Genomic DNA, 94544 nt, shown 5'->3' with positions numbered 1-94544 from the left:
CCAAGAAGAAGATGACGACGATGGGGAAGAGACTTATATGCGGAAAATGAATAATGGAAAAATGGGGATAACTAACTAAAATCATAAGAAAAAGCAGGATATGTTACGTATAGCACCTACTACTAAACGCCATCGGCTTTTTAAAACTTATTCATTATGAAGAGAAATGGTGGTTGAATAACTACAGTCTCCTATCCTCCCGAGCGCAACGGATTGGAGAACCCTCCTCTTTAGGAATCCTATTGTTCCAAATGTAAGTAATCCTAATTCCTTGTTAGACATAATCAATCGACTAGTTGTCAAATCGCGAAGATCCTCAAAAACCCACTTTATCTCAGGAGCTGGCGCGAGACAAACAGTTCGAAGCGTGTTAACGAAGGGAAGCTCCGAAGGGGGGCCGTCGGAGACAATCCAATGGCCCCCTTTTTTTAATTTCACTGTAAAATCTAACTTGCTTTTTGACGTTTACAAACCGTTCTCAATAACTCCATATCGGATTCGAACCAAACCTTCCGCTGCAGGATGGATTTTTTTCTATTGCGAGGAAAATTTCATATCGGCGATGTAGAAACGGCAGCTCTTCGGTTCCTACTTCGTTCGGGCGATTTGATTCGCCTCTTTTAACCATGATAGCGTTTTACTATTCTTGCAACACCGTCTTAAAAGGGAGGTGCTTTGATGAAATTGCTTGAAAAAAAAGTAGCGCTCGTGACCGGTGCCGGTTCGGGGATCGGTCGGGAAATCGCCTGCCACTATGCAGCCGCCGGCGCGGCGGTGGTCGTCTCGGACCTGAATGAGAAAGGGGGTGAGGAGACTGTTTCCAAAATAGCTTCAGACGGTGGGCAGGCCACGTTCCTGAAGGCCGACAGTTCGAAGCCGGCGCAGAGCGAAGCGCTCGTCACCGCTGCGGTAAAGCAATATGGCGGACTGCACATCGCATGTAACAACGCCGGGGTCGGAGGACCCTCGGCCCCGGTTGGAGAATACCCTCTTGACGCCTGGGACAAGGTGATCTCCATCAACCTTTCCGGCGTCTTTTATGGAATGCGGTATCAGCTTCCGGCAATGCTGGCGTCGGGAGGTGGGGCGATCGTGAATATCGCCTCGATTCTAGGACAGGTCGGGTTTCGCAATTCCTCAGCATACGTCGCCGCGAAGCATGGCGTGGTCGGGCTCACGCGCAATGCGGCGCTGGAGTACGGCACGCAAAAGATCCGCGTCAACGCGGTGGGCCCCGCATTTATCAAGACGCCGCTTCTCGACGAGATGGGGGATGAAGAAATAAAGGCGCTCGTGGCACTCCATCCGGTCGGACGCCTGGGTGAACCGGCAGAGGTCGCCAATCTGGTCCTCTGGCTCAGCTCGGACAAAGCATCGTTCGTCACCGGCTCTTACTATGCCGTCGACGGGGGCTACCTTGCGCAGTAACCGCCTTTAAAGGATCGGGTCGAGGCATACGAATTGCGCAATAGAGCCAGAAGGCATACTGGAAATCGAAGGGTACGAGGAGGCCGGTCTCTCATCGGCGCTTCGCCGCGATCCAACAATCTGATCTCGGGCGGGAATGCGCTTTTCGAGTTTTTCATAAAGGTACCATTAAGATAAAGAGCTCACTCGGTTCTGTCGCCTCGATTGCCACCGCCTCGTCGATCACCTTGGCCGCATCTCCCGGAGAGAGCGCCGTTCCATTCAGAAGAACAGCTCCCGAGATCAAATAGAGATAGGCGCCTTGGTCCCTTTCCAGATTCTTCTGGATCTGAACACCCGATTCGGGGGCCGCAGCAAACGCCTCCGCATCCTGCTCGATCGGAAGGGCGCCCGGCGCGCGGTTGGAGACCAGTGGGGTAAATCGGTTGAGCCGCTCTTCCTTCTTGACATGTTTTTGTTGCACACGCGGCGTCAGGCCTTGCTTCCAGGGGAAGATCCAGACCTGAATAAAGGTCATCGGCTCCGTTTTCGAATGATTGATCTCGGAATGCATCATGCCGCTCCCGATGGTGGTGTGCTGGACATCTCCCGGATAGAGCAGGCCGTCGTTTCCCAAATCATCGGCATGCTCGAAGACCCCCTGCGTGCAGTAGGTGATGACCTCCATCTCTTGGTGAGGATGCATCGGCCAGACCGCTCCGGGGATGAGTGTGTCGACATTAAAGACCCTCAATTTTCCAAAACCTGTATTCTCCGGATCGTTGTAATTGTCGAAGGAGAAATGCCAATCCCCCGAGAACCATCCTCCGTCAATATGAAAAATCTCCTTTCGTTTCCTCACATGCATCATAAAAACCTCCAATGAGGACGTTATCCATGACGGTATGTCTACGGACTGTTTTTATTGAAGCAAAAAATAGCAGTGACGTGGATCAATCTTCTCTTACGCTTCAGCCTTTCTCAGATATCCCCGCAAACCGCGTACCTTGAAACCGAGCGCGATCTGTATCGCTCCAATAATTATTTTCGGACGATTCGTACACTTACTAAGATCAGAGAAACATATCCTTTGATGCAGGGTCAATTCAGCGCAAAGGACTAATAGATGGTTCCGACAGGCACCGTATAGCGGTGTCTGAGCGAGTGATGGCTCAGATTGGCTGCTGCAGCGGCCCACTCTCCAACCGGGTTATAGACAGGCCGAACCAACCGGCGATAGGATCAGTCTATCGGCGAAACGTAAACTTTTGTGATTGGGAGGAGCATATGAAACCGAAGATCGGAATCATCGGAGAAGGAAATGTCGGCGGCGCGCTCAGACGGGGATTGGAGCGGGTGAAGTATGAGGTGAGAAGCGTCGGAAACGACCCCAAAGGGGTTCGGGAAACCGCGTCGTGGGGAGAGGCGATCATCCTCGCCGTCCCGTTCAACGCAGTGGAGGCGGTCGTGAGAGAAATCAGAGAAGCGGTGAGTGGAAAGGTGTTGCTCGACGTGACGAACGTTCTGACCCCCGATTACCAGCTCGCTTTGGGATGCACGACCAGCGGGGCCGAGGAGCTTCAAAAGAAAGTACCCGGCGCGAAGGTGATCAAAGCATTCAATACCGCCTTCGCCGGCCAGATGGACACCGGACGGATCAAGAACGAGCCGATCACCCTCTTTGTGGCGGGGGATGACGAGACAGCCAAAGCGACCGTGACTCAAATGGGGCGGGAGATCGGTTTTGATCCAGTCGATGCAGGCCCCCTTCAGAATGCCCGCTGGCTGGAGACATTGGGTTATTTTCACATTCAGCTCGGCTACACGCTGAAGATGGGAACCCAGATTGAATTCAAGCTGATCCGCTAAGCATTTTAGGAAGGAGGACTTGTTATGAATAACGTTGAGAGAAACAAGGAGTTGATGAAAACATTGGATGACGCCTGGAATTCCCAGGACTGGGAGACATTCAGGAAGCGCCACGCCGACAACACCGCCGTCTTCTGGCCGGGCAAACCGGAGTCGACACGGGGACGAAATGCGCACGAGGAGGAGTCGATTGAGTTCTTCAAGACCTTAATGATCCATACAAAATATTGTTCGGACAGGATGATTGGACCTGCTCGGTGGCGAAATTCACCGGCACGATGAAGGGGCCGATGAAGACGCCGGACGGCAAGACGATTCCACCGACCAACAAGAAATTCGAGGTGGAGTTCTGCACTGTTGCGCACTGGGACGAAAACGGCCAGATTCTCGAAGAAAGACTCTTCTACGATCTGGTCGGCTTGATGCAGCAGATCGGACTCGCCGGGGGGGAAGCAAAGGCGGCGTAACCCTGTGGGTGGCGAATTCTTAATTTACGCTGCCATGGGTGTTTGGAACCGGCCCCGACAATGCGGCCTCCATTGGTAAGCATCGAGGCGAGCACCTCCAAGAACAGGATGACCCGCCATTCCAGAAGGGGTTTCTCCGTTCAACGCGGAATGAACCCGGTATCCATTATAATAGGTTCTAAACTCCTCCAGCTTGCGTGCAAGGTCTATCTCACCCCAGAAGAGAACGTGATCTAGATATTCGCGTCGAATCGTTCCGATCAGTCGCTCGATAAAAGGATGTGATATCGGTACATATGGAATGCTCTTGATTTCCCCATCTCCAGAATCCGTAGATTTGCCTGCCATCGATGAAACGTAAATAATGGATCGTGATCTGAACTGAGGTATTTCGGGACTCCCATCCTGGAGATGGCGCGATTAAACATTCGGCAGACTGCGACCCCATCGATATCGCCGGCGTGAATTCCGAATCCGATGATCCGACGTGTGAATTGGTCCATGACCACCATCACCCAATAGCTCTTCAACCGGATCGATTCGCATCGGAACAAATCGACGCTCCAAAGACTATCTCGCGTATTTCCAATGAAAGTAAGCCAGGACGGCCCACCATCAGTCGAGGAGGGGTGATAATGTTTCGTGAGGACTCTGTGCACCATATCTTTGTCGATCGCCACGCCAAAGACTCTGCAGATCAAGAGCGCAATACGTGGACAGCCATACCGGGGGTTCCTCCGTTTTGTTTCAACAATAGCACGGATGATTTCTTCGGAGGGGCCCTTCGGCCCCGGCTTTCTTTTTCTTCGGGATGAGAACAGCAGCCGGTATTTGGCCTTCACGAGAACTTCATGAAGGCGCAAGAGCGTCGATGGTTTCACGATCACCGCGTTTTGGGCTAGTCGGCCAGGGTTGATTAAGAGCGTCCAGAGTCCGAGAAGGAAGCGGTCCAATGGGCTGAGATTCGGAGCTCTTTTGCGAGACCGGTTGAGGAGGATCAACTGGTGCTTCAGCAAAAGCGATTCGGCCAGGACCGTCTTCGTCCCTCCTGGCCGAATCAGGCGTATGACGATGGAAACGAAATGTAGGAAAAGTAGGAGTACGTTTTTCATAATGAGCGAGCGTAGCGCATTGGGTGGCAGTTCGCAAGATTGATTTTGAACTCAATTTTCAGGCGAACTAAGAATTCGCCACCCACAGGTTTCCGCCTCCTTCTCCAAAATGCCTCCTTTGGGGGGTTGTCTGTACTTTCGAATTGTCGCAAAATGAAGCTATAAGGCTCAAAAACCTCAGTTTGTCGTCAACCTTAGGAGGGAAGAAACCCTTGTCGTTCAGAACTTCTAAAGCACTCCTCTTGCTCGTCGTGTGGTTTTGGATCTGGGGGATCTGTCCGTGGGATGAGTCTTCTTCCATGGCCCAGTCTCTCACACAGACCCGGGCTCCCCATGGACATCAGGAAGCCGATCATCCTCACCATGCTTCCAAGGGAGGCGAGCATTCCTGTTCCGCGTCCACTCTCTACAGCAATCTCCAGATGCGAGCGGATCGACCGCACTCTCCGGCCGAAGGGTCTCCTTCTTCTGACACCGTTATTGGAGATCTCGCGTCTTCAATCGGCTCCGAATCCCGCCTCCGCCCGGCAGATCCTTTCATGCGGAGAGCTATCCTCCCAAAGTTGCTGACCGACTATTATCAGCTTTATTCCAATTACCGGATTTGATCGTATTTTTTTTGTTAGGAATTGGTTTCTCTTTTTGAGAGAGACCAATGCTCAGGTTTTCGCTGTCGATGGATATCTACATTCTAAATACGGAGGAAGAAATGAAAAAATGGATCAAACCAATTCTATGGCTGTTGCTCATTGCTTCTATCGCTGTTCCCCGGGCCGCCTTTGCTCAAATGGAGGGTGGAGGAAGAGAGGGAATGATGGGTGGGGGCATGATGGGCGGCGGGATGCCGATGATGCAGAAGATGATGGGAATGCACAGCATGGACGGCGGAATGATGGAGATGATGAAGATGATGCAGGCCATGTCCCGCCTCGATCTCACCCCTGATCAGAAGAAGAAAATCGAATCACTTAAGCTAAAACATCAGAAAGAAGCAATCCCGCTCTTCTCGAAAATCGAGATGGCCAATGTTGAAATCAAAGAGCTGATTTTGGCCGATCCGGTCGATCTGGAGAAGGTGAAAGCAAAGGTAAAGGAGAAGCATGCCGCGATGGCCGATCTGGAGGCGAGTCATCTTGCTCTGGCGCAGCAGATGAAAGGCGTTTTGACCCCCGAGCAGCGGCAGAAGATGGAATCGATGATAATGGAGCTGGGGCCGATGATGGGAGGTCCATCCGGGAAAGACAAGGCTGAGACCGGCGCCAAACCGGCTCCGAAGGAACCGGAAGGCGACGCTTCGGAGGGGGGCGACCCTCATGGACATTGATCAAGCCGAATGAAGAGTCCCGCCGCAAGCGGCGGGGACTCTTCAACGGAGGTTAAAATCCTCAACCAAGGAGAAAGAGGTGGAAACGCACCATCCTTCCCGGGGCCGCAAGAGCGCTCGGTTTCATCCGGCGCTGATTGCTTTTCTCCTGATCGCTGTCTTCTTTCTTTTGTCGGAGCACCGGGCGCACTTCTTTGGGATCCTCCCGTACCTGCTGTTGCTCGCTTGCCCGTTTCTTCACCTGTTTATGCACAGGGGACATGACGGAGAAGCAGGTTCAACCGATCAGACGAAAGAGAACCATCAACCTTCGATAAGGAGATAAGTCATGAATGAATCATCCGCTTACGGCCTCTGGTCCCTGGTCGTGATCAATTCACTGGTCTTTATTATTTTCGCCTTCAGCTTCACGCATCCCCACACAAAACGGGATTGGCGATCGTTCGGCGCCTTCTCGGCGTTTATCATTGCGCTCTTCACGGAGATGTATGGTTTTCCGTTGACGATCTATCTGCTCTCGGGCTGGCTGCAGCGGCGCTATCCGGGGGTTGACTTTTTCTCGCATGATGCGGGTCATTTATTGGAGATCCTCTTTGGCTGGCGGGCGAATCCTCATTTCGGCCCCTTTCATTTGCTCAGCGGTCTCCTGATCGGCGGGGGCTTCATCCTTCTTGCATCGGCTTGGCGGGTTCTCTATCGAGCGCAGCGCAATCATACCCTGGCGGTCACCGGCCCCTATGCGCGGGTGCGTCACCCCCAGTATGTTGCGTTTACGCTGATTATGTTTGGGTTCTTGCTGCAGTGGCCGACCCTGCTGACCCTGCTGATGTTTCCGATTCTTGTCTTCATGTATGTCCGCCTGGCGCGCCGTGAGGAGCGGGAAGTCCTGACGGAGTTCGGCGAGCCATATGTCTATTATATGGCGAAAACGCCGGCCTTCTTCCCGCGCCTCTCCCAGGACGTTCAGAAAGAACGGATAAGACCCAGAAAAGGGGGGAGATAGGGTCGGAATCGATCACTCTTTTCAGGGAGGTTCCCATGCGTAACTGGGCTTGGCTCTGTCCTTACATGATGATCGGGTTGGCGACGGGGGTCCTGGTGCTCTTCGGCCTGACCCTTTGGAGCGCTTTTCTGATTGCTCTGTTGTTGGTCTGTCCCGCGGTGATGTTATGGGGGGCCTGGCAGGGAACACATCCACGTCATTAAAGAAAGGGTTCAGATTGAATGGCGCTTCGACCTTACAAGATGAGACTCTCCGATCTGAACCGTCTGCGCAAGATTCTCGTCATCGTCGTCGAATCGGGCGGAGGGATGCTCATCGATCGGCTACGGCTCCGGTATCTCCTTCCGCTTCGGTATCGGATTGTTCATCTCTTCAGAGGAAGGTCCATCGAAGAACACCAGATCCAGGTTGAAGTGGCCCAGCCGATTCTCTCGCCCCCCGCCTTGAGAACCCTTCTGGAGCGGTTGGGACCGACCTTTATCAAATTAGGGCAGATATTGAGCATGCGCGCCGATTTGGTTGGCGAGACCCTCTCGCAGGAGCTCTCCAAGCTGCAGAGCCATGCCCCTCCCTTTTCGTATGAGGAGGCGAGAAAAATTCTCCGGGAGGAGTTGGGCGGCTCGCCCGAGGAGCGGTTCAAGTCATTTGAAGAGAAACCGGTCGCCGCCGCCTCCCTGGCCCAGGTCCATCGGGCCTTCCTGGAAGAGGGAACCGAGGTTGCCGTCAAAATCCAGCGGCCCGGCATTCAGAAAATCATTACCCAGGATATTCATATTCTCTTCTTCCTCGCCGGCCTGGCCGAGCGCTTCTTCCCGGAGCTGCGGCCCTATCGGCCGACACGGGTCGTCAAGGAGTTCGCCGACTGGACGCTGAGGGAGCTCGACTTCAGGGCGGAGGGCCGCAATGCGGAGCGGTTCCGCTATATCTTTCGAGACAATCCCGACATCACCATTCCGAAGGTCTTCTGGGACCGGACCACCGAGCGGGTCCTGACCGCTTCGTTCTCCCACGGGGACAAGGTCACCGATCTCGACCGGATCGAGACGTTCGGCGGCGATCGAAAGCGGCTTGCCGCGATCGGCGTGAGCGCCTTCTTCCAGCAGTTCTTCGTCGCGGGATTCTTCCATGCCGATCCCCATCCGGGAAACTTCTTCGCCATGCCGGATGGGCGGCTCTGCCTCCACGATTTAGGGATGGTCGGATATCTGGACGAAGCGTCGCGCCGGGAGCTGTTGAGCTGTCTGATCTCCTTTGTCAATAAAGACATTGAAGGGTTCACGCGACATCTGCTTCATCTCGCGACGATCGATGAGGAGAGCGATCTCGCCGGGTTCCAGAGAGATATCGCCGGCATCTTGAGCGAGTTCTTTTTCACGGAGCATCCGCCGAGCGTTACCTGGGCATTCTTCCGGGTGATCAACCGGGGGGCGAGAAGCGGGATTCGATTTCCTGCCGATCTCGCCCTCTTCGGCAAGGCGCTCGCCACCACGGAGGGGATGGGTACAAAACTCTACCCGAAGTTTGATTTCAACAAGGAACTCGAACCGTATGTGATGCGCGCCTTGAAAGATCAATTCAGCCCGACGAAGATGTTCCAAAAACTTCAGGCTGATCTTCTCGACCATGTCGGTTTTCTCGCCTCTCTTCCCGAAGAGATCAAACACGCGCTCGCCAAAATCGAGAAGGGAGAGATCGGCGTTAAAATCGACACCCAGGAAATTCAAGGGATGAAGCGGGAGTTTGATCGGCAGAACGACTTACGAATATTGGGGATGGTTTTAACGGCAGTGGTCCTCGCGACATTCGGTTTGCTTCACCTGGAGGGGAAGGATTCCCTTGGGGGGATTCCGTTCAGCACCCTCGGCATGGTCGTGTCGGCGGCCCTGTTCATCTGGTTTTTAACGCGACTGAGAAAGGGGCCGGAGGCCTGAATCGAGGTTAATCTCCTTCTGAGGTGTTGTGTTCTTGGGGTCTTTTGTTCAGAATGGAGGGAAGTGGATTCTAAAAAATCAATTTAATGCATGTGAAGGCTTTAGAAAGGAGCGTACGATGAGCAGAGTAAAAGTGGCCGTGAATGGTTATGGCGTGATCGGAAAGCGGGTGGTCGACGCGGTTCGAAAACAAGACGATTTGGAATTGGTCGGCGTGGCCGACATCGTGACCGACTACCGGATTAAAACTGCGGCGATCTTGGGGATTCCCGTCTTCGCGGCGGCGCCGGAGAAAGCGACGGAGATGCGATCCGCTGGGATTCCGGTCGCGGGGACGGTGGACGAACTTCTGTCCCGGGTCGACGTGGCGGTCGATTGCACCCCCAAGAAGATCGCCGCCGGAAACAAAGCGCGTTACGAAAAGGCTGGGATCAAAGCGATCTTCCAAGGAGGCGAGGCACACGCGCTGACCGGCCATTCGTTCGTGGCGCAGGCGAACTACGAAACAGCGCTCGGCCGAAGCATGACCCGGATCGTCTCCTGCAACACCACCTCCATCGTCCGCACGCTCACGGCGCTGAAGAAGGCGGGGCTGTTGAAGCGCGCACGGGGGACCCTGATCCGCCGGGCCTCCGATCCATGGGAGTCGCACCTCGACGGCATCCTGAACACGGTCGTTCCGGAGAAGGTGATCCCCAGCCATCAAGGACCCGACGCGCGGACCGTCGACCCCGATCTGGATGTCGTCACCATCGCCGTGAAGGCCCCGGAAAACATCAGCCATCTCCATACCTGGTGGGTCGAGCTGACCCGATCTTCCACAAAGGAGGAGGTCCTCGCCGCGTTTCGCGCGGCGCCTCGGATTGCGTTTGTTCGGATGGAAGAAGGGGTAACAGCGATCAACAGCACGAAGGAGCTGATGTCGGATCTGGGGCGCTCACGGGCCGACCTCTATGAGGTGGGCCTCTGGGAAGACGTTCTTACCGTCGAGAGGAATGAAGTTTACTATACCTATCAGGTCGACAATCAGGCGATCGTCATTCCCGAGACGATTGATGCGATCCGGGCGCTGGCCGGGATCGAGAAAGATGCGATGAAGTCGATCGAGAAAACCGACAGGGCGCTGGGAGTGGTGAAAGAATTTCTTCAAATTGAAAAGGAGAAGGCGGAGGCGGCCTAGCGCTTTCGAAAGGGCATCGATGAAGACGAGCATTATCGAGGTCGGGGAGATCCTCTCGCCGCTGAGCGCCCGCGGCGTGGAAAAGCAGTTGATGCGTCTGCCGGGGGTGAAGCGGGTGGAGGTCAATCCGGTCTCGGATACCGCCACGGTGATGTATGACGAGGCGGTGATCGATCTCAAAACGATCAAGAAGCGGGTGGAGGAGTGCGGCCATCATTGTCACGGCGAGATGGTTCCCAAGCACATCTGCGTGCCGGAAGATCCGGCGGCGATGCCGGCCCCGATGGAGAGACATCGGGAGCATACCGCCAATTCGACAGCTCCAAAAGCCGCTCCCGCGATGGCGGAGATGGCGCACGAGATGGGGCATGGCCCCGGGATGGATTTAGCGGAGATGGCGCGCGACATGCGCAACCGCTTTTGGATCGCCTTGCTCTTTTCGGTTCCGATTTTTCTCTATACGCCAATGGGAATCGATTTCATCCGGCTGACTCCCCCTTTTGGTTTGAGTCTCAACGTCTGGCTTTTTCTCTTGGCCAGCGCCGCGATCCTCTATCCTGGCTGGCCTTTCGTGATCGCCGCCGTCCGGGCGATTCGAAACGGCGCGCTGAACATGGCGGTCCTCGTCGTGCTGAGCGTCGGAACCGGCTACCTCTTCAGCGTTGGCGCGACCTTCTTCTTCCAAGGAGAGCAGTTCTACGAGGCGGCCTCCGTTCTGCTGGTTTTTATCCTGCTCGGTCACTGGCTGGAGATGCGGGCCCGCGCCGGGGCGTCCAGCGCGATCCGGGCGCTGATGGACCTCGCCCCACCGATGACCACCGTCCTCAGGAACGACCGCGAGGTGGAGATTCCGACGGCGGAGGTGGAGGTTGGTGATTTGATCGTGATCCGTCCTGGGAACAAGATCCCGGTGGACGGCGAAGTCGTCGAGGGGGCGTCACTCGTCGACGAATCGATGCTCACCGGCGAATCGATGCCGGTGAGTAAGGCGCCGGGCGACACGGTGATCGGGGCCACGATCAATAAGAGTGGAACCTTCCGCTATCGCGCCACCAAGGTCGGAGCCGACACCGCGCTCGCCCAGATCGTGAAGCTGGTCCAGGAGGCGCAGAACTCGAAGGCTCCGGCGCAGCTTCTCGCCGATCGCGCCGCCCAGTGGCTCGTCGTTTCCGCGATTGGAATCGGTCTGATCACCTTTGCGTTTTGGTACGGATGGGCGGACCGCCCCCTTCTCTTTGCAATGACCCTCACGATCACGGTCTTCGTCATTGCCTGCCCCGACGCGTTGGGATTGGCCACCCCGATGGCGGTGATGGTCGGAACCGGGCTCGGCGCGATGAACGGGATTCTCTTCAAGAACGCCGCGGCGTTAGAGGAGGCGACCAAGCTGGATGTCGTTGTTTTCGATAAGACCGGGACCTTGACGATGGGACAACCGGAGGTGGTGGAGGTGGCGACCGGCGCCGGAAGAGGCGCAGACGAAGTTCTCTCCTTGGCGGCGGCGGTCGAAGAGGGATCGGAACACCCGCTGGCCCAGGCGATTCTCCGTCGAGCGGAAGGGCTCCAGCGGAAGCCGGCAAAAGGGTTTACCGCCATCGAGGGAAAAGGAGCGCGGGCCGAGGTCTCCGGCCGGTCGGTGCTTCTCGGGAATCGGCGGTTGATGGAGGAAGAAGGGATCGACATGAGCGGCCTTGATGCGGCGTCAAACCAGTTTCAAGGATCCGGGAGAACGGTGACCCATGTCGCTCAGGATCGAAAACTGATCGGTCTGATCGCGATCGCGGACGCCTCCCGTCCCACCGCCGCCGAGGCGGTGAAGAAATTGAGAGATCGGGGAGTTCATGTCGCCATGCTGACCGGCGATAACCGCGCGACGGCCGAGAGGATCGCCGCGGAGCTGGGGATCGAGATCGTCCTGGCCGACGTCTTGCCGGGGCAGAAGGCGGAGAAGATCAAGGAGCTTCAGTCGCAGGGGAAGAAGGTGGGGATGGTGGGGGACGGGGTCAACGATGCTCCGGCGCTCACGCAAGCCGATGTCGGATTCGCGATCGGCGCCGGGACCGATGTGGCGATGGAGAGCGCCGATGTGGTGTTGATGAAGAGCGATCCGTATGATGTGGTCGGCGCGATCGAGCTTTCCCGCGCGACGCTGCGGAAGATGCGGCAGAACCTCTTTTGGGCGGTTGCTTACAACGTGATTGCCTTTCCGCTGGCGGCGGGAGTATTCTATCCGATTACGATCAGCCCGGAGGCGGCGGCGCTCTCGATGTCCGGAAGCACGGTCCTGGTGGCGATGAACGCCATGTTGCTGAGGTGGACGCGCCTTGCGGGGATTCGAAAATCGTCCGCCGTATCGACTGAAGAAAAGAGCCACGAGAAAACGCATCAGATGCGCCGAGCGGCATGAGGAAAAAGAAAGGGGCGCCAATTAAAAGAGGACTTCTTGCATTCATCGCGCTCTTATTCGCCTCGGCGACGGCGCTGGCCGGGGAGTACCGCTTGGTCATCGATGAAACGCCGGTCAATATCACCGGCCGGGAGCGGACGGCGATGACGATCAATGGCGCGGTTCCCGGTCCCGCGCTCCGATGGCGAGAAGGGGAGGAGGTGACGCTTCAGGTTACCAACCGTCTCCGGGAGCCGACCTCGATCCACTGGCACGGCGTAATCGTACCGAACACGATGGACGGCGTTCCCGGCATCAGCTTCGAGAATATCGCTCCGGGCGAGACGTTCACCTACCGCTTCACCGTCAAGCAGAGCGGGACCTACTGGTATCACAGCCACTCCGGCCTGCAGGAGCAGTCCGGGATCTACAGCCCCCTGATCATCGACCCGGCGAAGCCGGAGCCGTTCCAATACGACCGGGAGTATGTCGTCATGCTCTCCGATTGGACCGATGAGAATCCGGAGTGGGTCCTGGCCAAGCTCAAGAAGCAGAGCGGCTACTACAACTTCCACAAGCGAACGTTTTTCGATTTTTTCCGGGATGCCCGTCGGAACGGCTGGGGAGCGACACTCTCCGACCGCCTTGCCTGGGGCCGGATGCGGATGGACCCGACCGACATCGCCGATGTCACCGGCTACACCTACACCTTCCTCATCAACGGTCAGCCCTCCAAAGCGAACTGGACCGCCCTCTTCAAACCGGGAGAGCGGGTACGGCTGCGATTCATCAACGCGGCCTCGATGACCTACTTCGACCTCCGGATCCCGGGCCTCAAGATGGAAGTGGTGCAGGCCGATGGGCAGAACATCCAGCCGGTGACGGTCGACGAGTTCCGGATCGCCGTCTCGGAAACTTATGACGTGATCGTTACGCCGCAGGAGGATCGGGCCTATACCCTCTTCGCCGAGGCGATGGACCGCAGCGGCTATGCGAGAGGGACGCTCGCGCCACGTCCTGGGATGTCGGCTCCTCTTCCGGAAACGCGGCCTCGGCCGATCCGCACGATGGCCGATATGGGAATGTCAGAGGGGGCGCACGAAATGAAGCCGGGTGGGAAGGCGCCTGCGGCGGAAGACCCAATGCCGGGAATGGAGCACGACGCAATGGGCCATGGAGATAGCATCTCTGATGGCCTAGAAAATGGAGCGGCCACTCGAATGTCTTCCGAGGAACCGCCCGTGATGCACGGCCCTGACACCCACGGACGGGGAAATTCGATGGTCGCAATGGCGCCGAGGAGTCGCCTTCGGGAGCCCGGCGCCGGGCTTGAGAATACAGGGACGCGGGCCTTGACCTATGCCGATCTGCGCGCTTTGGAGCCGGGCTACGATCGCCGCCCGCCCGAACGGGAGATCGAGCTTCACCTCACCGGCAACATGGACCGATACATCTGGGGATTCAACGGGAAGAAGCACTCGGAGGCCGACCCGATCCGGCTTCGGCATGGGGAGCGGCTGCGCGTCATCTTCGTGAACGACACGATGATGGAGCATCCGATTCACCTGCACGGGATGTGGATGGAGCTCGACAACGGAAACGGGGAGTACAATCCCCGGAAGTTCACGATCAATGTGAAGCCGGGGGAGCGGCTCTCCTTTATCATGACGGCGGATGCGCCGGGAGCGTGGCCCTTCCACTGTCATCTCGCCTACCATATGGCTTCGGGAATGATGTTGGATGTGATGGTATCCGATGACGGGGAGAAGGCCCACCCATGACATTCATGAACGGGTCGATGATCGCCGGCGTCTGCCTTATCGCTCTTGTCGCTTTCGCTCCGGCCGCTCTTGCAGACAGTCCGGAAATGGCCGCGGAGGAAGACTCTCGGCTCTATACATTTTTAGAGATCGAGCAATTCGAATACCGGATTGGAAGTGAAGACACTCTGAGTTGGGAGGCGCAGGGCTGGATCGGTGGAGACTACAACAAAGTCTGGCTGAAGACCCAAGGCGATCACACAATCGATAAAGAGACGAAAAACGCCGAGGTTCAGCTTTTATACAGCCGGGCCATTGCGGCGCTTTGGGACCTTCAGATCGGGGGTCGTTACGATGTAAAGCCCGATCCTTCGCGCGGCTACGCCATTTTTGGGATTGAAGGGCTTGCCCCCTACTTCTTCGAGATCGACGCGGCGGTGTTTGTGAGCAATAAGGGGGATGCGTCGGCTCGCATTGAGGCGGAGTACGAGCTGCTCCTGACCCAGCGGCTGATCGTCCGGCCGTCCGTGGAGCTGAATTTCGCCGCCCAAGAGGTCAAAGAGCTCGATATCGGTTCCGGCTTGAGCGAGGTCGAGCTCGGCTTGCGGGTCCGTTATGAGATTGTCCGGGAGGCCGCCCCATACATCGGCGTCTCCTGGGAGCGTAAAGCCGGTCGCACCGCCGATTTCGCGCGGCGTAAAGGGGAAGATGTCGGTGACCTGACATTCGTCACCGGCGTCCGCTTCTGGTTCTGAAAGGACCTGCTCGGAGACTAGAGAAGGAGATCTGTGCAAAACCTACGTGCTCTCATAAAATCGCTTTTCTGGAAGGTTTTCATCCGCGCGCGATGGCTCTTCCGTTCCCCTCAAAAAAGGGAGCGGAGATCGGCGACCGGGTTCCCGATTTTATGCTGAGCGATCTCGCCGGCCGATCATTTACCCTCTTGGAGAATTTCCCGACGAAGGGAGCGGTCCTCTGGCTCACCAACCTTTGCAGCAGCTGCGAGGAGCGGATCTCGCTGCTCCAGCGGACCTATGAGAAGCATCGGGACCGGATCGAGATCTTCGCCCTCTCCACGCTTGCAGACGATCGCGCGACGCCGGAGCGGATTCTCCGAACGCATCGAATGACCTTTCCACTCCTTTTGGACCCGGGCGACTGGGTGGGAAAGAGGCTCGGACTGCCGCACCCTCCGGGGCCTGTCCGCTTTACAATCTGTTGATTTTGGACTCCTCCGGTATTGTCCGGTTTAAAAGCCACCTCTCGGCGATCAGTGATCAGACGTTTGTGGACGCCCTGCGAAAGATCGAGCTTCTCCCGGAATCCAACGCTCCCGGGGAAGCGCGACACACCGCTTAGGTCAAAATAGGTTTCCTTGAGTCGTTTATTTCTCCCGCGTTCGGTTCGGTAAAATACCCCTTTTGAGGGATTGTATCGTATCGGCGATCGGGGGAAACTTGAAAAATATAGAAAGGGAGGGAAATCATGGCGACCGATCCGGTCTGCGGGATGGAAATGGAAATAGAGGAGAAAAAAGCGGCCGGTAACATCGAGTACGAGGGGCAAACCTATTTCTTTTGCAGCGTGCACTGTCTAGAAGAGTTTAAAGCCGAGCCGGGAAAATATAGGGGAGAGGCCCCGCAACAGACGGCTCAACCGGAAAATCGGTCCAGAGAGGGAAAGACCGAATACACCTGCCCGATGCACCCGGAGGTGGTTCAGGATCGTCCTGGGAGTTGTCCCAAGTGCGGCATGGCGCTGGAGCCGCGGACGGCGGCAGCCGAGGAGGACACCGCCGAACTCGACGAGATGACCCGCCGCTTCTGGATCAGCGCGGCGCTGGCCGTCCCGGTCTTCCTCAGCGCGATGGCCGCCGAGTTCCGGCCGGAAGGTGTAGCCGGGATCGTCAATCCCAAACTCCGGCAGTGGGTTGAAATGGTGCTCTCCGCCCCCGTCGTCTGGTGGGGGGGATCGGTCTTTCTCGTCCGCGGCTGGAGATCAGTCGTCACGCGAAATCTCAACATGTTCACTTTGATCGGTTTGGGGATCTCGGTGGCATGGATCTACAGCGCGGTCGCCGTCCTCTTTCCCGGACTCTTTCCGAAGTCGGTCTTCAACGAGATGGGGGTGGTTCCGGCCTATTTCGAAGCGGCCGCCGTGATCACCGCTTTGGTGCTGTTGGGGCAGGTGTTGGAACTGCGGGCGCGCAGCCAAACCAGCGCCGCCATCAAGCTGTTGCTGGGGCTGGCACCCAAGACCGCGCGGATCGTCCGCGCCGATGGGACGGAAGAGGATATCCCGCTCGAAAAGGTGATGCCGGGAGAGATCCTCCGGGTCCGCCCCGGCGAGAAGATTCCGGTTGACGGAACGGTCATCGAGGGAAAAAGCAGCGTCGATGAATCGATGGTGACCGGGGAACCGATTCCGGTCGAAAAAACCGAGGGAACGCGGCTGATCGGCGCCACCGTCAACGGCACCGGGAGCCTCTTGATGAAAGCGGAGCGGGTCGGCGCCGACACCCTCTTGTCTCAAATCGTCCATATGGTCGCCGAGGCGCAGCGCTCGCGCGCCCCGATCCAAAAAATGGTCGATACCGTCTCCGGTTATTTTGTTCCGGCAGTCGTGACGGTCGCCGTGATCACAATGGTTGTCTGGGGATTCTGGGGGCCGGAGCCGCGGCTCGCCCACGCCGTGATCAACGCCGTCGCTGTCCTGATCATCGCCTGCCCCTGCGCTCTGGGGCTGGCCACGCCGATGTCGATCATGGTTGGCACCGGAAAAGGGGCCATGATGGGGGTATTGATCAAAAACGCCGAGGCGCTGGAGATCATGGAAAAGGTGGATACGCTGGTGGTCGATAAGACCGGGACCCTGACCGAAGGGAAGCCGAGGCTGGTTGCGGTCATTCCAGTCGAAGGGATCGACGAGAAAGAGGCGTTAAGACTGGCCGCAACATTGGAAAAGGGGAGCGAGCATCCCTTGGCCGAGGCGATTGTCCGAGGCGCCGAAGAGAAAGGACTGACCCTGGAAAAAACCGACAACTTCCAATCGGTGACGGGAAAAGGGGTGACCGGCGAAATAGAAAATCACAGAGTGGCGCTCGGAAATCAGAGTCTGTTAAAAAGCCTCGAGATCGATTCCGGCGATCTGCCGCAGCAGGCGGACCGTCAGCGCGCCGAGGGGCAGACGGTCATGTTCTTGAGCGTTGACGGCAAAGCCGCCGGTTTGATCGGTGTGGCCGATCCGATCAAGGAAACCACCCCGGAGGCGATCAAAAATCTCCACGCCGAGGGGATCAGAGTGGTGATGCTCACCGGCGACAGCCGCAAGACCGCCGAGGCGGTGGCGGGCAAGCTCCACATCGACCATGTTCAAGCCGAAGTATTGCCCGAGCAGAAAGCGGAAGTGGTCAAACAACTTCAAACCGAAGCGCGGACCGTGGCGATGGCGGGAGACGGCATCAACGACGCCCCTGCCCTCGCCCAGGCCCAGGTCGGGGTCGCCATGGGGACCGGCACCGATGTGGCGATGGAGAGCGCCGGCGTGACGCTGGTCAAGGGGGATCTACGTGGCATCGTCCGGGCCCGCCGACTCAGCCGGGCGACGATGCGGAACATCCGTCAGAACCTCTTCTTCGCCTTTATCTACAACACGCTCGGCGTTCCGATCGCCGCAGGGGTGCTTTATCCCGTTTTCGGTCTTCTCCTCTCGCCGATGATCGCCGCCGCGGCGATGACCTTCAGTTCGGTCTCGGTCATCATGAACGCCCTGCGGTTGAGAAGGCTGCGATTATGAAAAATAGAGGGAGGTCATCATGAAGCCGACCGATCAACTGAAGAAGGAACACGAAGCGATCCTCCTCCTGCTGAGGGTGCTGGACAAGGTCGCCGCGCGTTTGGAGGCGGGAGAGCGGGTGGATGCGACCGATCTTGACCGAATGTTGGAGTTTATCCGAATTTTTGCCGACCGATGCCATCATGGAAAAGAAGAGACGTTTCTTTTTCCTGCGCTGGAAGAAGCCGGAATGCCGAGAGAGGGGGGACCGGTCGGGGTCATGTTGCAGGAGCACGATCAGGGCCGTCGGTATGTGGAAGCTCTTTCCAAGGCCGTTGCCGGTTATCAGGCCGACGATCCGGAAGCGGCCGCTTCGTTCGCCGCGTCGGCCCGGAGCTACATTCAACATCTGACCCAACATATCGAAAAAGAAAATCACATTCTGTTTCCGATGGCGGATCGTTTCTTAAGCGACGGCAAGCAGAAGGCGCTCTTAAACGCGTTCGACCGGATCGAGGAAGAGGTGGTCGGCAAAGGAAAACATGAGGAGTTTCATCTCCTCCTCGATCACCTCAGCGAGGTATATCTAAAGTAATCCGGACTTGCTCGACCAGGGCATTCGTGTCTTGAAAAAGGGGACGAACCCCATCATGAATGATCCGGTACGATACGTCGACATGCTCCCACCCGTTCAACAGGTCATGCTAAAACAGCGAGCGATCGTTTTATGGGCAAGTCAGTATGTATTTCCGAACGCAATCGGGGGCGCTCTGGATACCGCGAACCTTCGGAACCGGGTCTGGTATCCAACCCTCGAAGAGGCGGGGATTCGATTGAGGACCCTGTATCAAACACGGCATACCTTTGCGACACTGATGCTCGGATCGGGCGAGAATCCGGAGTGGGTGGCGAAGATGTTAGGACACAGCACGATTCGAATGTTACAGAAGTACTCGAAGTTCATTCCGAACTTAACGCGCCAGGACGGGTCGGCCTTCATGAAGGTTTTTCAGGACAAAATGTCCCGCTCTGCCCCTCAGATTTGGCCAATGTTTGGCCAATGTTTGGACGAAAAAAAAGGGCTGGTTTCCCAACCCTTTGATATTTTTGGTGGAGCTGAGGGGGATCGAACCCCTGACCCCAAGACTGCCAGTATAAAAGAGGCATTTTTCATAACGGCTTGATTTTGGTTTGTTTTCCCCGCATTTCTTTTAAAATCAGAATCTTGTCAGCATTCTATTCGTTCTATTGAATCGGATGATTACATCTGTTCCGATTGGTTCTATCACGTTTTTATCACATTCGTAATTCCGTCCTAATACGCATGATGACTATGAACCGAGGATAACCTTCACTCTCTACTATTATCCTAATCTTATAAAGTCTACCCCTTTAAGGCCTAATTTACTTTTCAGTTGGATCTACATGGAAAGGCCACATGAGTTTTTTGACCATGCGGGGACGAAAAGGCGGTAGCTAGTCTTCGTTGACAATCTAAGAGCTTTTTGTTTTGAGTTCAGGTGATAAGATGTGCCGGAGCTTGCAACCACCATCGTTGGGAAGATTCGAGGTCACGATGAGGTGAGTCTGGGGACGGTTCTTGGCAGCAATATCTTTAATGGTCTTTTCATTATTGCCGTGGCAGCCGTCATCCATCCTATCACTGTTAACGTGATCGAGGTGGCAGTCGCGTTGCTGTTTGGACTTGCGGCCGTTTTGCTCATCTTTCCTACGCGGAGCGGTTTTATCGAACAAAGACGGGGGTTATTACTTTTGACTCTTTACATTGTCTATCTCATCACTCTTCTTCAACAATATGTTCGTTAAAAAATCTGGATCCAAACGAGAGTCCATTCTCTGTCAACAAGGTTATCCCGACAGATCTCACTTAATTTACTCTATTCTGTCAACCGAGCGGCATCGGGCGAGGAGCGTTACCTCTAATTCATCTCAACCATCACTGCAATCCCTTTTTGCATGACGTTGCGCCATTGCTGTTCGAGATCGGGAGAGAATTCGGAGTCTAATTCGGCGAGCGCGCCGACCATCGCGTCGACCCAGATCGGATAAAGATCGGGGGTCACATTCATTTTCCTGCGGCTGTGGAGCTCACCCAACCGTCTGATCGCCATTTCCCCCAGCGGTTTTCCGTCGGCATACTCGATCAACATCACGATGGCATGGATGAGCAGATCTCTCTGCCGCTTGAAGTCGGTATTTGTAAACAGCGGTTTGAGCCGAGGGTCCGCCTCCAGGAAGATTTCGTAAAACCGCTCGGCTAATCCGTTGTTGCGGACCCGATTAAAACTCTGCATCACCTCATTCATGTCGTTCCTCCTCACACACTCCACCGAGTATACCGCCCTGAAAACATACGTCAAGAACGAAAGAGCGAACCGCATGGTCGAGAAAGATGTAGAGAGTGAGCCGTCGTACGATCTCATTTACGCCTGCAGACAATCGTTCCTTCCATTCCGAGCCTGCGGTGGCCCGGAAGAGGGCAGAAGTATTTAAACACTCCTTTCTTCACCACGAATCTGACGATCGTCCTTTCCCCCACCGTGTCGACCCGATTCGACTTCACCTCCAGTTCAGGGATCGCAAAAACATGCGGAGCCCCATCGCCGTTTTCGATGATCAGCTCCACAACGTCGCCCTCGTGCAACTCGAGGGTCGGATTCTTCGTTCCGTCCGGACCGACAAAAGCGAATTCGCCCGACATCGTTGTTTTCAAGGTGAAGGTCTTTCCATACGCCGTTCCGGCGCTGAGGAGGATGAATGTGATCAGCGCATATATTGTTCTCTTCATTTTATTTCTCCTGAGATAAAAAACTTATGGGAGAACAATAATGCTGTTTTTCGCCGCATGTCGTCTTCCCGCTCTTCGAAAGGCCTGTTGAGCCCTGGCGTCGAACAGGCATTCTTTAGCGCAATCGACCGCCGCTCCGGAATAGTTCGAACAGCTCACGATATCCAGGCCTTTTCCAGTTTTATTGGGATTTCTGAAGAGGTTGATCTTCAATCGGACCTTGATCCGTTTTCCCGACTGCGGACAAACAACCTGGACTCTCTTTACCTGCGGTCGCGCGGAAGAGAGGAGATAGATTGCCGGAATGAAGGAAAAGAGCGCCAAAGGAAGGATCCCGATCCAGGGAGCCATCTCGGAAAGAAACCATGTCATCGTCTCCATGAAAACCTCCTTTAATTGATGATGCCTTTATTTCTGCTCGAAGTGATCAGAAGAAAGTATGCGTCGTCCACTGGAACGCCGCAACGCCACGAAAGGGGGGTTTTGCGCGCGAATGTAAAACGTTCAAATCTTCCTCTCTCTCCTTTTTCTGTCCATCGGAGAGATACCGAAGGGTGTTGATAAAGAAAATAACGCAGGTGTTTTGTTTTATCGCCCGCGTCCAAGTGCAAAACACCACGCTCGTGGTGTTGCGCGTTTTCAAATGTGGCAGTATATTTTCCCTGAATGCATCTCGTTAAGGCGTTCGTTTAGTTACCACTGGGATAATGTATGACCGGTATCCCAGCGGAGTCCGTATCAACATCAAGGAAAATGTGATCAATGTCCTTCCGACATCGGGAGCGTGGACGCGGGCGTCGGAGATCAGATCGGATCCCCCGGGGCGACATCTGGCGACCGCTTCTTGCGGATGATCCGACCCGCCGTCTGTGCGCCGGATTGAAATCGTTACAGCCCGGCGGCTTGAGCGGGTGGACAGGAAGCCATCTGAATCAAATGGTGTGTCGAAGTGTACGAAAAGGAGAAGAGGAGATGATGAAACACGCGTCTATTCTTATATCCGGTTTTCTGTTTGCTTTGAGCGTTGTCTTTTATGGTATTTCGCCGGCATTCGCTTCCGACGTGGAAAAGGGGAAGAAGCTCTATGGGGATAAGAAATGCAGCCTTTGCCATGTCATTGCAGGAACGGGTGGCAAGATGGGGCCCGATTTGACCGATGTCGGAAATCAGCGTGATCGTGATTGGTTGAAGAAGTTCCTCAAGAACCCGAAAGAGGCAGTGCCGGGGGCGAAGATGATGGCCGTCAAGGGGAGCGAGGAAGAGATCGCTGCTTTGGTCGACTACATGTTGTCCTTGAAAAAATAGCTCGATGACGATCGAAGGGGCTGCGTCTTTTCTCGGTTTCATTAAAGCGGCTCGATCTTTACACACAAGGAGGTGTCGCGTTGAATGCAAAGGGTCGAATCCTTCTCATGGCAATGGCTGGAGGGTTGATGGGGCTGCTCGTCTGGGCGGCCGTGGGGGTCAGTGGTCCTGTTTCCGCCGCGGCGGAAGATGCCGACTCTCCTCCGGCTTCCTCCGAATTTGTCGGATCGGAAACCTGCCGGCTCTGTCATGAGAAACAGTACGAGCGATTTGCGACGACGACCATGGGCAAACTCTTTCTCAAACATCCCCGGACTGAAAAAGAGGCCCAGGGATGTGAAAGTTGCCATGGCCCCGGAAAGCTTCATGCGGAATCGTCGGGTGACTCTTATGAGCGCCTGATTACTTTTTCAAAAAACGACCCCACCCCGGTCGACCGGCGCAATTCGGTTTGCCTCGGTTGCCACCAAAAGTCGGCTCGACTTCACTGGCAGGGAAGCGTTCATGAAGCACGCGGGCTGGCCTGCACCGTATGCCATCGGGTGATGGACAATCATTCGGAGCGATATCAGCTGGCGAAGCCGACCGAAATAGAGACCTGCGGACAATGTCACATCCAGCGAAAGGCGCAGTTGATGCGATCCACCCATATGCCGCTGCGGGAAGGAAAGATGACCTGCTCGAGCTGCCACAACCCTCATGGAAGCATCTCAGACGCGCTGCTCAAAGCCAACTCGGTGAACGATCTCTGTTATTCCTGCCATGCCGAGAAACGGGGACCGTTTCTCTGGGAGCACCCGCCGGCGATGGAGAATTGTGCCAATTGCCATGAATCCCACGGCTCCAATCACGAGGCGCTGCTCATCACCGCCAAACCGAAGCTCTGCCAGAAGTGCCACCTGGAAACACGGCATCCGACCCAGCCGCATGATCCCCGAACGCGGTTTGTTTTCAACCGCTCCTGCACGAACTGTCACAGCACGATTCACGGGAGCAATCATCCATCGGGCCGAGCCTATCAACGTTAGGAGGGGAAGATGAACGATCGAATTCGATTCTCTTGGGGTGTCTTTCTAATGACGGCGCTTCTTCTCCTTCCGGCCGCGGGCTTTGCCGAAACGGAAGAAGAAAGGGTTCGTCTGAGCGGCGAGGTGGAAGTGGGGGGACGGGTCTTTATCGACCGCCCTTCGGAGGAGGACCGCGGTAAGTTCGAGGAATACGGAGAGGTTCCCGCCGGACCTTTCCTGGAGAACCTTTATCTGCGGGTCGACCGGGCCGATGATCGTTATTTTCTGGAATTAAGGGCGCGGGAGATCGGCGAGGAGGATCAGAATTTTCTTTTGCGAAGCGTCCGTCCCGGACGAAGCCTCTTTGAGTTTGAATGGGATCAGACCCCGCACACCTACAGCAACACGGGCCGCAGCCCCTTTGTGGAGACGACCCCCGGGGTTTTCCAGCTTCCCGATCTCCTCCAAACGAGTCTGGCGGGGGCGGCCGCTGCGGACCGGCCTAATATTCTGCGAAGTTTTCTGGCAACGACTCCGCCGGTCGACCTGACGACCCGCTGGGACACCGCGCGTTTTCTCTGGGTTGGGTCTCCCTATCCCACCTTGACGCTTCAGGCGGAGTATGCCGTGATTCATAAGCAGGGAAACCGGCCGATCTCAACCACCTTTCTCTTCACCAATCAGGTGGAGCTTCCGGAGCCGATTGATCAACGCATCGACGATCTGAAATTGACGGCGGAGCTGACGCGGGAGAGGTGGCAGCTTCAACTAGGTTATGGTTTGTCTCTCTTTCAGAACGATATTGATGCGCTGATCTGGGACAATCCCCTCAGCGCGACCGACGCCGTCGGCGCGCCGAGCCGCGGCCGCTTGGACCTCCCTCCGGACAACGTGGCCCATACGATCCATCTCACCGGCGCGGTCAACCTTCCGCGGCGCAGCCGTCTCTCCGGGACCCTCTCCTACAGCCGGCGGACACAGGACGATCATTTTCTTCCGCATACGATCAACACCGCCGTTTCGGCGCCGGCCCTTGTCCTCCCGGCGGACAGCCTCGACGGCAAGGTCGACATTTGGACCGGTTATCTGAAGTTCACGAGCCGTCCGGTCGAGAGTGTGGGGGTGAAAAGTTATTATCGGTTCTATGGATTCAACAACAAGACCCCGGAGCGGATCTTCCCGGCCCAGGTCCGGACCGATCTCTCGATCCTCAACGAAGAGGTCAGAAGCTCCAGCATCAACTATACAAAAGAGAGCGCCGGGGCTGCAACCGATTGGCAATCGGGCCGGTCGCTCTCGCTCGGCGTCGGTTATGATTGGATGCGTTGGAGCCGGGACGATCGTCATCGGGAGGCGCCGACGACGAACGAGCATACACCCAAGGTGTCGCTCGACTACACCGGAATCGATTGGCTTCTGCTGCGCACCTCCTACGCGCGATCGTGGCGGCGCAACGGCGACTACAATACCTTCGCCCACCTGGCGCACACCCATGTCGATGTCGAAGGGCTCGACACCACGCAAGCCCAGCATCTGCTCCTTCGCAAATATGACGAGGCCGACCGCGACCGCCACCGCGTCGACCTTCTGGCGCAGATCAGCCCGAAGGAGACCCTCTCGTTCACCCCATCGGTCAGCTACCGGAAGGACGACTACAAGAATTCCCCTTTCGGCCTTCAGGAGGATCAGAACTGGGCGGCCGGGCTCGACTTTTCCTGGAGTCCGATCGCGCCTGGGATCACCCTCTACGCCAGTTACATGCGGGAGGTCTTCGACGCGCTACAGCGCTCCCGGTATCGAACCCCTCCGGCCCAACTCGAGAATCCGACGTACGATTGGATCTCTCAGAACAAAGATAAAATCGATACGGTCGGGGTGTCGGTGAATATTGTTTTGATCCCGTCGAAAGCCGATCTCGATCTTTCGTGGAACGCCTCTCGGGCGGTGGGGGCGATGCGCGCTTCCAACCCGGTTCCTCCCGCCGGGGGAACGGAGGCGCAGAACATCTCCGCAACGGCGGAGAACTATCCCGACATCACGGAGCGCCTTCAGCGGCTGGAGGCCGCGCTTCGCTACGCGGTGTCGCCGGCGCTGTTTTGGCGGCTTCAATATATCCTTGAGAAGTTCGACATCACCGATTTTCGGACCGACGTGATGCAGCCCTTCATGGGCGACGTCGAAGCCGGCTCGGGAACCAGCATTTACCTGGGGGCCCAGATCCGCGATTACACCGCCCAGATCGTCAGTTTTGTCGTCGGGTATCGTTTCTGATCTTTCGGAGGGTGAACCCGTCTGGAGTAAGGAGAAGATAAAATGAAGTTGCGAACCGCTTCGCTACCGATAAAAGTCCTGTTCACCTGTTTTCTGCTGAGCATCGGGATCGGATATTTGATGGCGGTCCTCTATCTTTTCCTGATTGAAATTGAGCCCCATTCGAAAGATGGAACCGGTATGGTGCAGGCGGTGATCATCAAGTACTACGGCCAACGGGGGGTTACCCGGCTGGAAGGGACCTTGGAGGGGTCGATGGGGGAGAATCTCGCCCCGGCTCAAAAAAAGGAAGTCGTGGCGTGGATCAGGCAGGGAGCGACCGAAGCCGATTTTGCCCCGGTAAAGCAAATTTTCCTCGATCAGTGCGCCACTTGCCACAGCAAGGAATCGGGGATGCCGCTCCCGCCGCTGACGACTTATGAAGAAGTATCGGCCTTTACCCAGATCGACATGGGACAGTCGATCAAGAGTCTGGTCCGCGTCTCCCATATCCATCTGTTCGGAATCAGCTTTATCTTTATGTTCACCAGCGGGATTTTTGTTCTCAGCGAGGTGAACGCCCGGTGGCGCGCCATTCTGGTGGCGATCCCTTTTCTGGCGATCTGGGTCGATATCGGCTCCTGGTGGTTTACCAAGCTTCAACCGCTTTTCGCCTACACGGTCATCATCGGGGGCCTGTTGATGGGGCTGTCGCTGGCGGCCCAAATCGTTCTGTCGCTTTACGAGATGTGGCTGAAAAAAGACCAACAACAATGAAGGGACGAGGAGGAAAAAGCATGATGAAAACCGGAGTCTTTTTTATATCTTTATTCGGGGTGCTCGCCTTGATGATCACCGCCGGCGCCAATGCGACCGGGCCGGACCATCCTGCCGTTTCTTATACCCTCACTTCGGAGATGAAAGGGGAGAAGCGTCTTTTTGTCGGCGCCGGGGGGAAGATCAAGGGCATGGTGAATCCGGACCTTTTTGTGAATGAGTGGGACGTGGTAGAGATCACGCTTATTAACGGCGATAATTTGAATCACCACATCGCGATTCCCAATTTCCACATCCTGTCTGAAACCGTCTCGGAGAAGGGAAAAAAGACGACGATCACATTCGTTCCATTCAAAAGCGGCGGATTCGCCTACTACTGCCTTTTGGACAATCACCGCGCGTTGGGGATGGAGGGGAAAATCGTGGTGGTGAAAAAGTAGCCGCCGATCGAACCCGCTTGAAAATCATGTTCAATATTCGTAAAGAACGCCTCCCGTCGGGAAAGGAGTGTTTAGATGGGAAGACCGCTCCGCGTTTTAATGGTTGAAGACTCGGAAAACGATGTAAGAGTGATTGTGCGGAGGCTTCAGCTTGGGGGGTTTCTTCCGGTTTTCAAACAGGTTTGCACCGCCGAAGAAATGCGTTCCGCGCTCGACCGAGAACCGTGGGATCTTGTCCTCTCGGGGTTTTTGATGTCGAATTTCAGCGGATTTTCTGCGTTGGCCCTGCTGCAAGAAAAGAAAATTGATATTCCGTTTATTGTTGTATCGGGAAGAATCGGGGAAGAAGCCGCTGTTGAAATTTCAAAAGCGGGAGCACACGATTACGTCAAGAAGGACCGGCTGGCGCGGCTGGTCCCGGCCGTTGAGCGGGAATTGCGGGAAGCGGAAGTTCGCCGAGAACGCGAGAAAGTTCAAGCGGAGCTTCGACAGAGCGCGGAGCAGCTTCGTCTTCAAAGCACCGCGTTGAATTCCGCCGCCAACGCAGTTGTGATCACGAACAGTAAGGGCCGGATTCTCTGGGTGAATCCGGCCTTTTTTCGCAATTCCGGCTATACGTTCGAAGAGGCCGTTGGCCAAACCCTGCGGCTGCTTAAGTCGGGCTTGCAGCCCCCTTCTTTTTACGACCATCTTTGGAAGACGATCCTCTCCGGAGAGGTTTGGCAGGGGGAAATCATCAACCGGAGAAAAGACGGAAGTTTCTATACCGAGGAGATGACGATCACCCCGGTGACGGATGAACGGGAGGGGATCAGCCACTTCATCGCGATCAAACAAGACGTCACCCAGCGCAAAAAGGCGGAAGAAACCGTTCAGCACATGGCCTTCTATGACCCGCTGACCGATCTTCCCAACAGGAATAATCTGATCGACCGCATCCATCGCGCCATTCGAGCCGAAGACGGAGGGGGGCATCCGATCGGTTTAATACTCATCGACCTCGATCGTTTCAAGGAGGTCAATGAAACGCTCGGCCATCTCCGCGGAGACACTCTCTTGAAAGAGTTGGGACTGCGCCTGCAAAGCGTTCTGTTTGAGCCGGATGTCGTTGCGCATTTAGGCGCAGACCTGTTCGCCGTTCTCCTGCCCAAATTAGCCAAGGCGGAGGACATCCAATTTGTGATTGAGAAAATCCAAAAACTTCTCCTCTCTCCTTTCTCGATCGAGGACTTGCCAGTCGCGGTGGAGGCAAGCATTGGCGTCGCATTGTACCCCGAGCATGCAAGGACTTCCGAAGAGCTGCTTCGGCGGGCGGATATCGCAATGCATGCCGCGAAAGAGAGCGGCAGCGGTCACGCACTCTACGACCCAACGTTGGATAAACATCATCCGCAGCGGCTGGCCTTGATGGCGGAGTTGCGGCAAGCCATCGAGCAGAACCACCTTCTTCTACATTACCAACCGAAGATCAGCATCAGAGATAAAAAAACGGTCGGAGCGGAGGCGCTGGTGCGCTGGAACCACCCGCAGCATGGGATGATTCCCCCGGACGAGTTTATCGGGCCTGCGGAGAGGACAGGTTTGATTCATCCGATGACCTATTGGCTGCTGCGGACGGCGATTCAACAGTGCAGGGAGTGGCGTCGGGCTGGGGTTGATGTTGTCGTTTCTGCCAACCTCTCGGCTCGCAACCTGCTCGATCCGAAGCTTCCGGGCACCGTAGTGGAACTGCTAAGAGAAGGCGAGGTCCCGCCGGAATTTATCCAATTCGAGATTACCGAAAGCGCGATCATGACCGATCCTGCCCATGCGCAGAAGATGATGTTCACGCTTCGCGACATCGGAATCCGGTTCTCAATCGACGATTTCGGAATCGGATACTCCTCCTTGAAGTATCTGCAGAAACTTCCCGTCGATCAGATCAAAGTCGACAAATCGTTCGTGATGCATATGATACAGAATACGGGAGACGCCAAAATCGTCCGCTCTACCATTGATCTGGCCCACAACCTCGGCCTCGGCGTGGTCGCAGAGGGGGTCGAGAGCGAAAGCATTTTAAACCGGCTTGACGAGATGAACTGTGACCTTGCCCAAGGCTACTTTTTTACTCAACCGCTGTCGGGCGAGGCGTTGATCCGTTGGTTGAGCGAATCTCCCTGGGGATTGAAGAAAAATTAATTTGGAAAAATAATTTGACCCTCATTTGTCGCTTCGCAAGTGGGGGAGTACCGTTTTCAACACACTCATAAAACAGTTCGACCGGTCCATTACTTTGCGGATACTACGGACCCGATTAAAGTTCTTTGGCACCTCATTCATGTCGTTCCCCCTCCTGCTCCTTGGCCTAAAGGTATGATCCTTAAGACCTTCAAAAAACCATTGTAAACCCGGAAGGAATATGTCGTACTAATACGGGTCGGTAATGCGATCACCTCTAAATTTTTCATATTCGTATACAAAACACCCCTTTTGTGGTGTAGCGCCTTCTCCAATGCCGAAGCATACTTTCTTCTAAGGTCACCCGGCTTTAATCATCGGATGGAAAGATTGCTTTGATGCAATTTGGAAACACATTTTGCAGCAGGCCAAAGTGAATCGGCGTGGACGCTATTTTTCATTGCCGGATAGGAATGAGAAACCTGCTGAGAAACTAAGAGGGGATCAATGAATAAATCGCTTCGAGCGCTGTTGGTTGAAGATTCAATAGAAGATGCAGAACTCCTGTTGCAGGAGCTTCGCCGCGGGGGATATGACGCGGCTTTTGAACGGGTCGAGACGGCTGATGCGATGACTGCTGCGTTGGAGAAGCATCGCTGGGATGTCGTTTTCGGCGATTTCACGATGCCCCGCTTCAACGGAGCGGCTGCATTAAAATTATTACGGGAGAAGGGACTCGATATCCCGTTTATCTTTGTCTCGGGCACCCTCGGCGAAGACGCCGCGATCGCGGCGATGAGGGCCGGTGCGAATGATTACATCATGAAAGGGAATACCAAGCGTCTGCTTCCTGTCGTTGAGAGAGAGCTGAGAGAATGCGCCCTGCGCCGAGAGGGGAGGCAGGTTCAAGAGCGGCTTCGACAAAGTGAAGAGCGCTTCCGTCAATTGGCTGAGAACATCAATGAGGTATTTTTCCTGACCGATGCAGACGGAACATCGATGATCTATATCAGCCCGGCCTATGAAAGTATCTGGGGCCGCTCCTGCCAAAGTCTTTATCTTGATCCGCTCTCCTGGCTGGAGGGGGTCTATCCGGAAGATCGTCCGGGTGTTTTAAGTCTGCTCAGAAAAAATCCGAGTTATTTTCAGGCGGAATACCGGATCGTTCGGCCGGATGGAGCGATCCGCTGGATCTGGGCCCGCACTTTTCCGATTAAGGATCAGAAGGGGACCGTCTACCGACTGGCCGGCATTGCGGAAGATATTACCGAGCGAAAACTGGCGGTGGAGGAATCCCAAAACAGTCAAGAGCGAATCCGGCTTCTGCTCGATTCCACGGCGGAAGCGATTTGCGGCGTGGACCTTCAAGGGCGCTGTACCTTCTCCAATCAAGCATGCCTCCGCCTTTTGGGTTATGCAAGTATCGATGACCTGCTTGGAAAAAACATGCACTTATTGGTTCATCATACCAAACAGGATGGAACACCGTACCCCCTGGAGGAATGTAAAATATATCAATCTCTTTTTACGAGGGAAGGAACACACGTCGCTGAGGATGTGTTCTGGCGGGCCGATGGGAGCGCTTTCCATGTGGAATACTGGTCGCATCCGGTTTATCGAAACGGGGTTTTAGTCGGGGCGGTAGTGACGTTTTTGAATGTCACCGAGCGCAAACGGGCCGAAGAGGAGCTTCGCGAAAGTGAAGCGCGTTTTCGTCAAATGGCCGAGAGCATTACCGAGGTCTTTTGGATGACCAACCCCGATAAGCATGAAATGCTTTATCTCAGCCCCGGCTATGAAAAGATCTGGGGTCGCGCTTGTAAGACCGTCTATGAACATCCGACCACCTGGATGGAGGCGATTCATCCGGAGGATCGGCAGAGGGTGGTAAGCGCGGCGACCACCAATCAGGTATCAGGCCGCTATGATGAGGAGTACCGGATTGTCCGGCCGGATGGATCAATCCGCTGGATTCGAGACCGAGCCTTCCCGGTGAAGAATCCTTCGGGACAAGTTTATCGCATTACCGGCATCGCCGAGGACATCACCGAGCGCAAGCGGGCGGAAGAGGAACTGCGGATGAGTGAGGAGCGCTTCCGGCGGTACTTCCAACTGGGGCTGGTCGGCATGGCGATTACCTCGCCGACCAAGGGCTGTCTGGAGGTCAACGACCGAATTTGCGAGATCCTGGGGTATGAACGAAGCGAGTTGCTGCAAAAAAACTGGGCGGAGCTGACCCATCCGGACGATCTTTCCGCCGATGTCGCCAATTATAATCGTGTTCTGTCGGGGGAGATCGACGGCTATTCGATGGAGAAGCGTTTTATCCGAAAGGACGGTCAGGTCGTTCACGCGACAATCTCGGTGAAATGTGTCCACCGCGCCGACGGCTCCATCGATTACTTCGTGGCGCTGATGCAAGACATCACCGATCGCAAACGGGCGGAACAATTGGTGCAGCGGATGGCTTTTTACGACCATTTGACCGATCTTCCCAATCGTAACGCTCTGACCAACCACTTGGAGAAGATCATTCAAAGCAACGACAACGCCGGCTTGCCGATGGCCTTGATCCTTTTCGATATTGACCACTTCAAAGAAATCAACAACACCTTAGGGCATCGTTATGGAGATCAACTGCTGAAGGAGCTGGGGATTCGTTTGAGGAATGTATTATTCGTGCCGGATATCGTTGCCCGTCTGGCCGGAGATGAATTTGCCGTTCTTCTCCCGAAGCTTGCCAGGAAGGAAGATATCGACATCGTGATCCAAAAAATTCAACGGGCTTTACAGCCCCCCTTTATTGTTGAGGGATTGCCGATTGTGTTGGAGGCGAGCATCGGCATCGCATTGTATCCCGAGCATGGAAATAATCCGGACAGCCTGCTGCAGCGGGCCGATGTGGCGATGCACGCGGCCAAAGAGAGCGGCAGCGGCCCGACTGTCTATGTCCCGGAGCTTGACCAGCACAGCCCACAACGGCTCGCGTTGATGGGGGAGCTCCGTCAGGCGATCGAAAAGAATCAGCTCATTCTTCATTATCAACCGAAGGTCGATCTAAAGCGCAGGGTGGTCTTCGAGGTGGAGGCGCTTGCGCGGTGGAGGCACCCGCAACGGGGAATGGTCCCGCCCGAGCTGTTCATCGGATCTGCGGAGCGGACCGGCCTGATTCACCCGCTGACCTACTGGGTCCTGCAGACGGCGATCCGACAGTGCAGCGCGTGGCAGCGGGCCGGATCCCCGGTTGTGGTTTCGGTCAATCTCTCGGCTCGCAATCTGCTCGACCCGAAACTTCTCGAGACCGTCACTCGGTTACTCTCTGCCAATGATGTTGCGCCGGAATGGATTCAGTTCGAGATCACCGAAAGCGCAATTATGACCGATCCCAGCCGCGCGCAGGAGACGCTCAAGAAACTTCATGGGATCGGAATTCGATTCTCGATCGACGACTTCGGCGTCGGCTACTCTTCCCTCGCTTATCTACAAAAACTTTCGGTAGACCAAATCAAAATAGACAAATCGTTTGTGATGCATATGGTCGAGAACGAAGGGGATATGACGATTGTGCGCTCCACCATCGAACTGGCGCATAACTTGGGTTTAAAGGTAGTGGCGGAGGGGGTCGAAAATCAGGAGATCCTGGCGCGGTTGACGGAGATGGGATGTGATGCCGCACAGGGTTACTTCATCAGCCGACCGCTTCCTGTACAAGAGCTGACCCGATGGCTTTGTGAGTCGTCTTGGGCTTCAACCAAATCAAAACAGGTCGGTTAAAAGATGCAGCGGCGAAGAGAACAAGGTCAGATAGATAAAAAGGGGCGGCTACATCTTGCCACACCTTAACAATTCAAACATTTGAATATTTTATCCATACGGGATGCCAGTGATGTGATAAAACCACCGCTGACGACCAGATTTACAATCTTGGGATCAGGCAAGAGGTGCGCGTAAAAAGTTTCGTCGGAGAATTTCAAAACAATTTTAATAAGATAAATGATGATTATCCGTGAGTTGTTGCTCTTTTAAAGGCGAGGAGTGATCCCAAGATTTCAACTTTAGGCCTCTTCGCTATAGTAGTTGAGAAAATTCTGCTCCAGACAGGATTCTATTTTTATTAAAAATTGACAAATATTTTGAGAAAAGTGGATTTTAATAGACCGGTTTAGTATTTCATGTTTTTATTGAAAGAGTAGTTCGTGGCAGGACGAGCGAAAAAAAGTTATCACAAATTTATCACATTTTTATCACAGTAAAAGAAAAAGGAGTTAGCCAAATTCGCTAACTCCTTGATATTTTTGGTGGAGCTGAGGGGGATCGAACCCCTGACCCCAAGACTGCCAGCCTTGTGCTCTCCCAGCTGAGCTACAGCCCCATATGATCCAAAATTGTGTTGGGATGATATCATCCGGAGTAGGGGATGTCAAGGTTTTGTCTTGACATTAAAAATCATAAAACCTATGATGGGATTGCTTATAAGGCCGCCCGGCCTTTTTTTAATGACTTGAATCAGGACGAATCAATTATGAATTTAGTCGTAATCGGATCTCAGTGGGGAGATGAGGGAAAAGGGAAGATCGTCGATCTTCTTTCGGAGTCGGCGGACTATGTCATCCGTTATCAAGGAGGACACAATGCCGGCCATACCGTCGTCAGCGGAGAAACGGTCATTGTCCTTCATCTGATCCCGACCGGACTGCTTCATGCGGGAAAAATCGGCGTGATCGGAAACGGCGTCGTCGTCGATCCGGGCGCCTTGCTGGAAGAAATCGATGCCCTTTCCTCCCGCGGAATCTCCGTTTCGGGGCGTCTCTTCATCAGCGAAGCGGCCCACCTGATTATGCCCTACCATAAGGCGATCGACAAGGAGAGCGAGAAGGTCAAGGGAACACGCAAGATCGGCACGACCGGAAGAGGGATCGGTCCTGCCTATGCCGACAAAATGGCGCGGATCGGAATCCGTGTCGTCGATCTGCTCGATCCGGGTCTTTTCAGAGAGAAGCTGGCAACCAATCTCGTCGAAATGAACTACTTCCTTGAGCAGCTTTATAAGGTGAAAGGATTTGATCTAGAGAAGGTCTACCAAGAGTATATGGAGTATGCCGACCGGATCAGACCGTATATCGCCGACACGACCCTGTTGATCGATGAAGCGATCGGCCGGGGCCGGCGGCTCCTCTTCGAAGGAGCGCAGGGAACCCACTTGGACGTTGATTTGGGAACTTATCCCTATGTGACCTCCTCCAACGCGACCGCCGGGGGAGCCTGTACGGGGACCGGTGTGGGACCGACCAAGATCAACGAAGTATTGGGGGTGGCGAAGGCCTACACGACGCGGGTCGGGAGCGGACCGTTTCCCTCGGAGCTGAATAATGAGATGGGTGAAATGCTCCGGTCGAAGGGGAAGGAATTCGGCGCGACCACCGGACGCCCGCGCCGGTGCGGTTGGTTTGATGTGGTCCTGCTTCGATACTCCGTCCGGGTGAACGGATTGACTTCGCTTGCCATCACCAAGCTCGATGTGTTGGACGGATTTCCGGAAATCCAGGTCTGCGTCGGCTACGAGTTCGAAGGAAAAGTCTACCGGGAGATGCCGACGGCTTTAAAGACCCTGGAAAAATGCACGCCGATTTATGAACATTTTTCCGGCTGGAGCGAGCCGACCACCGGAATCACGTCGTACGATCGGCTGCCGAAGAATGCCAAAACATATCTCGAAGCAATTTCGGAAAAGGTCGGCTGCCGGGTCGATCTCATTTCGACCAGCTCCAAGCGGGGAGAGACGATCGTCCTGCGGAATCCCTTTCAATAAATCGGGACCGTTTTTTTCAAATCAGATAAAAACGTTTCACCCCGCCTGAAATGAATTGCGTCTCTTCTGCGAAAGATTTCCCGGCGGTCGTATTTTTCTCCCCTCAGCAATCCCGTTTCAAAGGGTGATCTCCTTTTTTCCCGTCTGTAAGCCCCTTAAATCATTTCTCAGTGTCGATTGAAAGAGATTTTTACTTTGGAACGATCTTTGCTTTATAGTTTCCGCAAGATGATCAGACCAAGGATGAAAAGATGATTCAACCGGCATTCAGCACCCATTCTTTTCGGAACTATTCCATTTTGGAAGCGGTGGATCAAATCGCCGCGGCAGGCTATTCCGGCATCGAGATCATGTGCGATCGCCCTCATGCCTATCCAACCGAGCTCTCCCGGAGCACGCTTCGAAAGCTTCAGTCGATGTTGGCCCGCTCCGGGTTGAAGGTCGCGAATTTGAATACAAAGATTATTTCATCGATGGGAGAATGGGGCTATCCCTCTTGGATCGAGCGCGAAATGGCGGCGCGGGAAGTCCGAATCCTCCACACGATCGAATGTATCAAGCTGGCCGAAGCGCTGGAAGCGGAGAGCATCTCGATCCCGGCGGGGGGACCGTTGAACGTCAAGACGCGTGAAGAGGATCTCGACCTTTTCATGGAGGGTTTGAAGCGCATTCTCCCCCATGCAGAGGATGCAGGGGTAAAGATCCTCATCGATGCGGAGCCGAATTTCCTCTTCTCCACCTCTCGGGAAATATGCGAGTGGATCGAACGGATGAATTCTTCCTTGCTGCGAATTTATTTTGATATCGATCATTTCTCTTGCATCGGAGAAGATCCCCTCCAGGCGTTCCGCAACATCGGGCCCTACCTGGGCCACATCCATCTTGAGCATATCGGGCCGATCGATTTTCCCGCCGAACCCTCTTCGGGGAAAACATGGCCTTCTCTTTCGAAAATGCTCCTCGCGTCGGAAGAGATCGGATATCAAGGATATCTGTCGCTGGCGCTTTATTCATCCGACAAAAAACCGTCCGAACTCGCCGCGCTGGCCTTGGCGCAGTTGAGAGCGGAAACTCGTTTGACGCCTCCCAATCATCCGGTGAGTCCAGCCCCTACGACCGAGCGGTCGAATGGGATGGCTGTTGGGGCGGCCCTCATTCACCTCCCCCCTACCTCGTCGCAATAACGAATTTGGGCTGCCCCAACCTTTTTAGAGAGAGGGTCGATTCGGAACTTTAGAATCGGCCCTCTCAGCGGGCGTTCATTTCTTTTCTTTAAAAACCGTCTCATAAAGAACGTGGGCGATCTTCCGGTATCCTTCCGGGGTAAGGTGGAGACCGTCTTGGGAATATTCCGCCAGGAGGCGTCCGACGGAATCGGCCGTCGGCGTGAAGAGATCGGCAAAGGGGATTTTTCTCTCTTTCGCCGTTTCTTGAATTCGACGGTTCAGCGCAAGGCGGGGAGGGATAAATTCATCCGCGCCGAGGAGAGACGGGACGGCGCAGGCAATCGGGATGATGCCGGCCTCCTGAGCCGATTGATACATCCGGGCCAGGTTGGCGACGATCTGATCGATCGATATTCCCCATCCGAGATCATTGGTGCCGCCGAGAATGATGACACGGTCCGGGGCGTTCCTGATCACCTGTCGATCGAAACGCCGGAGCATATCGTCGGTGGTTTCCCCGCTGACGCCGGCGACGTAAATCTCCGTTTTTGGATCGAGCATCGGCTGGAGGAACTCGGCGTACGGGGTCGCTTCAAACGGGGAGAGGTATCCGACGGTAAGGCTGTCTCCGAAGGCGATGATCTTCATCGGGCGAAACACGTTGCTTATCTTTTCAGTTTTTTCCGAATCAGCTCCGCCCCTTTTCGCCCCGAAAGGAGCATCGCGCCGAAAGCGGGCCCCATGCGGGGGGTGCCGTAGACGGCGGCGACGGAGAGGCCGACGACAAAAAGATGGGGGTAGACTTCCCCCGTTTTTTCCATGACCATTTCTTCGGAGCGATCGACCCACATCGCCCCGTTGCCGGGGATATTCGCGTAGAGATTCCGCCGGGCGAGGAGCTGCAGGGTCACGGCATCGTGTCCGGTGGCATCGACGACGATCTTCGACTCGAGCGCGATCGGATCGACATGGGCCGCGTCGTGCCCCATCGCTTCGAGCGGATACCAATTCACGACGAGTCCTTCCAATCGATTTTTATCCCCCCGCAAGACCAGGTCGACCACCTTCGTCATGTTCATCACCTTGACGCCGGCATCATACGCGGACGCGATCAGCTTGGCGGTGGCATGGGGCGGATCGACGATGTACATTTCTTTTGAGATCTTTTTGACCGGCACGCCGATCTTTTCCAAAATTTCTTGAGCCGGATGGGCGATCGTCGCCTTATTCATCAAATAACCGCCGTTCCAGAAGCCGCCGCCGAGATGGTTCAGCTGTTCGACAATCACCACCTTATATCCGGAGGAGGCGAGATCGCGCCCGCAGAGAAGTCCCGACGGTCCGGCCCCGACGATGAGGACATCCGACTCGATCATCTGATCGAATTCTTTGTAATATTCCCGCGCGATGTTTCGTGTGATGTCGGCTTCTCGCAACGGTTGAATCTCTCTTTCTTTCATAGCGACTTCCCTCTGTTATTCCCGTTATTCGTTAAACGTTAATCTGAAAGAAAGGAGCCGTTCTTGGTTCACGGTTAACGAATCACGAATCACGGTTATCGTTATTTATAGATCTCCAGACCGTTCTTCTTGAATTCTTCCGCCTTCTCGATCATCCCGACCTCCAGAGCGGCCTGCTCATCCAACGCTTTCTTCTTGGCGTAGTCACGGACATCTTCGGTGATCCGCATCGAGCAGAAGTGGGGGCCGCACATCGAGCAGAAGTGAGCGACTTTCGCCCCCTCGGCCGGCAGCGTCTCGTCATGGAAAGACTTGGCGGTTTCCGGATCGAGCGAGAGGTTGAATTGGTCTTCCCATCGGAATTCGAATCGGGCCTTGGAGAGGGCGTTGTCGCGGGCCTGCGCCCCCGGATGTCCCTTGGCCAGATCGGCCGCATGGGCGGCGATCTTATAGGTGATGACGCCGGTCTTCACATCTTCTTTCGTCGGCAAGCCGAGATGCTCTTTCGGCGTGACATAACAGAGCATGGCGCAGCCGAACCAGCCGATCATCGCGGCCCCGATTCCGGAAGTGATGTGGTCGTAGCCGGGGGCGATGTCGGTCGTCAGCGGGCCGAGGGTGTAGAAAGGGGCCTCATGACACTCCTTCAATTGCTTTTCCATGTTCACCTGGACCATATGCATCGGAACATGTCCGGGGCCTTCGATCATCGTCTGAACGTCATGTTCCCAGGCGATCTTCGTCAGCTCACCGAGGGTTTCCAGCTCGGCGAATTGGGCGGCATCATTGGCGTCGGCGATGGCGCCGGGGCGAAGCCCGTCTCCGAGGCTGAATGAGACGTCGTATGCTTTCATGATTTCGCAGATCTCTTCGAAGTGGGTGTAGAGGAAATTTTCTTGATGATGCGCCAGGCACCATTTCGCCAAAATCGATCCGCCGCGGGAAACAATTCCGGCGACCCGCTTCTCCGTCAACGGGACATACCGGAGGAGAACCCCGGCGTGAATCGTGAAGTAATCGACCCCCTGCTCCGCCTGCTCGATCAAGGTATCGCGGTAAATTTCCCAGCTTAGTTCTTCGATCTTGCCGTTGACCTTCTCCAGCGCCTGATAAATCGGAACCGTTCCGATCGGAACCGGCGCGTTGCGGAGGATCCATTCCCGGGTCTCGTGAATGTTCTTCCCGGTCGAGAGGTCCATGACGGTGTCGGAGCCCCAGCGGGTCGCCCAGATCATCTTCTCGACCTCTTCTTCGATCGAGGAGGCGACGGCCGAGTTGCCGATGTTGGCGTTGATCTTCACCAGGAAGTTCCGCCCGATGATCATCGGCTCCAGCTCGGGATGGTTGATGTTGCAGGGGATGATCGCCCGTCCGCGCGCGACTTCATCGCGAACAAATTCGGGGGTGATCACGGCCGGGATGCCGGCGCCCCAGGCGTTGCCGGGATGTTGTATTGCGATTTTAGGATTCGCGCGGGCCGCTTCCAACGTCTGATTTTCCCGGATGGCGATATATTCCATCTCCGGGGTAATGATCCCTTTTCGCGCGTAGTGCATTTGCGACACGTTTTTCCCGGGCTTGGCGCGGAGCGGCTTCCGAATATGTTGAAAGCGAATGGCATCAAGCGAGGGATCAGAGGCCCGGCGGCGTCCATATTCGGATGAGACGGCGGGGAGTTCTTCGACATCCCCTCGATCCCAAATCCAGTGCATCCGAAGGGGTGCCAGTCCTTTCCGAATGTCGATCGTCGCATTCGGGTCGGTGTAAGGACCGGACGGATCATAGACAACGAGCGGCGGGTTCTCTTCGACCGCTTCTCCCTTCATATTGTGCGTCGGTTTTTGGAGAATCTCACGCATCGCCACACGCACCCCGGGTTGGGTCCCCTGCACGTGGATCTTTTTGGAAGAGGGATAGGGTTTCGTTGTCAGGGCGTTGGAATCGATACCTTTATCGGTTAGGGTCGCATTGACTTCACTGGCGTTCGATGGCGAGTTTTCCATGGTCGTTGTATCCTTTCTCTAAGGTAAGAAGGTTATCATCTGCCCGAAACAAAAAAAGCCGCCACCCAAATGGGTGCGGCCCCGCCATGATATCGATTGAATTCCCTTCGCTGGCATTACCCAGATCAGGTTCAAAGGGTTGTCCCGACGTTGTCGAGACTCTCAGCCGTGGCGGCACCCCTGGATTTGTTTCGGATTATGGCATAGGCCGCTCGGTGGAGTCAATTTTATTTTATCCAGGGTGATCCGTTAATCCCTGTAGATCAATCCGGATGGCTGGGTAATCATTTACATACCGCTTGGCGTGAATTGGCGAAAAAATAAGACTGTTCACCCTCTCATTTTTTTATACACCCCTAAAATCAACCAGTTAGAAAGCAACCGTTCATTCCGGCGACAGGCATGCTTTATGCTCATTACCTCCGGCAACGGGGAGGTAAGAACCATGGCCAGCCAATGTAAACCAATGAATACAAAATCGAGATCGCTGACAAGAGGGAAGATCCTGGTGATTGATGATCATGAGTCGACACTCGATTTTATCGGTGAAGCATTGACCTGTATGGGATATACCCCCCTCTTGGCGGAGGGAGGGGACGAAGGCTTGGCCCTCTGCCGCGAGAAAGATATCCGGGCTGTTTTGGTCGATTACATCATGCCCCACATGTCGGGTCTGGAAGTGGCGGAAAGAATCAAGGCTTCTTCCCATCAGCTCCCCGTCATTTTAACGAGCGCTTCCTATATCGATGCAACCAGCGACATCGAGGCGAAAAGGGTCGACTATTTCTTGAATAAACCTTTTCGATTGTCCGAGCTTGAATCGGTCATTGAGGCGGCCCTTTCCCGGAATGAGGCGCGGATTTAACCATCCGTTCCCTCAATTGCTTGAAGTCTTTCCGAATCTCCTCCCCCAAAACCGGAACCCTAAATACGGCCGCAGGATGATACGTTGGAAAGAGTTGGTATTTCCTGCCGTTGTGGTCGACCGGATAAAGCTTTCCATGAATTTTTGTGAGGGATTCCTTTAAGAAGAGACCGGTTGCGACGGCTCCCAACGTACAGATCCATTCGGGCTGAACCAGCTCGAGTTGGCGGTCAAGAAAAGGGCGGCAGGCCAGCAGTTCATCGGTTTTCGGTTTTCGATTTTGCGGGGGCCGGCATTTGACGGCATTGGTGATAAAAATTTTCTCCCGGTCGAGTCCGGCTTCGGCCAGCGCTTTGTCGAGAAACATCCCTGCCCTTCCGACAAAGGGCCGCCCGATTTTATCTTCTTCCGCGCCGGGGGCTTCTCCGATCATGAAGAGGCGCGCATCGATCGGGCCTTCTCCCGGAACCGCACTCGTCCGGTAAGGGCAAAGGGGACAGTGCTCGGTCGTTCGAATCTCCCGGTTGAGTTGCTCCAGCGCTTTTCGACGCTCTTTGATATCCATATGATCCATCGTAAGAAAATGAAGCCGACCGAGTCAATGTTGCCGTCTCGCGGAAGCCGAAAAGGGGAATTTATATTGACAGTAGAACCTTATTCGGAAATAATATCAATGCAGTTTATGATTCATACTATTTATGATTCATACAAATGGACTTATTGATTGGGAAGAAGGAAATAGATGGACGCAAAGGAGCTTCAAGCACGAATCGCCGAACTCATCGAACTTGTCTCCGGTCCTTCGGAAAATGAAGATTTGGTCCGGGAGATCATTATCACCGCCCTCACCCTCTCAAAAAACCATGCCACCCGGGGGGATCTTAAAATCATCCATGCCGCCTTAAAGGAGATGCGGTATGCCTTCAAGCTGTATGCCCCTTATAAGGACCGGCGAAAGATCAGTGTTTTCGGTTCGGCCCGGACCCGCGCGACCGAGCCGATCTATGCGTACGCCGAGGAGTTTGCGCGTAAAATTGCGGCGGCCGGATTCATGGTGATCACCGGGGCAGGCGAGGGGATCATGCGGGCGGTCCAGGGAGGGGCGGGCCGGGGCAACAGCTTTGGGATGAACATCCTCCTGCCTTTTGAGCAGGCTGCCAATGAATTCATCGAAAACGACCCCAAGCTGATGACCTTCAAATATTTCTTCACGCGGAAGCTCTTCTTTATCAAAGAAGCAAGCGCCATCGCCCTTTTTCCGGGAGGGTTCGGGACGCATGACGAGGGATTCGAAGCGCTCACCCTTTTGCAAACCGGAAAGACCAACCCGCTGCCGGTGGTCTTCGTCGATTCCCCCGGCGGAACCTATTGGAAGGCATGGCGCGCCTACGTAGAAGACGAGCTTCTCTCCCGGGGGCTCATTTCGGAGGAGGATCTCAATCTATTTAAAGTGACCGATAATGTCGATCATGCCGTGGAAGAGGTGGTGAAGTTTTACAAAAACTATCATTCCCTCCGGTTCGTTCGCGACCAACTGGTGATTCGGCTCAACCATCCGGTCGATCTGAAAATGCTCGATCATCTCAACGCCTCTTTCTCCGATATTCTCGTCGGCGGAAAATTCGAAGAGACCAAAGCGCTGGCCGATGAGGCGAACGAACCGAAGTTCCTTCCGCTTCCCCGTATCGTGTTTCATTTCAATCGAAGAGATTTCGGCCGCCTGCGCCAGATGATCAACATCATTAATCAATATTGATTCAAGCACGACAATCCATTATCTTCAAGAGGAGTTCCGAATGAAATCGGTTCGTGTGTTCGCCCCCGCCTCCGTCGGAAATATCGGGCCGGGATTTGATGTGCTGGGAATGGCCCTCGCCGGAATGGGGGATACGGTGGCGGCGGTCCGCCGGCCCGAGCCGGGCGTCTCCATCACCGAGATCACCGGAGATCGGGGCCGGCTGTCATACAAGGCCGAGGAAAACACCGCGGGGATCTCCGCTCAAGCGGTTCTGGATCACCTCGTCTGCAGGGAGGGGGTCAGTCTGACCCTCCATAAGGGGGTTCCCGGAACCGGCCTTGGAAGCAGCGCGGCCAGCGCCGTTGCGGCGGCCTATGCGGTCAACCTTCTCTTCGGAGAGAAATTATCGAAGGCGGATCTGGTTCCCCTGGCGGCGGTGGCGGAATCTCAGGTGAGCCGCGGTTTTTTCCTCGATAATATCGGCCCCTCGATGATGGGAGGGGTGACCTGGAATAACCCCTTCACGAAGGAGGTGGTTTCGCTGGGACGGATTGAAAAAGCGATCATCGTCGTCGCCATCCCCGATTTTCCGCTTCTGACGAAGGAATCCCGGCGCGTTCTTCCGGGAATGATTCCGATGGAGCACTTCATCTCGAACATGGCCTACGCCTCGATGATTGCATGGGCGGTCGCCAAGAAAGACGCCGCGCGTTTCGGCCGGTCGATTCAGGATCGCGTCGCCGAGGCGGCCCGGGCGCCCCTTATCAAAGGGTTCGAAGATGTGAAGAAGGGGGCCCTTTCGGCGGGAGCGCTCGGCTGTTCGATTTCCGGCGCCGGGGCCTCGATCTTTGCGGTCACCGACGATCCGAAGCGGGCCGAAAAGATCGGAAGGGCAATGGAAAAAGCGTTTCAAGGGCACCAGGTAGTTTCAGAAATTCGGATCACCCGGATGGACCGTCTGGGTGCACGGATGATCAAGTAAATTATTTTTACTACTCAGAATAGGAGCGCGCGATGGAGCTGGGGACCACCCTCACCCGATTTCTGATCGAACAGCAACGAAAACATTATCCGAAAGCGACGGGAGATTTCACCGGCCTTCTGGCGGAAATCGCCACCGCGGCCAAGATCATTTCGCGGGAGGTGAACCAGGCCGGACTGATCGACCTCCTTGGTTACAAGGGGAGGCAGAATATACACGGCGAGCGGGTCCAGAAGCTGGACGACTTCGCCAATGAAACCTTCATCAAGATGCTCTGCCACACCGGCCATCTCATCGGCATCGCCTCCGAAGAGCTGGAGGGGATCTACCAGGTTCCGGACACCTATCCCAAAGGGAAATATGTTCTTTTGGTCGATCCGCTCGACGGCTCATCGAATATCGACGTCAACATCAGCATCGGCTCGATCTTCTCCATCCACCGGAGAAAAAGCACCGGCCCGGAAGCGACGATGGAAGACTTTCTCCAGCCGGGACGCGATCAGATCGGCGCCGGCTACATCATCTACGGCTCCTCGACGATGATGGTCTACAGCACCGGTTTCGGCGTTCACGGATTTACCCTCGATCCGAGCATCGGAGAGTTTCTTCTCTCCCATGAAAACCTCCGGATTCCACCGAAAGGAAATATCTTCAGCATCAACGAAGGAAACGCCAACCTCTGGAGCGACGGGATCAAGCGGTATATCGAAGGGATGAAAAAAACGGGCGCCACCGCGCGGTATGTCGGCTCCCTTGTGGCCGATTTTCACAGAAACCTTCTCAAGGGAGGGATTTTCCTCTACCCCGGCGACAGCAAAAACCCGCAAGGCAAACTTCGACTGCTCTATGAGGCGGCCCCGCTCGCCTTTATCATCGAACAGGCCCAAGGGAAGGCGACGACCGGGAATCATCCGATCCTCGATATCAAACCTGAAAAGCTTCATCAAAAGGTCCCCCTGATCATCGGAAGCGCGGAAGATGTCAAACAGGCCGAAGCTTCCCTCCGAGGACAATAAGATCTTAAAACAGGGGCCGGGTGTCGGGGGCCAGGGGTGGATAAAAAATTTTGAATTCATTTCGCCGGTCCCCGGCCCCAGGCCCCTGTCCTTTTCCTGATAATCCGGTTGACACCCTTCCAATCGCTGTGTTAAAGATAGCGTCTGCTCAATCATCATCCATTCGAATAGAGGAGAAAATTCATGGCGAAAGAAATTGAGGTGGGTGACGAAGCCCCCGATTTTATTTTGAAAGACCAAGATCAAAAAGAAGTGAAGCTCAGCGATTTTCGCGGCAAGAAAAATGTCGTCCTCGCGTTTTATCCGTTGGACTGGAGCCCCGTCTGCACCAATGAGAATAAATGCTTTACGAACGATCTTCCCAAGTTTCAGGACACCGATACGGAAGTCTTCGGGATCAGCATCGACTCCACCTGGTCGCACAAGGCGTGGGCCGACGCGCTCGGTCTGAAGCATCGGCTCCTCTCCGATATGAAGCGCGATGCGGTGAAAAATTACGGGCTCTACCTGGAAGACGCCAATATCGGAAAACGGGCGACGGTCATCGTCGATAAAAACGGGAAAGTCCGCTACAAGAAGGTCCAGGAGATCTTAACGGCCAGAGACAATAACGACATCTTGAAGGCCCTCGAAACAGTGAAGAACGGATAAGCGGTTCAACTCCCGGCCGGAAGGGGACCCCTTCCGGCCATTTTTATATGGAAGAAGAGAGAAGAAGAGAAATGGGTGATTCAATTGAGATCCCGAGGGTCGATGACGAAAACTATCCCTCCTACCTGGCCGTTCCCGCCGCGGTGGTTGTTTTTGGAATCGCCTCCTGTGTTCCGTGCAATGAGTTTGATCCGATTCTCAAACAAGCGGCGGAGAAATATGGGGGGTCCGTAAAGTTCGGAAAAGCGCAGATGCATGTTCCCGGGGCCTGTCGCGAAATTAAAAAACAATACTCCTTCGAGACCTTTCCGACCTCTCATTTCTATAAGAACGGTGTTTTGGTCCATACGGCCGACGAAAAATTAGAGTATGATGAACTGATCCGTCGCATTGATCAGTACCTTCTCGTTTAGGTGAGATCATTTTCTGGAGTCGATGTCGATAGACAATCCGCAAAAACAATTGAAGAAAGTGCTCGTGATCGGAGCGGGCGCCGTCGGCGGTTATTTCGGCGCCCTCCTTTGCAGATCGGGAATCGATGTCACTTTTCTGGTCCGTCCGAAGAGCTACCGGGCGATCGCGGGGGACGGACTTCAGATCAAGAGTGTCAATGGCGACTTTACGGTTCATCCGCCGCTGATTCAAAGCGTCTCTCAAATCGACTCGGTCGATCTGATCATCCTCGCGGTCAAAGCGTATGACATTCCGTCTCTCCTAGAGGAAATCGCCCCGCTGGTGGAGAGGGGAGCAACCCTTCTCACCCTTCAGAACGGCGTCGACTCCGAAGAAAGAATTCTTTCCTACTTCAAAAGAGATTGCCTGGTCGCCGGGGTCGCCTATATCACCTCGCGGTTGGCGGCGCCCGGTCTGATCGAGCATTATCGAAGAGGAATCATCTCCCTCGGAGCGCTTTCGGGAGAGAAGAGCGATCGCGCCGCGCAAATTCATCAGCTTCTTTCAAATGCCGGGATCACCGCTTACCTGACCGGCCAGATCATGAAAGCCAAATGGGAGAAACTCTGCTGGAACGCGACGTTTAATCCTCTTTCCGTCATCCTCGATCATCCCATTTCGTTGATTCTCGATTCGGCGCCGCTCCTTGAAATCGTCCGGCAGGGAATCATCGAGATCATCGCGGTCGCGGCGGCCGAAGGGATCGCGTTGAAGACGAATATCATTGAAGAGACGATCACGGCCTCCAACCAGTTCCGCGAGTATCACACCTCGATGTACGAGGATTTCAAAAACGGGAAGCCGACGGAGATCGAGCATCTCAACGGCGATCTGATCCGGCGGGGAGAGAAAAGGGGAATTCCGGTTCCGACGCACCGCGCGCTTTATGGACTGGTGAAGGGCCTTGAAATGAAGCGAGCGGGAGGGAAACCCGAGTGAGTCACGCACACTCTGGAGAATGGGAGGGCCATGCCGGCTAAAATCAAAGGGGTTTTCTTCGACGCGGGAGATACCTTATTCGAAGTCAAAGGGAGTGTCGGCGCTCAATATAGTCGATTTGCAAAGAAGTATGGCATTGAGGTCGATCCGGCGCTTTTGAATCAACGATTCAAGGAGGTGTTTAAGCAAAGTCCGCCGCTGACCTTCCCGGGCGTCAGCGGCCCGGAGCTGAAAAGACGAGAGAAGGAGTGGTGGTACAAGATCGTTCGTGAAGTGTTCGACGAGATTCGCTTCCCGGAGTTCGATGCCCTCTTCGAAGAGCTCTTTGTTTTTTTCAAGGGGCCGGAGGGGTGGTCGTTATTTCCGGAGACGAAAGAGATCCTCGATCGGCTGCACCGGGAGGGGTATCATCTTGGAATCATCTCCAACTTTGATTCTCGAATCGGCGAGGTCTGCAGATCGCTCGGCATCGGTCACTATTTCCGGACGGTGACGATCTCCAGTCTCGAAGGGGTCGCCAAACCCGCTCCGGAAATCTTCAGGAAGGCCTTGAAGAAAGCGGCCCTTTCACCTGAAGAATCGGTTTATGTGGGAGACAGTCCGCATCACGATATTGAAGGGGCCAGGGAAATTGGAATGCGCGTCTTCTTGCTCGATCGTTCGGGACGCTACACGAAGGAGCGCTCCGTCCCGCGCCTCTCTTCCCTGAGCGATCTTTTAGACGCGCTGGAAAAAAACGCCTCTCCACCGGGCTGAGATGAAGAGGCGTTCCAGATAAAGCCGACCCGGTTCAGACTATTTCTTTACCGAAATCATGGTGGCGTGACCTTTTTCGGTCGTTTGCGCTTCGACTTTCGCCCCTTGCTTCACTTCGCCCGACATTTTGGTGCTCTTGTCGGTGTGAACCATATGCTCTTTGCCTTTTTCATCTTTAATCGTGACCATGTCTCCTTCGACCTTTGTGATCTCGCCGGAGATTTTGTGATCTCCGCCGGCAAAGCCGGCTGTGGCGAAGCTGAAGGCAACCATTGCAGCAACAAAGAACATAATCAATTTTTTCATTCTATTCCTCCTGTTTGGGTGATTTTTATAACGGGTGGAAATTTTGCAATGCCTGTGCCGTCTTCCTTAAGAGGATATAATATATTTTATTTTTAAAATCAGCAAGATACAATTAGGATGTCGATCACATTCAAAAATAGGATGACCGTATTAACCGAATTCGTATAATCTCTACACCATTTCGGTTATTTGATCTGCAGCGGGGAGGATTTGATGCGCCTTAAAGATAAAGTCGCCGTGGTGACGGGGGGCGGGACCGGGATCGGCGCCGCGGTCACCGAGGCTTTCTTGAAAGAAGGGGCCCGGGTGGTGATCGGCTCCCGCCGGCCGGACCATTATAAAACCTTTGCGGAAGGGCTCCGGGCAAAAGGGTGGCCGATTGTCGGATGGGAAGTCGACGTGACCGACAAACAGTCGGTCGATCGATTCGTGACGAAGACGGTCGAGGCGTTCGGGCCGATCACGATCTTGGTGAACAACGCGGGGACGTCCGGGCAGAATCCGATCGATCAAGAAGGAGACGATCGGTGGATGCGCATCTTGGAGACCAATTTAACCGGCGTTTATTACGTCACGAAGCGGGTCCTTCCGGAGATGAAGGATCAAGCCCACGGGCGGATCATCAACCTCTCCTCGGTTCTCGGCCGGTTCGGCGTCGCCGGTTATACCGCCTACTGCGCCACGAAACATGGGATCATCGGCTTTACCCGCGCCTTGGCGCTCGAAGTGGTCTCCCGCGGCATCACGGTCAACGCCCTTTGTCCGGGATGGGTTGAAACGGAGATGGCGCGTCTTGGATTAAGAGAGTGGTCCGAGGCGGCGGGGTTGTCGGAAGAAGAGGTCCGGCGCCAGGCGGTGGCGGCGATTCCGATGAAGCGGTTCACCGAAGGGACCGAAGTCGCCGAATTGGCCGTCTATCTCGCTTCAGACGCCTCCCAGGCGATGACCGGACAGGCGCTCAATATTTGCGGCGGCGCGACCATGTCGTAAGAGTGGGGGCGGGGGCCGGGGAGATCAAAAAGAATGGAGAAGCAGATGCCGGAAGAGGGAAAGACAGTCGCCGAGTCGGCGACGGAGATGGTTCAGATCGTCCTGCCGAACGACACCAACATGCTCGGCAATCTCCTCGGGGGAACGCTGATGCATTGGATCGACATCGTCGGGGCGATCGCCGCCAACCGGCACAGCCGGAAGCCGATCGTGACCGCCGCGATGGAGGGGCTCGAGTTTCTTGTTCCGGTGAAGCTCGGATTTCTGGTCATCTTGAAGGCCCGCATGAACTATGCGGGGAAAAGCTCCATGGAAGTCGGCGTCGAGGTCTACTCCGAGAACGGCCTGACCGGGGAGCGGGTCCACACCAGCAGCGCGATTCTGACCTATGTCGCAATCGATTTCAACGGCAAGCCGGTTCCGGTTCCAAAACTGGTCTTAACGACCGATGAGGAGCGCCGACGTTCTCAGGAGGCGCTCGAGCGCAAGCAGAGAAGACTGGAAAGACTGGGAAGAGATCGCGCTTGAAAGAAGAGGTCGAACTCCTGTAAAATCAAGAAAAAATCGTTATTCGTTTAACGAAAATAAGAAAGGAATCGAATGTCAAATACAACGGAACGGCCGGAGCAGTTTTTTCTGCAGAAGTACGGTCTCTCGACCTCTTCGCTCGAATCGGCGATCGGCCGGGTGTTGGGAAAGCGGATCGACTACGCCGATCTCTACTTCGAGTATCAAACGAGCGAATCGATCAGCCTCGAAGAGCGGATCGTCAAGAAGGTTTCCAAAAACATTTCCCAGGGGGTCGGCGTTCGGGCCATCGCCCAGGAGAAGACCGGTTATGCTTACTCCGATGACATCAACACCGATCAGCTTTTGGTCGCCGCTAAAACCGCCCGGTACATCGCCGAAGAGGGGGGATCGTCCGGCGCCGTTCCGGTCCGGGTGACCCCCCCCTCGCGCAACCTCTATCCGGTGACGACCCCTCCGATCGAAATTCCGGTCGAGGAGAAGATCAAGCTTCTGGAAGAGATCGATCGGATCGCCCGGCAATATGATCCGCGGATCAAAAAGGTGATGGCCTCCTTCAGCAGCGAATATAAAATCGTTTTGATCGTCAACTCGCAAGGGGCGGTCACCGGCGATGTCCTCCCGTTGATGCGGCTCAACGTCAGCTGCATCGCGGAGGAGCAGGGAAACCGCCAGGTCGGCAGCTTCGGCGGCGGCGGCCGGCGCGAATTCGGTTATTTCCTGGAGGAGCGGCGCTTCGAGGAGTACACCAAAGAGGCGGCGCGGCAAGCGATCTTGAATTTGAGCGCCATCGATGCCCCGGCGGGGGTCATGGAAGTCGTCTTGGGGCCCGGCTGGCCCGGCATTCTTCTTCATGAAGCGATCGGACACGGCTTGGAGGCCGACTTCAACCGCAAAGGGACCTCGGCCTTCAGCGGGAAGATCGGCCAGCGGGTCGCTTCCGAGCTCTGCACCGTGGTCGATGACGGCACGCTTCCGTGGCGGCGCGGCTCGCTCAACGTCGACGACGAGGGAACCCCGACCGGCCGGACTGTTCTGATCGAGAAGGGGATCTTGAAAGGTTATCTTCAAGACCGTTTGAACGCGACGCTGATGAAGATGCCGCTGACCGGCAACGGCCGCCGGGAGAGCTACGCGCACAGCCCGATGCCCCGGATGACCAACACCTATATGCTGGCGGGGGAGTCGAATCCGGAAGAGATCATCCGATCGGTCCGGAAAGGACTCTACGCCGTCTCCTTCGGCGGAGGGCAGGTCGATATCACCAGCGGGAAGTTCGTCTTCTCGGCCAGCGAGGCCTATCTGATCGAGAACGGGAAAATCGGCGCGCCGGTCAAAGGAGCGACGTTGATCGGAAACGGCCCCGACGTCCTCACCAAGGTGACGATGGTCGGAAGCGACATGTCGCTCGACTCGGGGGTCGGGACCTGCGGGAAAGACGGCCAGAGTGTTCCGGTCGGGGTCGGCTTGCCGACAATCAAAGTGTCGGAGCTGACGGTGGGGGGAACGAAGGGTTAAACTTCGGAGAAAAAATGCAATTCGACCTGAATCGAGCCAAAGAGTTACTGAAGAGAGCGGAAAAACGGGGAGCCACCGGAGGGGATCTCATCGTCGTGGAGGGGGACTCTTTCTCGGCGCAGGTCCGCCTCAAAGAGGTGGAAAAGATCAGCAATGCCCGCGGAAAAAGCCTCGGGCTGCGGCTCTTTTTCGGGAACCGGTCGGCGATCACCTCCACCTCCGATCTGAGCCCCGCCTCGCTCGACCGCCTTCTCGACGACACCTGCACCCTGGCCCAGATCGCCGCGGAGGACACCTTCGCCGGTCTTCCCGCGCCGGAGCTTTTGGCCAAGAGCTTTCCCGAGCTCGATCTGGTCGATACCGAGGTGGAGAAAATTCCCATCGAGCAGAAAATCGACCTCGCCCGCCGGGCCGAGCAGGCGGCGTTGGAGCAGGACCCCCGGCTGACGAATTCGGAAGGGGCCGACTTCGGCCACTATCATACCTTCGTCCTCTATGCCGCGAGCAACGGGTTCCAGGGTCATTATGAAACGACCGGCGCTTCCTTGTCGGCGATGCCGATCGCCGTTCAGGACGGTCAGATGCAGCGCGATTATTGGTATTCCTCCCGGCGCAAACTGAAAGACCTCGAGTCGCCGGAATCGATCGGCCGAACGGCGGCGATCCGGACGTTGCGGCGGTTGGGGGCCCGAAAAGTCACGACACAGCAGGTCCCGGTCGTCTTCGATCCGCAGCTGGCCGCCTCCCTCTTAGGACACCTCTCCTCCGCGGTGTCGGGCTATTCGATCTACAAGGGGGCGTCGTTTCTGATCGATCAGGTGGGGAATCCGATCGCGTCGAGCGGGGTGACGGTTTACGACGATCCGACCCTTTGCTCCGGTCTCGGCTCCCGTCCTTTCGACGGCGAAGGGCTTCCCTCGTATCGAAAGACCGTCGTCGAAAACGGCGTTCTGAAAACCTATCTGCTCGACACCTACTCCGGCAAGAAGCTCGGGCTTCCCTCCACCGGAAACGCCGTGCGCGGGATCGGCGATCCCCCCTCGGTCGGGTCGTCCAACTTCCACATGAAGCCGGGGCCGTATACGCCGGAGGAGATCATCCGGTCGGTCAAGTCGGGGCTTTATGTAACGGAGCTGATCGGGTTCGGGGTCAACCTGGTCACCGGAGATTACTCCCGCGGCGCCGTCGGCCTTTGGATTGAAAACGGAGAGCTGGCCTATCCGGTCGAAGAGATCACGATCGCCGGAAATCTGAAAGAGATGTTCCGGCAGATCGAGATGGTCGGCAACGATCTCGACCCCTGGCGAAAGACCGCCGCCCCAACCCTTAAAATCTCCCGGATGACCGTCGCCGGAAATTAAATTCCGCAATAAATTCCCTCCACATGCTTCGCTCAGGACGACAAGACAAGTCGGGCGCATGGTTTACGGCGACGGTCGGATCGGCGGGTTTCGTCAGCGGTCTCCGGACGGGGAGGCGAAGTGGTCCACGCGGCTGACCGAGACGTCCGAGACGAACATCACCCCGGTATGGCGGTCGAAGAGCGGCTGTAAGCCGGCGAGAATCGGCTTCACCTTGTCGGGCGGAACGATCGTCATCAACATCACCAGACTGTCCATCTCATTGAACATCGGATGGGCCGAGTGAAGCCCGTGGGTCCCTTTTCCCGAAATGTTGTGGATGATCGTGTAGCCGGTCGCCTTGACGCTGTCGAGCAGATCGGTCGCGAACTTCACGTGCTCGCCCTGAATGATGATTCGAATCTCCTTCATCGGGTGAAGGGTAAGGCTGTTCATACGTTCTGCTCCTTCTCTAAAAACATTTCGTCCTGCGGAATCGCCCGCGCCTCCCTCAAGGGAACCCACTCCCGGCTTGGAAGATAGCGATAGAAGATTTTATCCCCCGGGTCGAGCGCGATCAAGTGGACCCATTCGTTGTGGTAATATTCCTGAAGCACTTTATGACGGCGGATGATCGCTCCGATCCGCTCCCGCGGCGCTTCGATCACGCTCAGCAGCCGCATCGGCTCATGATACGGCCGCTCCCCCTTCATCACCGTCTGCGCGGGGAGCCCCACGCGCAAATCGCTCTGCGGCCCCGACATGACCCCGAACCGGCCGACGACGTTGTGGTAAATCTTGCTCCCGCTCCCGTAGACCCCGTTGTCGACCGTCGAAAAATAGTACTCCATGTTGATCCACTGGCCGACCACCTGGGGGCCGGTCATCAGAATCTCCAGCAGCCGGCCGGTCGGATCTTCCTGAGGATCATACGATTGTAAGAAAACCCTCCCTTCCAAATCAACCCGCCGGGTCATCCGCCGGCCGCCGATGACGAAGGCCGCGTTCCCCGACAGCCCCCACTCCGGCCGGACCTGGCTCCAGTCGCCGCTGCGCCGCCGCACCTCCTGCGCCGCCTGAGCGGGGGTCGGGGCCGATTCGATCTCCGGGAACCGCGCGCAGCGCTCCCGGCTGGTCTGAAGGCCGGCCTCCTCCAGATCGTCCATCAGCCGGTGCAGATCCATCCGGTGGGTCTGGGGAAGCTCCTCCAGATCGAAGAAGGCCACCGCGTCGGTGGTGGTGTTGTGCTCGCCGGCGATGAAATAGGTGTCGGCGGGAACCACGATGCCGTTCTTCGCCAGCCCCTCCCGGACGAGCGGCTTGTTCGCCATCGCCGCCAGCACCCGCGCGTTCGGCTTGCCGGAGTTTCCGCCGCAGGCGCCGCAGTCGAGCGCCGCCTCGTACGGGTTGTTCTCCGAAGCGCTGCCGTGCCCGCAGAAGAGGACCAACCGGGCGAAGTTTTTGGTCAGCCCCATCATCCGGAGCGCCGTCTCCACGGTGAAGAGCTGCTCCTGAAGGGTGAAGCCGGTCCGGGTGATCTTCTCCATCCGGGCGAACGACCAGCGACGGTTGATCTGGTAGCGTGCGCGGAGATCTTCGATAAAGGCGGCCTCCTCCTCCGCGGAGAGGGCATTGGGACGGGTCGAACCCTTGACCAACGGCGCCGGATCGATGTCGTCCATCGCCCGCCGGCGAAAGAACTCCAGCCGCTCCAGAGAGAGGTTCAGGTTCCGGTCGCCGAACTCCTGCTGCAGCGCCCGCCGGATGACCGCCCGCTGCTCGGAGGCGAGCATCTCCTCGACCTCTTTCCGGGAGAGCTTGTCGATCGTGAGCGAGGTGGAGACCGGGGGGGCGAAGAGCCGGCGGAACCAGGCGGTCAGATTCCGATACCCGTTGGTGAAAACCGTCTTGCCGATCAGCGGAAGCGCGTAGAACCAGCCGACCGACTCGACCATCACATACGGGGTGATCACATTCTCCTTCAGGGAATACAACAGCTCATGCCCCATGTGCAGCAGCTGCGTCCCAGAGAGATGCCGGGAGAGGAGCCGGCCCTGATAGGGGCGGGGGAGCTCCCGCACCAGGTTCTTCGCCTTCATGATCACCGGATACTGATCGGTCTCGTGATGATCGCCGAGCCCTTGATAGCGGATGAAGACGGTGAAGAAGCCGGCGAAGCCGAACGTCTCGTAATCGCCGACCGCCTCCAGATGCCGCCGGAACGGCTCGGAGCGAACGTCGATGCAAAAAACCGCTTGCGCCTGCGGGCGGATTAATAGAGGGGTTTGCGTCACCCCCTCATGCAGCTTCGCTGCATGAGCCTCCCCCTCAACGCTCGCGTTTGCTCGCTGGGGATTCATCATAGGGGCTCGCGTCGCCCCCTCCAGCAATGAAGCTGCTGGAGCCTCCCCCTCATGCGCGCTTTGCGCGCTGAGATTGGACTTCAGTTTTTCGATCAGCTGTCCCTGGTAGCCCGTTTCGAGCGCCTTTAGCCAGATCGGACCTTGCTCCGATTCCGGAAAGGCATCGACCCAGTCGAGGAGGGTCTTCAGATCCTCCGGCGGGGTTTCCAGGAAAAGGGCCGGATCGATCGCGAGCGCTTCGGCGAGGGCGCGCAGCCGCAAGGCGGCGGCGCGCCGGACCGCCTCCTCCCGCCGCGGCCCGATCTGCGCCGCATAACGCTCGGCGAGTTTCTCCCAGGCGTCTTTTTGTCCGACCGAGGAGGCGCTTCGCTCGCGGAGCCGATCGACCTGCGCGGCGTAATCGGCCGGCAGCCGCCCGGCGAGCCGGGCGCGCCGCAGATAATATTCCAGCGGGTGGCGTTGCAGGTAGGCCGAGATGGCGTCGACGCTTCCGGCGATTCCAAGATGTTCCTGGCACGCTTTCTCGACCAGCTCCCGCACATACCAGATCCGGACGGCGAGGTACTGGATCAGATCGGCGGGGTACGCCTGCTGCCATTCATATTCGCTCTGATCGGAGCGCCATTTGATGAAGCCGGTCCAGCCGGGGAGGGCCGCCAGGTGGAGGGAGAGATATTCCTGCCACGTATCGTGGGGAATATCGAGGGCGGTGAGGCTTTCGAAGAGCGCCGCTTCCGGCTCCTCCGGAAGGGCGGCGATCTTCCGGCGGCTCAGGGGGATGCCGCAGGGGGACCATTCGAGCGCGGCGAGCGATTTCCAGGCGAGATAAAATCCTTTTTCCCGTTCCGGCATCGGCCAGGGGGCCTGCCCCTCGTCCAAAAAGGCGCCGCACCATTTGATCATCTCCCCGTTGACCTGCTCGGTGATGTTGGTTCCGAGGACCTGGTCGCACCAGGCCGACGGCGTCACCCGCCGGACCAGCGCCCCCCGCGCCGCCTCGGCGTCGGCCCGCATCTGTTTCCGAAGGTCGAGCGGTTTCGACGCGGGGCCGAGGCGGCCCGCCAACGCCTCCAGAAAGGTCCGATCGGGAGCGGCGTCGAGCGCGGCCTGGATGACCGCCTCGTCCGGGTCGACGGGGCCGCCGAGCCCCGCCAGCATGCAGGCGCGAAGGACGGCGAGGCGGGTGACCCGCTCTTCTCCCGCCGTCACGTACTTGTCGCACGCCAGCGGCCGGAGGGCGGCGTCGATCTGTTCGGGGAGAATTCTCCCGGAGCGGAGATATTCCCGGTAAATCGCGCCGGAGAGATACCCGTTCGCCCCGAGGAGCCGCTCCCCCTGCCTCACCGCCTCCTCGAAAGGGAGATGCTCCAGGCCGTGCAACGGGTTGCGGGTAATAAAGTTCCGCATCGGCCAGTAGTTGGCGATGATCTCGCCGGCCAGCCGGACCACCCCTCTGAGCCGCAGCCGCTCGGTTTCGCTGTATGGGATTCGGGTTATTTGCATAAGTTTAGTTTATTATAGGGGCTCGCTGGAGTCTAATTATAGGGGCTTGCGTCGCCCCCTCATCCAGCCAAGCTGGATGAGCCTCCCCCTCAACGCTCGCTTTCGCTCGCTGGGGATTCATCATAGGGGCTCGCGTCGCCCCCTCCGTCGGCGAAGCCGCCGGAGCCTCCCCCTCACGCGCGCTTTGCGCGCTGGGTGGAGGAAGTCCCGTCGTCGCCGGGTCTGTTTGGAAAAATGCGTTTGGGGCGATGCCGATGATCAGGAGGATCAAGAGCGCGATCGCCAGGGGGGCGGTTTCGCCGCCGCGCAGGTCGGTGTATCGGATGTCGGCGCGGGGGGGGCCGAAGAGGAGGCGCCGCATCAAATTGACGAAAAGCCACGACGCCCCCAGCCAGGCCAGCACGATCACGGCGAGATCCCACGACACCGGGAGCGACCGGTTCGTCAGCATTTCCATCAATCCAGAAAAGAGGCCGAACGGCGGAAGCCCCATCGCGGCGGTCACCAGGAGGGCGAGCAAGAGGGCGAAGCGGGGCATCGGCTTCGCGAGCCCGCCGATCCGGTCGAGATCCAAATCGCCGTATCGCGTCCGCACCGTCCGCCAGGCGAAGAGGAGCCCCCCCGTGATCAGCGCCGCGGCGACGGCGTAGAGCGCCCCCCGCGGCGCGCCGCCGGCCGCGCCGGCGAGATACCACCAGAGAATCGAGAAGAGGGCGACCCCGCCGTAGGCGAGCAGCCGCTCCACCCGGAACTGGGCGATCGCCTTGACCATTCCGTAGAACGCGCCGAAGAGGGCGAGCAGGCTGATCGCCCCGCGGATCTCCGTCGGGATCTCCGGAAGCAGCCCCCCGATCGCGTAGAATCCCGACAACGGGAGAAGCAGGGCGAGCAGCGCCGGGAAAACCCCCGGCAGCCGGGTCAGCGCCGCCACATAGAGCCCGTGCAGCGGAAAGAGGGGAAGGAAGAGGACGGCGACCAAGAAGATCGCGAGGTTTCCGGCGGAGAGATCGTTCACCCGTGCGGCGGCGGGGAGGAGCCGCTCGAGGGCGACGCCGAACGCGATCAGGCCGACGGCGATTTTAAACGGCATGCTCTGGTCGAGCCGGCGGGTCCATCGCTCCCATCTTCGTCCGAGCCGCGCGTAGAAGGCTTCCAGATACGTCCGGTTCAGGAAGAAAACGTAGAGGTGGGTCATCAGCGCGTTGGTCCGCTCCGGCATCCGGATCGCGAAGCCGTGGCTCCTCGCGTAGATCACCACCCAGCCGGAGAGGATCAGCAGCGCCGTCACCGCGATCAAAAAGTCGAAGAGCCATCCGTTCAACGCGGCCGCCTGGAAATAGCCGGCCGCCTCTCCCGGCGCGGGATAGAGAAAGTGGGTCAGCCCCTCCGCCGCGAAGAGATAGGTCAATACCACCAGGAGCATCGTGAAGAGCATGAGCGCCGCCACCTTCCACGACGACACCGCCTGCAAGCGGTAGAGGGTCAGGATCGCCTGGGAGGAGGTGACCCAGATGAAGAAGAGAAAGATCACCACCCCTTGCGAATCGATCAGGGGGATTTGGAGCACGCCGTGCGCCGTGAGGACGAGGATCAACGGGAGGATGAGGGTCATGAGGAATCCGGCCCCCCAGGTGAGGCGGGAGAAATCCCCCTTCTCCAGGGCGAGCTCCACCTGATCGTGTTTGTCGTGCAGCGGCGGATGTCTCGGCTCGTGTCGGGCCGCATGGATGATGTGGCCGCTGTTGAGGAAGACGGTCGCTTTGAAGAGGCCGTGGGCGATGAGGTGGAAGATCGCGAGGGCGAAGCCCCCCAGCCCGCACTCCATGATCATGTAGCCCATCTGCCCGACGGTGGAGTGGGCCAGCGTCTTTTTGATGTCGTTCTGCGTCAGCATCATCGTCGCCCCGACGAGCGTGGTCACCGCGCCGATCAGCAGGGCGAAATGGAGCGTGACGGGGCTGAGGCCGTAGAGCGGGGCGAGCCGGTTCATGAGGAAGCCGCCGGCGTTGATGATCCCGGCGTGCAGCAGGGCGGTCACCGGCGTCGGGGCGTAGAGGTTTCCGGCCAGCCAGGTGTGCATCGGAAACTGGACCGACTTGCTCATGGCGCCGATGAAGATCAGCAGGGTGATGACCGTCGGCGCGCCGATTGAAAATCCGCCGAGCGAAAAGCTCTCTTGCATTTCGGCCGCTTTGATGAAGAGCTGCGGGAATTCGAGGGTGCCGTAGGTCCGATAGGCGAGGACGACCCCGGCCAAAAAGGCGACGTCTCCGATCCGGAGGATGATATAGGTTTTCCCGGCCGCTTGCACCGACGCGGGGTGGGAGTAGTTGTGGACGAGGAGGTAGAGCATCCAGCTGATGAGCTGCCAGAAGACAAAGAGCATCAGAAGGTTGCGGCTGGAAACCATGCAGAGGAGGATCACGGTCATCAGGTTGAGCAGGCCGTGGAAGCGGGCGCGGCCGGTCTCCTGCTCCATGTAGCGGATGGCGAAGCGGAAGATCAGGAAGCCGATGGCGCTGACGAGCACCATCATGACGGCGGCGAGGCGGTCGATATAGAGGCCGAATTGGAAGAGGCCCCCTTCGGCGGGGGAGAGGGGGACATGGATTGGCTCGGTGCTCGCGCCGGCCTGGTAGAGGACGAGAAGGGAGATCGCGAGCGACGCGATCTGCGCGGCGGTGCCGATCCGATAGGCCTTCCGGCCGATCTGCCTTTCGAAGAGGCCGATCGCCACGGCCGCGGTAAGCGGCCCCAGAAGGATCAGCAATGGGTAGTACGAAACCGTCATCTTCCTCCGTGGTTTGTGATTTCTATCGTCAATGCGGGGAAAAAGCGTCGGTAAAACGCGGATAACAAAAAAAGCCGACCCAACCCTTCAAGTATTTGAGTCGGCTTATAGCCTGACCGATCCTAACTTTTCAGGATCCTTCGGGCTATCTCCCGCGTATGGAAATTAAAAACCAGGTGGGTGTTCCAAGTCAAGGGAAATTAACGGGGAGAGGGGCTTAGAGTTGCCAAGTTGGGATGAAAATAATGATGCTCTCTTTGAGTGTGGATGATCGGGGAAGCGGTAGTTTGGACTGCACGAACGACATGTTGTGCCCCAGAGGCTACTCCCATGCGGCTTCGGGCCATGAGATAACTCTGATTTTCCAATTACCCTTTACCGCATCTTCCATTGTGAGCCGTTCAGGGCTAAGATCGCTGCCTGTGGCAATGCTGTAGTAAATGTTGCCGGCACCCATTACGACATCGTGGTGCGCAGCCCCAAATTCCATGTCCTTGCCACGCTTCGTGATAATGTCTTTGACCCGATCACCGACACGCAGGCCATGGACGTCCTTTATCTCTGGGCTTCGGACTTGAAGAATAGAGATGGAGACCTCCGATGTCGTTTTTTTGCTTTCAGCCGATTCTTCAATAAAAGACTTAATCGTAAAGAGGACTTCTCCGTTGGGTTTCGAAACCTCGAAGTAGTGAAAGTCAGGGGAGTCTCCCTGACCTATGTCGTATTTAACGACTAGGTTGGGGAAGAGCTTCTTAAGCTTTGTCTCTGACACCTTGGCGGGCCTGCCTGTCAGCGGCAACGGACCTAGAGCCGTTGGGCTAAGGATGAGTGAATCTGCGGCGAAAACGCTACCGGCCACTAGGACCGTTATCAGCAGAGCTGAAGTCTTGGCGAGCATTTTCATTTTTGGGGCACAATGTTTGACATGAGGGGCTTGTGGAAGCAAGCGAAGCTTGCTGGAACACGTCGCCTCGATGGAAGGGTTAGGTTTCATACAGGCGCCTCCTGACCCAGCGCTCAACATATTGGCCATCCTTTGCATCGAGGCGATAGGTGTCGCGCTGGACCCATTCAATGGCCCCCCGCGTGAAAGTACTGGTGGTAACGATGATGCCCTTGGTAACACGATCACGTTCGACAACCGCTGAGAGTTCTCGCAGGTGACTAAGCTGTACCTTCCGATTCGTCGAGTACTTCTTGGCTTGCCAAATGGCTTTAAGAGCGCCGAGGATGGGGTCTACTCGTTCTGCGAGCACGTCAATGCCGCCATCTCTCGATCCCTGCATCAGGGTGACATTCCACCCGTGGGTTTCCAGAAGTTCGGCGATGAGGTGCTCGAATTGACGCCAACCCAGCTCCGAAAGTAGCTTGCCTTCGCGTAGAAGCTTGTCTGCAAGCAGAAGGTGGCTTGGCGAGTTGGCGAGAAAGACTGCCGCAGGCACAAGCGCACTATTGGGTGTCCAGACCTCCCGGTCTGGTGTTGGCGGGTTAACGTGGTCGATGGCGTGATAGAAGACGAGGTCGGCGGCTTGCCATTCTTGAGTGTCGGCCCAGGAAGCGATGTGCTCGCGGAATTCGAACAACCAATCATCAGAGGCGACGGCGGTACTAGCGAAGAAGCCCAACAGTCCAGGGTCGGTTAGGTGGGAGACAGTTTCACCGTCCAGCAACGGATTGCTAAAAAGAAAGTCGTCAATCTCGTCATCAGTCGGCTCCTCGTCTTCCGGCCGTACGTAGTCGTCGGCGTTTGCCTCGCGAGATGCGCGATGCATTGAGATCGACGCGGCAATGCCTTCGCTCACGAGATCTCGCAAGAACTGGGCGGTGACGGTTGGCATCCGTGAAACCTAACGCCCGGCATCAACGGCGCCCAACAGCAAGCACAGCGCCGCTGTTGGGCGTCCGCTGGATGCCGAAGTTAGACCCCTTTTTCCTGTACACCATAGCGGATAAACTGCTCCATCGCGTTCGGGCCGTCGGTAGCGAGCCCCTCAGCCTGCATTGCGCCATACCAATTCACAAGCGCCTGCTTCATCCATGCGGGGTCTTTCTTCCAGACTGGACCAATGTGTTCCATCCAGAGTGCAATTTCGCGCGCGGTGTGCTGGTCCTTCCCCGCTAACGCCTTTGCGATCTGAACGAGCATCCGCGCGAGTCCTTCATCAATGACTTCCCACGGCAGTGCCCAGTGGGCGTTACCGAGGCAATCCGTATAGAAGCCCAACTGCTTGAGGTTGTCGAGGACGAACGGATGATCGGACGTCTCGTCGAACAGAGGCCTCAAGTCATCCAGCCTTCGCGCGCCTGCGGCGGCAAGCTGCGGTAGCAGCCAGGCGATGTTCTTAGAAGTGTGAGACCGGTATCGCTTCCAAACCTCCAAAGCATCCGCATCGGTTCGCGCAAGAGCAAGTTCCCTAAGTATTGAGACTTTTCCGGCTTCCTCAATAGAGAGCGCGGCAACAGACGCAGCTGTTGGGAAACGCCCAATGCTGACAAGCGACTCCGCGTCTTCCGATAGACGACGCGCATTTCTTGCGGCAGCATTCATCCCGTCCGCGATCTGACCGGGTGTCAACCTACTTCGGTATGCATCGAGTTTCTTCTTCACAGGCCCTCAGGACACCGGAGGGTCTAACGTGTTGCATCAGGGGCTGGCCAAGAAGCGGCGCGAAGCGACGCTTTTGTCTGTCCGAGTGAATTTGCCTTATTAGATATCATTTCTCATTCCAATATAAAGACTGCACGTGTTAACACTTGTAAAGGGGGATAACGAAACATTTTGTTGCTTGTGAGTACCTCCGTACTCCTTTCTTTCACGTTCGTATCGACCTTTATAGTATTTTGAAATCTCGTTCGGAGATGAAGCGTCAAATTCAAAAATGTCTTCTGTTAACGACCCATCTTTCTTTTTGTACCGCAACCCAATAACCAAAATTCCTTGCTCTGGTTTGGACAAATTGACTTGATAAAGCTCTCCGTCATTTTTGCGAAGCTTAATACACCAGGACACTAGTAGGCCTGGGATAGCTTTCAAAACTTCCGCGTCGCCGGTTTCGCGCGCTCTACGATGAAGTTCTTCGATAATCTCGTATTTCGATTTCATGACCGCTAACGTGAAGGTCACCGGCACTGCGCGGCTTTATCGCGCATCGTCCGGTGGACCGCAGGGTTATGCCTCATGTTTTCTCGCCAAGTATGTAGAGAGCGCAGAAACGATACCGACAACCAACTCAGCTTCCTCAAAGGTTGGCTCCCTCCCTTCGCGAATATGGCGCGCATTTTCTGATGCGTACCCCCAAGCCTTTGAAATTGCCTCATCGAGAGGGCGAGGCACGATATTTCCGTAACGTTTCATGATGTCGCCGAGATTGGCCTTTCCGTCACCACATGCCTCGCGGGCGACGCACTCAAGAGCCGCCATTGAATGTTGAATAGCCCCGGTTACATCCGGCGAGGGACGGCGAGACAAGTCACGAAGCGCCTCATGTAGTTCATTTCGCGCGGTACTAAGATTTCGCGTCTCCAATGCGCGTTCAGCGGTGACAACCACTTCCTCGAACACCTCGGGACCGCGCATTTCGATGACGCCCCCAGACAGCTTCCAGCCGATGCCGTTTTCAAGGCAGTAATCGTTCAACTCGCTCTCGAATTTCGCAGCATTGTAGGTATATGGTGCTTCGCGCATCGCAGCGGCGAGCCCCTCAATAATGTCGTACACGCGGTACCAGGCGCAGTCGTCAACGAGATTGTGTACTTCACGATCAATGTTGGGGTATGGGGACCAATTGTTTTCGTCTGGACGTTTGCGGAGTAGGCGACAAACCACTTCTCGAAGGCTGTGCGGACCAAACCCGCACTCGTAGGCCAGTTGAACAAGGACGCCGCGCAGTTCGTGCGGCGCGTCCTGCCGCACAGAGATTTCCTTCTCATGTGACTCGTGGTACCCGTGTCTCTTTGAAAATCGGTCAGTCATCGCAGCGGCCATTCATGAGGCATAACTATAATTCGACGTCCCAATCATTTCCGCCAACTCTGCTAAAACTGCCGCCTACTCAGACCTTACGGAGGGCAAATAATGTCACAAGCGGTTGAATCGACGGTGCCTTCGGCTGGGCCACCCTGCCCGCGTGTTCGCCGGCCTAATTTGAATCGGGCCTGTTGGCTTTGGAAGGGGGGTATCTACCGCAACACCCTCTGCGCGATGAGAACCGCTCGTCCTCTCGGAAAATCTTTTCGGGATAAAATCCAGGTTCCCAAGAGGCCGCACGGCTTTTCATGACTCGCTCTGGATGGATAGGTAGGTAGGACCACCAGCATCTTAGCTTTTTCTAAGGTGGGTGTCAACAAATTCCTATCCATAATGATTCCGGCCGAATGTATTCCGAAGGTAGCGATTATTTTACGACGACATCGCGATCGAGGATTGCGACTTTAATAATGTATTCTGGTCTGGGATTCACAAATCACTTTTTCAGGAAGGAAGATTAATCTTATTTTTTCATAATTGGAGAATCTTGAGCGGCGAGATTTCGGAACGGCCCAGACACATTTTGTTTGGCGAGAGCGACCTCGATGGCAACCTTACCTGCCAGAGTCTACTTCAAATCGCTTTTCAAGATTTTCCGATAGAGAAAAAATAATCACCCGTTCTCCGCTCTTCGTGCTGATGTCGGTATGAAGGCTGATCACTTTGAGGCCGGTCATCTTTTCGATCAGCTCCGAGAGGAGCCCGCGGCCTTGCTCCAGGAGGTTGGAGCGGACTTGTTTGATGAGGTTGGTTCCTTCCGGGTTCTTCGCCAGCTGCTGCTCGGCGGGGGTGAGCACCCCCTTGAGGCGGAGCAGGATCATGTCGTTGATGATGTAGGCCTGCGTTTCCTTGGGGCCGCGGCCCATGTAATCTTTTTCGAACTGAATGATCGCGTTGCTGATCTCCGCCTCGACCTGCCCCTTTGTTTTTCTTCCCGTCGGCATGATTCTCTCTGATAGACGAAATGACCGCTTCACTTTACATCAGAAAGCCGGACGCGTAAAGCGGAAATTGAACGGACGGGGCTTTGCCCCGGACCCCACCTGTGAGGATCAAAGTCGTGGGGCTGCTCGCCCCACCCCCCGCCACGGGGGTTGCGTGCCCAACCCCCTTTGGATTCCCAGGGCAGCCGGGGGGAAAGTACCCCCCCAGCTCCCCCCGTTTTACGGTCAGAACTCGCTCAACCACGGAAGGACACCGATGGATTGTGCTTCAGACAGCTGACCTTGTAAGGTAGATGAAACATCTTGATTTGTAGTGGGCCTCTACGTCCTCGCTCCACCCATCCCCCAGTGGGTCCCTTTCGCTGCGGGCGCAGAGGCCCACAGAAGATAAATCAATTTCAAATTCAAAATCAAAATAAAAACAAAATAGAAAGACCCGGCGCGTCATGGGCGTCCTGTGCCCCCTATCTTCCTGCGTTACTTCTGTCAGACGTTCCATCTACCGCTTTAGGTCGCCCTGTCTGAGGGGCAGCCGCGCTGTTTTTGCGTGGATGCGCCGAGTTCGACCGTATGGGGGGAATCCAAGGGGGGGGCTTGCCTCCCTCTGGTGCCCCTTGGGAAGCCGAAGGGGGTTGGGCAAGCAACCCCCGCGGTGGGGTGTGGGGCGAAGAGCCCCACGACTTTGATCCTCGCGGGTGGGGCTTGGGGCAAAGCCCCATTCCAATCCAATCTAATTTGAACTTAAACAAAGAAAAAAGGTGACGTTCAAGACGGGATCGATCGGGCGAGCGCGGAGAGCGCTTTAGCCAGCCGTTCGGGATCGACCGGTTTGACGAGATAAGTATCAAAACCGGCCATCAACGCCTGTTGTCGATCTTCGAAGCCGCCGTAGGCGGTCAACGCAACGGCCGGAATATGCCGCCGTCCCTCCGATTCCTCCTGCCGTAACCGCCCGATCAGGACATATCCATCTATACCCGGCATGGCAATATCGCTGACCAAAACATCCGGCTTTAGAGAATCAAGGGCGCGGCGCGCCTCTTCCGCCGATCCGACCGCGGCGACCTCGGCCTTGCGCTGCTTCAATACCAACGTGACAAGATCCCGGGCATCGGCCTCATCGTCCACCACGAGCACTTTGATCCCCTCCAACATCGTCGAAGGCGCTTCCTCGGAGCGCGGAAGATTTCCCCCTCCCGTCCGGATCGCCCGGACGGGGAGCTTCACGGTAAACGTCGCCCCTCGACCCGCTCCTTCACTGGTCGCCTGGACACTCCCGCCGTGCAGCTCCGCGAGGTGGCGGACGATCGACAAGCCCAAACCGAGGCCGGTGTGAGACCGGTCCGGGGAAGACGCTCCTTGCCGGAACCGCTCGAACACAAAAGGAAGAAAGTCGGGAGGGATGCCGATTCCGGTGTCGCTGACCGTCAGCGCGACATAGGGGGGAATCCGTTTGAGTCCGACGCGAACTTCCCCTCCTTCAGGGGTAAACTTGACGGCATTTGAAATGAGATTCCATGTCACTTGCTGGAGCCGATCGGGATCACCCACGAAGGGAGCGGCGGAGGGATCCAGGTCCGATTCCAGCCGGATCCCCTTTGCATCCGCCGCCGGCCGAACGGTATCGACGGCGGCCTCGATCACTTCAATGAGATCGATCGGCCTGGGATGAAGGCGAAGTTTGCCGGTAATAATCCGGGAGACATCGAGCAGATCTTCGATCAGTTGGACCTGTATTTTCGCATTCCGCTCGATCGATTCGATCGCCCGCGCGGCCTGCGCCTCGTCGAACATGCCGGAGCCGAGCAGTTGCGAATAACCGAGGATCGCATTCAACGGGGTCCGAAGCTCATGGGAAACCATCGCAAGGAATTCATCCTTCGAGCGGTTGGCCTCTTCCGCTTCGAGGCGGGCCTTCTGCTCTCGGATCAAAAGATCGTTCCGTTCCTCCTCCGCCCGCTTCCGCTCGGTGATATCGCGCATCACGACGGAGTAGCCGCTCAGGCCTCCGGAGGCATCGCGAAGCGCCGTGACAACCATAAGCGCCCAAAAGATCGACCCGTCCTTCCGCATCCGCCAATCTTCTTCCTCGAAGCGTCCCTCCGTCGCGGCGATGCGGAGCGCTTTGTCCGGTCTTCCTTGCCTGATTTGTTCGGGAAGATAAAAATGGGAGATCGGCTTTCCGAGGATCTCTTCCGCTTGATATCCCTGGAGGCGCTCGGTCCCCGCGTTCCAACTGATCACCTGTCCCGATGCATCGAGCATAAAAATCGCATAGTCTCTCGCCCCGTCGATCAGGAGGCGGAAGCGCTCCTCGCTCTGGCGGCGGGTTTCTTCGCTGCGCCGCGCCGCCTCCATATTGGCCTCGGCTTGACGCTTGGCGGAGTGCAGCGCGACCGTCAACGCGGTGATGACCGATCCTTCTAATATAAAGAGACTGAGCTGAACGGTCTGGCCCGGCGTGTAACGGAGAAAACCGTAATAAGGAGAGAGAAAAACGAAATCGCTGATCAAGGTCGATAAAACCGTCGCCATCAGCCCGGGCCCCATGCCGCCGTACCAGGCGCTGACCATGACCGCGATGAGGAAAAGAAGAAAGGGGGTCGTCTCGGTCACGAAGGGGTTGATGAGGAGTCGTAACAGGAAAATGAGCGCGACCGAAAACACCCCCACTCCATAGCGAAGCAGCGGGTGGCGGGGCGGCTTGGTGAATTTGCCGTTGAGCGTCAGTGACATCGATCGACCTCTTTTAATCATTATCGATATCAAATTATGAAAGTGAATGCAAGTAACAGCGGGCGCGGGTTACTTCTGCTCGAAGATAAAGAGCCGGCCGATCGACTCGGTGTATTCTTTCCATTCCGAGAAACGGCTGAGCTCATAAGCGGCGAGAGGAGAATCCTTCATCTTTTCTTGGATGACCGCGGGAAACCCTTTGGAGGAGGCCGGTTTGAACGAGATCCGGTCCCGGATGACGGTGAAAGAGGGAGAGGAGTCGGCCCCGCCGGTCAGCAAGAGACGCCCGCGCGTTGAATCGATCCGCAGAACACCGATGAGATATCCATAAGGAATCAACAGCGCGGCGCGGTGATGATCGGCCCAGGCCAGTTTTTCCCATTCGAAGGGGGCGGCGGAGGCCGGATCGGAGGTGGCCTGCTCGGTTAATGAGAGCCATTCCAAGGGGGTCCGCTCGTAAATACAGAGGTAGGCGTCATACCGGAGGACATTCCCCATCCCGATCCCGGTTCCAACCTGCTCGATGCCGTATCCGCAGGAGAAGGGCTCGATCCCGAACTCTCGGGAGAGGCTCCTCTGCTGGCGTGTTTCAACCGGCGTTGCGGCAAGGTCTTCCCGAGAGATATGAAGTTGGTGGGAAGAAGAATCGCCGCCGCCGAGGAGAAGAGAAGGGGAGACGGCTTGACAGCTCCCGAATGTAAGATACGCTTCATGACAAAAGACGGCGGGAGCGCCGAGGTGATTTTTGAAAACAGTCGAAAAAGGCTGCTGTTGCCCGATCAACATCGATCCCTCCGTTGCGCCGAGCATAACACAGTCGGCGGTAAAGAAACACTGTCCGAGTCCCCGCCGTTTTGATGATCTACGTCACTTTCTTTAGAAAATTTAAATAAAAATGGATCGATCCGGCTTTTTTTGTGTTACAATGCAGCGGCCTTTTCATTTTTTTCTCGTTTTAAAATCCTCGCATCGGATATAATAATATCAACTTCTCTGTATCGGTTTGAGGTTCTATGCGAAAAGTCGGATTCGGATTAACCCTTTTTTTCTTATCGCTCTACCTCGTGTCGCATTGGCTGCCAGAGGAGGATTCCCCCGAGGGGGAAACCGGCTCGGTGAATGAAGAATCGGCCGAGGGATCGTCCTCCGAGATCGCCCCCGATATCCTCTCCGCCCTGGCCCCGGAGAGCCCCGAAGAAATCGTAAAAGAAATCGTAAAGGAGCATACGTTCAAATCGGGCGATTCGCTTTTTGCGGTTCTCTCCGTCTTGGGGATTTCCGATGCGGAGATTTTCGATATCATGAAAGCGGCCAAAAAAGTGTACGATCTAAGGAAGATCATCCCCGGGCAAAAGATCATCGTCTTCTTGGAAGAGGCCCCCCAGGCGGTCGGTAAGATGTTGTATCAGATCGATCCGTTCCGCTCCCTGAAGGTGGAGCGTTCCGAAAACGGGTTCCACGTCGTGGAAGAGAAAACCCCTCTCGAACGGGACCTCGTCAGTCACAACGGAGTCATCTCGGACACCCTCTATGAATCGGCGCGGCGCTCCGGGGTGCCGGCGGAAGTCATTCTCGATCTCTCCGATATTTTCGCCTGGGACGTCGACTTCAGCACCGAGATTCAATCGGGCGATCACTTCCGCGTCGTTTATGAGGTGTTTAAAAACGAGGAAAAGATCCTCCGGACCGGCCGGGTGCTGGCGGCCGAGCTGATCAACCAAGGGAGCGCCTATCGCGCTTACCATTTCTCGAATGACGACGGAAAAGGGGACTACTACGATGGAAACGGAAGGTCGCTGAAGAAGGCCTTCTTGAAATCGCCTCTGCGTTACCGCTACATCAGCTCCGGATTTACGACCAAGCGCTTTCATCCGGTTCTCAAGGTGAATCGGCCTCATTTGGGGGTCGATTATGCCGCTCCCCGCGGCACGCCGGTCATGGCCGCCAGCAATGGGACAGTGAAGTTCGTCGGCTGGAACGGAGGACACGGGAAAACGGTCATTATCCAGCATCGAAACGGATACAGCACCCTTTACGGACATCTCTCAAGTTACGGAAAGGGGATGCGGAAGGGAAAAAAAGTCGAGCAGGGAGAGATGATCGGACGGGTCGGCTCGACCGGACTGAGCACCGGACCGCACCTTCACTACACCCTCATGCGGCACGGCAAACCGATCAACCCGAAAAACGCCGACGTCGTTCGGGGGGAGCCGCTTCCGAAAGCGTGGGAAGCTCCCTTCAAAGAAACGGTCGAGGAGATGAACCGCCACCTCGATTCTGGATCGCCTGGAAACGGCCGGATCTAAACCGCTTCATCTTGTTCGACGACAGATCGACGCATCTTATTTTTCGTAAACCGTTTACCGCATTGAACACCGGCAGCGCGGACCGCTCTGCGCTGCTTTCTCTAACCCCACCTATTTTCACGTTTATTCTCCTTTCCGATTTGACAATCCGAATCCCTCTGTTAGATTTGTAAAGGCGACTGCGGAAGGAAACCTTTCGCACTCCAACTCGGTTTATCCCAAAAACGAACGGAGATCAAGATGCGTCGATCCATCATCATGTCGTCATGGCTCGTCCTATCTACTTTCTTCACACCGCTCGCCTTTGCAGCGCCGGAGTCCTTCTCTGAGTTGAGCGAAAGGGTCGAGAAGATCGAAGAAAAAAACAAACGACTGGAAAAGGAAATCGGAAAACAAAGAGAAACGATCGATTCTTTATCCCCAATAACAGATGCGTTGGGGCGAAACAATTTACCCGAGGGGGATGAGACGCTCCATCTTTACGACGGAGAATCGGAAGGTCAGGACGGCGGAATTTCGGCGCTGAAAATAACGGGATTTTGGGATTTTGGTTTCAATGCCAACATCGGCGAAGACGAACACAGCAAGTCGTTTACAACAGGGGAGCTCGATTTGTTCCTCACCGCTGAAATTTCGGAAAAGGTCAGCTTTTTGACGGAGATGGTCTTTTATCCGGTGGCGGTCCAAAACCGACTCGTTTTCGAGATGCAGCGGGTCATTCTGAAATATTCATTCTCCGATCTTGTCAATCTGCAGATCGGCCGAATGCACACGGCTTTGGGATACTGGAATCATACCTACCATCATGGAACATGGCTTCAAACCACCGTTCTGAGACCCGAAATCTACCGCTTCGATGAATATGATCACGGCCTCTTGCCGGTGCATTCCGTCGGGGTTGAATTCTTCGGGACAAAGGCGTTGCGCCCTCTTCATTTGGAATACCATCTCGGGGTGACCAACGGTCGGGGCAAAACGACGAATGCGGCCGATGCGATTCAAAACCTCAGAGACGACAATGATTCAAAGGCCTTCAACTTCTTGCTCGGCCTCACGCCGCGGCTGATCGAAGGGCTTCAGGTGGGGGGAAGCCTTTATCTCGACAAAATACCCGCCGATCCGACCAACCCGACGAGAGTAGAGCCGATCGACGAGCGGATTATGGGAGCCTATGCGGTCTATTTCCGTCATCAGGCCGAGCTCCTCGGAGAGATTTTTAAGATCGATCATCACGATCAAACATCGGGAAAAGATTTCGACACGATCGGATTTTATCTGCAGGGGGGGTATAAGACGGACGAGTGGACCCCGTATTATCGGTTCGATCGGGTGAATTTCGGGGAAGGGGATCCTTATCTGACTTCCAAGCAGATCGATATCACGAAACATACCTTCGGACTCCGGTGGGATCTGTTTTCCTGGAACGCTCTGAAAATGGAATACGGGTTTGCTCGCAATCCCGGTGATGAACGGTCTCAATTCATCAACCTGAACTCTTCCGCCACTTTTTAGCCAACGGTCGGTGTTGAAAAGCTTATCGCTCACCATCCTGGTAATCCTATTGACCTTCACCCTGTGTGCCGGCGCGTATGGTTTAGAGCTGGCCGTCATCGTGAACAAAGAGAATCCGATCGATGATCTGTCGTCGGAAGAGTTGATCCGGATTTTCAAGCAGGAAAAACAATATTGGGATCAGCGGAAGAAAATTTATTTCCTGATGCAGGAAACCGGGAGCGTTGAAAAAGAAATCGTCCTCCGGAAAATCTACAAAATGGACCCTGAAGCGCTGAAGAAATTTTGGCTGGCCAAGATGTTCAGGGGAGAGATCTCCTCGTTTCCCAAAACGCTCAGATCCAACGGTGCGGTGAAGCGTTTCATCAGCCGTTCTCCGATGTCGATCGGGTACATTGATGCCGCGGAAACGGATGACAGCGTCAAGACGCTTTCTATCGACGGAAAACGGCCGGGGGAACCGGGCTACTCTCTCGCCGATCGGTAGCCGCTGAAAGGCGTTATGAAGATTCGGACAAAGACGACCCTTATTTTTCTCACCTTCTCCCTGATCCCATTGGTCCTCATCGGCGCCTTCGCTTACAAAACCGGTCAAACCGCCATCATGCAAAGCCTCGGGGGAAGCTTCCAGCAGATTGCGAATCAAACGATCGACAAGGTGGACCGCAGCCTCTACGATGTCCATCGCAATGTAAAAACGTGGGCCGAACTGGAGCTCATGGAAGAGGTGATCACGGGCGACCTGGATGGAAGGATCTCCTCCTTCCTGATCCGATTGTCTGAAGAGTACGGCTCTTTCTCCTCGATCCATGTTCTCAATACGGATGGAACCATCATCGCCTCCAGCCGTCCGGATCGGATCGGGTCGGAATTCAACCAAGAAAATCTCTTCATGAAAGCGATCCGAGGGGAGGGGGCCATTCAAGATGTCCGTGAGGAGGACACCGAGAAGGGATGGGGGGTGACCTTCGCCTTCCCGATCCGATCGAAATCGGAAAAAGAGAAGGTGATCGGCGTCCTCACCGGAAGATGGAAGGCGGATGAGCTCGCCAAGATGACCCAGGTGGTCCAAGGGGAAACGGGATCGCCGCGTCTGCTGCTCATTCGCGGAGACGGCTTGGTCATTTCCGCTCCCGAGGCCGAGCAGGAGATTCTCTTTAAACGAAACCTGGTCGAGTTCAAGTTGCAATCGGCCGCGTCGGCCATCCGAAAGGGAAGGGGATATTTGATCGAGAATGACGAAGAGGGGAGAGCGTCTCTCATCGGCTATGACTATTCAAAAGGTTATCGCGATTTTCAGGGGCTCGGTTGGAGCGTCCTGGTCGTCAGGGATCTTAAGGCCGCTTTCGAACCGATACAACGACTGAAGTGGGCGATCGTGACCGTTGTGTTCGGCGTCGCCATCCTCGTCCTGATCGTTTCGGTCTTCGTCACGCGAACATTGACCGATCCAATTCTGGAGATCTCTCAAATCGCAAGCCGCGTCGCACAGGGAGACTTCGAAGGCAAAGCAAAACCGCTTTCGAAAGACGAGATTGGATCGTTTACCCTGACCTTCAACCAGATGATCGAGGACCTGAAAAAGCAACGAGACCAACTGGTCGATAAAAACTACGTCGATTCCATCATCGGGAACATGATCAACAGCTTGATCGTGATCAATACGGAAGGGTTGATCGAAAGGGTCAATAAAGCCACGCTCGATCTGCTTGGATTTACCGAGGAAGAACTCATCAACCGGAAGGTCAGCCGGATCTTCCCGGACGACCTGCTTACGATGGCGATGGCGCTGAAATCGCCGACGGAAAAAGGGTTCCTCAACAATATTGAAACGACTTATTTTGAGAAGTCGGGGCAATCAATCCCGGTCTTCTTCTCCGGCTCCGCCATGAAAAACCATCAGGGAAAAATAGAAGGAATCATCTGTGTCGCGCAAGACATTACGGAGCGGAAAAAGTCGGTCGAGCGTCTGAACTATCTCGCCAGCCATGACGCGCTGACGAATCTGCCGAACCGAACCCTTTTTTACGACCGGCTCGGTCAGGCGATCTCCCGGGTGGCATGGCGGAATCGGCTCGTGGCGGTCCTCTTCCTCGATCTCGATCGATTCAAAGTGATTAACGACACCTTGGGCCATGCCGTCGGCGATCTGCTTCTCCAAGAGGTCTCGAAACGGCTCGGGCTCCTTCTCCGCAGCGGAGACACCGTGGCTCGCCTCGGCGGAGACGAGTTCGTGATTATTCTGGATGACGTGGCCAAGGCCGAAGATGTCGCGAAAGTCTGTCAAAAGATCTTGGAGAGCCTCTCAAAACCCTTTTTACTTAAAGAGCATGAGCTCTTCATCACCGTCAGCATCGGGATCAGCCTCTTTCCCAACGACGGTCGAGACGCCGAGACCCTTCTCAAAAATGCCGACACCGCCATGTACAAAGCCAAAGAACAGGGGCGTAATAACTATCAACACTTTTCCCCGAACATGAATGTGAAGGCCCTAGAGCGACTCGCCCTTGAGACCAATTTGAGGCATGCGTTGGAACGGAATGAATTTTTGCTTCATTTTCAACCTTTCGTCTCCTTGGCCACCGGAGAAATCGTCGGAATGGAGGCGTTGATCCGTTGGCGACACCCCGACCTTGGAATGGTCTCCCCCGCTCAATTTATTCCGCTCGCCGAGGAGACCGGCCTCATCGTTCCAATCAGCGAATGGGTGTTGAAAACAGCGTGCCGACAAAATAAAACGTGGCAGGAACTGGGGTTGAGGCCGATCCGGATGGCGGTCAACCTCTCGGCGCGCCAGTTTTACGAGAAAGATTTTCGAAAGGGGGTCGTCGCCACCCTTCGAGAGACCGGACTCGAGCCGCATTACCTGGAGCTCGAGCTGACGGAAGGGACGATCATGAAAAGCACCGACGTGACGATCACGGCGTTGGATGAATTCCACCAACTTGGAATCGCCATTTCAATCGACGATTTCGGCACCGGTTACTCCTCCCTCAACTATCTGAAACGGTTCCCGGTGAATAAGCTGAAGATCGATCAATCGTTTGTCCGCGATGTCGTGAAAGATCCGGACGATGCCGCCATCACCAATGCCATTGTGGTTCTCGGTCACACCTTGCAGCTGAAAACGATTGCAGAAGGGGTGGAGACGCAGGAACAGCTCGATTTTTTGCGTTCCATCGGATGTGACGAGGTGCAGGGATATCTCTTCAGCAAACCCCTTCCCGCCGAAGAAGCGACGAAAGTACTAGCCGAGGGAAAACGTCTCTAGCTCCGGCCCCATGTCAGGTAAAAATCATCGCGGTCGGTTCGACAGAGGCGGAGAGCGCTCATCTTTCTTTTCCGTCGAGCCGGGCGACGGCGGCCGCAAGCTGCGCCGGTTGGACCGGCTTCGAAAGATGGGTCTGGAAGCCTGCCGAAAGAATTTTCTTGCCGTCTTCCGTTCTCGAATAGGCCGTCAGGGCCAAGGCGGGAATGTTTCCCCCTTGCTCCGGCGCCAGCGCCCGGATTTTCCGAATCAGGTCATATCCGTCTTCTTCGGGCATGGCGATATCGCTTACCAAGATATCGGGGCGCGCTTCCGCAAAGACTCTCATCGCTTCTTTCACCGATCCGACCGCTGTGACCTCCGCCTGACATTGTCTGAGGGTCGTCATCACAACATCCCGCGCATCCGCTTCATCATCCACCACCAGCACCCGCAAACCATGAAGCAGGATCGGACGCTTCTCCGAATCGACGTGTTGGATCACGGTCGAAAGACGCCGCGTCTCCTCCTTCATCCGGACCGATCGGCCGGGTAATTTAACGGTGAAGGTCGCCCCTTTTCCTTTTCCGGGACTCTCCGCGGAGACGGTTCCTCCATGAAGTTCGACAAGATGGCGGACAATCGCCAGACCCAGGCCGAGGCCGCTATGCGTGCGGGTGCTTGAGGAGTCGGCCTGCCGGAACCGGTCGAACACATAGGGAAGAAAATCGGGAGCGATCCCTATTCCGGTGTCGCGAACGCGGATTTGAACGTCGGAATCGATTTGATCCGCCTCAATGGAAACGCTCCCTTGCCGGGGGGTGAATTTGATTGCGTTGGAGATCAGATTCCAAATGACCTGTTGAAGCCGATCGGGATCTCCCAAGACGGAGATCGACGGATCGGAGAGGCGCGATGTGATGGAAATTCCTTTCGCGTCGGCGGCCGGCTGAACCGAATCGATGGCCGCGCGGAGAACCGGGGCGACCTCCATTTGGCGGGTCTCCATGTGGAGTTTTCCGGTAATGATCCGGGAGACGTCCAGAAGGTCCTCGATCAGTTGCGCTTGCGACGTGGCGTTCCTTGAGATCGATTCCAGGGCGCGCCGCTTCGTCTCCGCGTCGAGATCCTCTCCTTGCATAATGTGGGACCATCCCAATATAGCATTGAGGGGGGTTCGAAGCTCATGGGAGACCACCGCCAGAAATTCGTCCTTGGCGTGGTTTGCCTCCTGGGCCTGCCGGTAAAGGCGCGCATTCTCGATGGCGAGAGCGGCCCGCCGGGCAAGGTCCTGCGCCAGGGCGAGATCCTTGGGGCTGTATATGCGGCCGGACTCGGCGGAAAGGAAGGTCATCGCTCCGATCGGACGGCCCTGAAGGATGAGCGGAACGGTCATCATCGATCGAGGCCCGATCTCCCGCAGCAGTCGAAGATGGGCTTCATCCCGGGCGGATCCGGCCAGATTTGCGTCGGAAATTTCCGTGTAGATCTCAGGACGGCCCGACCGCAGCACCTGCGGCACCCCCTCGGCCTGATTCGGATCGATCGGATAACGTTCCTGGATCTCCTGGAGCCGTTTCGCCTTTTCCGGATCGACATGAGACAACGCGACGGGATGGATCGATCCATCCTTCTCGACGATGCTGACGGTGCACCCGTCGGCCAGGCGGGGAACGGCCAACTCGGCCAGGCGGGTGAGGATCGCCTCGTATTCGAGGGAGGAGGTCAGAAGCGCCCCGGCCTCGGAAAGAAAGGTCAGCCGCTCTTGGGCCGCTTCGGCTTCGATGCGCGCCGTCTGCTCTCGGACCAGTTGCTCCCGCTCTTCCTCGGCCTTCTTCCGCTCGGTGATATCTTCGGAGATGCCCAAGAGGTAGAGCGGTTTTCCTTCTTTGTCGTAGAGGGGGATCTTCTTGGTATGCAGGATCCTCATGCCGAGGCGCCGGGTCTGGATCGGCTCTTCCGGAATATCGACCAGTCGGCCCTCGTTGAGCACCTGGCGGTCTTTAGAGACGAAAAAATCGGCCTGTTCTTTCGGAAAAAAATCATAGTCGTTTTTTCCGATCAAATCCTCTCTGGGGTAGCCCAACAGCGCTTCGCCGGCTTTGTTGAATCGCACGAACCGAAGCTCCTGCGCCTCCTTCACGAAAATCATGTTGGGAAGGTTTTCGACGATGGAGTTGAGAAAGTCTTCCGCGCGTCGCAACTCCTCTTCCGCCTCGCTCCGCTCCGTAATGTCCTGCCCGGTGCCGATCATTTTTATCGGTTGGCCGTCCGGGCCGCGATCCACCTCCCCCCGCGCTTGAAGCGTCCGGACGGCGCCGTCGGGACGAACAATCCGGTGGGAAAAGCTGAACGACGGTTGGTCGGAGAGCGCCCGTCTGATCATTTCCTGCGTGCGGAAGCGGTCGTCCGGGTGCACACGATCGAGGAATATTTCATAAGTCATTTCTGAAAACTGGGGGGTGAGGCCGTAGATTCGGTAGAGCTCATCCGACCAGGTCACTTTGTTTTCTCGAATATCCCACTCCCAACTTCCGAGGGAGGCGATTTCCTGCGCCATGGCGAGCTGATGCTCGCTTTTTCGGAGCTGCTCTTCCGTCCGGTTCTTTTCGGCGATCTGGTCCTGCAGTTCCGGATTCGCTGTTTCCGGCGGAGCCGTCCGATCGACGCGCCGCTTGGACGCATGCACGACCGCGGCGAAAGCGCTGATCGCGATCCCTTCGAGAATGAAGAGGCTGAACTGGATCAGAGTGCTCCGGTCGAATCGTCCAAAGGAGTGGAGGGGAGGGAGGAAAAAATAATCGGACGCGGCGGCGGCGAGGAAAGTCGTTACGAGGGCGGGTCCCGGTCCGCCGCGCCAGGCGCTGATGAGGATCGGGACAAAAAGAAGGAGGAAAGGCCCTTGCGCACTGAAGACGGCACCCGCCCATTCTTTAAGGAAGAGTGCGATAAGCAAGACCAGCGGGCCGAGGCCGTACCTCAACAGGAGTCGATGATGTTTCCCGAACATTTATTTCTGATAGCCCTGTTTGAGTATAATTTTAACAGATAATTCATTATATCGACACTTTCCGAAAAATCAAGGCTTTGAAAATCTGTTGCCCCTTCTCTCTTTGATTTTATATAATTTTGAGTGATGGGGAAAGCGAATGAAGATCACCGACAAAACGGCATTGATCGTGGTGGACGTTCAGAACGACTTTTGTCCGGGAGGGGCTCTGCCGGTCTCCGCGGGAGATTCGGTCGTATCCATCCTAAACCGGTATGCCGATCTTTTTGTAAGATCGAATGCGCCGATTTATGCGACGCGCGATTGGCACCCGGAAAATCATCTCTCTTTTAAGGAGCGGGGCGGCCCCTGGCCGCCGCATTGCGTGCAAGGAACGGAAGGGGCCGAATTTCACCCCCGTCTGACCCTCCCGAAAAACGCGACGATCATCTCGAAGGGAACCGATCCCGACAGGGAAGCTTACTCCGGCTTTCAAGGGACGGACCTGACGGAACGGCTCAAGCGGCAGCGGATCGAACGGCTCTTCGTCGGAGGCCTCGCCACCGATTATTGCGTGAAGAACACCGTCCTGGATGCGCTCAATGCGGGGTTCGAGACGGTCCTTTTGGAAGACGCCTCGCGCGGCGTGGAGGTCCAGCCCGGCGACAGCGAAAAAGCGGTCGAAGAGATGAAAAAGAGGGGGGCTTCCGTTGCGACGATCGATCAGATCGATCCTCCAGGTTAATGACGTTCTTCCTCGAAGGTGTTCTCTTCTCTCTATTCAGGTTTGGGATAAACCAGATAAATCGGTTTCTCCGAGAGAGTAAACCTCGCCGGAAGGGGTCCGATCGTTTCCCCGTCTGCATGAATGATTCCTTCTCCCGCCGCTTCAATCACCTTTCCCTCAACATATTGAACTTCTTTCCCCGGCTTCCTCCGGAACAGAAGGGGAAGAAGCATGCCGAAATATCCGAGCGGACCCGCCGGTTTGACGAGACAGAGGATGAGCGAACGGGCCCGGAGATCCGACAAGGGTGAAAAGATGAACGGACCCGCGATCAGCCTTGCCCGTGCGACGACCCCCGTCGAGCCGGTATAAGAAGCGCCGTCGGCTGTAAAATGCAGGATCGGATAGCGATAGACGAAGAGGCCGATAAAACCGAGGATGAAATAGACCCAGAGCTTCGGGATTTTTCGAAGCAGGGCGCTGCGCCGCTCGACCCACCCGCTGACATACCCGTCGAACCCGGCGCCGGCCAGGAGAACAAAGTAACGATGCGCCTTGGCTCCCGAAGGATTTTCCTGCCGGGTCACTCTACCGAGAAAAATCGGTTTGGCCGTTCCGCTCAGAAGGGCCTGGTACGCCTTCCAGGGATCGAGCGGAAGGCCGATCTCGCGCGCCAGGCCGTTTCCGGTTCCGGTCGGTAGAATTCCGAGCGGGGGAGAAGGCGTTTGATCCGATGCGGGATCGTCTTCATCGATCATCCCGTTCACGATCTCGTTGATCGTGCCGTCTCCTCCCGCGCAGAGGAAAAGGGTCCATCCATCCTTCCGTTTCTCCTTGACGAGCCGCGTGGCGTCCCGGACGGCGGTGGTGTAGATAATCTCGAGAGAGGAGGCCGCCCGGCGGAGATGTTCGATGATCCGGCCGAGTTTTTTTCTCTTCAAGCGAGATCCGGCCGCCGGATTGACGATCAACAGAACCTTGGCGAGCGAAAGGGAGGGGATGGCTGCTCCGGCGGGGTTATTCTTCTTTTCCAATTCGGATATCGGTAAAGTAACTTTCGGCGGAAGAGTCGGTGTCGTCCGAATCGATCATGATGGTGATCCCCCCGATCTCCGGAGGCTCTTCTCCGAAGAGGGTTTTATAATCCTCGTAGACATTTCTCGTCTCCGTCACCCATTTGCCCAGATTTTCGGGACCGCTTTGGAGAACGATGTAGCGGGTGTTCGACGATTTCCGACTGGTGATTTCGGCCATCTTGGGAGCGCTGCTCTCCCAGAGATAACCGACGAGCCGGGTATTGACCATCTTGGGGAATCGGGGGAACATCACATACATCTGGGCGGCTTGGTCGTCTTTTTTCTTGTCCCGGACATCGGCCCCTTCCGGCAGCCGGGTCACTTTCCACCGCCAGGAGAGAATAGGGGTCTTCTTTGGATTGAGCTCTTTCTCCCGGTAGACGCCGAAGCTGTTGCCGTCGCTGACCAGGCGAAGCGCCGTGACCCCCTCTTCTTCGACCGTCTCGATCTTTCGCGTGTTGCCGAACCATTGCTTGAGCTCCCACCCCTTCGGGAGCCCCTCTTTATCGAGACCCCCGGAAAAGTCCTCTTGAAACAGATCCGCTGCAAGAAGGGTGAGGGGGAATACCAGCAGGATGATCATGACACCCAGACGAAACAATCTATTTCTTTGAATAATCATCTCCAACTCGACTCCGAATTTTAGAAATAATACCATAATTTTAGTTGAAAACAGAACCGGTTTGATATAATGATAACAACTGTTGTCAAAGGGCAATCTACCGAGAATCATGGATCTGCACTTACTGACTCCGAATCGGGCGCAAGCGAACGGGAATCTGTGACGGCCATGACGGAAAATATCGGTTTATTCAGCGGTCTCCAAACCCCCAAAAAGGAAATCTGGGCGGTCGGAGGAGGAAAGGGGGGGACCGGAAAGAGCTTCTTGTCCGCGAACCTAGGGATCGCCCTGACCAGGATGGGAAAGCGGGTGCTTCTCGTCGATGCCGACCTGGGATGCGCCAATCTTCACACCTGCCTCGGCGTCACCCCCGCGGCGACCCTTTCCGACTTTATCCAGGGAAAAATCAGAAATATCGAAAGCGTCCTGACGCAGACGGAAACCCCGAATCTGGCCCTGATCTCCGGCGCCCAGGATTATCTGGAGATCGCCAATCCGAAGCACAGCCAGAAGATGCGGTTGATCCGGCAAATTCATGAATTGAGCTTCGACTATATCATCCTTGATTTGGGGGCGGGAACCTCCTTTACGAACCTCGATTTTTTCTTGAGCGCCGATACGGGGATCCTCAGCGTCATCCCCGAGCCGACTTCCATCGAAAATGTCTATCGGTTTATCAAGAGCGCTTTCTACCGCCGATTCAAGAAAATCGCCCGAGATCCCGATGTGAAAGAGATGATTACCCTTGCCATGGACGAGAAAAATCAGCGGGGGATCCGAACGCCGCACGATCTGATCGACCAGGTCGCATCGATGAATGAAAAAGCGGGCCAGAAACTGAAAGAGGCGGTTTATACCTTTGCCCCGAAGATCGTCGTCAATCAAGTTCGCTCCAAGGACGACATGACCCTCGGTTTTTCGATGCGGAGTTCTTGCGGAAAATATTTCGGGATTAAGGTAGACTATGCGGGGTACATCGAATACGATGACCATGTCTGGCAGGCGACCAAAAAGAAGCGTCCCTTGCTGCTTGAATTTCCCTATTCGAGCGCCGCCCGTTGTTTGGAGCGAACCGTTTCAAATCTGATTAAAAATGAAGAGTTAAAGCTAAACTCAATCGTCAACCAGTAACCAGTTGAGAATGAAGAGATTTTCTGATCAGAATTACTACGAGATTCTTGAGATACCGTATGGGGCGACCTGGGGAGAGATTCAGAAGGCGTACGAATTAGCGAAGAAGACCTATGGGAGCGATTCCATTGCATCTTACTCGCTGTTCGATCAAGGCGACCGCGCTCTGATTTTCAAGAAAATCGAGGAAGCCTACCAGACACTCATCGATCAAGAAAAAAGAAGAAAATATGATGAAGCGCTGGCGGAGGTTGTGGAGGAGGTTGCGCAGCGGCTCGCCTCCTCCGCCCAAGAGGCGCCCGCCGCCCCTCCCCCGGCGGAAGCCCTTTCCGGGGAGATCACCGGAAAGACGCTCAAGGGGATGCGGGAGCGGCAGGGGGTCTCTCTTCAGGAAATCGCCGACCGAACCCGGATCAATCTCACCTATCTCCTCAGCATCGAGGAGGATAATTTCCGGACCCTTCCCGCCGAGGTCTACCTCCGCAGCTACATTCACCAATATGCCAAAATGCTCCAGTGGGATTCGAACAAGATCCTCGAAGGTTATTTAAAAACATACCAACGCTGGCAAAAAGAAAAACCCTCCTCTACTTGATCTCCGACGTCACCCGCTTGATCTCCTCGCCGACGATTCGAATCAATCTTTCCAGCTCCCGAATCGAAATCGACAAGGGGGGCATCAGGACGATCACGTTTCCGAGCGGCCGGAGAAGCACCCCCCTTTCCTTTGCGCGGCGGCAGACCTGCGCGCCGACCCGCCATTCAATCGGGTAAGGGGTCTTTTTCTTTTTATCCGCAACCAATTCGATCCCGACGATCAGGCCGGTCTGGCGAATCTCCCCGACATGCGCCCAGCGCTTCCAGGGATCGAGCCGTTTTTTGACGAATGCAATTTTCGGCCGGAGCCGATCGAGCACTTTCTCTTTTTCGAATATTTTCAGATTGGCGATCGCCGCGGCGCAGCCGAGCGGGTTTCCCGTGTAGCTGTGTCCGTGGAAGAAGGTCTTGAATTCGGCATATTCTCCCAGGTAGGCCTCGTAAATCGGTTGCGTCGCCAGGGTGGCCGCCAAGGGGAGGTACCCTCCCGTGATCCCCTTGGAGAGCGCCATCAGGTCGGGGGTGACCCCCTCCTGCTCGCACGCGAACATCCGGCCGGTCCGGCCAAACCCGGTCGCCACCTCGTCGGCAATCATCAACAGGTCGTATTTGTTGCAGAGCTCCCTGATCCGCTTCAGATAACCGGGAGGGGAGGTCAAGATCCCCGCCGCCGCTTGAACGAGCGGCTCGATGATGAGGCCGGCAAGCTCATGACGACGGCGCTTGATCGTTTTTTCGACCGCTTCAATACAAGCCATGCCGCAGGAGGGAGCGGTCAAAGAGAGAGGGCATCGGTAGCAGGTGGGGGAGGGGACCTTGATCGTTTCAAACAGAAGGGGCGCGTACGCCCGGTGGAAGAGATCGATCCCTCCGACGCTGACCGCCCCGATCGTATCCCCATGGTAGGCGCTTTTGAACGAGACGAATTTGCTCTTTTTTCGATAGCGCCCTCCGCGTCGTTGCCAGAAGCCGTAGGCAAGCTTGATCGCCACCTCGACGGCGGTCGATCCGTTGTCGGAGTAAAAGACCTTGGTCAGGCCGGGCGGGGCGACTTTTAGAAGCCTTTCAGCCAATTCGATCGCCGGGAAGTTGGTGAGACCGAGAAGGGTCGAATGGGAAATCCGTTTAATTTGATCGATCAGCGCTTCATCGATCTCTTTTTTGCGATGGCCGTGGATGTTGACCCAAAGGGAAGAGACGCCGTCGAGGTATCGCTTTCCCTCGGCGTCGATCAGAGTGACCCCTTTTCCACGGTCAATAATCGTCGGGACCTCTTTTTCCCATTCCTTCATCTGGGTGAAGGGGTGCCAAATCAACCGCCGTCCCTTTTCGATCCAATCGGCGGAAATCTCATGCCTCTCTTCTCCCTTCCGAGAGGTCCGTTTTCCCCTTGGATATTCCAACGTAGGTCCCCCTCGGACATCGCGCTCTTTGCCTGATCTCTTCAATCGCCCCTCAGTCTCTTTATCCCATTGATAGTTCAATAACTTTACTTTCCGAAGACAGCTATAGTATAATGCGCCAACATACACCAAATGCAAAAATAATTCACCTTCTTCCATCTTCGTCGAAGGGGCGTCAGCGGATCTTTCAATCGCCCTTTCTTTAATCTGCAGCGCACACCGGGGGAAATGAATGTCAGATGTTCATCATGAAATACGGCCAAAACGGCTTGTATTCTCCGTCTTTTTAATTATTCTTGGAATGGTCATCGGGATTACGCTTGTCTCCGAGTTTCGTCTTCTCCCTTTCGGGGCGGCGGTCAACGATCCTCAGAAATCGAAACCCCCTGCCATCAGCCAAGCCGAACAGACCTTTGTTGAAATCTCCAAAGCGGTGACGCCGGCGGTGGTCAATATCGCGACCACACGGGTGGTCAATCGCGGGGAAGAGGCGCCCGGTTTCCCCTTTGACGATCCCTTCTTCAGGCGATTCTTCGGCGATGAGCCTTCCCGCCGCGGCCCGCCGCGCGAGCGGCGCGCGCAAGGCTTGGGATCGGGGGTGATCGTCGATCCGGACGGCCTGATCCTCACGAACAATCATGTCGTGGAGAAGGCGGATGAAATCAAAGTGGTGCTGGGAGACAAGCGGGAGTTCAAGGGCAAACTGATCGGGAGCGATCCGAAGACCGACCTTGCCGTGATCCGGATCGATGCAAAAGACCTTCCCACTGTTTCCTGGGGAGATTCGGACAAGTTGCAGGTGGGAGAGTATGTTCTGGCGATCGGCAATCCGTTCGGTCTGAACCAGACGGTCACCATGGGAATCGTCTCGGCGGTCGGCCGCGCCAATGTCGGCATCGCCGATTATGAAGACTTCATCCAAACCGACGCCGCCATCAATCCCGGCAATTCGGGGGGAGCGATGGTCAACACGCATGGAGAATTGGTCGGGATCAATACGGCCATTTTCACCCAGAGCGGCGGCTACATGGGGATCGGCTTCGCCGTTCCGAGCAACATGGCGAGATCGATCATGGAGAGCTTGGCGAAAGAGGGGAAGGTGGTCCGCGGCTGGCTGGGGGTTTCGATCCAGGAGGTGACGCAGCAGCTCGCCAAGGAGTTCGGTCTCAAAGAGCCGAATGGAGCCCTTGTCAGCGATGTCCTTCCCGACAGCCCCGCAGAGAAGGCCGGATTCCGTCGAGGGGATGTGATCGTTCAGTTCAACGGCCAGGCGGTCGAGAATTCGACGCAGCTTAGAAATCTGGTGGCAAAGACCGGCGTCGGGACCAAGGCCAAAGTGCGCGTGGTCCGCGATAAAAAAGAGAAAGAGTTGGAGGTCACGATCGAAGAGCAGCCGAAAGACATCGCCGGAAGGGGCGACGTGGAGCCGGACCCGGAAGCGACCAGCACGGCCCTTGCCGGAATCGAGGTCAGGAACCTGACCCCGGAGGCGGCGAGACAACTCGGCTTGAATCGAAACGACAAAGGGGTGGTCATCACCCGGGTCGATCCGGGAAGCGTTGCGGACGAGGTCGGGCTGCAACGGGGCGATCTGATCATGGAGGTCAATCGCAAGCCTGTCCGCGACACCGATGATTATGACGAACTGATCTCAAAAATCGGGAAGGACGAAGCGGTCTTGCTTCTCATTAATCGACAAGGGAGAACAATGTTCGTCACCATTGCGCCTTAAGCGCTTAAATTATCGGCGGCGAACATTTTCACGAAGACCATTCAACCGGATTGAATGAAAGAAATTTCAGTGTGCCGTTTTTAGGAGGAGAACTCATTCGAATAATGAGGATGGCGCAATCGACTCTTGTTTCACCAAACGGGTGGAGGAGCGGCTATGATGGTGGGAAATTACGCGATACATGCCTTTTTTATTCTGCTCAGTACCCTTACCGGTTATTCGGTCGCCTCTCGACTCATTGAAGAAGGGGATGCATACTGGGGCGCGCTGATCGGGCTGACCCTCGGAGGGGGATTGGTCGCTTTCGGCCTCTATTTGGAGAAGGCCGCGGTTAAAAAACTTTTCTGGGGATGTTTCGGGTTGATCATCGGGGTTCTTGCAAGCGGTCTTCTCAACCTCATGCTCGATCCGGTTTTCTCTCCCAACCCCTCTTTATTCTTGCTCTGGAAAGGATTTTCTCTTCTCCTTTTTTCCTATATGGGGCTGGTGCTCGCGCTCAAAGTTGAAAAAGATCCGGGTTTGCTGTTTCCTGCAAAACGCCAGGTCGACCCCCCCGCCGCATCGAACAGCAAGATCTTGGATACCAGCGTCATTATCGACGGCCGGATTGCCGATCTTTGCGAAACCGGTTTTCTGGAGGGAACTTACATCATTCCCCAGTTCATTCTGCATGAGCTTCAGCATATTGCCGATTCATCCGACTCTTTAAAACGGGCCCGGGGCCGCCGTGGACTCGATATCCTCCATCGCATCCAAAAAATGGTCGATATCGACGTTCGGATCGTCGATGACGATTTCCCGTCCATCAAAGATGTCGATTCGAAAATCGTCGCCCTCGGAAAACGGATGTCGGCGAAGGTAGTGACCAATGACCTCAATCTGAACAAAGTCGCGGAGCTTCAAGGGGTCCGGGTTTTGAACATCAACCAGCTCTGCAACGCCTTAAAGCCGGTGGTGCTGCCGGGCGAGACGATGCGGGTTTTCGTTTTAAAGGAGGGAAAGGAATCGGGACAGGGGATTGCCTACCTGGACGACGGCACGATGATTGTCGTGGATGAAGCGAAGAAATGGATTGGGAAAAACATTGATGTCGTCGTCACCAGCGTGTTACAAACCACGGCCGGGAGGATGATCTTTACCCGCGTCCGTGAGGAACCGGAGCGCGAGGAGTACCAGGCGGTGAGAGCCAACTGATGATCCATGCGGTGATTCCTGCCGCCGGTCGGGGAACGCGGCTGGGAGGCAAAATAAAGAAACAGTTTCTGGCGCTCCAGGGTCTCCCTGTGGCCGTCCACACCCTCACCGCTTTTCAAGATGCTTCCCTCATAGATGAGATTGTCTGCATTACTTCTAAAGAAGATCTCTCCTTCTTCGAGCGTCTCGTTTCGGATCATTCGCTGACAAAGGTGACGAAAATCCTTCCGGGAGGGGAGCGGCGCCAAGATTCTGTTTGGGCGGGAATCTCCTATCTGGAAGAACGGCGTGATCAGAACGACCTGGTCGTGGTTCATGACGGTGTCCGGCCGCTGGTCACCCCGCAATTAATCGAAAAGGTGATCGAGGCGGCCAAAGCGGAGGGAGGCGCGGTTGCGGCAATTCGGGTCACCGACTCGCTGAAAGAGGTTTCTTCTGATAAAATGATCCTAAGGAGCCTTCCGAGGGAAAATGTCTGGGCGATGCAGACGCCGCAGGTCTTCCGATTGGGAATCCTGCTGGAGGCGTACCGGAGCGCGGCGCGGGAGGGGTTCGAAGCGACCGACGAGGCGATGCTGGTTGAAAGGCTGGGGGCGCCGATTCGCTGTGTGGAAGGATCGATCGAGAACATCAAGATCACCCTCCCTCCCGATCTGGAGACGGCCGAAATCTTCCTTCGGGCGCGCGGAAGTAGGCTCCATCGATGATCCGAATCGGCATCGGGTATGATGTTCACCGACTTGTGGAAGGATATCCCTGCGTTTTAGGAGGGGTCGAAATTCCTTTCGAGAAAGGGCTCAAAGGCTATTCGGATGCCGATGTCCTGCTCCATGCGATCTGCGACGCTCTCCTCGGGGCTGTTGGAGAAGGAGACCTGGGCCGGCACTTTCCGGAAGGCGACCCGAAGTGGAAGGGGGTCTCGAGCCTTCGGCTTTTAGAAGAGGTGGCAATGATTCTGTTACAAAAGGGTTATCAGGTCGTCAATATTGACTCCGTCATCATTGCCGAAAAACCGAAGGTTGCTCCTTTTGTCGATCCGATGAAGGTGAACATCAGCCGCCCCCTTTCAATCGATCCGGCCGCGGTGAGCATCAAGGCGACGACCAATGAAAAAATCGGTTTCATCGGGCGGGGAGAAGGAATCGCCGCGCAAGCGGTTTGCCTCATCGAACGGCGTGGGTGACGATGACAATTGAAAGTAAAGGAAACGGGTTTAAAGAATGTTGAAAGAAATTAAAGAAGATATTCAAACTATTTTCGAGAGGGATCCTGCCGCCCGGAACATCGCCGAAATCTTATTGACGTATTCCGGCTTTCATGCGACACTCCTTCATCGAATCGCCCATTTTCTCTGGCGGAAAAACGTGCCGGTGTTTCCGCGGCTGGTCTCTCACTTTTCTCGATTCATCACCGGTATCGAAATCCACCCGGGCGCCACCATCGGACGCGCTTTTTTCATCGATCATGGGATGGGGGTCGTCATCGGTGAGACGGCGGAAATCGGCGACAACGTCACCCTCTATCAAGGGGTCACCCTCGGGGGGACCGGCCAGGAGCCGGGGAAGCGCCACCCGACGCTGGGAAACAATGTCATTGTCGGCGCCGGGGCGAAAGTTTTAGGGGCGATCGTCCTCGGGAATCACGTCCGGGTCGGCGCGAACTCGGTTGTACTGAAGTCGGTTCCAGACCATGCGACGGTTGTCGGCATTCCCGGAAAGATCATCCATCGCCAGAAGGAAGAGGGGGTGCTCGATCATACGAACCTGCCCGACCCGATTGCGGAAAGGTTGGAACGGCTCGAGAGGGAAATTCAAGAGCTGAAGCATGAGATCCAACAGCGGGTTTCACACACGATGGGAGGATTTTCCGGATGAAGGAGAAAGTTCTGATTGTGGACGACACCGAGTTCTATCAGAAGGCCTACCAGAACAAACTCCTCTCGGCCGGATACATCACCTCCGTCGCAAATAACGGGGTGGAGGCATTGAAGGCTCTCACGACCGATAAACCCGACCTGATCCTTCTTGATCTGATGATGCCGATCATGGATGGATTTAAAGTGCTCCAGACGGTCAAAGCCAATCCTAATCTTCAAAGTATCCCGGTGATTGTTTTTTCCGCCAAGGGTGCCAGCGAAGAGATCAGCAAGGCGCTTCAAGCGGGGGCAAGCGACTTTCTGGTAAAAGCGACCACCACTCCGAATAAAGTCGTTGAGAAAATCAAAGCGGTTCTCCAAAAATAAAGAGAACGGTTTTTATCTTTCTGTCCTCGGCAATAACCCACCTTTATTTACTTCAAAACGATTGATGTCCGACGTTATTGATCAAGACGAATTTGCTTTTTTCACGCGAAATCTTTTGAAATGGTATCGCGCTCATGGCCGCGATCTCCCCTGGCGGCGAACGACCGATCCCTATGCGATCTGGGTTTCCGAGATCATGCTGCAGCAGACCCAGGTCGCAACGGTCCTTCCCTATTACGAGCGGTTTCTTTCGAGTTTTCCCGCGATCCGCGATCTTGCCTCGGCCTCTCCGGACAAAGTTTTAAAAGCGTGGGAGGGGCTCGGATATTACGCGCGGGCGAGACATCTGCATCGGGCGGCAAACGAGATCATGATCCGCTTCGGCGGAAAATTTCCCTCCCGGTTCGAGGAGATTCTCTCCCTTCCGGGAATCGGCCGATCGACGGCGGGGGCGATTGCGACGATCGCCCTGGGCCAAAGATATCCGATCTTGGACGGCAATGTGAAGCGTGTTCTCTGCCGCTATTTCTGTATTGAAGAAGATCCCAAGAAAAAGGAGATCGAGGAACAACTCTGGGACTATTCCGAAAAACTTCTCCCCCGCAAAGGAGCCGACGACTACACGCAAGCCGTCATGGACCTGGGGGCGACCCTCTGCACGCCGGCGGAGCCTCGCTGCCCCTTGTGTCCTGTGCGCAATCAATGCAAGGCCCGGGAAAAGGGGATCCAGGAAAAACTGCCGATCAAAGGAGCGGGGAAAATCATACCCGAGAGGGACTATGTGGCCGGGGTTGTGTTTCGGAAAGAGAAGGTGTTGATTCGCCGGCGCCCCGCGAAAGGCCTTCTTGGAGGGTTGTGGGAATTTCCCGGAGGACGGGTCGATTTAGATGGAAGGGCGGGGGGATTCGAGAAAAAGATAAAAGGAACGCTTCAGAAAGAAATTCCATGGACGGTCGATCAATGGGCTCCCTGGGGAAAAATAAAACATACCTTCACCCATTTTAAAATGACCCTCCATGTTTTTTCCGGACGGATCGAGGAGCGAAAAGGCAAAAACACCGACGCGCAAAAATGGGTCGCTGTGGAAGAATTATCGAACTATCCCTTTTCTTCCGCTCATCAAAAAATCTTGTCGAAATTAAAACAGCCTGATGAACAGCCACGGCTATTTTCGTGAGCGTTTAAACCAAGAATCGAGTGTTCCCTCTTTGATTTCTTCGAGGGCAATTTGGTTAAAACGATGGTATTGAATCCAGTGGGCCAATTTCTGCATCGCCTCCAGATCTCTCCCTTTTTTCTTTTTCAGCCCCTTCCACTTTTCATCAATCATCTTTTCAGAATAGATCTGGACCTTTTCCAGAAAGTCATAAACCACCGCGGCCTTGATCTCCGGCTTTAGCTTCACCGCTTCCCTTCGATATTTTTGATGATAAAACGCCATCGGATTTCTCCTCCTGATGTAGTGAGCAGGAGAATATACCATAGCTGCAGATCGAGTAAAACAGATAAGAAGAAGCCGGCCGTCAGTTGGACTGGGACGCGCTCAATGTCACCGCTTGATCGGCGGCCTTGGGAGAGAAGGGATAAACGGTGAAGAGAATAATTTGCCGGCGCTTGGAAGCTCCGCGAAGCAGCTCGAGGGCCGTTTCTTGCGACGCGGGGGCCAAAATGCTGAAGGGTTCATCCAAAACAAGGGGGAAGGTCACATTCGAAAACTGATCAAGGGCGGCCAGGAGAAAAGAGAGAAAGATCTGATCGGCCGTTCCGGAACTGACCTGATCGATTCCGACACCGCTCACCTCGATCTCGCCGTCCTCTTTTAGATGGAGTTTTCCGTTTTGGGTTTGCTTGAAGAGGGCGTACAGGATGTTCGTTTGTTGTTCGACCTGCTGCAAAGCGAAGGGAGGATTTTTTTGTTTTCCGATGGAGAGCGCGGTCGGAATAAACGAAAAAGGGGCGTGCGTGTTCACGGCGGCCGGCACCGGACCCAAATCGGGCATCTCGATCGCCGGAGGCTCTTTGGCCGGCTCCGAGTGGCGAAGGGACTCTTCAAGACGGTAGAGTTCTTCGGTTAAACCGCTATAGCCCTGAAATTTTTCCTCCAGGATCTTTGCCTCTTTCTCGTCCTCTTGAATCGTCAGGGCGATCTCCTCGACCGTTTCACCCTTTAAGAGAGCCTCTCTTTTCTCCGTGACCTCTCGCTTCCTCTGAAGATGTTGCTGATACGCGCGTTGGCGATCTTTGAACTCCTGGATCTCTTTACAGCCGGTTTTTGCGAGAAGCTCGGTGATTTCCTTGTGCTCTTTGTCGAATTTCCTCTGCAGCGAGTTGGCTTTTTCATTGAAGCCGGTCATTTTCTTCTCGAGGGCCTTCTTCGCGGCGGCGCGTCCGGTCGATTGGAGATAAGCGAAGAGAGAAAGACCGATTCCCGCAAGGACACCGATCGGGAAGAGATAACGGAAAGGACCCTGGAGGGTCACAAAAAGGGGGAGCAAAAAGGAGCAGACCGTGACTACGATGCCGATACGCAGTTTTTGATCTTGAAAGAGGTCGGTTTCACCCATGTTCGCCAGGTTGGCTTGAATCTCCTCCTTCTGTTCTTCAAGCTGGGTTAATTCCGTTTGCTTATTCTGCGCGGCTGCTTCATATTGTTTGATCAGATCGGGTCGAACGGTTTCGATCCCGGCAAAAGCGGCGTACTTTTTGGTTTCGGCGTCCTGAATTTGAGCGGCTTCACTATCGAGCTCGCGCGATTGATTTAATCTCCGCTTGGACACGGAGATTCGATCTCGGGCATTCAGCAGCGTTTCTTCGACCTTGGCCATCTCATCCAGCTTCCGCTGGATCTCTTTAATCTGGTTTTGTCTTTCCGCGCGTTGTTCAGGGGTGAGGACCGGTTGTTCATTGTCTGGAATTTGGAAAGAAGGAAATTCTGTTTTTTTTGGGACAGGACCCGGTGCACCGGAAGACAGACCGGATCTCTGCGTCCCCGGTCCATTTCCATGTGAAGCGGCGGAGGGGAACTGAAGCCGGTCGATCAGGAAAAGGGAGGAGAGATCTTCCTCCTGCATTCCCCCGGCCTGTTCGCAGACCCAGGCGGTAATCTTTCTCCGGTCTTTTTCGAGGAGCGATTTTTGTCCCGACGCATCGAGCTTGGAGAGATTGAAGAGCCCCTTTTGGTAATCGGCGGTGATCCGATAGGTTCCTTTGTCTCTTCCTTGTAAAATGACGGCGGCTTGCGCCGGCTGATTCTCGACGAACCGAATTCCCTTGAGGTCATTTCCCAAAAGCAGGGAAGAGAGAACCCGGCGGACGGTTGTCTTGCCGGCGCCGTTGGCTCCGAACACCAGATTCAGGCCCGGTTTCAGGGAGATTCGGGTCGGTTTATGGAAAGGCTCGATTCCGTAAAGATCGATTGCGAGAAGAAGCATGCGCCAGGATCCGTTTTACTAAGCTGTCGTTGAGAGATTTAAAAAGAAGTATACCAAAATTATGGAAGAATCGGGGAGGAAGGGTTATCCCATTTTTGTATGACTGGAAAGAAACCGGTTTACAGACAAACACGGACCGGCCAAAAAGACCGCGAAGTCATTCCGCCCGGAAAACTAGATCGTCGTCGGCTTTTCGACTTGATCGATCATTTGCGCTAGGTTAAAATCTCTATCCGTGATTCCTCCTTGACTGTGCGTCATCAACTTGAGGAGGACCCGGTTATAGTTGATCATCATGTCGGGGTGATGATCGACGGAGTCGGCCAGCTCCGCCACCCGATTTACAAATTGCATGGCCGACTTGAACGTTCTGAAGGAATATTTTTTTTGAAGCATGTTGTCGTAGAGTTCCCAACCTTTGAGGTCGTGGATCTTCCGGCGAACTTCTTCCATCGAAAGGAGTCCCATCACCGATTCTCCTAAAACGCAAATGAAGCGATCATAAACAACTTGTTGACAGCGTATCATGTCGAAGGAGAAGAGGTCAATCCGGCCGGGACGGCCGAAACAATCATTCCTCAGCAAAGGAGCCATCATGATATCCAGAAATGCCGTGCCGATCAAAATAGAAAATGCGAAGGGGGAGGGAATTCGAGTCACCTGGAGCGACCAGCATCAGGCGGTCTACCCCTACGCTTACCTTCGGGAGAGTTGCCGTTGCGCGTCCTGCATTCATGAATGGAGCGGTGAGAAATTGATTCCTCCCGGAAGCATTCCGGAAAATATCGCTCCGACGCAGATTGAGGCGGTGGGACACTATGCGATTTCGATTCATTGGAGCGACGGCCATGACACCGGAATTTACGCCTTTGATTTCCTGAAGGAAATTTGTCCATGCGAAACCTGCACCAAAGAACGCCTCAATGCAGGGGCAAAATAGGAGGACGAATCTTCATCCCATTCGATTTGCTCGTCTCCTCCGATCGGAACCTGCATGAGATTGACTCAATAGACAAACCGAGCCGACGGAAAAGCTGAGCAATCCTGGGAGTTTGCAAGATCACACCTTCAATGATCCGCCCGCATTGATCCAGAAAGATTGAGCTTCCTGTTAAAATCGAATAGAATGAAGTTAAACGATAGAATGGGAGCTCGCTTATGGATATCAAAATCGAATGGCAGAATTCAAAACCGTCACCTTATTGGAACGATATCATTCAAGACCATATTAACCGCCTTAAAACCGGGCGGCAGAAAATTACGCATGCCCGGGTCACCCTCCGGAAAAGCCAACACCATCTCAACGGAGCCGATGAGGCGACGGTTGTTCTGTCCGTTCCTGGAAAAACGCTCACCGCCAACAAAACCGCCGAGACGATCGGCGATGTGATCAATGAAGTCTTCAGCGCGGTTGAGCAAGAGCTGCATCGTTACAAGGAGAAGCGGGAACAGGTCGGACAAAAAGGCGCGGCGCGCAGCCATCTTCAGGGGGTGATTGTCCGGTTGTTCAAGGACCGGAATTATGGATTCATCCAAGCCGAGGGACAAGAAGATATCTATTTCCATCGAAATTCCGTGTCAGGGATGCCGTTTAACGACTTGGAGACGGGGACCCGTGTCGAGTTCGATGCGGAGGAGGGAGATGAGGGACCGCAAGCGTCACGCGTAAGCATCAAATAGGAAAACTTCATTTGTCTTCCCACGATATGTCCCCGGTTCCTTCGGGCGCGGGACCGATCGATCCGATCGGTCCCGTCTCACTTTTAAGCCTCACGAACACCGTCATTTGATTTCCGGAATCTGTTCGATTCAGTTCAATTTCGTTTTCTTCCGTGATATAATTGCGCGCGAAAAGATGTTTTTTATAGGGGGGACCCCGCGTACCATGAGGAGACAATTGGATGGAGACACTTTTTTCAGGCATTGAAATGTGGTCGTGGTATTCCGAAGAGAAGGGGATGAGCTTCAACGGATACCTGATCGGGCAGGGGAAAGAGCGCGTCGTCATCGACCCGCCACAGATGACCATCGACGACAAGCAGGACCTTTCGATCGACGGCGCCAAGGCGGTGATCTTGACGAATCGCGATCATATCCGGGAAGCGATGGAGTGCCGGCTTCTGTTGAACACCAAAGTTTGGGCCCCCGAAGCGGACGCCCCCGAAATGGGATCGGTCACTATCGACCAGACCTACAAGGATGGAGACCTTTTGCCGGCGGGACTGAAGGCCGTCTCCATCCCGAATGGAAAATCGCCGGGGGAATCGGCCCTTTATCTCAACAAACACGGCGGCATTTTTATTTTGGGGGATGCGCTCGTCGGCATGCCGGAAGGAACATTAAAGCTCCTCTCCCCTGATAAATATACCGATGTCAACAAAGCGAAAGAGGGCCTTCGCCGTCTCCTCGATTATGAATTCGAGATCGTCCTGGTCGGCGACGGGAAACCGATCCTCTCCGGGGGGAAGAAGGCGGTCGAAGCGTTTCTGAATCGCGGATGATCACAAATTCCTTTCTCCAGCTCGGGAACCGCGCATTTTCAACCGGAGATTACGCGACGGCGTTGCAATATTATCAAAAAGCGCTGGAAGGAATCCGGGGGGACCCCGATCAGCTTGCCGATCTTTACGGCAACATCGGGAATGTCTACGGCGCCATCGGTCAGATTGAACAGGCGATCGACTTCTATAAAAAAGCGGTCGAGATATTAAGACGCTCGGAAGCATATGCCCGCCTGGGAGTCACCTACGTCAATATCGGCAATCTTTACGCCGACGAAGGGAATTTCGATCAGGCGATTCACTTTTATAAGCAGGGGGTCCTCCTTTTAGAGCGGGAGGAACAATGGGATCACCTCTCCGTTCTTTACGGGAATTTTTCAATGGTCTTGGTCAGAAAGTCGGAGTTCCGGAGCGGCTTGGAGTATGCGGAAAAAGGGATGGCGTTGGCGAAAAAATTAAAACGCCCCGCGCTTCTGGCCGACGCCTCCCATCGGCTGTCGAAGGCAAAGGGGGCGATGGGAGAGATCGAGGAAGCCCGGCGTCTCAGCGAATCGGCCCTTGCCCTTTACACCGAGCTGAAAAATGAAATGGGCTGCGCGGCGGCCCTTTATCATCAAGCTTTTTTATCCGAACAGCAAGGAGATCTGGAGGGGGCGATCCGCTGCTTGGAGCTGGTCGTCGCCATCGATGAGAAGCACGGTCTTCCCAAGCTCGCCGAGAATAAAGCGAGACTCTCCCGGCTGCGCGCCGTAAGGGATCCGGACCCTTTCCGGGAACCGACCTAAAAAAAGAAAATCAATCCCTATCCTCGTTTTTCCTCTTCGTCTTTCCAATTCGTATGGTATAAATAGATCAACGCATCGTCTGATTTGGAAAGATCCTTGGAAAAGGCAGTTGCCCCAGAGAACGAACCTTCCCCTGAACCGCAGGTCCAAAAAAGCCTTCAATTCGCCGTTCGAGACGGTTTCTTCTTTTCGGTCATGTCGGGAGTCGGGGAGAGCTATCTCGGCGCTTTTGCGATCTTTCTCAAGGCGAGCAATCCTCAAATCGCGCTTCTCGCCGCCCTTCCTCAACTGGTCGGCGCGTTTTTCCAATTTCTCTCCGTACGACTCCTCAATTATCTCAAAAGCCGCAAGAAGATCATCCTCTATGGCGTGATCGGGCAGGCCCTGGCATGGCTCTTTATCCTCTCGACGCCGCTTTTTTCCGAAAGACGCGCCGTCTCCTGGTTGATCGCTTCGGTCATCCTCTACTCGGTTCTGGGCAGTTTTGCGAATCCGGCCTGGCACAGCCTAATGGGGGATCTTGTCCACTCGAATCGGCGCGGCCGGTATTTCGGGAGAAGGAACGGGGTCATGAGCATCGCCGCCTTCGCCTCCCTCTGTTTTGCGGGACTCCTTCTTCACCGGGCGGAAGGTCTGGGACGGGTCGGCTTCGGTTTCGGTCTCCTCTTCCTGATTGCATTAACGGCGCGGCTGATCTCGGCCTACTATCTCTCCCGTATGAGCGAGCCGAAGTATACGCCGCGCGCGGAAGACCATTTCTCCGTCTGGCAATTTCTTCGGGACGGACGAAAAACGAATTTCGGACGATTCGTTCTCTTTACCGCTTTGATCCATTTTTCCGTTCACGTTTCCGGTCCGTTTATCTCCCCTTATCTCCTGCGCGACCTGAATTTCAGCTACCTTCAATTTATGTGCGCGTCTGCGGCGACGGTTTTGGCCCAGTTCCTGACATTGCATCTGTGGGGACGATTCGGCGACCAGTTCGGGAACAAAAAAGTCTTGACGATCACCGGTGTTTTGCTTCCGATCCTCCCCCTCTTTTGGCTGTCGACGACGAATTTTTATCTCATCCTGGCGATCCAGATATTCGGCGGAATCACCTGGGCCGGATTCTCCCTCTCCATGGGGAACTTCGTCTTCGACGCCGTCTCTCCTGCGAAGCGCGCCCAGTGCAGCGCCATCTACAACTCGGCGAATGCCGTCGGAA

Annotated in this window: 85 protein-coding genes, 1 tRNA gene and 1 riboswitch (1 of these 87 running past the window's edge); of the genes, 57 read left to right on the top strand and 29 right to left on the bottom strand. The window is 55.7% G+C overall.

Annotation, left to right across the window (positions count from 1 at the left end):
* Positions 1–678: 678 nt before the first annotated feature.
* Entirely contained in the window at positions 679–1428 is a 750-nt protein-coding gene (locus tag MNODULE_RS18280; protein WP_181071095.1) for an SDR family NAD(P)-dependent oxidoreductase, read from the top strand.
* A 154-nt stretch (positions 1429–1582) separates the two neighbouring features.
* Here MNODULE_RS18280 and MNODULE_RS18275 read toward each other — a convergent pair whose 3' ends face one another.
* Positions 1583–2278 (bottom strand): pirin family protein, encoded by a 696-nt coding sequence (locus MNODULE_RS18275; RefSeq protein WP_168062547.1) that lies wholly within the window; start codon positions 2276–2278, stop codon positions 1583–1585.
* A 416-nt stretch (positions 2279–2694) separates the two neighbouring features.
* Between MNODULE_RS18275 and MNODULE_RS18270 the strand changes: the two genes are divergently transcribed.
* On the top strand, positions 2695–3276 hold the full coding sequence (locus MNODULE_RS18270; RefSeq protein ID WP_168062544.1) for an NADPH-dependent F420 reductase: 582 nt from the start codon (positions 2695–2697) through the stop codon (positions 3274–3276).
* Between the two features lie 257 nt (positions 3277–3533).
* Entirely contained in the window at positions 3534–3743 is a 210-nt protein-coding gene (locus MNODULE_RS25340) for an ester cyclase (protein WP_422666761.1), read from the top strand.
* 24 nt (positions 3744–3767) lie between these two features.
* Here the strand turns inward: MNODULE_RS25340 and MNODULE_RS25525 are convergent, their stop codons facing one another.
* Together MNODULE_RS25525 and MNODULE_RS25520 are read right to left on the bottom strand one after the other, a co-directional pair.
* Complete coding sequence (locus MNODULE_RS25525) at positions 3768–4091, bottom strand: integrase core domain-containing protein (protein ID WP_168062542.1); 324 nt, start codon at positions 4089–4091, stop codon at positions 3768–3770.
* On the bottom strand, positions 4004–4405 hold the full coding sequence (locus MNODULE_RS25520) for an integrase catalytic domain-containing protein (protein WP_422666763.1): 402 nt from the start codon (positions 4403–4405) through the stop codon (positions 4004–4006). The genes MNODULE_RS25525 and MNODULE_RS25520 overlap by 88 nt, the downstream gene beginning before the upstream one ends.
* A gap of 1159 nt (positions 4406–5564) precedes the next feature.
* On the opposite strand from MNODULE_RS25520, the gene MNODULE_RS18255 reads away from it, so the two are divergent.
* From MNODULE_RS18255 to MNODULE_RS18190, 14 genes are all read left to right on the top strand, one after another.
* Positions 5565–6179, top strand: a complete 615-nt coding sequence (locus MNODULE_RS18255) for a Spy/CpxP family protein refolding chaperone (RefSeq protein ID WP_168062540.1) — start codon at positions 5565–5567, stop codon at positions 6177–6179.
* Between the two features lie 79 nt (positions 6180–6258).
* Positions 6259–6504 carry a DUF2933 domain-containing protein gene (locus MNODULE_RS25300; RefSeq protein WP_168062538.1) on the top strand — a complete coding sequence of 82 codons (246 nt, stop codon included), beginning with the start codon at positions 6259–6261 and terminating at the stop codon, positions 6502–6504.
* Positions 6505–6507: 3 nt separating this feature from the next.
* A complete protein-coding gene (locus MNODULE_RS18245) occupies positions 6508–7182 on the top strand; it encodes a methyltransferase family protein (protein WP_168062536.1) in 675 nt (224 codons plus the stop codon).
* Between the two features lie 35 nt (positions 7183–7217).
* On the top strand, positions 7218–7385 hold the full coding sequence (locus MNODULE_RS18240) for a hypothetical protein (RefSeq protein WP_168062534.1): 168 nt from the start codon (positions 7218–7220) through the stop codon (positions 7383–7385).
* Between the two features lie 18 nt (positions 7386–7403).
* A complete protein-coding gene (locus tag MNODULE_RS18235) occupies positions 7404–9113 on the top strand; it encodes an ABC1 kinase family protein (RefSeq protein ID WP_168062532.1) in 1710 nt (569 codons plus the stop codon).
* Positions 9114–9231: 118 nt separating this feature from the next.
* Positions 9232–10293 carry a type II glyceraldehyde-3-phosphate dehydrogenase gene (locus tag MNODULE_RS18230; protein ID WP_168062530.1) on the top strand — a complete coding sequence of 354 codons (1062 nt, stop codon included), beginning with the start codon at positions 9232–9234 and terminating at the stop codon, positions 10291–10293.
* A 19-nt stretch (positions 10294–10312) separates the two neighbouring features.
* Positions 10313–12700 carry a heavy metal translocating P-type ATPase gene (locus MNODULE_RS18225; RefSeq protein WP_168062528.1) on the top strand — a complete coding sequence of 796 codons (2388 nt, stop codon included), beginning with the start codon at positions 10313–10315 and terminating at the stop codon, positions 12698–12700.
* Positions 12697–14460 (top strand): copper resistance system multicopper oxidase, encoded by a 1764-nt coding sequence (locus MNODULE_RS18220; RefSeq protein ID WP_168062526.1) that lies wholly within the window; start codon positions 12697–12699, stop codon positions 14458–14460. The genes MNODULE_RS18225 and MNODULE_RS18220 overlap by 4 nt, the downstream gene beginning before the upstream one ends.
* The gene (locus MNODULE_RS18215; RefSeq protein ID WP_202882257.1) at positions 14457–15194 is read left to right on the top strand and encodes a copper resistance protein B; all 738 of its coding nucleotides are present in this window, start codon (positions 14457–14459) and stop codon (positions 15192–15194) included. The genes MNODULE_RS18220 and MNODULE_RS18215 overlap by 4 nt, the downstream gene beginning before the upstream one ends.
* 92 nt (positions 15195–15286) lie before the next feature.
* On the top strand, positions 15287–15661 hold the full coding sequence (locus MNODULE_RS18210; protein ID WP_168062524.1) for a redoxin domain-containing protein: 375 nt from the start codon (positions 15287–15289) through the stop codon (positions 15659–15661).
* 263 nt (positions 15662–15924) lie between these two features.
* Entirely contained in the window at positions 15925–18234 is a 2310-nt protein-coding gene (locus MNODULE_RS18205) for a heavy metal translocating P-type ATPase (protein WP_168062522.1), read from the top strand.
* Positions 18235–18253: 19 nt separating this feature from the next.
* Entirely contained in the window at positions 18254–18808 is a 555-nt protein-coding gene (locus tag MNODULE_RS18200; RefSeq protein ID WP_168062520.1) for a hemerythrin domain-containing protein, read from the top strand.
* Between the two features lie 55 nt (positions 18809–18863).
* A complete protein-coding gene (locus MNODULE_RS18195; protein ID WP_168062518.1) occupies positions 18864–19397 on the top strand; it encodes a tyrosine-type recombinase/integrase in 534 nt (177 codons plus the stop codon).
* Between the two features lie 346 nt (positions 19398–19743).
* Positions 19744–20040 carry a hypothetical protein gene (locus MNODULE_RS18190; RefSeq protein ID WP_168062516.1) on the top strand — a complete coding sequence of 99 codons (297 nt, stop codon included), beginning with the start codon at positions 19744–19746 and terminating at the stop codon, positions 20038–20040.
* 113 nt (positions 20041–20153) lie between these two features.
* On the opposite strand, the gene MNODULE_RS18185 is transcribed toward MNODULE_RS18190, so the two are convergent.
* The 3 genes from MNODULE_RS18185 to MNODULE_RS18175 all read right to left on the bottom strand — a co-directional run bounded on the left by MNODULE_RS18185 (position 20154) and on the right by MNODULE_RS18175 (position 21403).
* Positions 20154–20540: a globin domain-containing protein gene (locus tag MNODULE_RS18185; RefSeq protein WP_168062514.1), complete on the bottom strand. Its 387-nt coding sequence runs from the start codon at positions 20538–20540 to the stop codon at positions 20154–20156.
* Positions 20541–20653: 113 nt separating this feature from the next.
* Positions 20654–21022 (bottom strand): cupredoxin domain-containing protein, encoded by a 369-nt coding sequence (locus MNODULE_RS18180; RefSeq protein WP_168062512.1) that lies wholly within the window; start codon positions 21020–21022, stop codon positions 20654–20656.
* 24 nt (positions 21023–21046) lie between these two features.
* A complete protein-coding gene (locus MNODULE_RS18175; RefSeq protein ID WP_168062510.1) occupies positions 21047–21403 on the bottom strand; it encodes a hypothetical protein in 357 nt (118 codons plus the stop codon).
* Between the two features lie 591 nt (positions 21404–21994).
* Here MNODULE_RS18175 and MNODULE_RS18170 point away from each other — a divergent pair.
* The 7 genes from MNODULE_RS18170 (at position 21995) to MNODULE_RS18140 (ending at position 32732) form a co-directional block, all read left to right on the top strand.
* Complete coding sequence (locus tag MNODULE_RS18170; protein ID WP_168062507.1) at positions 21995–22327, top strand: c-type cytochrome; 333 nt, start codon at positions 21995–21997, stop codon at positions 22325–22327.
* Positions 22328–22407: 80 nt separating this feature from the next.
* Complete coding sequence (locus MNODULE_RS18165) at positions 22408–23355, top strand: DmsE family decaheme c-type cytochrome (protein ID WP_202882256.1); 948 nt, start codon at positions 22408–22410, stop codon at positions 23353–23355.
* A 9-nt stretch (positions 23356–23364) separates the two neighbouring features.
* Complete coding sequence (locus MNODULE_RS18160) at positions 23365–25605, top strand: MtrB/PioB family decaheme-associated outer membrane protein (protein WP_168062504.1); 2241 nt, start codon at positions 23365–23367, stop codon at positions 25603–25605.
* Between the two features lie 42 nt (positions 25606–25647).
* Positions 25648–26361: a hypothetical protein gene (locus MNODULE_RS18155; protein WP_168062502.1), complete on the top strand. Its 714-nt coding sequence runs from the start codon at positions 25648–25650 to the stop codon at positions 26359–26361.
* 20 nt (positions 26362–26381) lie between these two features.
* On the top strand, positions 26382–26801 hold the full coding sequence (locus MNODULE_RS18150) for a cupredoxin domain-containing protein (protein WP_168062500.1): 420 nt from the start codon (positions 26382–26384) through the stop codon (positions 26799–26801).
* 75 nt (positions 26802–26876) lie between these two features.
* Positions 26877–28979, top strand: coding sequence for an EAL domain-containing protein (locus MNODULE_RS18145; protein WP_168062498.1), 2103 nt, complete (start codon positions 26877–26879; stop codon positions 28977–28979).
* A gap of 486 nt (positions 28980–29465) precedes the next feature.
* Positions 29466–32732 carry a PAS domain S-box protein gene (locus MNODULE_RS18140; protein ID WP_168062496.1) on the top strand — a complete coding sequence of 1089 codons (3267 nt, stop codon included), beginning with the start codon at positions 29466–29468 and terminating at the stop codon, positions 32730–32732.
* A 522-nt stretch (positions 32733–33254) separates the two neighbouring features.
* Here the strand turns inward: MNODULE_RS18140 and MNODULE_RS18135 are convergent.
* Positions 33255–33330: transfer RNA gene (locus tag MNODULE_RS18135), tRNA-Ala, on the bottom strand.
* A 147-nt stretch (positions 33331–33477) separates the two neighbouring features.
* On the opposite strand from MNODULE_RS18135, the gene MNODULE_RS18130 reads away from it, so the two are divergent.
* Entirely contained in the window at positions 33478–34767 is a 1290-nt protein-coding gene (locus MNODULE_RS18130; protein WP_168062613.1) for an adenylosuccinate synthase, read from the top strand.
* 251 nt (positions 34768–35018) lie between these two features.
* The gene (locus MNODULE_RS18125) at positions 35019–35951 is read left to right on the top strand and encodes a sugar phosphate isomerase/epimerase family protein (protein ID WP_168062494.1); all 933 of its coding nucleotides are present in this window, start codon (positions 35019–35021) and stop codon (positions 35949–35951) included.
* 75 nt (positions 35952–36026) lie between these two features.
* Here the strand turns inward: MNODULE_RS18125 and MNODULE_RS18120 are convergent, their stop codons facing one another.
* From MNODULE_RS18120 to thiC, 3 genes are all read right to left on the bottom strand, one after another.
* Positions 36027–36593 (bottom strand): GDSL-type esterase/lipase family protein, encoded by a 567-nt coding sequence (locus MNODULE_RS18120; protein ID WP_168062492.1) that lies wholly within the window; start codon positions 36591–36593, stop codon positions 36027–36029.
* Between the two features lie 5 nt (positions 36594–36598).
* Entirely contained in the window at positions 36599–37393 is a 795-nt protein-coding gene (locus MNODULE_RS18115; RefSeq protein WP_168062490.1) for a sulfide-dependent adenosine diphosphate thiazole synthase, read from the bottom strand.
* A gap of 101 nt (positions 37394–37494) precedes the next feature.
* Complete coding sequence (thiC, locus tag MNODULE_RS18110) at positions 37495–39396, bottom strand: phosphomethylpyrimidine synthase ThiC (protein WP_168062488.1); 1902 nt, start codon at positions 39394–39396, stop codon at positions 37495–37497.
* A gap of 87 nt (positions 39397–39483) precedes the next feature.
* Positions 39484–39588, bottom strand: a riboswitch (TPP riboswitch).
* Between the two features lie 316 nt (positions 39589–39904).
* On the opposite strand from thiC, the gene MNODULE_RS18105 reads away from it, so the two are divergent.
* Positions 39905–40261, top strand: coding sequence for a response regulator (locus tag MNODULE_RS18105; RefSeq protein WP_168062486.1), 357 nt, complete (start codon positions 39905–39907; stop codon positions 40259–40261).
* Here the strand turns inward: MNODULE_RS18105 and MNODULE_RS18100 are convergent.
* Complete coding sequence (locus MNODULE_RS18100; RefSeq protein ID WP_168062484.1) at positions 40221–40826, bottom strand: uracil-DNA glycosylase; 606 nt, start codon at positions 40824–40826, stop codon at positions 40221–40223. The two genes, MNODULE_RS18105 and MNODULE_RS18100, sit on opposite strands and share 41 nt — an antisense overlap.
* Positions 40827–41003: 177 nt before the next feature.
* Between MNODULE_RS18100 and MNODULE_RS18095 the strand changes: the two genes are divergently transcribed.
* The 7 genes from MNODULE_RS18095 to MNODULE_RS18065 all read left to right on the top strand — a co-directional run bounded on the left by MNODULE_RS18095 (position 41004) and on the right by MNODULE_RS18065 (position 46796).
* Positions 41004–42017: an LOG family protein gene (locus MNODULE_RS18095; protein WP_168062482.1), complete on the top strand. Its 1014-nt coding sequence runs from the start codon at positions 41004–41006 to the stop codon at positions 42015–42017.
* 40 nt (positions 42018–42057) lie between these two features.
* Positions 42058–42981, top strand: a complete 924-nt coding sequence (locus MNODULE_RS18090; RefSeq protein WP_168062480.1) for a homoserine kinase — start codon at positions 42058–42060, stop codon at positions 42979–42981.
* 32 nt (positions 42982–43013) lie between these two features.
* The gene (gene fbp, locus MNODULE_RS18085) at positions 43014–43997 is read left to right on the top strand and encodes a class 1 fructose-bisphosphatase (RefSeq protein WP_168062477.1); all 984 of its coding nucleotides are present in this window, start codon (positions 43014–43016) and stop codon (positions 43995–43997) included.
* Between the two features lie 183 nt (positions 43998–44180).
* A complete protein-coding gene (locus tag MNODULE_RS18080) occupies positions 44181–44648 on the top strand; it encodes a peroxiredoxin (RefSeq protein WP_168062475.1) in 468 nt (155 codons plus the stop codon).
* Between the two features lie 71 nt (positions 44649–44719).
* A complete protein-coding gene (locus MNODULE_RS18075; protein ID WP_168062473.1) occupies positions 44720–45061 on the top strand; it encodes a thioredoxin family protein in 342 nt (113 codons plus the stop codon).
* A gap of 22 nt (positions 45062–45083) precedes the next feature.
* Complete coding sequence (locus tag MNODULE_RS18070) at positions 45084–46040, top strand: ketopantoate reductase family protein (RefSeq protein WP_168062471.1); 957 nt, start codon at positions 45084–45086, stop codon at positions 46038–46040.
* 30 nt (positions 46041–46070) lie between these two features.
* Entirely contained in the window at positions 46071–46796 is a 726-nt protein-coding gene (locus MNODULE_RS18065) for an HAD-IIIA family hydrolase (RefSeq protein ID WP_168062469.1), read from the top strand.
* 39 nt (positions 46797–46835) lie between these two features.
* On the opposite strand, the gene MNODULE_RS18060 is transcribed toward MNODULE_RS18065, so the two are convergent.
* The gene (locus MNODULE_RS18060; protein ID WP_168062466.1) at positions 46836–47102 is read right to left on the bottom strand and encodes a hypothetical protein; all 267 of its coding nucleotides are present in this window, start codon (positions 47100–47102) and stop codon (positions 46836–46838) included.
* A gap of 213 nt (positions 47103–47315) precedes the next feature.
* On the opposite strand from MNODULE_RS18060, the gene MNODULE_RS18055 reads away from it, so the two are divergent.
* The 4 genes from MNODULE_RS18055 to MNODULE_RS18040 all read left to right on the top strand — a co-directional run bounded on the left by MNODULE_RS18055 (position 47316) and on the right by MNODULE_RS18040 (position 51499).
* Positions 47316–48092, top strand: a complete 777-nt coding sequence (locus MNODULE_RS18055; RefSeq protein WP_168062464.1) for an SDR family NAD(P)-dependent oxidoreductase — start codon at positions 47316–47318, stop codon at positions 48090–48092.
* A 33-nt stretch (positions 48093–48125) separates the two neighbouring features.
* Positions 48126–48620: an acyl-CoA thioesterase gene (locus MNODULE_RS18050; protein WP_168062462.1), complete on the top strand. Its 495-nt coding sequence runs from the start codon at positions 48126–48128 to the stop codon at positions 48618–48620.
* A 72-nt stretch (positions 48621–48692) separates the two neighbouring features.
* A complete protein-coding gene (gene tldD / locus MNODULE_RS18045) occupies positions 48693–50138 on the top strand; it encodes a metalloprotease TldD (protein WP_168062460.1) in 1446 nt (481 codons plus the stop codon).
* A 14-nt stretch (positions 50139–50152) separates the two neighbouring features.
* Complete coding sequence (locus MNODULE_RS18040) at positions 50153–51499, top strand: TldD/PmbA family protein (protein ID WP_168062458.1); 1347 nt, start codon at positions 50153–50155, stop codon at positions 51497–51499.
* Positions 51500–51592: 93 nt separating this feature from the next.
* Here MNODULE_RS18040 and MNODULE_RS18035 read toward each other — a convergent pair whose 3' ends face one another.
* The 10 genes from MNODULE_RS18035 to MNODULE_RS17990 form a co-directional block, all read right to left on the bottom strand.
* The gene (locus tag MNODULE_RS18035) at positions 51593–51934 is read right to left on the bottom strand and encodes a P-II family nitrogen regulator (protein ID WP_168062456.1); all 342 of its coding nucleotides are present in this window, start codon (positions 51932–51934) and stop codon (positions 51593–51595) included.
* On the bottom strand, positions 51931–55344 hold the full coding sequence (locus MNODULE_RS18030) for a DUF2309 domain-containing protein (protein ID WP_168062453.1): 3414 nt from the start codon (positions 55342–55344) through the stop codon (positions 51931–51933). Before MNODULE_RS18030 ends, MNODULE_RS18035 begins: the two co-directional genes overlap by 4 nt.
* A gap of 4 nt (positions 55345–55348) precedes the next feature.
* Positions 55349–58135, bottom strand: coding sequence for a proton-conducting transporter transmembrane domain-containing protein (locus MNODULE_RS18025; protein ID WP_168062451.1), 2787 nt, complete (start codon positions 58133–58135; stop codon positions 55349–55351).
* A gap of 322 nt (positions 58136–58457) precedes the next feature.
* The gene (locus MNODULE_RS18020) at positions 58458–59129 is read right to left on the bottom strand and encodes a hypothetical protein (protein ID WP_168062449.1); all 672 of its coding nucleotides are present in this window, start codon (positions 59127–59129) and stop codon (positions 58458–58460) included.
* Complete coding sequence (locus tag MNODULE_RS18015; protein WP_168062447.1) at positions 59119–59973, bottom strand: restriction endonuclease; 855 nt, start codon at positions 59971–59973, stop codon at positions 59119–59121. Before MNODULE_RS18015 ends, MNODULE_RS18020 begins: the two co-directional genes overlap by 11 nt.
* Positions 59974–60053: 80 nt before the next feature.
* The gene (locus MNODULE_RS18010; RefSeq protein ID WP_202882255.1) at positions 60054–60743 is read right to left on the bottom strand and encodes an AbiV family abortive infection protein; all 690 of its coding nucleotides are present in this window, start codon (positions 60741–60743) and stop codon (positions 60054–60056) included.
* A 561-nt stretch (positions 60744–61304) separates the two neighbouring features.
* On the bottom strand, positions 61305–62108 hold the full coding sequence (locus MNODULE_RS18005; RefSeq protein WP_168062445.1) for an AbiJ-NTD4 domain-containing protein: 804 nt from the start codon (positions 62106–62108) through the stop codon (positions 61305–61307).
* 608 nt (positions 62109–62716) lie between these two features.
* Complete coding sequence (locus MNODULE_RS18000; protein ID WP_168062443.1) at positions 62717–63106, bottom strand: Na-translocating system protein MpsC family protein; 390 nt, start codon at positions 63104–63106, stop codon at positions 62717–62719.
* Positions 63107–63871: 765 nt separating this feature from the next.
* The gene (locus MNODULE_RS17995) at positions 63872–65842 is read right to left on the bottom strand and encodes a hybrid sensor histidine kinase/response regulator (protein WP_168062440.1); all 1971 of its coding nucleotides are present in this window, start codon (positions 65840–65842) and stop codon (positions 63872–63874) included.
* A 69-nt stretch (positions 65843–65911) separates the two neighbouring features.
* A complete protein-coding gene (locus MNODULE_RS17990) occupies positions 65912–66628 on the bottom strand; it encodes a hypothetical protein (RefSeq protein WP_168062438.1) in 717 nt (238 codons plus the stop codon).
* Between the two features lie 227 nt (positions 66629–66855).
* On the opposite strand from MNODULE_RS17990, the gene MNODULE_RS17985 reads away from it, so the two are divergent.
* The 4 genes from MNODULE_RS17985 to MNODULE_RS25115 all read left to right on the top strand — a co-directional run bounded on the left by MNODULE_RS17985 (position 66856) and on the right by MNODULE_RS25115 (position 72931).
* Positions 66856–68148 (top strand): M23 family metallopeptidase, encoded by a 1293-nt coding sequence (locus MNODULE_RS17985; protein ID WP_168062436.1) that lies wholly within the window; start codon positions 66856–66858, stop codon positions 68146–68148.
* Positions 68149–68388: 240 nt separating this feature from the next.
* Entirely contained in the window at positions 68389–69660 is a 1272-nt protein-coding gene (locus MNODULE_RS17980; RefSeq protein WP_168062434.1) for a hypothetical protein, read from the top strand.
* Positions 69661–69673: 13 nt separating this feature from the next.
* A complete protein-coding gene (locus tag MNODULE_RS17975; protein ID WP_168062432.1) occupies positions 69674–70147 on the top strand; it encodes a type 2 periplasmic-binding domain-containing protein in 474 nt (157 codons plus the stop codon).
* 15 nt (positions 70148–70162) lie between these two features.
* The gene (locus MNODULE_RS25115; RefSeq protein ID WP_168062430.1) at positions 70163–72931 is read left to right on the top strand and encodes an EAL domain-containing protein; all 2769 of its coding nucleotides are present in this window, start codon (positions 70163–70165) and stop codon (positions 72929–72931) included.
* 58 nt (positions 72932–72989) lie between these two features.
* Here MNODULE_RS25115 and MNODULE_RS17965 read toward each other — a convergent pair whose 3' ends face one another.
* Positions 72990–75917, bottom strand: a complete 2928-nt coding sequence (locus MNODULE_RS17965) for a hybrid sensor histidine kinase/response regulator (RefSeq protein ID WP_168062427.1) — start codon at positions 75915–75917, stop codon at positions 72990–72992.
* A gap of 139 nt (positions 75918–76056) precedes the next feature.
* Between MNODULE_RS17965 and pncA the strand changes: the two genes are divergently transcribed.
* The gene (gene pncA, locus MNODULE_RS17960; RefSeq protein WP_168062424.1) at positions 76057–76641 is read left to right on the top strand and encodes a bifunctional nicotinamidase/pyrazinamidase; all 585 of its coding nucleotides are present in this window, start codon (positions 76057–76059) and stop codon (positions 76639–76641) included.
* A gap of 32 nt (positions 76642–76673) precedes the next feature.
* Here pncA and MNODULE_RS17955 read toward each other — a convergent pair whose 3' ends face one another.
* Both MNODULE_RS17955 and MNODULE_RS17950 read right to left on the bottom strand, forming a co-directional pair.
* Complete coding sequence (locus tag MNODULE_RS17955; protein ID WP_168062421.1) at positions 76674–77657, bottom strand: diacylglycerol/lipid kinase family protein; 984 nt, start codon at positions 77655–77657, stop codon at positions 76674–76676.
* Entirely contained in the window at positions 77641–78300 is a 660-nt protein-coding gene (locus MNODULE_RS17950) for a DUF3047 domain-containing protein (RefSeq protein ID WP_168062419.1), read from the bottom strand. The genes MNODULE_RS17955 and MNODULE_RS17950 overlap by 17 nt, the downstream gene beginning before the upstream one ends.
* A gap of 189 nt (positions 78301–78489) precedes the next feature.
* Between MNODULE_RS17950 and MNODULE_RS17945 the strand changes: the two genes are divergently transcribed.
* Both MNODULE_RS17945 and MNODULE_RS17940 read left to right on the top strand, forming a co-directional pair.
* A complete protein-coding gene (locus MNODULE_RS17945; RefSeq protein WP_168062417.1) occupies positions 78490–79452 on the top strand; it encodes a nucleotide-binding protein in 963 nt (320 codons plus the stop codon).
* Positions 79453–79462: 10 nt separating this feature from the next.
* A complete protein-coding gene (locus MNODULE_RS17940; protein WP_168062415.1) occupies positions 79463–80047 on the top strand; it encodes a helix-turn-helix domain-containing protein in 585 nt (194 codons plus the stop codon).
* Here the strand turns inward: MNODULE_RS17940 and bioA are convergent.
* Entirely contained in the window at positions 80040–81398 is a 1359-nt protein-coding gene (gene bioA, locus MNODULE_RS17935; protein WP_422666762.1) for an adenosylmethionine--8-amino-7-oxononanoate transaminase, read from the bottom strand. The genes MNODULE_RS17940 and bioA overlap by 8 nt on opposite strands.
* A 286-nt stretch (positions 81399–81684) precedes the next feature.
* Here bioA and MNODULE_RS17930 point away from each other — a divergent pair, with 286 nt between their 5' ends.
* The 7 genes from MNODULE_RS17930 to mutY all read left to right on the top strand — a co-directional run bounded on the left by MNODULE_RS17930 (position 81685) and on the right by mutY (position 87797).
* Positions 81685–83184, top strand: coding sequence for a DegQ family serine endoprotease (locus MNODULE_RS17930; RefSeq protein WP_168062411.1), 1500 nt, complete (start codon positions 81685–81687; stop codon positions 83182–83184).
* Positions 83185–83340: 156 nt separating this feature from the next.
* Complete coding sequence (locus tag MNODULE_RS17925) at positions 83341–84378, top strand: PIN/TRAM domain-containing protein (RefSeq protein WP_202882254.1); 1038 nt, start codon at positions 83341–83343, stop codon at positions 84376–84378.
* Entirely contained in the window at positions 84378–85085 is a 708-nt protein-coding gene (ispD, locus tag MNODULE_RS17920; RefSeq protein ID WP_168062409.1) for a 2-C-methyl-D-erythritol 4-phosphate cytidylyltransferase, read from the top strand. The genes MNODULE_RS17925 and ispD overlap by 1 nt, the downstream gene beginning before the upstream one ends.
* Positions 85082–85561, top strand: coding sequence for a 2-C-methyl-D-erythritol 2,4-cyclodiphosphate synthase (ispF, locus tag MNODULE_RS17915; protein WP_168062407.1), 480 nt, complete (start codon positions 85082–85084; stop codon positions 85559–85561). Before ispD ends, ispF begins: the two co-directional genes overlap by 4 nt.
* Before the next feature lie 37 nt (positions 85562–85598).
* On the top strand, positions 85599–86252 hold the full coding sequence (gene cysE, locus MNODULE_RS17910; RefSeq protein WP_168062405.1) for a serine O-acetyltransferase: 654 nt from the start codon (positions 85599–85601) through the stop codon (positions 86250–86252).
* Positions 86249–86620, top strand: a complete 372-nt coding sequence (locus tag MNODULE_RS17905) for a response regulator (protein WP_168062403.1) — start codon at positions 86249–86251, stop codon at positions 86618–86620. The genes cysE and MNODULE_RS17905 overlap by 4 nt, the downstream gene beginning before the upstream one ends.
* Before the next feature lie 64 nt (positions 86621–86684).
* A complete protein-coding gene (mutY, locus tag MNODULE_RS17900) occupies positions 86685–87797 on the top strand; it encodes an A/G-specific adenine glycosylase (protein ID WP_238339612.1) in 1113 nt (370 codons plus the stop codon).
* On the opposite strand, the gene MNODULE_RS17895 is transcribed toward mutY, so the two are convergent.
* The 3 genes from MNODULE_RS17895 to MNODULE_RS17885 form a co-directional block, all read right to left on the bottom strand.
* Complete coding sequence (locus MNODULE_RS17895; RefSeq protein ID WP_168062398.1) at positions 87786–88061, bottom strand: hypothetical protein; 276 nt, start codon at positions 88059–88061, stop codon at positions 87786–87788. The genes mutY and MNODULE_RS17895 overlap by 12 nt on opposite strands.
* An 82-nt stretch (positions 88062–88143) precedes the next feature.
* Entirely contained in the window at positions 88144–90051 is a 1908-nt protein-coding gene (locus tag MNODULE_RS17890; protein WP_168062396.1) for an ATP-binding protein, read from the bottom strand.
* A 174-nt stretch (positions 90052–90225) separates the two neighbouring features.
* A complete protein-coding gene (locus MNODULE_RS17885) occupies positions 90226–90519 on the bottom strand; it encodes a 4a-hydroxytetrahydrobiopterin dehydratase (protein ID WP_168062610.1) in 294 nt (97 codons plus the stop codon).
* A gap of 58 nt (positions 90520–90577) precedes the next feature.
* Between MNODULE_RS17885 and MNODULE_RS17880 the strand changes: the two genes are divergently transcribed.
* The 5 genes from MNODULE_RS17880 to MNODULE_RS17860 all read left to right on the top strand — a co-directional run.
* A complete protein-coding gene (locus MNODULE_RS17880; protein ID WP_272953290.1) occupies positions 90578–90991 on the top strand; it encodes a gamma-butyrobetaine hydroxylase-like domain-containing protein in 414 nt (137 codons plus the stop codon).
* Positions 90992–91209: 218 nt separating this feature from the next.
* The gene (locus MNODULE_RS17875; RefSeq protein ID WP_168062391.1) at positions 91210–91731 is read left to right on the top strand and encodes an HPF/RaiA family ribosome-associated protein; all 522 of its coding nucleotides are present in this window, start codon (positions 91210–91212) and stop codon (positions 91729–91731) included.
* A 221-nt stretch (positions 91732–91952) separates the two neighbouring features.
* Positions 91953–92552 carry an MBL fold metallo-hydrolase gene (locus tag MNODULE_RS17870; RefSeq protein ID WP_168062389.1) on the top strand — a complete coding sequence of 200 codons (600 nt, stop codon included), beginning with the start codon at positions 91953–91955 and terminating at the stop codon, positions 92550–92552.
* Entirely contained in the window at positions 92549–93337 is a 789-nt protein-coding gene (locus MNODULE_RS17865; protein ID WP_168062387.1) for a tetratricopeptide repeat protein, read from the top strand. Before MNODULE_RS17870 ends, MNODULE_RS17865 begins: the two co-directional genes overlap by 4 nt.
* 96 nt (positions 93338–93433) lie before the next feature.
* A protein-coding gene (locus MNODULE_RS17860) for an MFS transporter (protein ID WP_168062385.1) crosses the window boundary here: on the top strand, positions 93434–94544 show its 5' portion. 356 nt of this gene lie beyond the right edge of the window; 1111 of the gene's 1467 nt are visible here — the first part of the coding sequence; the start codon lies at positions 93434–93436; its stop codon lies off the right edge, out of view.

Source organism: Candidatus Manganitrophus noduliformans, assembly GCF_012184425.1.
GTDB classification, from domain to species: domain Bacteria; phylum Nitrospirota; class Nitrospiria; order SBBL01; family Manganitrophaceae; genus Manganitrophus; species Manganitrophus noduliformans.
The sequence above is the reverse complement of the archived record's forward strand: the minus strand, read 5'-3'. Positions and strand labels throughout refer to the sequence as shown.

Coding starts and splice junctions, on each gene's coding strand:
- MNODULE_RS17980 (WP_168062434.1), top strand. CDS start 68,389: ATGCGTCGATCCATCATCATGTCGTCATGGCTCGTCCTATCTACTTTC.
- MNODULE_RS18080 (WP_168062475.1), top strand. CDS start 44,181: ATGGCGAAAGAAATTGAGGTGGGTGACGAAGCCCCCGATTTTATTTTG.
- MNODULE_RS25520 (WP_422666763.1), bottom strand. CDS start 4,405: ATGGTGCACAGAGTCCTCACGAAACATTATCACCCCTCCTCGACTGAT.
- thiC (WP_168062488.1), bottom strand. CDS start 39,396: ATGGAAAACTCGCCATCGAACGCCAGTGAAGTCAATGCGACCCTAACC.
- MNODULE_RS18235 (WP_168062532.1), top strand. CDS start 7,404: ATGGCGCTTCGACCTTACAAGATGAGACTCTCCGATCTGAACCGTCTG.
- MNODULE_RS18140 (WP_168062496.1), top strand. CDS start 29,466: ATGAATAAATCGCTTCGAGCGCTGTTGGTTGAAGATTCAATAGAAGAT.
- MNODULE_RS18280 (WP_181071095.1), top strand. CDS start 679: ATGAAATTGCTTGAAAAAAAAGTAGCGCTCGTGACCGGTGCCGGTTCG.
- MNODULE_RS17885 (WP_168062610.1), bottom strand. CDS start 90,519: ATGGGACTCCTTTCGATGGAAGAAGTTCGCCGGAAGATCCACGACCTC.
- MNODULE_RS18030 (WP_168062453.1), bottom strand. CDS start 55,344: ATGCAAATAACCCGAATCCCATACAGCGAAACCGAGCGGCTGCGGCTC.
- MNODULE_RS18205 (WP_168062522.1), top strand. CDS start 15,925: ATGGCGACCGATCCGGTCTGCGGGATGGAAATGGAAATAGAGGAGAAA.
- MNODULE_RS17995 (WP_168062440.1), bottom strand. CDS start 65,842: ATGTCACTGACGCTCAACGGCAAATTCACCAAGCCGCCCCGCCACCCG.
- MNODULE_RS18075 (WP_168062473.1), top strand. CDS start 44,720: ATGGGTGATTCAATTGAGATCCCGAGGGTCGATGACGAAAACTATCCC.
- MNODULE_RS18100 (WP_168062484.1), bottom strand. CDS start 40,826: ATGGATATCAAAGAGCGTCGAAAAGCGCTGGAGCAACTCAACCGGGAG.
- MNODULE_RS18015 (WP_168062447.1), bottom strand. CDS start 59,973: ATGCCAACCGTCACCGCCCAGTTCTTGCGAGATCTCGTGAGCGAAGGC.
- MNODULE_RS18255 (WP_168062540.1), top strand. CDS start 5,565: ATGAAAAAATGGATCAAACCAATTCTATGGCTGTTGCTCATTGCTTCT.
- MNODULE_RS18090 (WP_168062480.1), top strand. CDS start 42,058: ATGAAATCGGTTCGTGTGTTCGCCCCCGCCTCCGTCGGAAATATCGGG.
- MNODULE_RS18200 (WP_168062520.1), top strand. CDS start 18,254: ATGAAGCCGACCGATCAACTGAAGAAGGAACACGAAGCGATCCTCCTC.
- MNODULE_RS17930 (WP_168062411.1), top strand. CDS start 81,685: ATGTCAGATGTTCATCATGAAATACGGCCAAAACGGCTTGTATTCTCC.
- cysE (WP_168062405.1), top strand. CDS start 85,599: ATGTTGAAAGAAATTAAAGAAGATATTCAAACTATTTTCGAGAGGGAT.
- MNODULE_RS18240 (WP_168062534.1), top strand. CDS start 7,218: ATGCGTAACTGGGCTTGGCTCTGTCCTTACATGATGATCGGGTTGGCG.
- MNODULE_RS18005 (WP_168062445.1), bottom strand. CDS start 62,108: ATGACTGACCGATTTTCAAAGAGACACGGGTACCACGAGTCACATGAG.
- MNODULE_RS17985 (WP_168062436.1), top strand. CDS start 66,856: ATGCGAAAAGTCGGATTCGGATTAACCCTTTTTTTCTTATCGCTCTAC.
- MNODULE_RS17945 (WP_168062417.1), top strand. CDS start 78,490: ATGACGGAAAATATCGGTTTATTCAGCGGTCTCCAAACCCCCAAAAAG.
- MNODULE_RS18040 (WP_168062458.1), top strand. CDS start 50,153: ATGCAATTCGACCTGAATCGAGCCAAAGAGTTACTGAAGAGAGCGGAA.
- MNODULE_RS17965 (WP_168062427.1), bottom strand. CDS start 75,917: ATGTTCGGGAAACATCATCGACTCCTGTTGAGGTACGGCCTCGGCCCG.
- MNODULE_RS18020 (WP_168062449.1), bottom strand. CDS start 59,129: ATGAAACCTAACCCTTCCATCGAGGCGACGTGTTCCAGCAAGCTTCGC.
- MNODULE_RS17875 (WP_168062391.1), top strand. CDS start 91,210: ATGGATATCAAAATCGAATGGCAGAATTCAAAACCGTCACCTTATTGG.
- MNODULE_RS18195 (WP_168062518.1), top strand. CDS start 18,864: ATGAATGATCCGGTACGATACGTCGACATGCTCCCACCCGTTCAACAG.
- MNODULE_RS17990 (WP_168062438.1), bottom strand. CDS start 66,628: ATGTTGATCGGGCAACAGCAGCCTTTTTCGACTGTTTTCAAAAATCAC.
- MNODULE_RS18000 (WP_168062443.1), bottom strand. CDS start 63,106: ATGCCGACGGGAAGAAAAACAAAGGGGCAGGTCGAGGCGGAGATCAGC.
- MNODULE_RS18225 (WP_168062528.1), top strand. CDS start 10,313: ATGAAGACGAGCATTATCGAGGTCGGGGAGATCCTCTCGCCGCTGAGC.
- MNODULE_RS18215 (WP_202882257.1), top strand. CDS start 14,457: ATGACATTCATGAACGGGTCGATGATCGCCGGCGTCTGCCTTATCGCT.
- MNODULE_RS25525 (WP_168062542.1), bottom strand. CDS start 4,091: ATGGCAGGCAAATCTACGGATTCTGGAGATGGGGAAATCAAGAGCATT.
- MNODULE_RS17925 (WP_202882254.1), top strand. CDS start 83,341: ATGATGGTGGGAAATTACGCGATACATGCCTTTTTTATTCTGCTCAGT.
- MNODULE_RS18025 (WP_168062451.1), bottom strand. CDS start 58,135: ATGACGGTTTCGTACTACCCATTGCTGATCCTTCTGGGGCCGCTTACC.
- fbp (WP_168062477.1), top strand. CDS start 43,014: ATGGAGCTGGGGACCACCCTCACCCGATTTCTGATCGAACAGCAACGA.
- MNODULE_RS17880 (WP_272953290.1), top strand. CDS start 90,578: ATGTCGAAGGAGAAGAGGTCAATCCGGCCGGGACGGCCGAAACAATCA.
- MNODULE_RS17865 (WP_168062387.1), top strand. CDS start 92,549: ATGATCACAAATTCCTTTCTCCAGCTCGGGAACCGCGCATTTTCAACC.
- MNODULE_RS18270 (WP_168062544.1), top strand. CDS start 2,695: ATGAAACCGAAGATCGGAATCATCGGAGAAGGAAATGTCGGCGGCGCG.
- MNODULE_RS18065 (WP_168062469.1), top strand. CDS start 46,071: ATGCCGGCTAAAATCAAAGGGGTTTTCTTCGACGCGGGAGATACCTTA.
- MNODULE_RS18125 (WP_168062494.1), top strand. CDS start 35,019: ATGATTCAACCGGCATTCAGCACCCATTCTTTTCGGAACTATTCCATT.
- MNODULE_RS18150 (WP_168062500.1), top strand. CDS start 26,382: ATGATGAAAACCGGAGTCTTTTTTATATCTTTATTCGGGGTGCTCGCC.
- MNODULE_RS18070 (WP_168062471.1), top strand. CDS start 45,084: ATGTCGATAGACAATCCGCAAAAACAATTGAAGAAAGTGCTCGTGATC.
- MNODULE_RS18210 (WP_168062524.1), top strand. CDS start 15,287: ATGGCTCTTCCGTTCCCCTCAAAAAAGGGAGCGGAGATCGGCGACCGG.
- pncA (WP_168062424.1), top strand. CDS start 76,057: ATGAAGATCACCGACAAAACGGCATTGATCGTGGTGGACGTTCAGAAC.
- MNODULE_RS18220 (WP_168062526.1), top strand. CDS start 12,697: ATGAGGAAAAAGAAAGGGGCGCCAATTAAAAGAGGACTTCTTGCATTC.
- MNODULE_RS18035 (WP_168062456.1), bottom strand. CDS start 51,934: ATGAACAGCCTTACCCTTCACCCGATGAAGGAGATTCGAATCATCATT.
- MNODULE_RS18170 (WP_168062507.1), top strand. CDS start 21,995: ATGATGAAACACGCGTCTATTCTTATATCCGGTTTTCTGTTTGCTTTG.
- MNODULE_RS17905 (WP_168062403.1), top strand. CDS start 86,249: ATGAAGGAGAAAGTTCTGATTGTGGACGACACCGAGTTCTATCAGAAG.
- MNODULE_RS18245 (WP_168062536.1), top strand. CDS start 6,508: ATGAATGAATCATCCGCTTACGGCCTCTGGTCCCTGGTCGTGATCAAT.
- ispD (WP_168062409.1), top strand. CDS start 84,378: ATGATCCATGCGGTGATTCCTGCCGCCGGTCGGGGAACGCGGCTGGGA.
- MNODULE_RS17870 (WP_168062389.1), top strand. CDS start 91,953: ATGGAGACACTTTTTTCAGGCATTGAAATGTGGTCGTGGTATTCCGAA.
- MNODULE_RS18055 (WP_168062464.1), top strand. CDS start 47,316: ATGCGCCTTAAAGATAAAGTCGCCGTGGTGACGGGGGGCGGGACCGGG.
- MNODULE_RS18230 (WP_168062530.1), top strand. CDS start 9,232: ATGAGCAGAGTAAAAGTGGCCGTGAATGGTTATGGCGTGATCGGAAAG.
- MNODULE_RS25115 (WP_168062430.1), top strand. CDS start 70,163: ATGAAGATTCGGACAAAGACGACCCTTATTTTTCTCACCTTCTCCCTG.
- MNODULE_RS18050 (WP_168062462.1), top strand. CDS start 48,126: ATGGAGAAGCAGATGCCGGAAGAGGGAAAGACAGTCGCCGAGTCGGCG.
- MNODULE_RS17890 (WP_168062396.1), bottom strand. CDS start 90,051: ATGCTTCTTCTCGCAATCGATCTTTACGGAATCGAGCCTTTCCATAAA.
- MNODULE_RS18095 (WP_168062482.1), top strand. CDS start 41,004: ATGGACGCAAAGGAGCTTCAAGCACGAATCGCCGAACTCATCGAACTT.
- tldD (WP_168062460.1), top strand. CDS start 48,693: ATGTCAAATACAACGGAACGGCCGGAGCAGTTTTTTCTGCAGAAGTAC.
- MNODULE_RS17895 (WP_168062398.1), bottom strand. CDS start 88,061: ATGGCGTTTTATCATCAAAAATATCGAAGGGAAGCGGTGAAGCTAAAG.
- mutY (WP_238339612.1), top strand. CDS start 86,685: ATGTCCGACGTTATTGATCAAGACGAATTTGCTTTTTTCACGCGAAAT.
- MNODULE_RS18180 (WP_168062512.1), bottom strand. CDS start 21,022: ATGAAGAGAACAATATATGCGCTGATCACATTCATCCTCCTCAGCGCC.
- MNODULE_RS18155 (WP_168062502.1), top strand. CDS start 25,648: ATGAAGTTGCGAACCGCTTCGCTACCGATAAAAGTCCTGTTCACCTGT.
- MNODULE_RS17940 (WP_168062415.1), top strand. CDS start 79,463: ATGAAGAGATTTTCTGATCAGAATTACTACGAGATTCTTGAGATACCG.
- MNODULE_RS18115 (WP_168062490.1), bottom strand. CDS start 37,393: ATGAAAGAAAGAGAGATTCAACCGTTGCGAGAAGCCGACATCACACGA.
- MNODULE_RS18185 (WP_168062514.1), bottom strand. CDS start 20,540: ATGAATGAGGTGATGCAGAGTTTTAATCGGGTCCGCAACAACGGATTA.
- ispF (WP_168062407.1), top strand. CDS start 85,082: ATGATCCGAATCGGCATCGGGTATGATGTTCACCGACTTGTGGAAGGA.
- MNODULE_RS18175 (WP_168062510.1), bottom strand. CDS start 21,403: ATGGAGACGATGACATGGTTTCTTTCCGAGATGGCTCCCTGGATCGGG.
- MNODULE_RS18160 (WP_168062504.1), top strand. CDS start 23,365: ATGAACGATCGAATTCGATTCTCTTGGGGTGTCTTTCTAATGACGGCG.
- MNODULE_RS18145 (WP_168062498.1), top strand. CDS start 26,877: ATGGGAAGACCGCTCCGCGTTTTAATGGTTGAAGACTCGGAAAACGAT.
- MNODULE_RS18275 (WP_168062547.1), bottom strand. CDS start 2,278: ATGATGCATGTGAGGAAACGAAAGGAGATTTTTCATATTGACGGAGGA.
- MNODULE_RS18060 (WP_168062466.1), bottom strand. CDS start 47,102: ATGAAAAAATTGATTATGTTCTTTGTTGCTGCAATGGTTGCCTTCAGC.